The sequence below is a fragment of the Aquibaculum sediminis genome, assembly GCF_040712085.1.
GTDB classification, from domain to species: domain Bacteria; phylum Pseudomonadota; class Alphaproteobacteria; order Kiloniellales; family DSM-21159; genus Aquibaculum; species Aquibaculum sediminis.
Genome location: NZ_JBFCVK010000002.1, coordinates 1 through 112,635 on the forward strand (window position 1 = coordinate 1; position 112,635 = coordinate 112,635).

At 65.3% G+C, this 112,635-nt stretch carries 102 protein-coding genes, 1 tRNA gene, 4 pseudogenes and 3 riboswitches (1 of these 110 only partly in view); of the genes and pseudogenes, 57 read left to right on the plus strand and 50 right to left on the minus strand.

Annotated elements, in window-relative coordinates; genetic code table 11:
- Positions 1-176: 176 nt before the first annotated feature.
- The 5 genes from ABZ720_RS02675 to ABZ720_RS02695 all read left to right on the plus strand — a co-directional run bounded on the left by ABZ720_RS02675 (position 177) and on the right by ABZ720_RS02695 (position 3,517).
- Entirely contained in the window at positions 177-494 is a 318-nt protein-coding gene (locus ABZ720_RS02675) for a DUF1476 domain-containing protein (protein ID WP_366553556.1), read from the plus strand.
- The gene (locus ABZ720_RS02680; protein ID WP_366553558.1) at positions 491-1,366 is read left to right on the plus strand and encodes an N-formylglutamate amidohydrolase; all 876 of its coding nucleotides are present in this window, start codon (positions 491-493) and stop codon (positions 1,364-1,366) included. Before ABZ720_RS02675 ends, ABZ720_RS02680 begins: the two co-directional genes overlap by 4 nt.
- Before the next feature lie 24 nt (positions 1,367-1,390).
- Positions 1,391-1,702 (plus strand): DUF1244 domain-containing protein, encoded by a 312-nt coding sequence (locus ABZ720_RS02685; protein ID WP_366553559.1) that lies wholly within the window; start codon positions 1,391-1,393, stop codon positions 1,700-1,702.
- Positions 1,703-1,860: 158 nt separating this feature from the next.
- Entirely contained in the window at positions 1,861-2,124 is a 264-nt protein-coding gene (locus ABZ720_RS02690; protein WP_275821914.1) for a DUF2312 domain-containing protein, read from the plus strand.
- Between the two features lie 46 nt (positions 2,125-2,170).
- Positions 2,171-3,517 carry an aspartate aminotransferase family protein gene (locus ABZ720_RS02695; RefSeq protein WP_366553562.1) on the plus strand — a complete coding sequence of 449 codons (1,347 nt, stop codon included), beginning with the start codon at positions 2,171-2,173 and terminating at the stop codon, positions 3,515-3,517.
- 245 nt (positions 3,518-3,762) lie between these two features.
- Here ABZ720_RS02695 and ABZ720_RS02700 read toward each other — a convergent pair whose 3' ends face one another.
- From ABZ720_RS02700 to ABZ720_RS02710, 3 genes are all read right to left on the minus strand, one after another.
- Positions 3,763-4,245, minus strand: a complete 483-nt coding sequence (locus ABZ720_RS02700; protein WP_366553564.1) for an RT0821/Lpp0805 family surface protein — start codon at positions 4,243-4,245, stop codon at positions 3,763-3,765.
- 160 nt (positions 4,246-4,405) lie between these two features.
- Positions 4,406-4,648, minus strand: a complete 243-nt coding sequence (locus ABZ720_RS02705; protein WP_366553566.1) for an Lrp/AsnC ligand binding domain-containing protein — start codon at positions 4,646-4,648, stop codon at positions 4,406-4,408.
- Positions 4,649-4,827: 179 nt separating this feature from the next.
- On the minus strand, positions 4,828-6,246 hold the full coding sequence (locus ABZ720_RS02710; protein WP_366553568.1) for a DEAD/DEAH box helicase: 1,419 nt from the start codon (positions 6,244-6,246) through the stop codon (positions 4,828-4,830).
- A gap of 244 nt (positions 6,247-6,490) precedes the next feature.
- Between ABZ720_RS02710 and ABZ720_RS02715 the strand changes: the two genes are divergently transcribed.
- Both ABZ720_RS02715 and ABZ720_RS02720 read left to right on the plus strand, forming a co-directional pair.
- Positions 6,491-7,063, plus strand: coding sequence for a hydrolase (locus ABZ720_RS02715; RefSeq protein ID WP_366553570.1), 573 nt, complete (start codon positions 6,491-6,493; stop codon positions 7,061-7,063).
- 152 nt (positions 7,064-7,215) lie between these two features.
- Positions 7,216-7,917 (plus strand): alpha/beta fold hydrolase, encoded by a 702-nt coding sequence (locus ABZ720_RS02720; protein WP_366553572.1) that lies wholly within the window; start codon positions 7,216-7,218, stop codon positions 7,915-7,917.
- Between the two features lie 34 nt (positions 7,918-7,951).
- Here ABZ720_RS02720 and ABZ720_RS02725 read toward each other — a convergent pair whose 3' ends face one another.
- From ABZ720_RS02725 to ABZ720_RS02745, 5 genes are all read right to left on the minus strand, one after another.
- Positions 7,952-8,575 carry a class I SAM-dependent DNA methyltransferase gene (locus tag ABZ720_RS02725; RefSeq protein ID WP_366553574.1) on the minus strand — a complete coding sequence of 208 codons (624 nt, stop codon included), beginning with the start codon at positions 8,573-8,575 and terminating at the stop codon, positions 7,952-7,954.
- Between the two features lie 117 nt (positions 8,576-8,692).
- A complete protein-coding gene (locus ABZ720_RS02730; protein WP_366553575.1) occupies positions 8,693-10,060 on the minus strand; it encodes a glutamate--cysteine ligase in 1,368 nt (455 codons plus the stop codon).
- Positions 10,061-10,172: 112 nt separating this feature from the next.
- Positions 10,173-10,679, minus strand: a complete 507-nt coding sequence (locus ABZ720_RS02735) for a GNAT family N-acetyltransferase (protein WP_366553577.1) — start codon at positions 10,677-10,679, stop codon at positions 10,173-10,175.
- A gap of 43 nt (positions 10,680-10,722) precedes the next feature.
- Entirely contained in the window at positions 10,723-10,944 is a 222-nt protein-coding gene (locus tag ABZ720_RS02740) for a hypothetical protein (RefSeq protein ID WP_366553579.1), read from the minus strand.
- Positions 10,945-11,078: 134 nt separating this feature from the next.
- Positions 11,079-11,756 (minus strand): metallophosphoesterase family protein, encoded by a 678-nt coding sequence (locus ABZ720_RS02745; RefSeq protein ID WP_366553581.1) that lies wholly within the window; start codon positions 11,754-11,756, stop codon positions 11,079-11,081.
- A gap of 333 nt (positions 11,757-12,089) precedes the next feature.
- On the opposite strand from ABZ720_RS02745, the gene ABZ720_RS02750 reads away from it, so the two are divergent.
- Entirely contained in the window at positions 12,090-13,709 is a 1,620-nt protein-coding gene (locus tag ABZ720_RS02750; protein WP_366553583.1) for a BCCT family transporter, read from the plus strand.
- Positions 13,710-13,779: 70 nt separating this feature from the next.
- Here the strand turns inward: ABZ720_RS02750 and ABZ720_RS02755 are convergent, their stop codons facing one another.
- A complete protein-coding gene (locus ABZ720_RS02755; protein WP_366553585.1) occupies positions 13,780-15,537 on the minus strand; it encodes a uracil-xanthine permease family protein in 1,758 nt (585 codons plus the stop codon).
- A 158-nt stretch (positions 15,538-15,695) separates the two neighbouring features.
- Here ABZ720_RS02755 and ABZ720_RS02760 point away from each other — a divergent pair, with 158 nt between their 5' ends.
- Positions 15,696-16,577, plus strand: a complete 882-nt coding sequence (locus ABZ720_RS02760) for a pirin family protein (RefSeq protein WP_366553587.1) — start codon at positions 15,696-15,698, stop codon at positions 16,575-16,577.
- 37 nt (positions 16,578-16,614) lie between these two features.
- Here the strand turns inward: ABZ720_RS02760 and ABZ720_RS02765 are convergent, their stop codons facing one another.
- A complete protein-coding gene (locus ABZ720_RS02765) occupies positions 16,615-17,502 on the minus strand; it encodes a LysR substrate-binding domain-containing protein (RefSeq protein ID WP_366553589.1) in 888 nt (295 codons plus the stop codon).
- Between the two features lie 117 nt (positions 17,503-17,619).
- Between ABZ720_RS02765 and ABZ720_RS02770 the strand changes: the two genes are divergently transcribed.
- On the plus strand, positions 17,620-18,750 hold the full coding sequence (locus tag ABZ720_RS02770) for a TauD/TfdA family dioxygenase (protein ID WP_366553591.1): 1,131 nt from the start codon (positions 17,620-17,622) through the stop codon (positions 18,748-18,750).
- Positions 18,747-19,487, plus strand: coding sequence for a class II aldolase/adducin family protein (locus ABZ720_RS02775; protein ID WP_366553593.1), 741 nt, complete (start codon positions 18,747-18,749; stop codon positions 19,485-19,487). The genes ABZ720_RS02770 and ABZ720_RS02775 overlap by 4 nt, the downstream gene beginning before the upstream one ends.
- Positions 19,488-19,642: 155 nt before the next feature.
- Here ABZ720_RS02775 and ABZ720_RS02780 read toward each other — a convergent pair whose 3' ends face one another.
- The 3 genes from ABZ720_RS02780 to ABZ720_RS02790 form a co-directional block, all read right to left on the minus strand.
- On the minus strand, positions 19,643-23,149 hold the full coding sequence (locus ABZ720_RS02780; protein WP_366553595.1) for an indolepyruvate ferredoxin oxidoreductase family protein: 3,507 nt from the start codon (positions 23,147-23,149) through the stop codon (positions 19,643-19,645).
- A gap of 277 nt (positions 23,150-23,426) precedes the next feature.
- Positions 23,427-24,680: a tyrosine--tRNA ligase gene (gene tyrS, locus ABZ720_RS02785; RefSeq protein WP_366553597.1), complete on the minus strand. Its 1,254-nt coding sequence runs from the start codon at positions 24,678-24,680 to the stop codon at positions 23,427-23,429.
- Positions 24,681-24,766: 86 nt separating this feature from the next.
- Complete coding sequence (locus tag ABZ720_RS02790) at positions 24,767-25,969, minus strand: serine hydrolase domain-containing protein (protein ID WP_366553599.1); 1,203 nt, start codon at positions 25,967-25,969, stop codon at positions 24,767-24,769.
- A 128-nt stretch (positions 25,970-26,097) separates the two neighbouring features.
- Between ABZ720_RS02790 and ABZ720_RS02795 the strand changes: the two genes are divergently transcribed.
- Positions 26,098-27,441, plus strand: coding sequence for an MFS transporter (locus tag ABZ720_RS02795; protein WP_366553601.1), 1,344 nt, complete (start codon positions 26,098-26,100; stop codon positions 27,439-27,441).
- Positions 27,441-28,511, plus strand: coding sequence for an anhydro-N-acetylmuramic acid kinase (locus ABZ720_RS02800; RefSeq protein ID WP_366553603.1), 1,071 nt, complete (start codon positions 27,441-27,443; stop codon positions 28,509-28,511). Before ABZ720_RS02795 ends, ABZ720_RS02800 begins: the two co-directional genes overlap by 1 nt.
- 18 nt (positions 28,512-28,529) lie before the next feature.
- Here ABZ720_RS02800 and ABZ720_RS02805 read toward each other — a convergent pair whose 3' ends face one another.
- Positions 28,530-29,201, minus strand: a complete 672-nt coding sequence (locus ABZ720_RS02805) for an alpha/beta hydrolase (protein ID WP_366553605.1) — start codon at positions 29,199-29,201, stop codon at positions 28,530-28,532.
- Between the two features lie 177 nt (positions 29,202-29,378).
- Between ABZ720_RS02805 and cysE the strand changes: the two genes are divergently transcribed.
- The 10 genes from cysE (at position 29,379) to ABZ720_RS02855 (ending at position 38,401) form a co-directional block, all read left to right on the plus strand.
- Positions 29,379-30,146: a serine O-acetyltransferase gene (cysE, locus tag ABZ720_RS02810; protein WP_366553607.1), complete on the plus strand. Its 768-nt coding sequence runs from the start codon at positions 29,379-29,381 to the stop codon at positions 30,144-30,146.
- Positions 30,147-30,173: 27 nt separating this feature from the next.
- Positions 30,174-30,632, plus strand: a complete 459-nt coding sequence (locus ABZ720_RS02815; RefSeq protein WP_366553609.1) for an Rrf2 family transcriptional regulator — start codon at positions 30,174-30,176, stop codon at positions 30,630-30,632.
- A gap of 11 nt (positions 30,633-30,643) precedes the next feature.
- Positions 30,644-31,780, plus strand: coding sequence for a cysteine desulfurase family protein (locus ABZ720_RS02820; RefSeq protein ID WP_366553611.1), 1,137 nt, complete (start codon positions 30,644-30,646; stop codon positions 31,778-31,780).
- A 108-nt stretch (positions 31,781-31,888) separates the two neighbouring features.
- A complete protein-coding gene (locus ABZ720_RS02825) occupies positions 31,889-32,221 on the plus strand; it encodes a ferredoxin family 2Fe-2S iron-sulfur cluster binding protein (protein ID WP_366553613.1) in 333 nt (110 codons plus the stop codon).
- 4 nt (positions 32,222-32,225) lie between these two features.
- Positions 32,226-32,900 (plus strand): thiaminase II, encoded by a 675-nt coding sequence (gene tenA / locus ABZ720_RS02830; protein WP_366553615.1) that lies wholly within the window; start codon positions 32,226-32,228, stop codon positions 32,898-32,900.
- A gap of 113 nt (positions 32,901-33,013) precedes the next feature.
- Positions 33,014-33,550, plus strand: coding sequence for a single-stranded DNA-binding protein (ssb, locus tag ABZ720_RS02835; protein WP_366553617.1), 537 nt, complete (start codon positions 33,014-33,016; stop codon positions 33,548-33,550).
- 241 nt (positions 33,551-33,791) lie between these two features.
- On the plus strand, positions 33,792-34,484 hold the full coding sequence (locus tag ABZ720_RS02840) for a hypothetical protein (RefSeq protein ID WP_366553619.1): 693 nt from the start codon (positions 33,792-33,794) through the stop codon (positions 34,482-34,484).
- Positions 34,485-34,714: 230 nt separating this feature from the next.
- Positions 34,715-37,540 (plus strand): DNA gyrase subunit A, encoded by a 2,826-nt coding sequence (gene gyrA / locus ABZ720_RS02845; protein WP_366554421.1) that lies wholly within the window; start codon positions 34,715-34,717, stop codon positions 37,538-37,540.
- 69 nt (positions 37,541-37,609) lie between these two features.
- Entirely contained in the window at positions 37,610-38,158 is a 549-nt protein-coding gene (gene coaD, locus ABZ720_RS02850; protein ID WP_366553621.1) for a pantetheine-phosphate adenylyltransferase, read from the plus strand.
- Positions 38,159-38,325: 167 nt separating this feature from the next.
- Positions 38,326-38,401, plus strand: a tRNA-Lys gene (locus ABZ720_RS02855).
- A 554-nt stretch (positions 38,402-38,955) separates the two neighbouring features.
- On the opposite strand, the gene qhpR is transcribed toward ABZ720_RS02855, so the two are convergent.
- Positions 38,956-39,987 (minus strand): AraC-like transcriptional regulator QhpR, encoded by a 1,032-nt coding sequence (gene qhpR / locus ABZ720_RS02860; RefSeq protein ID WP_366553623.1) that lies wholly within the window; start codon positions 39,985-39,987, stop codon positions 38,956-38,958.
- Between the two features lie 297 nt (positions 39,988-40,284).
- On the opposite strand from qhpR, the gene ABZ720_RS02865 reads away from it, so the two are divergent.
- The 15 genes and pseudogenes from ABZ720_RS02865 (at position 40,285) to thiC (ending at position 54,458) form a co-directional block, all read left to right on the plus strand.
- A complete protein-coding gene (locus ABZ720_RS02865) occupies positions 40,285-41,424 on the plus strand; it encodes an ABC transporter substrate-binding protein (RefSeq protein ID WP_366553625.1) in 1,140 nt (379 codons plus the stop codon).
- A 72-nt stretch (positions 41,425-41,496) separates the two neighbouring features.
- Positions 41,497-42,582 (plus strand): ABC transporter ATP-binding protein, encoded by a 1,086-nt coding sequence (locus ABZ720_RS02870; RefSeq protein ID WP_366553627.1) that lies wholly within the window; start codon positions 41,497-41,499, stop codon positions 42,580-42,582.
- Positions 42,582-43,436 (plus strand): ABC transporter permease, encoded by an 855-nt coding sequence (locus tag ABZ720_RS02875; protein WP_366553629.1) that lies wholly within the window; start codon positions 42,582-42,584, stop codon positions 43,434-43,436. Before ABZ720_RS02870 ends, ABZ720_RS02875 begins: the two co-directional genes overlap by 1 nt.
- A complete protein-coding gene (locus ABZ720_RS02880) occupies positions 43,436-44,248 on the plus strand; it encodes an ABC transporter permease (RefSeq protein WP_366553631.1) in 813 nt (270 codons plus the stop codon). Before ABZ720_RS02875 ends, ABZ720_RS02880 begins: the two co-directional genes overlap by 1 nt.
- Before the next feature lie 32 nt (positions 44,249-44,280).
- Positions 44,281-45,060 carry a 3-oxoacyl-ACP reductase FabG gene (gene fabG, locus ABZ720_RS02885; protein WP_366553633.1) on the plus strand — a complete coding sequence of 260 codons (780 nt, stop codon included), beginning with the start codon at positions 44,281-44,283 and terminating at the stop codon, positions 45,058-45,060.
- 41 nt (positions 45,061-45,101) lie between these two features.
- On the plus strand, positions 45,102-46,106 hold the full coding sequence (locus ABZ720_RS02890; protein ID WP_366553635.1) for a phosphotransferase enzyme family protein: 1,005 nt from the start codon (positions 45,102-45,104) through the stop codon (positions 46,104-46,106).
- 82 nt (positions 46,107-46,188) lie between these two features.
- Positions 46,189-47,466, plus strand: a complete 1,278-nt coding sequence (locus ABZ720_RS02895; RefSeq protein ID WP_366553637.1) for a class-III pyridoxal-phosphate-dependent aminotransferase — start codon at positions 46,189-46,191, stop codon at positions 47,464-47,466.
- Positions 47,466-49,070: an aldehyde dehydrogenase family protein gene (locus tag ABZ720_RS02900; protein WP_366553639.1), complete on the plus strand. Its 1,605-nt coding sequence runs from the start codon at positions 47,466-47,468 to the stop codon at positions 49,068-49,070. Before ABZ720_RS02895 ends, ABZ720_RS02900 begins: the two co-directional genes overlap by 1 nt.
- A complete protein-coding gene (locus ABZ720_RS02905; RefSeq protein ID WP_366553641.1) occupies positions 49,070-49,681 on the plus strand; it encodes a BMC domain-containing protein in 612 nt (203 codons plus the stop codon). The genes ABZ720_RS02900 and ABZ720_RS02905 overlap by 1 nt, the downstream gene beginning before the upstream one ends.
- Positions 49,682-49,696: 15 nt before the next feature.
- The gene (locus ABZ720_RS02910) at positions 49,697-50,152 is read left to right on the plus strand and encodes a hypothetical protein (RefSeq protein WP_366553643.1); all 456 of its coding nucleotides are present in this window, start codon (positions 49,697-49,699) and stop codon (positions 50,150-50,152) included.
- A complete protein-coding gene (locus ABZ720_RS02915) occupies positions 50,149-50,391 on the plus strand; it encodes a EutN/CcmL family microcompartment protein (RefSeq protein ID WP_366553645.1) in 243 nt (80 codons plus the stop codon). Before ABZ720_RS02910 ends, ABZ720_RS02915 begins: the two co-directional genes overlap by 4 nt.
- A gap of 78 nt (positions 50,392-50,469) precedes the next feature.
- Positions 50,470-50,745 (plus strand): BMC domain-containing protein, encoded by a 276-nt coding sequence (locus ABZ720_RS02920; protein WP_366553647.1) that lies wholly within the window; start codon positions 50,470-50,472, stop codon positions 50,743-50,745.
- A gap of 30 nt (positions 50,746-50,775) precedes the next feature.
- Positions 50,776-51,405 carry a microcompartment protein gene (locus ABZ720_RS02925; protein ID WP_366553649.1) on the plus strand — a complete coding sequence of 210 codons (630 nt, stop codon included), beginning with the start codon at positions 50,776-50,778 and terminating at the stop codon, positions 51,403-51,405.
- A 70-nt stretch (positions 51,406-51,475) separates the two neighbouring features.
- Positions 51,476-52,239: pseudogene (locus tag ABZ720_RS02930) on the plus strand (IS5 family transposase); the annotation flags it as partial.
- Positions 52,240-52,399: 160 nt separating this feature from the next.
- A riboswitch (TPP riboswitch) is annotated at positions 52,400-52,519 on the plus strand.
- A gap of 91 nt (positions 52,520-52,610) precedes the next feature.
- Positions 52,611-54,458 carry a phosphomethylpyrimidine synthase ThiC gene (thiC, locus tag ABZ720_RS02935; protein WP_366553651.1) on the plus strand — a complete coding sequence of 616 codons (1,848 nt, stop codon included), beginning with the start codon at positions 52,611-52,613 and terminating at the stop codon, positions 54,456-54,458.
- 30 nt (positions 54,459-54,488) lie between these two features.
- On the opposite strand, the pseudogene ABZ720_RS02940 reads toward thiC, so the two are convergent.
- Positions 54,489-55,187, minus strand: a pseudogene (locus ABZ720_RS02940) (IS5 family transposase).
- 268 nt (positions 55,188-55,455) lie between these two features.
- Positions 55,456-55,599: pseudogene (locus tag ABZ720_RS17465) on the minus strand (IS701 family transposase); the annotation flags it as partial.
- Between the two features lie 169 nt (positions 55,600-55,768).
- Between ABZ720_RS17465 and ABZ720_RS02945 the strand changes: the two are divergent.
- The 3 genes from ABZ720_RS02945 to ABZ720_RS02955 all read left to right on the plus strand — a co-directional run bounded on the left by ABZ720_RS02945 (position 55,769) and on the right by ABZ720_RS02955 (position 58,774).
- Entirely contained in the window at positions 55,769-56,356 is a 588-nt protein-coding gene (locus tag ABZ720_RS02945) for a TetR/AcrR family transcriptional regulator (RefSeq protein WP_366553653.1), read from the plus strand.
- 10 nt (positions 56,357-56,366) lie between these two features.
- Positions 56,367-57,722 carry an MFS transporter gene (locus ABZ720_RS02950; protein ID WP_366553655.1) on the plus strand — a complete coding sequence of 452 codons (1,356 nt, stop codon included), beginning with the start codon at positions 56,367-56,369 and terminating at the stop codon, positions 57,720-57,722.
- A 773-nt stretch (positions 57,723-58,495) separates the two neighbouring features.
- Positions 58,496-58,774 carry a transposase gene (locus ABZ720_RS02955; protein ID WP_366554422.1) on the plus strand — a complete coding sequence of 93 codons (279 nt, stop codon included), beginning with the start codon at positions 58,496-58,498 and terminating at the stop codon, positions 58,772-58,774.
- A 120-nt stretch (positions 58,775-58,894) separates the two neighbouring features.
- Here the strand turns inward: ABZ720_RS02955 and ABZ720_RS02960 are convergent, their stop codons facing one another.
- The 10 genes from ABZ720_RS02960 to cbiE form a co-directional block, all read right to left on the minus strand.
- A complete protein-coding gene (locus tag ABZ720_RS02960; RefSeq protein WP_366553657.1) occupies positions 58,895-59,332 on the minus strand; it encodes a pseudoazurin in 438 nt (145 codons plus the stop codon).
- A gap of 12 nt (positions 59,333-59,344) precedes the next feature.
- On the minus strand, positions 59,345-60,121 hold the full coding sequence (locus ABZ720_RS02965; RefSeq protein ID WP_366553659.1) for an ABC transporter ATP-binding protein: 777 nt from the start codon (positions 60,119-60,121) through the stop codon (positions 59,345-59,347).
- Positions 60,118-61,140, minus strand: coding sequence for a FecCD family ABC transporter permease (locus tag ABZ720_RS02970; protein WP_366553661.1), 1,023 nt, complete (start codon positions 61,138-61,140; stop codon positions 60,118-60,120). The genes ABZ720_RS02965 and ABZ720_RS02970 overlap by 4 nt, the downstream gene beginning before the upstream one ends.
- An 11-nt stretch (positions 61,141-61,151) precedes the next feature.
- Positions 61,152-62,162: an ABC transporter substrate-binding protein gene (locus tag ABZ720_RS02975; protein WP_366553663.1), complete on the minus strand. Its 1,011-nt coding sequence runs from the start codon at positions 62,160-62,162 to the stop codon at positions 61,152-61,154.
- A gap of 99 nt (positions 62,163-62,261) precedes the next feature.
- Positions 62,262-62,453, minus strand: a riboswitch (cobalamin riboswitch).
- Between the two features lie 122 nt (positions 62,454-62,575).
- Positions 62,576-63,310, minus strand: a complete 735-nt coding sequence (cobF, locus tag ABZ720_RS02980) for a precorrin-6A synthase (deacetylating) (RefSeq protein ID WP_366553665.1) — start codon at positions 63,308-63,310, stop codon at positions 62,576-62,578.
- Positions 63,303-64,037, minus strand: coding sequence for a uroporphyrinogen-III C-methyltransferase (cobA, locus tag ABZ720_RS02985; RefSeq protein WP_366553667.1), 735 nt, complete (start codon positions 64,035-64,037; stop codon positions 63,303-63,305). The genes cobF and cobA overlap by 8 nt, the downstream gene beginning before the upstream one ends.
- Complete coding sequence (locus tag ABZ720_RS02990; protein WP_366553669.1) at positions 64,034-65,362, minus strand: cobyrinic acid a,c-diamide synthase CobB; 1,329 nt, start codon at positions 65,360-65,362, stop codon at positions 64,034-64,036. Before ABZ720_RS02990 ends, cobA begins: the two co-directional genes overlap by 4 nt.
- A complete protein-coding gene (gene cobM, locus ABZ720_RS02995; RefSeq protein WP_366553671.1) occupies positions 65,355-66,149 on the minus strand; it encodes a precorrin-4 C(11)-methyltransferase in 795 nt (264 codons plus the stop codon). The genes ABZ720_RS02990 and cobM overlap by 8 nt, the downstream gene beginning before the upstream one ends.
- Positions 66,146-66,547 (minus strand): cobalamin biosynthesis protein, encoded by a 402-nt coding sequence (locus tag ABZ720_RS03000; RefSeq protein WP_366553673.1) that lies wholly within the window; start codon positions 66,545-66,547, stop codon positions 66,146-66,148. The genes cobM and ABZ720_RS03000 overlap by 4 nt, the downstream gene beginning before the upstream one ends.
- Complete coding sequence (cbiE, locus tag ABZ720_RS03005; RefSeq protein WP_366553675.1) at positions 66,529-67,728, minus strand: precorrin-6y C5,15-methyltransferase (decarboxylating) subunit CbiE; 1,200 nt, start codon at positions 67,726-67,728, stop codon at positions 66,529-66,531. The genes ABZ720_RS03000 and cbiE overlap by 19 nt, the downstream gene beginning before the upstream one ends.
- Between cbiE and ABZ720_RS03010 the strand changes: the two genes are divergently transcribed.
- Positions 67,727-68,482 carry a cobalt-precorrin-6A reductase gene (locus ABZ720_RS03010; protein WP_366553677.1) on the plus strand — a complete coding sequence of 252 codons (756 nt, stop codon included), beginning with the start codon at positions 67,727-67,729 and terminating at the stop codon, positions 68,480-68,482. The genes cbiE and ABZ720_RS03010 overlap by 2 nt on opposite strands.
- On the opposite strand, the gene cobJ is transcribed toward ABZ720_RS03010, so the two are convergent.
- The 7 genes from cobJ to ABZ720_RS03045 are packed head-to-tail and all read right to left on the minus strand — an operon-like array spanning position 68,455 to position 76,478.
- A complete protein-coding gene (gene cobJ, locus ABZ720_RS03015; protein ID WP_366553679.1) occupies positions 68,455-69,207 on the minus strand; it encodes a precorrin-3B C(17)-methyltransferase in 753 nt (250 codons plus the stop codon). The two genes, ABZ720_RS03010 and cobJ, sit on opposite strands and share 28 nt — an antisense overlap.
- Positions 69,204-69,932 carry a precorrin-2 C(20)-methyltransferase gene (locus tag ABZ720_RS03020; protein WP_366553681.1) on the minus strand — a complete coding sequence of 243 codons (729 nt, stop codon included), beginning with the start codon at positions 69,930-69,932 and terminating at the stop codon, positions 69,204-69,206. The genes cobJ and ABZ720_RS03020 overlap by 4 nt, the downstream gene beginning before the upstream one ends.
- Entirely contained in the window at positions 69,929-70,558 is a 630-nt protein-coding gene (locus ABZ720_RS03025; protein WP_366553683.1) for a precorrin-8X methylmutase, read from the minus strand. The genes ABZ720_RS03020 and ABZ720_RS03025 overlap by 4 nt, the downstream gene beginning before the upstream one ends.
- Positions 70,559-70,561: 3 nt before the next feature.
- A complete protein-coding gene (cobG, locus tag ABZ720_RS03030) occupies positions 70,562-71,734 on the minus strand; it encodes a precorrin-3B synthase (protein WP_366553684.1) in 1,173 nt (390 codons plus the stop codon).
- Positions 71,731-75,033 carry a cobaltochelatase subunit CobN gene (cobN, locus tag ABZ720_RS03035; protein WP_366553686.1) on the minus strand — a complete coding sequence of 1,101 codons (3,303 nt, stop codon included), beginning with the start codon at positions 75,031-75,033 and terminating at the stop codon, positions 71,731-71,733. Before cobN ends, cobG begins: the two co-directional genes overlap by 4 nt.
- 13 nt (positions 75,034-75,046) lie before the next feature.
- Positions 75,047-76,102 (minus strand): cobalamin biosynthesis protein CobW, encoded by a 1,056-nt coding sequence (gene cobW, locus ABZ720_RS03040; protein WP_366553688.1) that lies wholly within the window; start codon positions 76,100-76,102, stop codon positions 75,047-75,049.
- A gap of 1 nt (position 76,103) precedes the next feature.
- Positions 76,104-76,478 carry a DUF1636 family protein gene (locus ABZ720_RS03045; protein ID WP_366553690.1) on the minus strand — a complete coding sequence of 125 codons (375 nt, stop codon included), beginning with the start codon at positions 76,476-76,478 and terminating at the stop codon, positions 76,104-76,106.
- A gap of 85 nt (positions 76,479-76,563) precedes the next feature.
- A riboswitch (cobalamin riboswitch) is annotated at positions 76,564-76,776 on the minus strand.
- A gap of 38 nt (positions 76,777-76,814) precedes the next feature.
- On the opposite strand from ABZ720_RS03045, the gene cobO reads away from it, so the two are divergent.
- Positions 76,815-77,423 (plus strand): cob(I)yrinic acid a,c-diamide adenosyltransferase, encoded by a 609-nt coding sequence (gene cobO, locus ABZ720_RS03050; protein ID WP_366553692.1) that lies wholly within the window; start codon positions 76,815-76,817, stop codon positions 77,421-77,423.
- Between the two features lie 21 nt (positions 77,424-77,444).
- The gene (locus ABZ720_RS03055; RefSeq protein ID WP_366553694.1) at positions 77,445-78,893 is read left to right on the plus strand and encodes a cobyric acid synthase; all 1,449 of its coding nucleotides are present in this window, start codon (positions 77,445-77,447) and stop codon (positions 78,891-78,893) included.
- A gap of 149 nt (positions 78,894-79,042) precedes the next feature.
- Here ABZ720_RS03055 and cbiB read toward each other — a convergent pair whose 3' ends face one another.
- A complete protein-coding gene (gene cbiB / locus ABZ720_RS03060) occupies positions 79,043-79,978 on the minus strand; it encodes an adenosylcobinamide-phosphate synthase CbiB (RefSeq protein WP_366553696.1) in 936 nt (311 codons plus the stop codon).
- Positions 79,979-80,100: 122 nt separating this feature from the next.
- Positions 80,101-80,682, minus strand: coding sequence for a histidine phosphatase family protein (locus ABZ720_RS03065; protein WP_366553698.1), 582 nt, complete (start codon positions 80,680-80,682; stop codon positions 80,101-80,103).
- A gap of 43 nt (positions 80,683-80,725) precedes the next feature.
- Here ABZ720_RS03065 and cobU point away from each other — a divergent pair, with 43 nt between their 5' ends.
- The 6 genes and pseudogenes from cobU to chrA all read left to right on the plus strand — a co-directional run bounded on the left by cobU (position 80,726) and on the right by chrA (position 86,211).
- Positions 80,726-81,238: a bifunctional adenosylcobinamide kinase/adenosylcobinamide-phosphate guanylyltransferase gene (cobU, locus tag ABZ720_RS03070; RefSeq protein WP_366553700.1), complete on the plus strand. Its 513-nt coding sequence runs from the start codon at positions 80,726-80,728 to the stop codon at positions 81,236-81,238.
- Positions 81,235-82,242: a nicotinate-nucleotide--dimethylbenzimidazole phosphoribosyltransferase gene (gene cobT, locus ABZ720_RS03075; RefSeq protein ID WP_366553702.1), complete on the plus strand. Its 1,008-nt coding sequence runs from the start codon at positions 81,235-81,237 to the stop codon at positions 82,240-82,242. The genes cobU and cobT overlap by 4 nt, the downstream gene beginning before the upstream one ends.
- 38 nt (positions 82,243-82,280) lie before the next feature.
- Entirely contained in the window at positions 82,281-82,991 is a 711-nt protein-coding gene (locus ABZ720_RS03080; RefSeq protein ID WP_366553704.1) for an adenosylcobinamide-GDP ribazoletransferase, read from the plus strand.
- Positions 82,992-83,117: 126 nt separating this feature from the next.
- Positions 83,118-83,464 (plus strand): annotated as a pseudogene (locus ABZ720_RS03085) (transposase domain-containing protein); the annotation flags it as partial.
- Between the two features lie 18 nt (positions 83,465-83,482).
- A complete protein-coding gene (gene casB, locus ABZ720_RS03090; RefSeq protein WP_366554423.1) occupies positions 83,483-84,850 on the plus strand; it encodes a type I-E CRISPR-associated protein Cse2/CasB in 1,368 nt (455 codons plus the stop codon).
- A complete protein-coding gene (chrA, locus tag ABZ720_RS03095; RefSeq protein WP_366553706.1) occupies positions 84,850-86,211 on the plus strand; it encodes a chromate efflux transporter in 1,362 nt (453 codons plus the stop codon). The genes casB and chrA overlap by 1 nt, the downstream gene beginning before the upstream one ends.
- Before the next feature lie 44 nt (positions 86,212-86,255).
- On the opposite strand, the gene ABZ720_RS03100 is transcribed toward chrA, so the two are convergent.
- Positions 86,256-86,405, minus strand: coding sequence for a hypothetical protein (locus tag ABZ720_RS03100; RefSeq protein WP_366553708.1), 150 nt, complete (start codon positions 86,403-86,405; stop codon positions 86,256-86,258).
- Between the two features lie 342 nt (positions 86,406-86,747).
- Between ABZ720_RS03100 and ABZ720_RS03105 the strand changes: the two genes are divergently transcribed.
- Complete coding sequence (locus ABZ720_RS03105; RefSeq protein ID WP_366553710.1) at positions 86,748-87,746, plus strand: LysR substrate-binding domain-containing protein; 999 nt, start codon at positions 86,748-86,750, stop codon at positions 87,744-87,746.
- Between the two features lie 24 nt (positions 87,747-87,770).
- On the opposite strand, the gene ABZ720_RS03110 is transcribed toward ABZ720_RS03105, so the two are convergent.
- The 7 genes from ABZ720_RS03110 to ABZ720_RS03140 form a co-directional block, all read right to left on the minus strand.
- Complete coding sequence (locus tag ABZ720_RS03110; protein WP_366553712.1) at positions 87,771-89,006, minus strand: TRAP transporter large permease; 1,236 nt, start codon at positions 89,004-89,006, stop codon at positions 87,771-87,773.
- Between the two features lie 30 nt (positions 89,007-89,036).
- Positions 89,037-89,606, minus strand: a complete 570-nt coding sequence (locus ABZ720_RS03115) for a TRAP transporter small permease (RefSeq protein WP_366553714.1) — start codon at positions 89,604-89,606, stop codon at positions 89,037-89,039.
- Complete coding sequence (locus ABZ720_RS03120) at positions 89,606-90,571, minus strand: TRAP transporter substrate-binding protein (RefSeq protein ID WP_366553716.1); 966 nt, start codon at positions 90,569-90,571, stop codon at positions 89,606-89,608. Before ABZ720_RS03120 ends, ABZ720_RS03115 begins: the two co-directional genes overlap by 1 nt.
- Before the next feature lie 67 nt (positions 90,572-90,638).
- A complete protein-coding gene (locus ABZ720_RS03125; protein WP_366553718.1) occupies positions 90,639-91,391 on the minus strand; it encodes an SDR family NAD(P)-dependent oxidoreductase in 753 nt (250 codons plus the stop codon).
- Between the two features lie 45 nt (positions 91,392-91,436).
- Positions 91,437-92,480: a transketolase family protein gene (locus ABZ720_RS03130; protein ID WP_366553720.1), complete on the minus strand. Its 1,044-nt coding sequence runs from the start codon at positions 92,478-92,480 to the stop codon at positions 91,437-91,439.
- Positions 92,477-93,328, minus strand: a complete 852-nt coding sequence (locus ABZ720_RS03135) for a transketolase (RefSeq protein WP_366553722.1) — start codon at positions 93,326-93,328, stop codon at positions 92,477-92,479. Before ABZ720_RS03135 ends, ABZ720_RS03130 begins: the two co-directional genes overlap by 4 nt.
- A gap of 255 nt (positions 93,329-93,583) precedes the next feature.
- On the minus strand, positions 93,584-94,288 hold the full coding sequence (locus ABZ720_RS03140) for an FMN-binding negative transcriptional regulator (protein WP_366553724.1): 705 nt from the start codon (positions 94,286-94,288) through the stop codon (positions 93,584-93,586).
- A 277-nt stretch (positions 94,289-94,565) separates the two neighbouring features.
- On the opposite strand from ABZ720_RS03140, the gene ABZ720_RS03145 reads away from it, so the two are divergent.
- Together ABZ720_RS03145 and ABZ720_RS03150 are read left to right on the plus strand one after the other, a co-directional pair.
- Entirely contained in the window at positions 94,566-95,591 is a 1,026-nt protein-coding gene (locus ABZ720_RS03145; RefSeq protein ID WP_366553726.1) for a universal stress protein, read from the plus strand.
- Positions 95,588-104,035, plus strand: a complete 8,448-nt coding sequence (locus ABZ720_RS03150; protein WP_366553728.1) for a GH36-type glycosyl hydrolase domain-containing protein — start codon at positions 95,588-95,590, stop codon at positions 104,033-104,035. Before ABZ720_RS03145 ends, ABZ720_RS03150 begins: the two co-directional genes overlap by 4 nt.
- A 36-nt stretch (positions 104,036-104,071) precedes the next feature.
- Here ABZ720_RS03150 and gcvA read toward each other — a convergent pair whose 3' ends face one another.
- On the minus strand, positions 104,072-104,950 hold the full coding sequence (gene gcvA / locus ABZ720_RS03155) for a transcriptional regulator GcvA (RefSeq protein WP_366553730.1): 879 nt from the start codon (positions 104,948-104,950) through the stop codon (positions 104,072-104,074).
- Between the two features lie 126 nt (positions 104,951-105,076).
- Between gcvA and ABZ720_RS03160 the strand changes: the two genes are divergently transcribed.
- From ABZ720_RS03160 to ABZ720_RS03175, 4 genes are all read left to right on the plus strand, one after another.
- Entirely contained in the window at positions 105,077-105,877 is an 801-nt protein-coding gene (locus ABZ720_RS03160) for a phytanoyl-CoA dioxygenase family protein (protein WP_366553732.1), read from the plus strand.
- Positions 105,874-107,049 (plus strand): alanine racemase, encoded by a 1,176-nt coding sequence (gene alr / locus ABZ720_RS03165; protein ID WP_366553734.1) that lies wholly within the window; start codon positions 105,874-105,876, stop codon positions 107,047-107,049. The genes ABZ720_RS03160 and alr overlap by 4 nt, the downstream gene beginning before the upstream one ends.
- Positions 107,050-107,113: 64 nt before the next feature.
- Positions 107,114-107,356 (plus strand): PA2433 domain-containing protein, encoded by a 243-nt coding sequence (locus ABZ720_RS03170; RefSeq protein ID WP_366553736.1) that lies wholly within the window; start codon positions 107,114-107,116, stop codon positions 107,354-107,356.
- 198 nt (positions 107,357-107,554) lie between these two features.
- A complete protein-coding gene (locus ABZ720_RS03175; RefSeq protein ID WP_366553738.1) occupies positions 107,555-108,049 on the plus strand; it encodes a DUF421 domain-containing protein in 495 nt (164 codons plus the stop codon).
- A gap of 11 nt (positions 108,050-108,060) precedes the next feature.
- Here ABZ720_RS03175 and ABZ720_RS03180 read toward each other — a convergent pair whose 3' ends face one another.
- The 5 genes from ABZ720_RS03180 to ABZ720_RS03200 all read right to left on the minus strand — a co-directional run.
- Positions 108,061-108,723: a trimeric intracellular cation channel family protein gene (locus ABZ720_RS03180; RefSeq protein ID WP_366553740.1), complete on the minus strand. Its 663-nt coding sequence runs from the start codon at positions 108,721-108,723 to the stop codon at positions 108,061-108,063.
- 140 nt (positions 108,724-108,863) lie between these two features.
- Positions 108,864-109,667 carry an ABC transporter ATP-binding protein gene (locus ABZ720_RS03185; RefSeq protein ID WP_366553742.1) on the minus strand — a complete coding sequence of 268 codons (804 nt, stop codon included), beginning with the start codon at positions 109,665-109,667 and terminating at the stop codon, positions 108,864-108,866.
- Positions 109,664-110,728 (minus strand): dihydrodipicolinate synthase family protein, encoded by a 1,065-nt coding sequence (locus ABZ720_RS03190; protein ID WP_366553744.1) that lies wholly within the window; start codon positions 110,726-110,728, stop codon positions 109,664-109,666. Before ABZ720_RS03190 ends, ABZ720_RS03185 begins: the two co-directional genes overlap by 4 nt.
- Positions 110,729-110,766: 38 nt before the next feature.
- Complete coding sequence (locus tag ABZ720_RS03195; RefSeq protein ID WP_366553746.1) at positions 110,767-111,618, minus strand: GNAT family N-acetyltransferase; 852 nt, start codon at positions 111,616-111,618, stop codon at positions 110,767-110,769.
- Positions 111,605-112,635, minus strand: partial view of an NAD-dependent epimerase/dehydratase family protein gene (locus ABZ720_RS03200; protein ID WP_366553748.1) — the 3' portion only. Its footprint extends 46 nt past the window's final position; 1,031 of the gene's 1,077 nt are visible here — the last part of the coding sequence; the start codon falls outside the window, past its right edge; the stop codon is at positions 111,605-111,607. The genes ABZ720_RS03195 and ABZ720_RS03200 overlap by 14 nt, the downstream gene beginning before the upstream one ends.

Consider the following 112,635-nt stretch of genomic DNA (forward strand, 5'->3'; position numbering starts at 1 on the left):
CAGCCATCATGCGCAAGCTCGTGATCCTCGCAAACGCCCTCCTCAGAGATCAGCGTCCATGGGTCAACTTTCCTTCTTGATCAACACGGATACTCTAGCACTTCGGGACGTGAGGCGGCAAGCTGCGGCGCGTCCCTACCAGCCGAACGAAGGCCAGCCGAACGAAGGATAGCCAGATGAGCTTCAGTGACCGCGAGAAGGCATTCGAGGATAAGTTCAAGCACGATCAGGAATTGCAGTTCAAGGTCGAGGTCCGGCGCAACAAGCTGGTCGGCCTTTGGGCTGCTGAACTGATGGGCATGAAGGGCCCGGAGGCCGATGAATACGCCCGCGAGGTGATCTCCGCCGACTTCAGCGAACCGGGCATCGAGGACGTGGTGCGCAAGGTTTTCGCCGATCTTCAGGAGAAGAACGTCGATTTGTCCGAGCATCGCCTGCGCAAGAAGATCGACGAACTGACCGCCACGGCGAAACACCAACTGATGTCCGAGTGAGCGCGGACGCGGTCGCCATGAGCCATCTTGCGCTGTCCGAGCCGGCGATCCCGGAACTCTATCGCTTCGAATGCGGTGCCCAGACGCTGTGCGAGGCGGGAGAGCCGGCATCTTTCCGCTTTCTGCACAGTGCGGGGCAGGCGCCGGCGGTCCTGATCTGCGATCATGCCTCGCGGCGTATTCCGGCGCGGCTCGAGCGACTCGGCCTCGACGGGGCCGAGCTCGCCCGACATATCGCTTGGGACATCGGCGTGGCGGAGGTGGCCGCGTATCTCGCACCGGCGCTGGATTGCCCCTGCGTGCTGTCGGATTTTTCGCGCCTGGTAATCGACGCCAACCGGCGCACCGGCTCGAGCGGTTCGATACCGGCGGTCAGCGACGGGACCGAGATTCCCGGCAACCGCAATCTGGGAGAGGTGCACCGGCGCGCGCGGGTCGAACAGCTCTTCAAGCCCTACCACGCCGCTGTCTCGCGTCAGATCGAGGCGAAGCTCGCAGAAGGCCGGCCGCCGCTGTTGATCTTCCTGCACTCCTTCACACCGGTGATGGACGGCTTCCGGCGCCCCTGGGAGATCGGCATTCTCTGGAACGAGGATGACCGCATCGCCCGGCCGCTGATCGAGGCGCTGCGGGCGCGGGGGCTGAAGGTGGGCGACAATGAACCCTACTCCGGTGCATCGAGCGAGGACTACGGCCTGCACGCCCACGGTGAGGGGCGAGGCCTGCCCTCTGCGCTCATCGAATTGCGCCAGGATCTGGTGGACACCCGCGAGGGCGTGCAGCGCTGGGCGCGGATTCTGCGCGACGTGCTGAAGCCCCTGCTTGCGCGGCAGCGCGATATGGCCAACATCCCCTCAGAGGGACAGACCTGAGAGACACAGCAAGGGGTTTTTATCATGACCGATAAGCTCGACAGCGCCACCCGCACCGAACTGGAAGCGGCTGCCTTTCGCCGCCTGGTCGATCACCTGCGCGAACGCACCGACGTGCAGAACATCGACCTGATGAATCTTTCCGGCTTCTGCCGCAACTGCCTCTCGCGCTGGTACCAGGAAGCGGCCAACGAAAAGGGGCTGGACCTGGACAAGGAGGAGGCGCGCGAGATCGTCTACGGCATGCCCTACGCCGAATGGCGCGCCAAGTACCAGAGCGAAGCCACGCCGGATCAGAAGGCGGCCTTCGAGAAGTCCCACGCCAATCACGGGTGACCATCGAAACTGTGCTGCGGGAGGTCGTTGTGCAGCGGCCTCCCGCTCGCTAGGTTCCTCAACCTTCATGGGCGGTGAGCCGGCGCGGCGGCCGACCCGGGCAACGGCTGGCGCCCGCCGGACCGTCCGCTTTATCCTCACAGCGAGTCTCTATTGGCATGAGTGAAGCAGTAACCACCAATGACGTCGGCGGCGTTGCCGGCGATCGCCTGCGATCCTTCGTCGAGCGCGTCGAGCGCCTCGAGGAGGAGAAGAAGACCCTGCAGGAAGACATCAAGGAAATCTACGCCGAGGCCAAGAGTTCGGGCTTCGACGTCAAGATCCTGCGGCAGATCATTCGCATTCGCAAACAGGACAAGGAAGAGCGCCAGGAGCAGGAAGAGCTGCTGGAACTCTACAAGGCCGCGCTCGGCATGGAATAGCGCGTCGCTCCGAAAGGGTGATTGGCGCAGGGGAGGGAAGAGGTTAATGCAGGACAGTGCCACCGTCGTATCGCCGCAACTGCCGAAGATCGCCTGGGGGCGCGGCCTCTATCTCCACGACACTGACGGCAAGGCCTATCTCGACGGCTCCAGCGGTCCGGCGGTCTATTGCATCGGGCACGGCAATGCGGAGGTGAATGAGGCGATCAAGGCCCAGCTCAACCGCGTCGCCCATGGTTACCGCTACAGCTTCACCAGCGACCCGCTGGAGGAACTGACCGAGATCATCACCCGCCGCTGCGCCGAGGGCGGGGGCGAAGGCCTGGACCACATGGTTTTCGTCTCAGGCGGGTCGGAGGCGGTGGAGTCCTGTCTGAAGATCGCCCTGCAGTACCAGAGCGCGCGCGGGGCCCACACCCGGCATAAGTTCATCGCCCGCCAGCGTTCCTGGCACGGCAACACGCTTGGTGCGCTCTCCTGTTCCGGCTTTGCCGCCCGGCGTGAGCCTTTTGAGGGCAGCCTGCTGGACGTACCGCTGCTCTCCCCGGCGAACAGCTATCGCCCGCCCAAGGGAGTGGCCGCCGAGGATGTGGCGCAGTGGTGTGCCGACGAGCTGGAGCGGGAAATCCTGCGCCAGGGTCCCGAGCGCATTGCGGCCTTCGTCTTCGAACCGGTGGTGGGCGCGGCCGGCGGCTGCGTTCCCGCCCCGCCGGGCTATGCCGCCAAGGTGCGCGAGATCTGCGACCGCTACGATGTGCTGATGATCGCCGATGAGGTCATGTGCGGCAGTGGCCGCTGCGGCACCTGGCGGGCCTTGCAGCACGACGGCGTGGTGCCGGACGTCATGTCCGTGGCCAAGGGGCTGGCCGCGGGCTACATGCCCTTGGGTGCTGCCATTTACCATCGCCGGATCGGCGAGGTGATCGAGGCGGCGCACGGAGCTGTCTCCACCGGCCATACCTTCACCGGCCACACGGCCGCCTGCGCCGCCGGGGTTGCCGTGCAGCGCATCGTCGAGCGCGAGAAGCTGGTGGAGAAGGTGGCCGCCGAAGGGCCGCTGCTGCATCGCCTTCTGGGCGAGGCCGTGGAAGGCGTCGAGGCAGTGGGTGACATCCGCGGCCGCGGCTTCTTCCAGGCGGTGGAACTGGTGGCCGACCGCGAGACCAAGGAGCCTTTCCCGGTTGAACTGCAGGTGCATCTGCGCGTGCGCCAGGCGGCGCTTGACCGCGGTCTGATCTGCTATCCCGTGGGCGGCAATGTGGACGGGAGCCGCGGCGACCACGTCATCCTGGCGCCGCCCTACAACGTCACTGAAGCCGAACTGGCCGAGATCACCGGCCGCCTGGGCGAGGCGATCCGCGCCGTGGTCGCCGAGGTGTCCGGCCGGGCGTGAGGCGCAGTTTTTCACGGGTGACGATCGCTCGCTCTTTCCCCGGTCATCGGGGCCGACCCACGCTCTCCCGTCACTGCGGGCTTCCCCCTCACTGCGAACGACCGCCCTTTACCTTCGTCATTGCGAGCGACCAGCGGGAGCGCGGCAATCCAGGGCCACAAGCAAAAAGGCCCTGGATTGCCGCGTCGGCCTTGCGGCCTCCTCGCAATGACGAGGTCTGAGCCGCGATGACGAGGCCAAAAGCCTCAGATGGTCTTCCAGGAGCCGTCCGGCTGCTGGCAGGCGGTGCCGAAGGCCCGTTCGGTGCGGCCGCCGACGACGATGGTCTGTTGGAACTCGCGGCAGTAGGCGCCGCTCTGGTGGTAGCCGTCACGCACTGGGACCACCGAGCCATAGTTGCCGCTGCGCGGGTTGTTCCAGCTGACCGTCTGTCCCACCGGTGCCTGCGCCGCCTGGTTCCAGGCGTTGTAGGACTGCTGACGGTCCTGGTCGTCCATGTAGCGGCCGATCTCGGAGCCCACCACCAGGCCCAGCACCGCGCCCAGGCCGGTGGCCGCAGCGCGGGTGGAGGAGCTGCTGTTCTTGGCAAGCGCGGCACCGGCCAAGCCGCCGGCACCGGCGCCGAGCAGGCCGCCGCCGATTTGCCGGGTGTTGTCGTATTGCTGGTTGGCACAGCCGGCCAGCGCCAGGGACGCGGCCAGGGCCAGGCCAAGGGTGAGGATTCTCATTCTGCTTTGCTCCCGATCAGGACCTGAGAGGATGTACTCTTCCTCTTACGCAGCCGTGATCCCGGAATATCCCCGAAGCGGGTGATTTTATCCGGGCGCTGCCTTCGGCCCCCAGCGTATCGCCCCGCCTTATTAAGGGGGTCGACCTAGGAGCCCCGGCCTACGAGAAGGCCTTAAAGGTGATGAGCGTGAAGGTGTCCTTTACCCCGTCCAGGCGCTGGATCGATTCGGTCACGAAGTGGCCGATGTCCTCGCCTTCCGGCAGGTAGCATTTGATGAGCAGGTCGTACTGTCCCGAGGTGGAATAGACCTCTGAGACCTGCTCCACAGTCTGCACCAGGTCGTCGGCCACCTTGTAGGCCTCGCCCAGTTGGCATTTGATTTGTACGAAGATCGTCTGCATGGCGCGATCATAACCGCAAGCCGCGGCCACGTCATCGCTTTCCCGCCGGGTGCCTGTAGAAAGGCGGGCCCGGTTGCATCGAACTTGTCACAGCCACAGGGCGCATGGGCGTGCCTTCCCGGTTCGGAAAACGGCGTCCAGGCGCCCGTGGTCAGAAGTTCGGGTTCAGCAGTTCAGGTTCAGGCGCTGGCGGTCAGGGGCACCGGCCGCAGGATGAAGGCGGGAATGTGGTCGCCAAAGGGGCCGTTGGCCTCCGGCGCCGCGTCTGCCTGCTCGCGCTCGCGCTGGGGCGGGCGTTTGCTGCTCTTGCGGGCGTGAGCGCTGGGGCGCTGTTCTTCGCTCTTGGGCTCGGGCGCCTTGGCAGGTTGCTGCTTGGGCGGGCTCGCCTCGGACTTGCTGCTCTTGCCGGACTTGGCGCGTGTGCGCCGGCGCTTGTCCGTGCTGTAGGCGTCGCTGTCCGGCGTCTCGACTGCGTCTAGGGTCAGCTCCTCGATAACACCGCCGATGAGCTCTTGCACCCCGGCCAGCGCCTTGCCGTCGTCCGGCGTGAAGAGGGTGAACGCCTTGCCACTGCGCCCGGCGCGCCCGGTGCGGCCGATGCGGTGGACGTAATCTTCAGCATGGATGGGAACATCGTAGTTGTAGACGTGGCTGACCGCCGGGATGTCGAGGCCGCGGGCGGCCACGTCGGAGCAGACCAAAAGCCTGATCTCGCCGGCCTTGAAGCGGGCCAGAGTCTCTGTGCGCGAGGCCTGGGCCATGTCGCCGTGCAGCGCTTCGGCATCGAGGCCGTGGCGCTTGAGCGAGCGCTGGACGATGGTGACGTCGCGCTTGCGGTTGCAGAAGATCAGGGCGCTCTTGGTGTCGGCGTTCTCCTGCTGCAGCAGGGAGCGCAGCGCGGCGCGCTTGGTCTTGGCCTCGGCCTCGCAGCGCAGCAGGCGCTGGGTCACTGTCTTAGCCGGACTGGCCGGCGGTGCGACGCTGATTTCCTTCGGATTGAGCAGGAACTTGTCGGCCAGCTTGCGGATTTCCGGCGCCATGGTGGCAGAGAAGAACAGGGTCTGCCGGATGGTGGGCAGCATGGCAACAATGCGCTCGATGTCCGGGATGAAGCCCATGTCCAGCATTCGGTCGGCTTCGTCGATCACCAGCAGCTTGGTGTCGGCCAGCAGGATCTGCCCGCGCTCGAACAGGTCGAGCAGTCGGCCCGGCGTGGCGATTAGGACGTCGACGCCTCGCTGCAGGATCAGCTGCTGGTCGCGCATGGACTCGCCACCGATCAGCAGGGCCATGCTCAGGCCGCTGTGCTTGCCGTACTTGTTGAAACTTTCCGCCACCTGCGTGGCCAGCTCGCGCGTCGGCTCAAGAATGAGTGAGCGCGGCATGCGCGCACGACCACGGCCGCTGCTGAGGATGTCGATCATCGGCAGCGTGAAGCCGGCGGTCTTGCCGGTGCCAGTTTGGGCCACCCCCAGAACGTCACGTCCCATCAGGACGTAAGGGATGGCTTTTTCTTGGATGGGGGTCGGGGTGGTGTAGCCCGATTCGCTTATTGCACGCAGTACGTCGGTGCTCAGCCCGAGTGTGTCGAAACTCATGCGCTCCAGCGCTTTCCAGGGAAGATGCGAGCCTTAAGGCGGCGACTTGGTTCAAGTGCGCTGCCGGCTTGATCGGGAAACTGGTCTTTTCACCGGCTTTTGTCAAGAGTTGCGGCCGTTATCCATGGCTGCCATGTCGGCCATTGGAGTACTTTGTTCCTTCGGCGTTGCTTTTTTATCGGCGCCTGGGGAGGGTGGTCTTCAATCGGCAAAGTATCGCAGCGCAGTTGATCGGAGACTCTTCATGACCCTGGACTCCAAGGCGCGCTCGGCCGCGCTGATGCGCGCCGCGCAGTCGGCGCTTCTGCTGGTGGATATTCAGGAGCGGTTGTTGCCGGCGATCGCGGCGCAGGACAGGGTCCTGGCCAATGCCAGCCGCCTCCTGGTCGGCGCGCGGCGCCTGGAAGTTCCTGTGGTCGCCACCGAGCACTGCCCGCAGGCGATCGGGACCAGCGTGGCTGCCTTGCGTCAGAACCTGACCCCAGGGGAAATCTACCGAAAGACGCACTTCTCTGCAGCGGAGGAGCCGGACTTCGTGGCACGGGTGTCGGCCATCGGGCGCCGGCAGTGGATTCTCGCCGGCACCGAGGCCCATGTCTGCCTGCTCCAGACGGCGCTGGGCCTGCGCGCCCTGGACTACGAGGTTTTCGTGGTCGGCGATGCCATGGGCTCGCGGGTCGAGGCAAACCACCAGGCGGCGCTTGTGCGCCTGCAGGCCGCCGGCTGCATTCCTGTGACCACGGAGATGGTGCTGTTCGAATGGCTGCATCACGCCGGCAACGCCGCGTTCAAGGAGGTGCTGGGGCTGATCAAGTAGGCTGGGGGTTGTGACCATGGCCGGCCGACGACCAGATCGGAGCCAGCTTGGGGCGAGCGTGCCGAACGACGGCTGCCCTGCGTTCACAGCGTGACCTGGGCGTTTCTGGGTCGTAGGCTTCGCACCCCAATTGCCCCTGTGGAGACGTCATCGTGTCGGAGAAGACCCCACTCGCCCTGCTGCCCGGCCTGCTGTTGGACGGCACCTTCTGGCATCATCAGGTCGCCGCGCTTGCCGATATCGCCGAGCCCTGGGTGGCCGACTTCACCTCTCAGGAGTCCGTCGCGGCCATGGCGCAAAGCGTGCTGGCGGCCATGCCGGAGCGCTTTGCGCTCTGCGGACTGTCCATGGGGGGCTATGTGGCACAGGAGATCATGCGCCAAGCGCCGGAGCGTGTGGAGCGCCTGGCGCTGCTGGACACCAAGGCGCGCCCCGACGATGCCGACACCACGGCGCGACGCCGCGGCCTGATCGAACTGGCGCAAAAAGGGGCTTTCAAAGGCGTGACGCCGCGGTTGCTGCCGCTGCTGATCCACCCCGATCGCCTCGAGGATGAGGAACTGACCCGCCACATCATGGAGATGGCGGAGGCGGTGGGGCGTGATGCCTTCCTGCGTCAGCAGCAGGCGATTCTCGACCGGGCCGACTACCGGCCGCTGCTCGCCTCGATTCGCTGCCCCACCCTGGTTCTCTGCGGTCGCGAGGACCAGCTCACGCCAGCGGACCTTCATACTGAGCTCGCTGCCAGCATTGCCGATGCGCGGCTGGTCGTGCTGGAAAACTGCGGCCACCTGCCGCCACTGGAGCGGCCCGAGGCCACGAACCGGGAACTGCGCCGCTGGCTCTTGGCGTAAGCCTGCGGCGCGATCCCGATTAGAGCGATCTGCTTCAGCGCGATTCCAGGACGCAGATCTGGCAGCGGTAGCCTTCCTTGCCGTGGTAGGGCGCGTCCTTCACGGCACGGATGCGCACGAGGCCGCGCTTTTCCATCGAGTCCAGGTACGCGGGATAGCCTTCAGCGTCCCAGACCTTTTCGTGCACGGTCACCACGATGGGTGCGCCCTTGCGGGTGACGCGGGCCAGTTCGTCCAGCGCCTGCGGCTTGACGTGGCCGCTGGTGAAGACGCCGACCGAAACCGCGGCATCGTAGCGCGCGTCCTCGATCTTAAGTGGCTGGGTCATGTCCGCCGGTTCGAGGCGCTCATAGGCCTGCTTGCGGCGGGCGATCTCCAGCATCTCCTCGGAGAGGTCGATGCCGTCGATGGACTTGAAGCCGAGCTCCTTGAGTTCCTTGCCCACCAGACCGGTGCCGCAGCCGGCGTCGAGAACCTTGGCGTCGTCCTCCACCAGGGCGGAGAGCTCCTTGGCGACGATCCCGGGTGCCACATAGCCCATGCCGTCCAGTGTGTCGCGGTCATAGGCCTCGGCCCACTCGCCATAGGCCCGGCGAATTTCCTCACTGTCACCACCAAGAGCATAGATGCGGCGCAGCAAGGGGTTCTCTTCTGCCATCGGTTAGCTTGTCCTCTGCATTGTTCCAAAAGCGGCTACAAGCATAGGCAAAGCGACCTGCTGTGGCAAACAGGCCACAGGAATGGCAGCGGTGCGCCCCGCAGAATCAGTGCAGTATCAGTATTGATAAGCCTCGAAGAGCTTGGCCATGTCGCCGCCCAGCGGGCCGGCGAAATCCTCCAGCAGCGCGTCGGCGGGGCTTCGGCCGGAGGCGACGATCTCGCGCAGCACGTCGAGGAAGAAGCGCTCATCCATGCCTTCGCCGTTCAGTTGCCCGCGGCGTTTCAGGCCCAGGGCCGCGATGTCGAGCACCTCTCCGGCCAGCGCGGTCAGCGGCCGGCCGCGGAAGCGCGTGTCCAGGGCAAGGCGCGGAACCTCGGCGCGCAGATGCTCGTGATCGGCGGCGGTCCAGTCGGCGACCAGCGCCTCGGCTGCAGCCAGGGCCTCGTCGTCGTAGAGCAGCCCGACCCAGAGCGCGGGCAGGGCGCAGAGCCGCCGCCAGGGCCCGCCGTCGGCGCCGCGCATTTCCAGGTACTTCTTGAGCCGGACTTCGGGAAAGACCGTGGTGACATGGTCCGACCAATCGCTCATCAGCGGCAGTTCACCCGGCAGGATCTCCAGCTTGCCGGCCATGAAGTCGCGGAAGGACAGGCCGGCCGCATCGAGATAGGTCCCGTCGCGGTAGACGAAGTACATGGGCACGTCGAGCAGGTAGTCCACCCAGCGCTCGAAGCCGAAGCCCTCCTCGAAGACGAAGGGCAGGATGCCGCAGCGATCGGGGTCGGTGTCGGTCCAGACCTGGCTGCGGAAGGACTTGAAGCCGTTGACCTTGCCCTCGGTGAAGGGGGAGTTGGCGAAGAGCGCGGTGGCGATGGGCTGCAGTGCCAGGCTGACCCGGAACTTGCGCACCATGTCCGCCTCGTCAAGGAAGTCGAGGTTGGTCTGCACGGTGCAGGTCCGCAGCATCATGTCCAGACCCAGGCTGCCCCGGGTCGGCATGTAACGCCGCATGATGGCGTAGCGCCCCTTGGGCATCCAGGGCATCTCTGCACGGGTCCAGGTGGGCGCGAAGCCCAGGCCCAGCATGCCGACGCCGATCGGGTCGCAGACCTCCTTGACCTCGGCCAGGTGACGGTTCACCTCGGAACAGGTCTCGTGCAGTGTGCGCAGTGGCGCGCCCGAGAGCTCGAACTGCCCGCCCGGCTCCAGGGTGATGCTGCAGCCCGCCTTGGTCAGGGCGATGGGCCGCCCCTCCTCCTCGACCGGAGACCAGCCGAAACGCCCTGCAAGGCCTTCCAGCACGGCCCGGATCGAGCGTTCCCCCTCATAGGGGGCGGGCTTGAGATCGTCGCGGGTGAAGACGAACTTCTCGTGCTCGGTGCCGATGCGCCAGTCCTCTCGCGGTTTGTTGCCAGCGGCAAACCACTCGATCAACTGAGCCTTGTCGGTAATTGGTGCGCCCTCGGCTTGCGGCGGTGCGGACACGGGCGACTCCCCTGACAGTCGAACTGAACCAGTGGGCAGAAAAGGCGCTCACCCCGAGAGGGTCAAGCGCGAAGGCGGCAAGGCTGGGTGGCGGGACAAGCAGGGCCGGGACTCACCCCTGGGCCAGGCGCGCCAGGGCGTCGTCCTCGATGCGGCAGACCTCTTCGCCCGGGAGTGTGAAGCCGAGGCTGGCGTAGAAGCGCCGCGTGGCCTCATTGTCCCGGCGCACGTTGAGTTCCATGCGCGCCAGTCCGCGCCGGCCGGCTTCGCGCGCCAGGGCCCGCAGCAGGGCCTTGCCGACGCCGCGGCCGCGCGCAGCTTCTTCCACCCAGAGATTTTCCACCAGCATCACCCGCCCGCCCTTGAAGGGCGAGAAGACCGGGTACCAGGCGAGATAGCCCAGGGGCGCCGGTGCGGGGGCTGCTGGGCTGTCCTCCGCCAGAAGGGCGTGGAAGGCCGGTTCCGGGCCGAAGGCCCAGTCGCAGACGGCATCCGGGGTAATATGCTCGACGTTGGCCTTGCCTTCGTAGCGGGCCAGGGAGCGGATCATGGCGGCGAGCGTTGGGGCATCCGCCCGGCCGGCAGCACGGATGTGGAGGGGAAACTCTGTGGCTGGCATGGCGGCACTTTAACTCGCCGCCTGCTCCCGTCAATTGTCGAACTCATGCCTTTGCAAGCTCGGCGGCGAAGGGGGGAGGGGAGACGCCGTGGGACGAGGAGGGGCGCTTGCGCTGCAGGTAGTAGTCGGCGGCGACGTCGACGCCCAATTCGGTATGGCCGCAGCCGGGGCATTCCAGTGCGAGGCCCAGGCGCTGGGTGGCGAAGGCGGTGCCGCAATGGCAGAGGATGGCGTAGCCGCCGCTGATCTTCCCGTCGACGTGCATGTCGAACTCCCTTTTCGGTTCGCTGCCGTGAAGATGCGTCCGGCCCTGGGGCGATCCCAGGTGCAAATCTGAGGCATGATGGTGAGACGACTTTGACTGGGCCATTGCCAAGCCTGTTCGCCATACACTCCAGCCTATCCAGCAGGCGTGATCTCGACTAGGCGGGGTTGGGCGCGTCCCAGGCCGATGACGCGAATGCCGGACGGCAGCGCGGCTTCATAGTCCTCATGGTGGTGGCCGTGTACGATGAGCTTCGCGCCCATCGTTTCTGCAAGAAGGTCCAGTTCCTCGAAGCCGTGGCGGTGGCACGAGGGGGCCTCGTGCGTGACCAGGACCTGGGCGCTCTCGTTGGCCAGTTCATCGTAGAGGCTGGGAAAGATCACCGTTTCCGCTAAGCGCTCGCGTCCGTCGAGGAGGCCGCGCTCCCGCAGGTTTGCAAGGTAGTCCTGGGCTGCGTGAAAGCTACTGGCCTCAGCGCTGCGAGGGTGCCAGACGCCCTCCCGGAAGGTGCCGCCGAGCCCGCCCAGTCGGATGCCTCCGACCTCAGCAACCCGGCCGTGCAGGTTGCCTGGGACTCCGCCCTGAAACAGATGCTCGAACCAGTTGGGTCGATCGCTGTCGTGGTTGCCGGGGATCCAGTGCACAGGAATCTGCGCTTTGAGCAGCGGCGAGACTGCCTCGAACAGTGGCTGCGCGAGATCGCAATCACCCAGGATCACCACAGCGTCGGGCTGCTGCTCTTCACAAGCGGCGAGCAGCGGTCGCCACTGCCCGTGCGGGTCACCGTAGAAGAGAATGCGCGCCTTCGTCATGTCCGCAGCCCTGCGTTGTGGCGAGTCGCAAGGCACGAGAGATCCTGTCGGTCCTGCTGGAAGCGCACGAGCCGTGTCGTCCGACTGCGCGAAATCAAGATTCTAGTCGAGCGATCAGAGGCCTGAGAGAAATCAATCTTGGTCATATCAGCTTATAACCCCTAGAATGCCTGAGGGGCGATAGAAATGGTCGCCTCTGCCAAAGCTATAGATGTGGAGGATACGAAATCTCAGACACGCAGCATTGGCCTGTCGGGACTCTGATCCCTGTGGTAACGCGGCAGGGGTCACGGCAGTGGCTGCGGGCATGATAAACAGAGTGGGGAACACGTGATGTCCGACGACGACCAAGGCAACCCGACCCCAGAGGGGGCAGCCGACCTGATCGAGACGGACTACGAGGTCGGTCAGGACAACATCCAAGCAAAGATCGGGCCCTTCGGGCTCGACATCCACAACCCGGTGTTCATGATCTCCGGGCTCGCCATCGTCACCTTTGTTTTCCTGACCCTGGCCCTGCCCGGGCCGGCGGGGAACATCTTGAGCTGGCTGCTCTCGACGGTGACCTCGACCTTCGACTGGTTCTTCCTGATTGCCGGCAACATCTTCGTGCTGGTCTGCCTGGGCATCCTGGTTTCGCCGCTCGGCAAAGTGCGTCTGGGCGGGCGCGAGGCCCGACCCGACTATTCCTATCCCGGCTGGTTTGCCATGCTGTTTGCCGCCGGCATGGGCATCGGACTGATGTTCTATGGCGTGTCCGAACCGCTTACGCACTTCGGCACCGCCGTGGCCGAGGATGCGGGAACCGCCGGCAGCTGGTCGCCGCTCGCAGGCGCACCCGGCGATGCGGAGGAAGCGCGCCGCCTGGGCATGGCGGCGACGATCTATCACTGGGCCCTGCATCCTTGGGCAATCTACGCCATCGTGGCCCTGTCCCTGGCGCTGTTTGCCTTCAACAAGGGCCTGCCGCTGTCCGTGCGCTCGATCTTCTATCCGATCTTCGGCGAGAAGGTCTGGGGCTGGACCGGGCACATCATCGACACCCTGGCGGTCTTTGCCACGCTCTTTGGTCTGGCGACCTCCTTGGGCTTCGGGGCGGAGCAGGCCAATGCCGGGCTCGAGTTCCTCTTCGGGGTGCCGGAAGGAGACACCTCCAAGGTCCTCCTGGTGGTCGGGATCACGGCCATTGCCCTGGTTTCGGTGCTGGCCGGCCTGGACAAGGGCGTGAAGCGCCTGTCGGAGATCAACCTGTCGCTGGCCATCCTCTTGATGCTCTTCGTCATCCTGGTGGGGCCGACGGTGGCGATCGTCACCGGATTTTTTGCCAATTTGGCGGCCTATGTGGAGTATCTGCCGGCCCTCTCGAACCCCTTCGGGCGTGAGGACAGCAACTTTGCCCAGGGCTGGACTGCCTTCTACTGGGCGTGGTGGATCTCCTGGTCGCCCTTCGTGGGCATGTTCATCGCCCGGGTCAGCCGGGGGCGCACGGTGCGCGAGTTCATCACCTGCGTGCTGCTGATCCCCTCCCTGGCCTCGGTGCTCTGGATGACCGCCTTCGGTGGCACGGCCATCAGCCAGCTGGTCTATGACGGCTATCAGGCTGCGGCCGAGGCGGCGCTGCCGCTGCAGCTCTTCCTGATGCTGCAGGAACTGCCGCTGGCGGAGATCACCTCCTTCGTTGGCATCGTGCTGGTGATCGTGTTCTTCGTGACCTCGTCCGACTCCGGCTCGTTGGTCATCGACACCATCACCGCCGGTGGCAAGATGGATGCTCCGGTGTCGCAGCGGGTCTTCTGGTGCATCTTCGAGGGCCTCGTGGCCATCGCCCTGCTGTTGGGCGGTGGGCTTGCGGCGCTGCAGGCAGCCTCCGTCTCGACGGGCCTGCCCTTCGCCGCGGTGCTGCTGCTGGGTTGCTGGGCCCTGATCAAGGGCCTGCGCTCGGAACCGCGCTGATCGCAATCGGCCCGGCGGAGTTCCAAAAGCTTCGCCGGGCCGCTTCGCGTTCCGATTTCCTGTCTCGCCCTCACGCCAGTGGCGTGCTGTCGACCGAGAAGCTCAGGTATTCCCCTTCGTTGTACTGCTGGTGGTCGAGGTTCTGCACCAGACCGCGCAGGATGCGCAGCCCGGCATCCTCGCCATCCGACCTGTCCGGCTGGGCTTCAAGACCGGAGAGCTGGTCCAGGATGTTCTCTTGCGTCTGCGCACCCATGAAGAACTCCACGGTTAGAAGGTCTCCGTCCCGCTGCACCGCGGCAGACAGGCGCAGTTCGCGTCGCCGGTTGCCGGTCGAGCGGCGTTCCAACAGATAGAGCAGCGCCTCCTCGGCGGCCAGTTGCAGCCGCATCACCGCCGGCTTGTCCCAGCCGATGGCCACGGCCTCTTCCTGCAGCCAGTCGTGCAATTCGCCCAGCGCAGCGTGGGAGCTGGCGAGACTGCGCCGGTGTCGCCGCGGGCTGCCGATGTTCAGGGCAAGCATCAGGAGGATCGCGACGATGGATCCGGCGGTGATGCCGTTGTCGAGCAGGATCCGTGACCAGGGCGGCAGCAGGTCGGAGAAGAGCCACTGGTGCTGGAACCCCATGCCCAGCCAGAAGGCAAGGCAGACCACGAAGGCGTTGCGATAGGACAGCCCGCCCTCGGTGACCATGCGCAGGCCGTTCCCGAAGAGCAGCGACAGGATCACGAAGGCGAAGGCCCCCAGAACCGGGCTGGGCACCGACTGCAGCAGGGCGGAGAGTTTCGGCGAGAAGGCCAGAAGCACCAGCATCAGCCCGCCGAGCAGTGCCACGCGGCGCGCGGCCACGCCGGTCATTTCCACCACTGCAATGCTGTCGGAATAGGTGGTGTTGGGCAGGGTTCCGGCGACACCGGAGAGCAGGTTGCCCACGCCGTCGGCATAGACCGCGCCCTGTACCACCTTGAAGTCCAGCGGCCGCTGCTCGCGATGGGAGAGGCGCTGAATGGCGATGGCGTCGCCGTAGGTCTCGACCGCTCCCACGAGCGTGACGATGATGAAGGCGGGCAGCAGGCCCCAGAAGGCCGGACCGAAGGAAAGATCCAGTCCGGGCCAAGCCACCGACGGCAGGCCCAGCCAGGGCGCCGTTGCGACAGCGGAGACATCCAGCAGACCGATGGACCAGGCCACCAGGCAGCCGGTCAGGACGCCGCCCAGCGGCCCCCAGAGCTTGAGGCCGCCACGGGCGAAGAGCAGCAGGCTGAGCGTGATCAGAAAGGTGATCGTCGCCACCAGGGGCGCGCCCGAGGGCCCCAGCGTCGTCTCCGGGCGCTGGGCCAGGAGATCGAAGATCACCGGGAAGACCGTCACCGCGATCAGCATCATCACGGTCCCGCCCACCGTCGGCGTCAAAATGCGCCGGAGCTGGCCCAGCTTGGACGCGAAGACGAACTGCACCAGGGCCGCGGCGATGATGAGGGTGCCCATGAGCGGCATGCCGCCGGCGGTCAGCGCGGCGATGCCGATGGCGATGAAAGCACCCGAGGTGCCCATGAAGAGCGCATAGCCGGCCCCGACCGGCCCGATCCGGCGCGCCTGCAGCATGGTGGTGAGGCCGGAGATCAGTAGGGCGGCGAAGACCACCCAGGAACCGTACTGTCCCTCCAGGCCGACGGCGCGCAACACGATCAGGGGCGTGAGCACGATGCCGACCAGGATCAAGGTGACCACCTGAAAGCCGAGCAGGCTTGCGAGGAGAAGGGGTGGCTTCTCGTCGGCCGCGTACTGCAGCCGTGCGGATTTATCCGATCGGTCGGCCTGACTCATGATGGTATCCCCCTCGCGCAGCACTCTACCCGGCGTTGGGCGCTTCTGTGAACGGCCTGCTTTGTTCGAAACGAGGAAACAGTGCGGCCGCCGGGCGTCACTTCTCTTGTGTGCCGCGCGCGCCTACCTTCCAGGGGACAGCAAAAGGAGTGATCCCCATGACCACAGCACACGACCGCCCCACTGCCCCGGTCACCCAGGCGCGACCGGTGGAGCGGCGCCTGCGCGGCATGCCGGCCAGCGACGGCGCCGGCGTGAAGCTGACTCGCATCATCGGCACGCCGGATCTGGACGCGCTGGATCCCTTCCTGATGCTGGACGAGTTCGGCTCCGACGATCCCAAGGCCTACATCGCCGGCTTTCCGGATCATCCGCATCGCGGCTTCGAAACGGTGACCGTGATGCTGGACGGCCGCATGCGCCATCGCGACAACAAGGGCAACGAGGGGCTGCTCGGCCCCGGCGGCGTGCAGTGGATGACCGCCGGCAGCGGACTGGTCCACTCCGAGATGCCGGAGCAGGAGGAAGGCCTGATGCGCGGCTTTCAGCTCTGGCTGAACCTGCCGTCGCACCTGAAGATGACCACGCCCGGCTACCGAGACCTCCAGGCCGATGCGATTCCCACTGCGCCGTTGTCCGGCGGCGCCACGGTCCGCGTGATCGCCGGACGCGTGGGCGAGGTGGTGGGAGCGATCGCCCTCGATCCCGAAGCGCGACCGACCGAGCCCTATCTTCTCGATCTCACGCTGCCTGCCGGCAGCACGGCTGAGGTGCCACTGCCTGCCGGGCACGCCGCTTTCGCCTATGTCTATGAAGGCGGGGTGACACTGGAGGGCGAGCCTCTGTCCCGCGGCGATCTGGCGATCCTGGGCGAGGGCGACGGTTTTCGTGCCCAGGCCGGCGCAGAAGGTGAGGCCAGGGTTCTGCTCGCAGCGGCGCGTCCCCTGAACGAGCCGGTGGCCCGCTATGGTCCCTTCGTGATGAACACCCGCGACGAACTGGTGCAGGCGGTGGAGGATTTCCGCAGCGGGCGATTCTGACGCTACCCGTCCATCCGCTTTGTTGGCCGCCCTCTCCTCAGGCAGTGATCTGCTTCAGCCAGTCGATGAAGGCGAGGGAGGCGGCCTTGGCGGCACCCTGCGGCGAAAGCGTTGCATGGTAGCCGGTGCCGGGGTCGACCTCGCCGCCGGGCCAGGGCCTCAAGTGGCCCTCCCGCACCAACTCGTCGGTGATCGAGCGCCAGCCAAGCACCAGGCCGCGCCCGTCCCGGGCGGCCTGGATCGCCTGCACATAGTTGTCGAAGGTCTGGGTGGGGCCGCGCGGCCGGCCCCGCCCGGCCATCGCCATGTACTCCGACCAGCCTGCCCAGTGTGGCGTCTCGGCGCTTGCCACCTGGATCAGCGGCGCTTCCTCGAGATCCACGCCCGACTCTAGCAGGCGTTCGATCAATGCCGGCTGGCCGGCCGGACAAACGATTTCGTCGAAGAGCTTCCAGGTCTCCCCATCACTCCAGTCGCCGGTGCCATAGCGCAGGGCGACGTCGATGCCCGGGGCAAGGGCAGGAAGGTCCGTCGGCGGTGCCTGCACGTTCACCACCAGCTGCGGATGGTGCGCATAGAAGTTGGACAGGCGCGGCATCAGCCAGTGGGTCGCCATGCCCACGGTGCAGGCGATGGTCAACTGCTGCTCCTGCCCGGCGCTTGCCTGGATCTCGTCGATCGTGCCGGAAATGATGCCGAGCCCCTCCCGGGTGGCCCGGGCGAGCTGCTGCCCTGCCTCGGTGAGCCGGGCCGGTCGTGTCGTGCGATCGAGAAGGGTCACGCCCACGTGATCTTCGAGCGCCTTGAGCGCCTGGGTGATGGCCGGGCGGGTGACGTTCAGGCGCGCGGCGGCCTCCCGCATCGAGCCGAGCCGGGCGATCTCCTCGAAGGTGGCAAGCAGGCGCAGTGGGGGCAGACGCTTCACGAGTTAACTCACAGCTTAACCAACCTTAAGACTAATCACTCTTTTGGATCCTGAAAAGGCGTGCGATCTGCTCGGGCAGATCGAACCTCATTTTGAGTAGAAGCTTAAGAAGGCGCCATGGACACCCAGACATCTGCCGTCACCCTTCGGGAAAAGGGCCTCGACATCACCTTGCCGGACGGCCGCACCAGCTATTTCAATTACTACTGGCTGCGTGACAACTGCCCGACCTCCTTCGACAGCGAGACGCGCGAGCGTACTTTCGACATTTTTCATCTCGAACAGCCCCCGCGCCCGCGGAGCGTTGCGCTCGAGGGGGAGGCCCTGGTGATCGCCTGGCAGTGCGAGAATCACGTCTCGCACCTGCCCATTCCCATGCTCCAGACTTTCGCCGATGAGGGGCGCCGCCACGATCCGGCCGCCCTGCCGCGCGTGCCTTGGTATGGCGATCACTTTCCCGCCATCCAGCGCTTCTCGCAGCCCATGCTGATGAGCGACCCACAGACAGTCGCGGCGTGGATAAGGGCAATGCTGGTCGAAGGAATCGCCATCATCACCGACATGCCCGACAGCGACGAAGGGCTGACGGAGACGGCCAAGCTGATCGGTCAGGTGCGTCCGACCTATTTCGGCGAGTACTTCGACGTGCGCACGCACATCGAGCCGACCAATCTGGCCTACACCGCAAAGGCGCTGGAACTGCACACCGATACGCCGGCCGAGGAGGTGGCACCGGGCGTCCAGTTCCTGCATTGCCGTGCCAACACGGTGGAGGGCGGTGACAGCCTCTTTCTCGACGGCGTTGCCGTGGCCGAGGATCTCCGCCGCGAGGATCCCGAAGCGTTCCGCCTGTTGTCCGAGATCGACATTCCCTTCTACTGCGAGCATGACACCTACGACATGCGCTCGCGCCAGCGGGTGATCGAACTGGACGAGACGGGCGCGGTGTCCGGCGTGACGATCAGTCAGCACATGGCTGACGTCTTCGACCTGCCCCAGGAGCTGCTCGACGACTACTATCCCGCCTTTTGTCGCTTCGGCCGGATGCTGCAGGAGGAGCGCTACGTGATGCACTTCCGGATGAGGGCGGGCGAGTGCCTCACCTTCGACAATCACCGGGTTGTGCATGGTCGCGCGGCCTATTCGGCGAGCAGCGGCGAGCGCTATCTGCGTGGCTGCTACACTGATCGCGCCGAAATGCGCTCCAGCTATCGGGCACTCGTCAGCGAAGGGCGCTTCAAGGCATGACGGCAGAGAGCGTAACGGAAACCGGGCTGCGGCAGGACCTGGCAGCGGCCTTCCGGCTCTGCCACCGCTTCGGCTGGAGCGAGTCGGTCGGCAATCACTTCAGTGCCGCCGTCTCCGACTGCGGCCGGAGGTTCCTGCTGAACCCGCGCTGGCAGCACTTCGCGACCATCCGGGCGAGCGATCTGCTGCTGCTGGACGCCGACGATGCAGAGGTGATGGCGCGCCCGGATGCGCCCGATCCCTCAGCCTGGACGGTGCACGGGACGTTGCACCGGAGCCTGCCGGCGGCACGGGTCATCCTGCATTGCCATTCACCCTATGCCCTGGCGCTGTCCTGCCTGAAGGACCCGAGCGTTCTGCCGATCGACAACAACACGGCACGCTTCTTCGGCCGCACCGGCTACGATCTTCACTTCGGTGGCATCGCCGACGCAGTAGAAGAAGGGCGGCGCATGGCCAGCGCGATGGAAGGCCACTCGGTTCTGGTGATGGCCAACCACGGGGTCACGGTCGCCGGCGAAACGGTCGCCGATGCCTTCGAGGACCTCTATTTCTTCGAGAAGGCGGCCCAGACGATCATCCTGGCCCGGTCCGCGGGGCAGCCGCTGTCGGTGCTGTCGGACGAGGTCGCAAGCGCGACGGCCGAAGGCTGGGCCGCGTACCGGGGAATGGCCAAGCGGCATTTCGACTATCTCAAGTCGACACTCGACGCGGAAGATTCTTCCTGGCGCGACTGAGCCGGGATCTGGAGCCGTTGGTGCTGGATCTCTTTGAAGTTGGACCGGAGTCACGCATTCAATCTGTTCCCTTATGGGTCAGATTGAATGCGATCCGGTTCAACCCGCGAGATCCTTTACCACCCCCAAATTAGCAAGGGGAAGGTCGCCGCGACCTACTCCGCGGCGACCGACTGCGGCTGGGGATTGCGCCAGCTGCTCAGCAGCTCCTGCTTCTGCTGCTCGACCTTGGCGATATTGGCCTCCTTGATGTGGCCGTAGCCGCGGATCTGATCCGGCAGGGAGGCCAGGGAGACCGCGAGAGCGTGGTTGTCGGCGTTCAGCCCCTCGCACAGCTCGCCAATCAGGGCCTCGTACTCGCCGATCAAGCGCCGCTCGGTCTTGCGTTCAGCGGTGTAGCCGAAGGGATCGAGCGCCGTGCCGCGCAGCCGCTTTCCCTTGGCGAGCAGGCCGAAGGCCCGCAGCATCCAGGGGCCGTACTGCTTCTTCTTCAGCTTGCCGCTTTCCGGATCGCGCTGGGCCAGCAGCGGCGGCGCCAGGTGGAACTTCAGCGTGAAGTCGCCCTGGAACTGTGCCTCCAGCTTCCGCTTGAAGCTGCCGTCGGTGTAGAGCCGTGCGACCTCGTATTCGTCCTTGTAGGACATCAGCTTGAAGGCATAGCGGGCCACGGCCTCGGTCAGGCTCTCGCGCCCCGGCGCCCGGCTCCGCTCCGTAGTGCGCACCCGCTCAACCAGGTCACGGTAGCGCTCGGCATAGGCGCGGTTCTGATAGTCGGTCAGGAAGCTCACCCGCCGCGCGATCAGCTCGTCCAGGCTCTGCTCCTGCGCCGGGGCGGTCTTGCTCTCGGGCGCCACCAGCGCCTGCACGGCCTCGAGATTGTGCGCGGCGCGGCGGCCCCAGAGGAAGGCCTTCTTGTTGAAGTCGATGGCCACGCCGTTCAGCTCGATGGCCTGCTCGATGGCCTCGCGCGTGATGGGGATCAGGCCCTTCTGCCAGGCATAGCCCAGCATGAAGAGGTTGGTGGCGATCGAGTCACCCAGCAGACCGGTGGCGATCTCCGTGGATTCCACGAACTCGCTCGCGTTGCGGCCGACCACATCCTCGATCACCGTCTCCAGTTCCTTGGTGGGGAAGTGGTAGGTGGGCGAGGTGCGGGTGAAGTCGCCGGTGATCGTCTCGTGGCTGTTGACCACGGCACGGCTGTACCCCTTGCGCAGCTTGGACAGTGCGTCCTGCCCCGCGGCGACCACCAGATCGCAGCCGAGCAGCAGGCGGGCGCCGCCGGCAGAGATGCGCACGGCGTGCAGATCCTCCGGCCGCTTGCCGATGCGCAGGTGGCTGAGCACCGCGCCGCCCTTCTGCGCCAGGCCGGCCATGTCCAGGATCGAGCAGCCCTTGCCCTCGATGTGGGCGGCCATGCCCAGCAGCGCGCCGATGGTCACCACGCCGGTGCCACCTACGCCGGTCACCAGGATGCCGTAGGGCTCCTCCTCGACTGACGGCAGGGTCGGTTCAGGCAGAACGGCCCAGGCCGGTGCCTTCTCCGCTGCCGGGGTCAGGGCCTCCGGCTTGCGCAGGCTGCCGCCCTCCACCGTCACGAAGGAGGGGCAGAAGCCCTTCAGGCAGGAGTAGTCCTTGTTGCAAGAGGACTGGTCGATGGCCCGCTTGGTGCCGAACTCGGTGTCCTTGGGCACGACCGAAACGCAGTTGGACTGGACCGAGCAGTCGCCGCAGCCTTCGCAGACCAGGTCGTTGATGAAGACTCGCTTGGCCGGATCCGGGAAGGTGCCGCGCTTGCGCCGGCGACGCTTCTCGGCGGCGCAGGTCTGGTCGTAGACGATGACGGTGACGCCGGGGTACTCGCGCAGTTCCTTCTGGATGCGGTCCAGTTCGTCGCGATGCTCCACGGTCACACCCGATCCCCAATCCGTGCCCAGGGGATACTTGTCGGGCTCGTCGGAGACGACGTAGATGCGCTTCACACCCTCGGCCGCCACCTGGCGTGCGATCATCACCGGGTTCAGCGGCCCGTCGTGCGGCTGTCCGCCGGTCATGGCCACGGCGTCATTATAGAGGATCTTGTAGGTGATGTTCACGCCGGCAGCCACGGCCTGGCGAATGGCCATCAGCCCGGAGTGGAAGTAGGTGCCGTCGCCCAGGTTGACGAAGACGTGCTTGGTGCTGCTGAACGGCGCCTGGCCGACCCAGGGCACCCCTTCGCCGCCCATCTGCGTATAGGTCGCGGTGTTCCGGTCCATCCACTGCGCCATGTAGTGGCAGCCGATGCCGGCCATGGCGCGGGAGCCTTCGGGCACCTTGGTCGAGGTGTTGTGCGGGCACCCGGAGCAGAAGTGCGGAATGCGCTTCATCGGCGCCTGCTCGCCCTGCAGCAGGGTTTCCAGTTCCTGCAGGAAGGCGAAGCGGGACTCGATCCGCTCATTGGTGATGCCGTGGCGCTTGAGCAGTGCGCCGATCGCCCGGCCGACCTGGGCCGGGTTGAGTTCGGCATAGGAGGGTAGCAACCAGGTGTCGGGCTCGTCCGGCATGTTGCGGTCATGCTTGCCGATGATGCGCGGGCGGCGGTCGGCCCGCCAATTGTAGAGCTGTTCCTTGACCTGGCTTTCGATGATCGGGCGCTTTTCCTCGACGATCAGCACCTCGTCCAGCCCCTCGCAGAAGGCACGTACGCCCTGCGGTTCCAGGGGCCAGCTCATGGCGACCTTGTAGATCGACAGGCCGATGTCCCGAGCCATCTCCTCGCTGATGCCCAGATCGTCCAGCGCCTGGCGCACGTCGAGATAGGACTTGCCGGCGGTGATGATGCCCACCTTGCGGTTGGGGGAGTCGATCACCCGCTTGTCGAGGCCGTTCGCGCGCGCAAAGGCGATGGCCGCCGGCAGCTTGAAGCGATGGTGGCGCTCTTCCTGCGCCAGCATGTCGAGTGCGCCGCCCCAGCGCAGGTTGAGCCCGCCTTCCGGCATCTCGAAGTCCGGCATGACCGGCTCGAGGCGGTGCGGATCGACGTAGCAAGAGGCGGTGGCATCCACCGTCTCGGTGACGGTCTTGAAGCCGATCCAGCAGCCGGAATAGCGGCTCATGGCCCAGCCGATGAGTCCAAGGTCCAGGAACTCCTGGACGCCCGCCGGATTGAGCACCGGCACCATGGCGTCCATGAAGGCGTATTCGCACTGATGGGCCGTGGTGGAGGATTTGGCCGCATGATCGTCACCGGCCAGCAGCAACACGCCGCCGTTCTGGGAGGCGCCGGCAAAGTTGCCGTGGCGGAAGACGTCGCCGCTGCGGTCCACGCCCGGGCCCTTGCCGTACCACATCGAATAGATGCCGTCGTAGAGGCAGTCGCCGAAGAGGTTGGCCTGCTGCGTGCCCCAGATGGCGGTGGCGGCAAGGTCCTCGTTCACACCCGGCTGAAAGTGGATGTGGTTGTCCTTGAGGTACTTGCGGGCCTTCCAGAGCTGCTGGTCCAGCGCGCCCAGGGGAGAGCCGCGGTAGCCGGAAATAAAACAGGCGGTGTTCAATCCGGCCCGTTCGTCGCGCTGGCGCTGCATCATGGGCAGGCGCACCAGTGCCTGGGTGCCGGTCAGAAATATCCGACCGCTATCCAGAGTGTATTTGTCGTCGAGCGAAACGGCTCCGTCAGGCATGTCTGACCCTCATCTCCTGAACCGATCGCGGAATGGCCCCGCGATCCTGGCATCAAGTGGCGGCCTTGCTCCGGACCGTTCTTCTTGGCGTGCCTTCTGCAAAGATGGCATCGGCAGGCGCCAAAAAAAGGGTAGAGCAAACTGACCTATCTGTCGAGTGGAAGTGGGTTAAGTCACTGACAGACATAAATTAACTTAGCTTACGGAAAGTCCGGACCGGATATTGCGTCCGGACCCCGTGTAACGCAATGCCCCGACGTGCGCGCGGCGCGGCGGGTCAGTCGGGGCGGATCAGGACGTGACGCTTGCGGCCGGCCGAGAGCTTGATCACCCCGTGCTGGGTGAGCTGAGCCAGACCGAGCACCGCGGACTCGTCGGCCAGGCGCTCGTCGTTGACCCTGGCGCCCCCGCCCTTGATCAGGCGCCGGGCCTCGCCGTTGGAACTGCTGAGCCCGGCCTCGCGGAAGAGCTCGTAGGCCGGGACGCCGTTCTCCAGTCGCTGGCGGGGTACCGCGACCGTCGGCAGCGCCTCGTCCAGGGCATGCTCCTCGAAGGTACGCCGCGCGGTTTCCGCCGCCTGCTGTGCGGCTTCCTCGCCGCGGCAGAGGGAGGTGGCGGCGTCGGCCAGCACCTTCTTGGCCTCGTTGATCTCCGCCCCTTCCAGGCGTTCCAGGCGCTCGATCTCGGCCAGCGGCATCTCGGTGAAGAGGCGCAGGAAGCGGCCGACATCGGCATCTTCGGTGTTGCGCCAGAACTGCCAGTAGTCGTAGGCCGACAGCCGCTCCTCGTTCAGCCAGATCGCGCCGGCGGCCGTCTTGCCCATCTTCTGGCCGGAGGCGGTGGTGAGCAGCGGGGTGGTCAGGCCGAAGAGCTCACGCTGGTCCACCCGGCGGGCCAGCTCGACGCCGTTGACGATGTTGCCCCACTGGTCGGAGCCGCCCATCTGCAGCCGGCAGTCGTAGCGCCGCCCCAGCTCCAGGAAATCGTAAGCCTGGAGGATCATGTAGTTGAATTCCAGGAAGGTCAGGGGCTGCTCGCGCTCCAGGCGCAGCTTCACGGAATCGAAACTCAGCATGCGGTTGACCGAGAAGTGGCGGCCATAGTCGCGCAGGAAGTCGATGTAGTGCAGCTGGTCCAGCCAGTCCGCATTGTTGACCATCACCGCATCGCTCGGGCCGTCGCCGAAGGTCAGGAACTGCGCGAAGACCCGCTTGATGCTGGTCATGTTGCGCTCGATCTCGGCGTCGGTCAGCAGGGGTCGGGATTCGTCGCGGAACGAGGGGTCGCCCACCCGCGAGGTGCCGCCGCCCATCAGCACGATGGGCTTGTGCCCGTTCTGCTGCAGCACGCGCAACATCATGATCGAGAGCAGGTGGCCCACGTGCAGCGAGTCCGCCGTGCAGTCATAGCCCACATAGGCCGCCACCGGCTGCTTGAGCGCCAGGGCGTCCAGTGCCTCCATGTCGGTGCACTGGTGGATGTATCCGCGCGCCGCCATGGTGCGCAGGAAATCGGATGCGGGGCTGGTCATGGGACTACTCGTGCAGTGCGTCTGCTGTCTTGGAAGAGCGCAGAGTTAGCACGCGCTGCCGGAAGGCTCAACGCGCCGCAAGCTGCTCAGCGTTCGGGCAGGCGCGGTGGCTGGTCGGGCGCCAGAATGCGGCCCAGACGGACCGCCAGGCGATTGCTGGTCCGCAGGTCCGGCGATGTGTCGGGGCCGGCAGTGGCGGTCACGGCAAAGCCGATATCCTGGTCCGGGAGATGAGCGGCAACCGCCGAGAAGCCGGCGAAGGAGGGCGTCTGGATCAGCCAATCGTCGCTGACCAGCAGTCCGAGGGCGTAGTAGAGGTCCTCGTCGAAGGGGCCGAAGCCGGCGGTGGTCGGGGCCAGAAGCTGCTTCTGGGACTCGGCTGACAGCAGCTCCCCCCGCCCGATGGCTGCAAAGGAGGCAAGCGCATCCTCCACCGTGGTGGTCATGATGGCGCCCTGGGCCAGGCTCCAGGAGGGGTTCCAGTAGGTGGAGTCCTCGTAGAGACCCCGCTCGCTGGTGAAGGCATGTAGCACCGGTTCCGGCATGCGGGCGGTGGCTTCGCTGTGCGTGTCGGTGAGGCGGAGCGGCGCCAAAATCCGCTCCTGCAGCAGCTCCGTCAGGGGCTTCTCGGCCGCGGCCTCCAGCACTCGGCCCAGCAGGATGTAGTTGGTGTGGGCGTACGCGAAACAGCTGCCGGGCGCGCAGACCAGCGGTTCGGCAAAGGCGATGGCGAGCAGCTCGTCCTCGCGCCACTGTCGGAACACGTCGTCGTAGAAGGGGAAGAGCGGCACGTAGTCGGCGTAGCCGGCCGTCCCGTCCGCCAGCATGCGCACCGTCATGCCCTCGGCATTGGGCAGGTCGGGGAGCCACTGTGACAGAGGGTCGTCCAGCGACAGAAGGCCCTCTTCCTGCAGCTGCAGGGCCAGCACGCCCAGGTAGGCAATCGCGATCGCACCATTGCGAAAACGCATGTCCGGGGTGGCGGGGACCGCGGTCATCGTTTCGCCCCAGGCACGGGTCAGAACCGGCTTGCCCGCAACCTCGACTGCCAGGAGGACGGCCTTCAAGCCGTCCGCCTCCATGGCTTCTTGCACAGCCGCGGCCATATCCTCGGCCACCTCGGCGACGGCAACGCAGGTGCCGCCGAGCGGAACCGCATCCGCCTCACAGTCGCCAGCATGGGCGCTCTGTCCGAAACCCGCGGCGAGCGAGAAGGCGAGGCAGATGGTGCCGGTCGCGAGGGCGCGCGTGAGACCGCTGTCGACTTTTCCCGTGCGATGGAGCCCCATTGTCTTTCCCCCCGGTTTGCGGCAGCGCTGCCGCTTCCGGTAATGCTATAGGGTGCCGCGTAGAGGGCCAAATGCTTTCCCGTTTGTCCCGCGATTCCGGGCGGCCACCACGAGGACGAGGTACTTGCATGAGCACGACGGTGGGACCTGCCGCCAGCACGCTGAGCGAACGGCTCTACGGCGCCCTTACCGGCGACGGGGCGGAGGAGCGGGCCTGCACCGCGATTCCCGAATCTGCCTGCACCGCCCTGCCGGGCAACTACCTGCTGAACCTCGGCAACGGTGCCTGCACCAAGCTGGCTGAACAGCTTGCCAGCCCCGGCCTGACGCTGCCGTGGATGATGGCGGCCATCGGCGTGCCGGCATCGCTGGTCGCCTTCCTTTCGCCAATCAAGCAGGTGGGTTCGCTGCTGCCGCAGATGGCCGTAGCGGCGCGCATTCGCGGCATGCCCCAGCGCAAGTGGGTCTGGAGCGCCGCCGGCAGTTTCCAGGCGGTGACCTTGCTCCTCATTCTCCCCGCCGCTGCCTTCTTGCCGCCGTTGGCGTCGGGCATCGCCATCCTGGCGCTCTTCACGCTCTTCAGCATCGCCAGCGGCGCTGGATCAGTCGCCTTCCAGGATGTGACCGGCAAGACCATTCCCAAGGGTCGGCGCGGCCGCCTGCTGTCGCACCGCGCGGCTGTCGGCGGCGGGCTGACGCTGCTCGCCGGCCTGGGGTTGCGCTTCTGGCTCGGAGAGGACGCCGGTGTCACGCCCTACCTCTGGCTGGTGCTGGTGGCGGCGCTGCTCTGGGCTCTGGCGGCTCTGCTCTTCGCTCGCATCGAAGAGGAGCCCGGCGCCAGCGAGGGCGGCCGCAACATGCTGGCGGAGGTGCGGCAGGGTTTCGGACTGGTCAAGCAGCAGAGTGGCTTTCGCCGCTATCTCTGGGCCCGGGCGGCGCTGACCTCGGTGGAGGTCGCCATGCCGCTCTTCGTGCTGCATGCGCACGGGCTGGTGGAGGGCGCAGCGGCCCTGGGCGTCTTCATCGTCGCGGTGGGCCTGGCCAACGTCGTCTCCAGTCCGATCTGGGGCAAGCTGTCGGACCAGACGGCGCGCAGCGTGATGATCCAGGCCGGACTCCTGGGCGCCGCCGCGGCAGTTGTGGCCCTGGCGATCGGGTTTTTCGCCGGCGAGGGCATCCCGGCGCTGGCCTATGCGCCGGCCTTCCTGCTGCTCGGCATCGCCGAGGCCGGTGCCCGGCTGGGCCGCAAAACCTATCTGGTCGATGCCGCACCCTCGGAGGAACGCCCGCTCTACGTCGCCTTCTCCAACTCGCTCATCGGCCTGGTGGCGCTGGCGCTCGGCTCGCTTGGCATCGTTGCCCAGTTCGCCGGGGCGCCGGCGGCCTTGCTGTTCTTCCTGCTGCTGGCGCTGGCGGCGGCAGGGCTCTCGGCGGCCATGCCCGAGGCGAACCGGATGGTGGAGGCGGCCTGATGGGACTCTATCTCGGTCTGATGAGCGGCACGTCGCTCGACGGGATCGACGCCGCGCTGCTTGAGACCGACGGCGCACAGCAGGTGAACCCCGGCGCCTTTCACAGCGTGGACTATGACCCCGGATTTCGCGAAAGGCTGCGCGCCCTTCTGGGCGGCCGGCAGCCGGTGGCGGAGGTGGAGCAGGAGCTGACCCATCGCCATGCCGAGGCGGTGGGGGCGCTGCTGGCGCAGGCCGGCGTGGCGGCCGCTGAGGTGACGGCGATCGGCTTTCACGGCCAGACCATCCTGCACGAACCGGAGGCGCGGCGGACCTGGCAGATCGGAGATGGAGCTCTGTTGGCCCGGCTGACGGGCATTCCCGTGGTCTGCGACTTCCGCTCCGCCGACGTGGCGGCCGGTGGGCAGGGCGCGCCCCTGGCACCGCTCTTTCACGCGGCGCGCCTCGGCCCGCTGCCGCGCCCGGCGGCGGTGCTCAATCTGGGCGGTGTGGGTAATGTCACCCGGATTGGTGAGGAGGCCGACGCCCTGCTGGCTTTCGATACCGGCCCCGGCAATGCCTTGCTGGATGACTGGGCGCGCCGCCGCGCGGGGCAGCCCTGCGATCTCGACGGCGCCTTGGCCGCGGCAGGAGAGGTGGATCGCCAAGCCCTGGTCAGCCTGCTGGACCATCCCTACTTCGCTGCGAAACCGCCGAAATCCCTCGACCGCGATGCCTTCGACCCCGCGCCGGTCGAGGGGCTCTCGAGCGAGGACGGGGCGGCCACCCTGGCGGCCTTCACGGTGGAGAGTGTTGTGCGGGCGCTGGAGCACTTTCCGTGCTCGCCGCGGCGCTGGCTGGTCACCGGTGGCGGGCGGCGCAATCCCGTCTTGATGCGCTGGCTGGCTGAGCGATTGGAGGCGGCGGTGGAGCCGGTCGAGGCGCTGGGCTGGAACGGTGATGCCCTGGAAGCCGAGGCCTTCGCCTATCTGGCGGCGCGCAGCCTCGCTGGCCTCCCGCTGTCGCTGCCGGGCACTACCGGCGTACCGAGCCCCACGACCGGCGGCCGCTTCTATCGGCCTCCGGTGTAGAGCTCGGGTCCGGGCAACTCAGGCTTCGGCTGCCTTGCTCGCGGCCGCCTGTTCGGCCAGGCCGCGCTTGATGTAGTCCTCGGCCGTCTTTTCCATCTGCTCCAGATAGCCCTGGAAGAAGTGGTTGGCGCCCTGGATCGTCTGGTAGTCGATGGTGATGTCGCGCTGATGCGACAGCTTCTCGACCAGCTTCTTGGACGCGGCTTCCGGCACGATCTCATCCGCCGTGCCCTGGATCACCAGCCCCGAGGAGGGGCAGGGGGCCAGGAAGCTGAAGTCATAGAGGTTGGCCGGCGGCGCCACGGAGATGAAGGCGGCGATCTCCGGCCGGCGCATCAGCAGCTGCATGCCGATCCAGGCCCCGAAGGAAAAGCCGCCGACCCAGCAGGCCGAGGCGTTGGGGTTGTACATCTGCAGCCAGTCGAGCGCCGAGGCCGCATCGGCCAGTTCGCCCTCGCCCCGGTCGTAGTTGCCCTGGCTGCGCCCGACGCTGCGGAAGTTGAAGCGCAGCACGGAGAAGCCCTGACGCACGAAGGCGTGGAACAGGCTGTAGACGATCTTGTTGTTCATGGTCCCGCCGTGCTGCGGGTGCGGATGCAGCACCAGCGCGATCGGCGCCGTGGAATCGGCCGCATGATGGTAGCGGCCCTCTAGCCGGCCCGCCGGCCCGTTGAACATCACCTCTGGCATTCCTTGCGACTCACCTTCGTCTTGCTCGCCCCGGCATTCTGGCGCGAAGGCAGGCTGCTTCCGTACGTCCGGGCTGTGCTTCCGCACTTGGTCAAAAGTTGACCAATTTACTCAGGAAGCCTATATGCCAGGTCGGAGAGCCCCCAGGGGCCGCGACAGTAGCCGACAGGTCGAGCCATGTTCAAGACACTCCGCGCCGAGATAGAGGCCATCATGGCCCGCGATCCGGCCGCTCGTTCCGGGCTAGAGGTGGTGCTGTGCTACCCCGGTTTCCAGGCGATGATCTTCTATCGCCTGGCGCACGCGTGCTGGCGCCGCCGCTTCTATCTGCTCGGACGTTTCATTTCGCAGCTGGGTCGCTGGCTGACGGGAATCGAGATTCACCCCGGCGCACGCATCGGCAAGCGCTTCTTCATCGATCACGGCATGGGAGTCGTGATCGGCGAGACCGCCGAGGTGGGAGACGATGTCACCCTCTATCACGACGTCACCCTCGGCGGCGTCGCGCCTTCGGTGGACAGCGACTCGCAGCGCCAGCAGAAGCGCCATCCCACCCTGGAAGACCGGGTGATCGTGGGCTCCGGCGCCCAGATCCTGGGCCCGATCACCGTGGGACGCTGCGCCCGGGTCGGCGCCAATGCCGTGGTCACCAAGCCGGTGGCGGAGGGCGTCACCGTCGTGGGCATCCCCGCCCGGCCGGTGCAGCAGCCCGCGCGACCGAGCGACGAGCGCTTTGTCGCCTACGGCACGCCGACCGGCGACATTCCCGACCCGGTCGCCCGGGCGCTTGAAGGACTTCTGGACGAGGTGCAGCACCTGCGCGCCCGGGTCGTTGATCTGGAGCGCGAAGACGCGGGGGCAACGCCCGTTGACCCCGCAACAGAGCCGGAGCGCGGAGAGTCGCAGGAGCGCCCCTCGCCCAACGGGCGCAATGGCGGCTGTTAAGCGGCCCGCAGCCCTGGGAGTAGGACGATGAAGCTGAGTACCAAGGGACGTTACGCCGTCATGGCGCTGGTCGACCTCGCCGCGCACAGCGAGGGGGAACCGGTCACCCTGGCGGAGATCGCCGAGCGGCAGGGGATCTCCCTGTCCTATCTCGAGCAGCTCTTCGCCAAGCTGCGGCGCGCCGGACTGGTGGACGCCATCCGCGGACCCGGCGGCGGCTACCTGATGGCGCACCCCGCGGCGCAGACCCGGGTGGCGGACATCATCCTGGCGGTGGACGAGCCGATTCGCGCCACTCGGTGCACGCCCGGCAAGCCGGTTGGCTGCCGCGGCGATGTCGGGCGCTGCATGACCCATGACCTCTGGGAGGAACTGGGCAACCAGATCTATCTCTATCTCAGCGGGGTGAGCGTCGCCGACGTGGTCGCGGGACGGGTGGCGCCGCGCAGCGAACCGCGACCGGCGACCCCGGTGGCGGCAGCCTAGCAGGCGCGGACATGTCTGGACGGATCTACCTCGACTACAACGCCACGGCGCCCGTGCGGCCGCAAGTGCGCGATGTCATGGCCGATGTCCTCTGCCGTGTGGGCAATCCCTCCTCGGTCCATGCCGAGGGACGGGCGGCCAGGGCGGCGCTGGAGCGGGCCCGCGCGGCTGTGGCCGGCCTGATCGCGGCGCGCCCGTCGGAAATCCTCTTCACCAGCGGCGGGAGCGAAGCCAACAACCTTGCCCTGCGCGGCAGTGGCCGGTCCGCGATCCTGCTGTCGGCCGGCGAACACGCCTCAATTCTGGAGGCCGTGGAGGGAGCGCAGCTGATCCCGCTGGACAGCGATGGGCGCGTAGACTGTGCGGCGCTGGCCGAGATGCTGGCAGCCGAGGCGCGCCCGGCGCTGGTGTCGGTGCAGCTCGCCAACAACGAGACCGGTGTGATTCAGCCCATTGAACGGGTAGTGGAGGTCGCGCGCGCCACCGGGGCGCTGGTCCATTGCGATGCCATCCAGGCTGCCGGCAAGCGGCCCGTGGATGTCGCGGCGCTCGGCGTGGATTTTGTGACCCTCTCTGCACACAAGCTTGGCGGGCCGGCCGGGGTCGGCGCGCTCTGGCTGCGTGACGGCCTGGACCTCAGCCCCCTCCTGCGCGGCGGCGGCCAGGAGCGGCGCCAGCGCGCCGGGACGGAAAACCTGCCCGGGATCGCCGGATTCGGTGCCGCGGCTCAGGCGGCAGCCGGCGATCTGGAGCGGATGGCACGGCTCGCCGCCTGGCGCGATGATCTGGAGGCCGCGGTGCTCGCCGCGGAGCCGGAGGCCCGGGTGTTCGGCCGTGGTGTTGAGCGCCTGCCCAACACCTCCTGCCTGGCCTCGCCTCGACTCAGTGCCGAGCTGCAGCTGATGGCCCTGGACCTCGAGGGCTTTGCCGTTTCCTCGGGCTCGGCCTGCTCCAGCGGCAAGGTCGGTCCCTCGCACGTGCTGGCGGCCATGGGCGTGCCCGAGCGCCTGGCGCAGAACGCGCTGCGCATTTCCTTCGGTTGGGCCAGCGAGGAGACCGAGCTTCACGCCTTCGCCGCGGCCTGGATCGCCCTGCACCGGCGCAAGGCCGCAAAGGGCACCGTTTCCACGGCCGAGGCCGTGGCCTGAACCCAGGGATCAGCAGGCGGCGGCCCGGCGCCTATACCTTTCCACTCCACTTCCCGGGCCGGGTCTGCTATGGCCCGGGCCGATCTGTAACGAGGAGCGACTGGCTCTATGCCGAAAATGGTGTTCATCGAACGCGACGGAAACCGCAAGGAAGTCGAGGCGCCCGCCGGGCTCTCGGTCCTGGAGATCGCGCATCGCAACGAAGTGGACATCGAGGGAGCCTGCGAGGGATCGCTGGCCTGCTCGACCTGCCATGTGATCGTCGACGAGTCCTGGTACGAGCGCCTGCCGGAGGCGAGCGAGGACGAGGAAGACATGCTCGACCTTGCCTTCGATCTGCAGAAGACCTCCCGCCTGGGCTGCCAGCTCATCATCACCGAAGAGCTCGACGGCCTGACCGTGCGCTTGCCGGGCGAAACCCGCAACATGATGCTGGGCTGAGGGCATGCTTTTCGCGGCGCTGAAGGCTGAGTGCTCGCAGGAGTGGGAGGGCTACGTCACCCATCCCTTCGTTCGGCAGCTCGCCGCAGGCAGCCTGCCCGAGGCCGGTTTCCGGCACTACCTGAAGCAGGACTACGTCTTCCTGCTGCACTACGCGCGGGCCTATGCCCTGGCGGTGGTGAAGTCCGATGCGGTGGAGGACCTGAAGCAGTCGGCGGCGCTGGTCGATCTGCTGCTCAACACGGAGGTGCCGCTGCACCTCAAGTTCTCGGCGCGCTGGGGCTTGAGCGAGTCGGAACTTGCTGCCACTCCGGAGGCCGATGCCAACCGGCTCTACACCCGCTATGTGCTCGACCGCGGGATGAGCGGCGATCTGCTCGACCTCCTGGTGGCCCTGGCGCCTTGTGCCCTGGGCTATGCCGAGATCGGCCGGCGGCTGATGGCCGATCCCGACACGCGCCTTGAGGGCAATCCCTACCGCGAGTGGCTCGAGCTTTATGCTGGAGCGGAGTTCCAGGAAGGTGCGGCGGTCGCGGCCACCCAGCTCGAACGGGTGGCGGCCCGGCGCGGCATCGAGGGCGAGGTCACCCGCTCCGGTCGCTGGCCCGATCTGGTGGAGACTTTCCGGACCGCGACCCGGCTGGAGATCGGCTTCTGGGAGATGGGACTCAACCCCTGAGCCGGGCCCTGAGCCGGGCCCTGAGCCGGGTGTGTCGAACGCGCCGCTTGGACTCGCGGCAATGGGGCGCTAAGGTGCCCGGATACAGCACGAACTAAACGGGAACGCAGACGATGGCGGGCAGTGTCAACAAGGTCATTCTGGTCGGCAATTTGGGGCGCGACCCCGAGATCCGCACCATGCAGAGCGGCGGTCGGGTCTGCAACCTGGCTTTGGCCACCTCCGAGAACTGGCGCGACAAGCAGACCGGGGAGCGGCGCGAGAAGACCGAGTGGCACCGCGTCGTCGTCTTCAACGATGGCCTGGTGACCATCTGTGAGCGCTTCCTGCGCAAGGGCTCCAAGATCTACATCGAGGGTCAGTTGGAGAGCCGCAAGTGGCAGGACCAGTCCGGCCAGGAGCGCTACACCACCGAGATCGTCCTGCGACCCTTCCGCGGTGAACTCACTATGCTCGATTCCCGCGCCGATGGCGGAGGCGGAGGCGGAGGCGGTGGCGGTGGCGGTTATGGTGGCCAGGGCGGACAGGGCGGCATGGGCTCGTCGGGCGCCGGCTACGAAGACAGCGGCTTCGGCGGCGGTGGCACGGGCTCGTCAGGCGGCGGCTCCACCCCGCCCCCCAGCGACCTGGACGACGAAATCCCGTTCTAAGCAAATCCCGTTCTAAGCGGTGTGAGGCTGAGCAAGCCGCTGGGAAGGCGCATGTCTACCCAGCGGCCGCGCTTTCCTGGCGCAATCGGCCGGCAACGGTTGGCAGCCTTGATGATCAAGTGTCTGCGCAGTCCGCTTAGAGCGTGAACGGCCCAGTTGCTTTGCCAGTGAGGGCTGGCGTAAGCGAGAGCGTCAGTTTATACTTTGGATTGAAAAACTGACCCCCGGAGCATGCGCCGCTATGGGTGCAGAGGCCGACCGGGGGTATACAGGATTAAAGATACGCTTTATCCGCAGGAAGGCAAGAGCGCGCTTGCGAAACGAGCAGGTCAATTTGGCGTTACGCGACGCAATCTCTGTGGAGCGCTTGAGGCGGTATCTTGCCTCCCAAAGCAATGACCTAGATGGCGCGCTGCGCCTCTACGAGTGGAACATGCGACTTGCCGAGGCATTCTACACGCCTCTTTCCTGCCTGGAAGTGTGCCTTCGGAACAAGGCTCATGCACAAGTGGCAAGAGAATTTGGAGCCGATTGGTTGCTGCAGCCGGGCGTTCCGGGACTGAACGATTTCTCCAGATCCCAACTCAGCGAAGCACAGCGAAAATGCGAAGGTACAGTGAGCACGGGAAAATTGATTGCTGAACTGCGCTTTGCGTTCTGGGTCGGTCTGCTCGGGCCGCAGTATGATGGCACGCTTTGGCGTCAAGCGCTCTTTCGGTGTTTCAGTCCGCGGCTGCCGCGCAGGCAAGTGCATGGCCGGATGAATGCGATTCGGCGCCTCCGCAATCGGGTGGCTCATCACGAACCGATCTTTCACCGTCCGTGTGATAGGCTTCACTTGGAGATCCTTGAGGCGATTGGCTGGATGTGCCCCAAAACCCGTGCCTGGGCAGAGCAGCAGAGTAGAGTGCCTTCGGTTCTTGCGGGGCACTGAGCGGCGTTTGCAGTGCGGAAGCGTTTGGTTTGTTCGCCTCTGCGGGCTCTGTTATGTTGCGCTGCGTGGGGCCTGTGGGCCTGACGGGGCTTTCCCTTCCTTGAACCTGCATTTCGGGTCCGATCTTGAGCGACATTGACGAGAACAGCGTCCCGGTTCCTCCGGAGCCGGAGAACGGCGCCTCAGGCGATGGCGATGGGCTGCCTCCGGGCGGTGGCGGTGGCGATGGCCTGAGCAGCGGCCCCACCGGTGGTGTCACCATCGAAGAGGAGATGCGCCGCTCCTACCTCGACTACGCCATGAGCGTGATCGTCGCGCGCGCCCTGCCGGACGTGCGCGATGGGCTGAAGCCGGTGCACCGGCGCATCCTCTATGCGATGAAGGAGCTGGGCTACGACTGGAACCGGCCCTATCGCAAGTCGGCGCGTATCGTCGGTGACGTCATGGGTAAGTATCACCCCCATGGCGACTCGGCGATCTACGACGCCATGGTCCGCATGGCGCAGGATTTCTCCATGCGCCTGCAGCTGGTGGACGGGCAGGGCAACTTCGGTTCCATGGATGGCGATCCGCCGGCAGCCATGCGTTACACCGAGGCGCGGTTGCAGCGGGTGGCTTCGGAAGCGCTGCTGGAAGACATCGACCGCGACACGGTCGATTTCCAGGTCAACTACGACGAAAGCACCAGCGAGCCGACGGTCGTCCCGGCGCGCTTTCCCAACCTGCTGGTCAACGGCGCCGGCGGCATCGCCGTGGGCATGGCCACCAACATCCCGCCGCACAATCTGGGCGAGGTGATTGATGCCTGTTGCGCCCTGGTCGACGATCCGGAGGCCAGCGACGAGACCCTGATGCAGCTGGTGCCGGGGCCGGACTTCCCCACCGGCGGGCTGATTCTCGGCCGCTCGGGTATCGGTTCCGCCTACCGCACGGGCCGTGGCTCGGTGCTGATGCGCGCGCGAACCCACATCGAGGAGCTGCCGCGCGAGCGCGAGGCCATCATCGTCACCGAGGTGCCCTACCAGGTTAACAAGGCCCGGATGCTGGAGCGCATCGCCGAGGTGGTGCGCGAGAAGATCGTCGAGGGCATCAGCGAGATCCGCGACGAGTCCGATCGCCACGGTCTGCGGGTGGTGATCGAGTTGCGCCGGGACGCGGTCTCCGACGTCATCCTGAACCAGCTCTACCGCTACACGCCGCTGCAGACCTCCTTCGGCGTCAACATGCTGGCGATCGACAGCGGTCGGCCGCGCATGATGACCCTGCGCGAGGTGATCGTCGCCTTCGTGCGCTTCCGCGAGGAGGTGATCGCACGGCGCACCGCCTACGAGCTCAACAAGGCGCGCGAGCGCGCACACGTCCTGGTCGGTCTGGCCATTGCAGTGGCCAACATCGACGAGGTCATCGCGCTGATCCGTCATGCGCCGGACCCGGACACCGCGCGCGCCGGGCTGCTGGGCCGCTCCTGGCCGGCGGGCGACGTGGGGCCGCTGGTCGACCTGATCGACGATCCGGGCCACCAGGTGGCGGAAGACGGCACCTATCGCCTCTCCGAGGCCCAGGCCAAGGCCATCCTGGAACTGCGCCTGCAGCGCCTGACCGGACTCGAGCGTGACAAGATCGCCGGAGAGCTGGAATCGCTGGCGGTGAAGATCCGCGAGTACCTCGCCATCCTCGGCTCGCGCGAGCGCCTGATGGAGGTGCTGCGCGCCGAGTTGGTGGACATCAAGGAGCGCTTCGGCACGCCGCGGCGCACCTCCATCGAGGACTCGGAGTTCGAGCACGACATCGAGGACCTGATCCCGCGCGAGGACATGGTGGTGACCGTCACCCACGGCGGCTACATCAAGCGCGTGCCGCTCTCGACCTATCGCGCCCAGCGGCGCGGCGGGCGCGGACGTGCCGGCATGGCCATGCGCGACGAGGATTTCGTCTCCTCGCTCTTCGTTTGCGACACCCACACGCCGGTGCTCTTCTTCTCCTCGCGCGGCATGGTCTACAAGCTCAAGGTCTGGCGCCTGCCCTTGGGCACGCCGCAGGCCCGGGGCAAGGCGCTGGTCAACATCCTGCCGCTGCAGGAAGGTGAGTCCATCACCGCCTGGATGGCGCTGCCCGAGGACGAGAGCACCTGGGGCGCGATGAACGTGATGTTCGCCACCTCCGCAGGAACCGTCCGCCGCAACCGTCTCTCCGACTTCACCAATGTCATGGCCAACGGCAAGATTGCCATGAAGTTGGAGGCCGAGGACGGGCATCTGGTGGCGGTGCGCACCTGCAGCCCCGAGGACGACGTGCTGCTGGCGACCACCGGCGGCAAGACCATCCGCTTCCGCGTCGATGACGTGCGCGTCTTTGCCGGGCGCAATTCCGTCGGCGTGCGCGGTATCCGCCTGGCGCCGGGCGGCCGCGTGATCTCCATGTCGATCCTGCGCCACATCGAGGCCGCACCGGAGGAGCGTGCTGCCTATCTGCGCTGGGCCGCGGCACAGCGCCGGGCCGAGAATGGCAACGGTGACGCCGAGGGTGAGGACCTGGCCGAGGAAGCGGCGGGCGAGGTCGAGCTTTCGGCCGAACGTCTGGCCGAGTTGCAGGCGGCCGAGGAGTTCCTGCTCTCGGTCTCCGACGACGGCTTCGGCAAGCGCACCTCGGCCTATGAGTACCGTGTCACCGGGCGCGGCGGGCAGGGCATCGGCAATCTGGATCTCAGCCGCAGCGGTGGGCGCAGCGCCGGGGTCTCGGCCGTCTTCCCGGTGGGGCCGGGCGACCAGATCATGCTGGTGACCGATGCCGGACAGCTCATCCGCACCGGGGTGGAGGACATCCGCATTGCCGGGCGCACCACCCGCGGTGTCACGCTCTTCCGCGTCGCCGAGGGCGAGCGTGTGGTCTCGGTGGCCCACATGGCCGACCTCGACACGGAGGAAGGCGATGAGGCCGAGGAGGGCGACGAGACCGAAGACGCCGGGGAGACCCAGGCGGCCCCCGAGGGCGAGGGCCCGGATGCGCCGCGGGCAAGCGATGCGCCGGATGACGAGGCGCCTGACGATGACGCATAGGGCCGAAGCGCAAGTGGCAGGGGCGCACAGAGCAGGGGCGCAAAGGCCGGGTCGAGACATGGAGGGATCATGGGGTTAGAGGCACAGCATCCGCCGCTCATCGGGGTCTATCCGGGCACCTTCGATCCCATCACGCTGGGCCATCTCGACATCATCCGTCGGGCCACCAAGGTGGTGGATCACCTGATCGTTGCGGTGGCGCGCAACGCCGGCAAGGGGCCGCTGTTCGTGACCGATGAGCGGGTGGAGCTGGTGCAGTACGAGCTGGACCGGCTCGTAGCCCAGAACGAGACCAACCAGTGCCGGGTCGAGGTGCGCGCCTTCGATAGCCTGCTGATGCACTTCTGCCAGTCGGTGAACGCCCGGGTGATCGTGCGCGGCCTGCGCGCCGTTTCCGACTTCGAATACGAGTTCCAGATGGCCGGCATGAACGCGCGGCTCGAGCCGAACATCGAAACGGTCTTCCTCATGGCCAGCGAGCGCCAGCAGTTCATCTCCTCGCGCTTCGTCAAGGAGATCGGCCAGCTCGGCGGCGACGTCTCCTCCTTCGTCACGCCGTTGGTGCACGAACGCCTGGACGAGAAGTTCGCTCGCAATCGGCGCGACGGCGAAGGCTGAGCGGCCGATTCTGCCGCGCCGCTGTCCGGCGTCGAACCTGCGACAGTTTCTTGCTGAAACAGCACCAACCCGCCGTTGACCCCTCGCCCCCGCCTCCCTATTGTCGCGCCCATCCTGCCGGCCGCCCCGTCAAGCGACACCCGTCCCCCGACACCTAGGCCGCCGCAGTGCCCGTAGCTCAGGCGGTAGAGCAGCTGACTTTTAATCAGCGGGTCGTAGGTTCGAGTCCTACCGGGCACACCAAATTTCCTAAAAAAATCAAAGAGATAGAGTGCGACGGAGCCTGGGGCTGTTTCGTGATTCTGCTTACTAGGATTCTGCTTACTAGGCTCCACATGGGCTCCATTTAACGACTGTTTAACCTTTCGCGTTTGGCGACAGGCTCCACTGCCCCTCGCTCAAGGCGAAGCGAGTTGGAGAAGAGTGCAGGGTTTTGGCACGATCCGCCCCGGATTTGCCGGAGGCTCCAACTCCTGAGTAGGTGAGCCATCATTCACAAGACGACAAACAAGTGCTTCCCGGAAGTGCGCCAGCGCGCCGTGCGGCTGGTATTGGATCACAAGCATGACCTCCCGCCGGCCGAAGCCGAGGAATGCTACTACGCCGTGCTGGAAGAACTGGCTGTGGCGGCGTAACTCAAATCAAATAGCTTTCGGAAAACCCGGAGCGGTTCAGAGGCCAGGTTCTTTCCCATCGCGGTGTTGCCCGGGGTTCCATTCGATGGATTACCAACGGCAGCCGAGCTCATCCGGCTGGCCGTTGTCTCTCGCAAGGATCGCGCCCATGAGCCGGCGCTCCTATGAGCGGCGGTAGCGCTGGGGGCTCATGCCGGTCCAGGCGCGGAATGCGCGGGAGAAGGCGGAGAGTTCGGAATAGCCCAGGCTGTGCGCGACCTCGGTCAGGGACATGGCGGGGTCGTCAAGATAGTGGAGCGCTAGCTCCTTCCGGGCTGCGTTCAGCAGTTCCTGGAAGGAGATGCCGTGCTCGCGCAGTTGCTTCTGAAAGACGTGGTCCGGAATTCCGAGGATCCGCGCCATCTCGCCGCGTGTCGGGGCGATGTCCCCGAGATGCAGCTTGATCTGGTTGCGAAGCGTTTCCGCATAGCCTTCCGGGTTGCGCCTCAGGTCGCTGCGAGCGCGTAGGAAAGGCTCGATGACGGCGTAGAGATAGGGGTCGGCGCTCGGCATCCGCGCCGTGAGATCGCTGCGCCGGAAGGCGAAGGCATTGGTTCTGCGGCCGAAACGCACCGGCGCGCCGAACAGCCTTTCATGCTCATACGCGGCGTCCGGCGTATCGTGCTCGAAGCGCACCTCCAGGGGTGACCAGTCCCGTCCCAGCGCATGGCGGAAGATGTTGAGGAACATGCCCATCGACAGCTCGGCATCCTGGCGCCGATAGCGGATGTTACTGTCGAAGATCCGATAGCTGAGCCAGAGGATGTCGGAATCCGGCAGCAGGCCGAAGCTGGATTTGGTCTGATGGGCTGGGAAGTACTGTTCCACGTTGCGCAGCGCTGCTGCCAACGTCGGGGAACTGATCGCCGCGTAGCCGATGGCGCCGAGTTGGTGCGGCTGAAAGCGGTGCCCGAAATGCAGGCCGAAATTGCTGTTCCCGGTTTGCGCGGCAGCTTCCTCGAACAGGCTGCAGAACTGCGAGAGCGCGAGCTCGTGATAGGGGTCCGCCAGGTCCTCGACCTTGAGGTTGTTGCGGCCGAGGATGCTATCGGGATCCCCCTTGTTGGCCTCAATGAGATCGAGCACGCCTGTCGTGGCGGAGGCCAGCACGACGGGAAAGCTGTCGTCGATGGGCACCCGCGTGGACCTACCCATGGCCGATCCCGCAGTTCGCGCCGCAGAACGCTGTGTGCCGCGCCAAGTGCCGTCCGGCTGTATAAGAGTCTGGCATTGGAACGCTCCGTGAAAGGCGGGGCGCAGCAGCGCTTACCTTTCGCCCGCCCGGGCACGCCCGATCATCGCATGGTTCGGCAAAAGCGACCATAATCGCCTTCTGTGGCGAAAATGTTAAACTCGAGTGGCCTGCTGTCAAGCATTGCTCCAGCCGGCTTGTACCGTGGCTGTCAATAAGAATGGGGTGGTTAACGTTTCAACTTCACTGGGAGATTGACGATGAAGCTGACCAGAAGAGCCTTCTCCACCAGTCTTGCCGGCGCCGCCGGCCTTGCGGCGCTCGGCCCCATCGGCCGCGCGCACGCGGCACGTGACGACGAAATGAACATCCTCTGCTGGGAGGGCTACAACACCGAACAGGTGCTCGGACCCTTCCGTCGGGCGCATCCGGAGGCGACCATCCGCGCAGCAAGTGGCACCTCCGACCCCGACATGATCAACAAGCTGCGCGCGGGTGAGGTCAACGTCTGGGACCTGATCAACGTCAACCAGCCCTGGGCCCGCGAGCAGCTTCTCCCCGAAGGCCTGATCCGCCCGCTCAACAAAGAGCGTTTCATGCCCTATTTCGATCAGATGCTGCCGGAGTTCCGCGACCCTGAGCCCTATCCCCTGGCCTTCTCTCCTGAGGGCGATCTGATCGGCATTCCGCAGCGCTTCGGGCCCTTCTCCTTTGTGGTTAACACCGACAAGATCAGCCGGGAGATGGCTGAGGATCAGGGTTGGAACCTTTTCCTCGATCCCGACATGAGCGAACGCTACGGCGTTCTGACCTATGACAACTGGAACATCATACACCTCTGCCTGACCGCGGGCCTCAATCCTTTCGAGCCCGTGGACGAAGTCGGGCAGGAGCGCTTCCGGGAGACCGCCGAGCAGATCATGGGGAATGCCCGCTTCCGTAGCGCCGACCTAGTGGCGATGAACCAGGCGCTGATCAACGGCGAGATTGACGCCTACTTTACCGGCGGCACCTACACCGCCTCTCCCGCCCGCTACGACGGCGCGACCCAGGTGCGCGCCATCACGCCGAAGGAGGGCCCGGTTGACGGCAAGGGCGGCGTGGTCTGGATCGAACTCACCTCGGCGGTGAACAATCCCAATCCCTCGAGCCTCGCCGAGGAGTTCCTCGAGTTCATCATGCAGCCGGAGATCGCCAAAGAAGTGGCCTTCTCGGAAGGGACCTACAACCCGGTCTCTAACATGGGAGATTCCGCCGTCATGGATCTCTTCGACGAGGAGGAACTGGATGCCATCCAGTGGGACAGCCTCGAGGAAGAGATGGCGCGCTGCCTGGAGTATCGCGTCGTGGACTCCTACGACGAACTCGGCCGCATCTACACCGCTTCCCGTCGCGGCTAACGGAGAGTGACCTGCCCGCCCGGCCGTCGTGCCGGGCGGGCAGTTTCGGTTCTGGGAGAGGGTATATCCTGAATGGCAGCGGCTGTTGCGCTCCGGTTGAAGAACTTGGCCAAACACTTCGGCGCCTTTGTGGCGCTGCAGGGTGTGGACCTGGAAATCCATGACGGCGAGTTCTTCACGATCGTCGGTCCCTCTGGCAGTGGCAAGACGACCTTGATCCGGCTGCTGGTGGGAATGGACATGCCGACCAGCGGCGAGATCTGGCTGAAGGACCAGCGGATCGATCGCGTGCCGGCGAACAAGCGTCCCACCTGCATGGTGTTTCAATCGCTGGCCCTCTTTCCTCACCGTACCGTGGGCCAGAACATAGAGTTTCCGCTCAAGATCCGCGGCGTCGATGCCGCCACCCGCGCGGCCAGGGCGAATGAGTTGCTGGATTTGCTGCGCCTGCCGCAACACTACCACGGCAAGCGGATCTCCGAGTGCTCTGGCGGGGAGAAGCAACGCGTGGCTCTGGCCCGGGCGTTGGCCTTCGAGCCTGAGATCCTTTTCTTCGACGAGCCGCTCTCGGCGCTCGATTACCGCCTGCGCAAGACCCTGGAGAAAGAACTCAAGGCGCTGCACGCGCGCACCGGCAAGACCTTCGTCTACATCACTCACAGCCTGGAAGAGGCCATGGTGATGTCCGATCGCATTGCCATCATGCGCGCTGGCCGGCTGGAGCAGGTGGCTGACGCGGAAGGCGTCTACCGGCGCCCGGTCAGCCGTTTCGTGGCCGAGTTCATGGGCGAGGTCAATCTCTTCCCTGTGCGCGGCCGGACCGACGGCGGCATCGAAAGCGGCAGTGCGGGCCTGCATTGTCCGGCGGCCGCCCTGTCGTCGATGGAAAGACTTTCGGCAGGTGAAGCGGCAACGCTGATGGTGCGTCCCGAGTTCGTGCGCTTTCTGAAGGAAGGCGAGGGGACTGATTTCACTGTGGCGGGCAAGTTGCTCGCGGAGTACGCCCTGGGTTCACGCGTGCAGTACGAGATCGAAACCAGCGACGGCACCCCAATCACGGTCGAGAAGCTGGCGGAAGACCGCTTTGACGGCGGCCTCGGCGCCGAGGTGAAGCTGGGGTGGGCCGGGGCCAATGCGCATCTGATAAGAGGCGAGTGATGGAGCGCCTCAACAGCAGATTCGGAGGGCTTTGCGCGCTGCCGCTGACGGTGGTACTTGCCGTCTCGTTCGTCGCGCCACTGCTGGTCATTGCGGCCTTCTCGATCATGCCGCAAAAGGTGTTTAGCCTGGCGAACGCCCCAGATTTCTCGTCCTATGCCATTTTCGTCGAGCAGGGCTATTGGCAGCCCCTGCTCTGGTCGCTGGGTCTGGCCCTGGCCTCCACGGTGATCCTCTTCATCATCTCCTGGCCCCTGGCCTATGGGATGGCCAAGGTCTTCAAGCGCTTCACTTTGGTCATCACCATCGCGGTGGTGCTCACACTCTTTGTCTCGGAAAACATACGCCTCTTTGGCTGGGTCCTGACCTTGATGAAGGGCGGCCTTTTCGAGGGCTACCTGCGCGCGTGGTTTGGTCTGGAAATGACCAGTCCGCTCTACACCGTGGGCATTACCGTTTTTGGGCTGGTCTACGTCTACTTTCCCTTCATGTTGTTCCCGCTTGCGCAGGGCATCGCCATGGTGCCGGATGATGCCAGGCAGGCGGCTACCGACCTCGGCGCCTCGCGCTGGCGGGTGCTGTGGGAGATCGACATACCTTTGGCCGCACCGGGAATCGTCGTGGGCTGCCTTCTGAGCTTCGTGCTGGCCGCCGGTGCGCTCGCCGAATCGAAACTGCTGGGCGGCCAAACGATCATCGTCTTTCCCCACGAGATCGAGACGGCCTTCACCTACGGCCAGAATTGGCCTCTCGGCTCGGCGCTTTCGGTTGTCCTGATCGTGATCGTCGGTGCTTTGGCCATCGTGGGCGTTTCCAAGATCGACCTGGACGCGATGATGGGGAGGAAGGGCTGATGCAGAGCAGCCGCCTCTCTCGGACAGCGCTGGTGCTTTATGGCCTGCTGGCCATCGTCTGGCTCTATCTGCCGATCGTATCGGTGGGTTTCGCCTCCGCGGCCCAGGCGCGCTACCTGAGCTTCCCGATTAGCCGTTATACGACAAAATGGTATGCGGAGGCGCTGGAGAGCTACAGCGTGCGCGAACTGTTGACCACCTCCTTCACGGTGGCAGTCATCGTCACCATTGCGGCGGTCGTGGTGGGTTTCTTCGGCGCGCTCGCCTTCGCGCGCTACCACTGGCGGTTTCGAGGCCTGTTCCAGAAGTTCATCCTGCTTCCGATCTTCTTTCCCCAGGCCGTTCTCGGACTGGCGCTGCTAATCTGGTTCAACTCGGTCGGCATCATACCGTCCTGGAAGACGGCCATCGTCGCACACCTGGTGTGGATCGCGCCGATCGCCACCCTGATCATCGCCATTCGCGCCTACTCCTTCGATCCAGCTTTGGAGGAAGCGGCGCGAGACATGGGGGCCTCGACCTGGACCGTAATGCGCGAGGTGACCTTCCCCTTGCTGCTGCCCGGGGTGGTTGCGGCGGGGCTGTTCTCCTTTCTCCTGAGCTGGGGCAACTTCCCATTGTCGCTTTTCACCACGGGGGTGGATTCAACACTCCCTGAATGGCTCTACGCCAAGATGGTGTCGGGCTACTCTCCGCTGGTTCCTACACTCGGCATGCTGTCCGTACTGGGCTCGGCGCTGCTGCTGGCCACGGCCTATATCGTCTGGATCCTGTCAAGCAGCCTGCGGCGCGCCCGTCGCCAGGAAAGCTGATCCTCCAACCCGAACGAAAGAGGTAGAACGTCATGCTAACTTCCATCAGGGATCGCAGCGTCATCGTCACCGGTGGATCCAAGGGGATCGGCCGCGGCATCGCCACCGTCTTCGCCCGTCAGGGAGCCAAAGTGATGATCGCCGCTCGGGGTGAGGAGGCGGCCCAAAAGACGGTTGATGAAATCAAGGCCGCGGGTGGGACCGCACAGTGGGTCAGTTGCGACGTTGCGGACTGGAACTCCGTTCAGGAGATGGTGGCCAAGACGGTCGATGCATTCGGCGGTCTCGATGTGCTCTGCGCCAACGCCGGCGTCTTCCCGCAGACTAAGATGGTGGACATGGATCCCGATGAATGGGACCAGGTCCTCGCCACCAATCTCCGCAGCGCCTTCCTCTGCGTGAAGGCCTGCATTCCGGTCTTCGAGAAGGCCGGCAAGGGGCGGGTGGTGCTGACCTCCTCCATCACCGGCCCGGTCACCGGCTTTCCCGGCTGGACCCACTATGGTGCTTCCAAGGCAGGCCAACTGGGCTTCCTGAAGACGGCGGCGATGGAGCTGTCGCGCTACAACACAACGATCAACGCGGTCATGCCCGGCAATATCTATACCGAAGGACTGCAGGGTCTTGGTCAGGACTATCTGGACACCATGGCAGCCTCCATCCCGCTCAAGCGCCTCGGTGCCGTGGAGGACATCGGCAACGCGGCCCTCTTCTTCGCCTCTGACGAGGCCGGCTACATCACCGGCCAGCAGATCATCGTCGACGGCGGCCAGATCCTGCCGGAGTCCCTGGAAGCCCTGGGCGAGATCTGAGGCGGGCTTCGGGTGGACGAAGGAAGAGGCGGAGGTTGAGTATGGCCGACGGCAATATATCGCACGAGACGCTCCTGGACCGTTTGCATCAGCTTGCCAATCGGGCGCTTGGTCTGTGGGACATGCCGGCGGACGCGACGGCGCGGCTCATCAATGTTTCGGAGAACGCGACCTATCTTGTCGAAGGTTCCGGTGGATTCCGTGCGGTTCTCCGCGTCCACCGGGAGAACTACCACAGCCGCCGCGCCATCGAGTGTGAGCTGGCGTGGATGGACGCCCTCAACGAGCAGAGCGCGGTGGTCACGCCGCGGGTCATGCCGGGGCGGGATGGTGGACTGGTGTTGGAGCAGGCGATCGAAAGCCTGCCCAATCCGCGGCACGTGGTGATGTTCGAGTTCGTCGAGGGCGAGCAGCCCAGCGAAGAGCACGACTTGGTCAGCTCCTTCGAAGACCTGGGCGAGATTGCGGCTCGCACGCATCTTCACTCCATGGCCTGGGAGAAGCCCCAGCCCTTCGAGCGGCTGGTCTGGGATCTGGAGGCGATCTACGGGGAGCAGGCCACCTGGGGCGATTGGCGCCAGGGACCGAATGTGACGCCAGAGATCCGAGAGGTTTTGGAAGCGGTCGAGCGCACCGTCCGGCGCCGCCTGGAGGCCTTCGGCAAAGGCGAGGCACGCTATGGCTTGATCCATGCGGACATGCGCCTGGCCAATCTGCTCGTGGACCGGGGCACGACCAGGCTGATCGACTTCGACGATTGCGGCTTGGGTTGGCACCTCTATGACTTTGCCGCTGGCATCAGTTTCATTGAGGACCGGCCCGAGATTCCGGCCATGCGCGAAGCCTGGATCAAGGGCTACCGCAAGGCTCGCGCGCTCTCGGACGAGGAAGAGCAGGAAATCGACAGTTTCGTGATGCTGCGGCGCATGGCACTGCTGGCCTGGATCGGCTCGCACAGCGACGTCCCGGAAGCACAGGCCCTGGCGCCGGATTTCGCGCGTGTGTCAGCCGCACTGGGTGAAGCCTATCTCTCGCGTCGAGGATAGTTCTGTCAAAGGCGCGGCGGTTCCTGTCAAGCAGGGCTGCTTTGCCCGGCTAGTGTGGAGCTGACAGCAGAGGGACGAAGCCGTGAGCAAAGAGAAGCTCGAGTTTCTCCAGCGCTCCAAAGAGTTCTGGAATCCGGGTAAGACGCAGGACTGGCAGGACATGGGGGTCGATCTGGTAATCGACCGGCGAGAGGGGTACTACCTCTTCGACATGGACGGCCGCCGGCTCCTGGATCTGCATCTGAATGGCGGCACCTACAACCTCGGACACCGCAATCCGGAACTGGTGGAGGTGCTCAAGAGCGCGTCGGACCGGTTCGACATGGGCAACCATCACTTCCCGGCCTTGGCGCGCACCGCCTTGGCGGAAGCGCTGGCCGCCTGTGCCCCTGCGCCCGGGATGCACTATACGGCCTATGGCTCCGGCGGCGGCGAGGCCATCGACATCGCGTTGAAGACGGCACGTCACGCGATGAAGAAGCGCAAGATTGTCTCGATCATCAAGGCCTACCACGGGCACACTGGACTGGCGCTCAAGACCGGCGACGACCGTTTCTCCAAGCTGTTCCTGTCGGAAGACACCGAAGGCGAGTTCGTCCAGGTGCCCTTCAATGATCTCAATGCCATGGAGGATGCGCTGCGCAAGCGCGACGTGGCAGCTGTCATTATGGAGACCATTCCCGCAACCTATGGTTTCCCGATGCCGGACGAAGGCTATCTTCCTGGCGTCAAGAAGCTCTGTGAGCGTTACGACGCGCTCTACATCGCCGATGAGGTGCAAACCGGTCTCATGCGGACGGGGGAGCTTTGGGGCTGTACCCGTTACGGCATCCAGCCGGACATCATGGTCACCGGCAAGGGCATCGGCGGCGGCATGTATCCCATCGGCTGCACCCTCATTTCCGAGCACTGTGCGGGCTGGCTGCACGAGGATGGCTTCGGCCATATCTCCACAGGCGGCGGTGCCGAACTGGGCTGCGTCGTGTCCATGAAGGTGCTGGAGATGGTGCAGCGGCCCGAAGTCCGGGCGACCGTGGGCATGATCTCGGATTTCATGCGGGCCGGCCTGGAAGAGATCATGGCGGAGTACCCCGATTTCTTCATCGGCATCCGCCAGCACGGCCTGGTCATGGGACTGGAGTTCAACCATGAGCAGGGCGCCAAGCCGGTGATGAAGCACCTCTATGAGAATGGTGTCTGGGCCATCTTCTCGACGCTGGATCCCCGCGTCCTGCAGTTCAAACCGGGACTGCTGCTGAGCCAGAGCGATTGCGAAGAGGTTCTGCGGCGGGTGGAGATCGGTATCGGCTTGGCACGAGACGAGATCATGGGCCGGGGTAGCCGGCGGGGGGTGGCGTGATGGAACCGGAAATCCGCACCCTCGTCGACATCTCCCACAGCCCCGCTGCTCTCAAGAGCCAGGCCGACATCATGCTGGGACGGGCGCGCTGGGCCGGCAGCATCTTTCAGCGCTTCGATCGCGCGACGACGCAACGCATCGTCGACGCAGTCGCCGAGGCGGCCCATGCCCATGCCGGAAAGTACGCCGAATGGGCCGTGGAAGAGACCGGATTCGGTGTCGTGGAGCACAAGAGGCTCAAGAACGAACTGACGGCCACGGCCTTTGCCGATCACTACCGCGACGCGGACTTCATCAACCCGGTGGTCGACGACGCGCGCAAGATGCTGCGCATTCCGCGCCCGGCCGGTGTGGTCTTCGCACTGACGCCGTCGACCAATCCCATCAGCACGCTGAACTTCAAGATCCTCATCGCGCTGATGACGCGCAATGCTATCGTCATCAGCCCCCATCCCGCAGCGCGCGCCTGCTGCGTGGATGCGGCAAGGATGCTGGCAGAGGTTGCAGTTCAGGCGGGAGCGCCGGACGGCATCATCCAAATCATCGAGCAGCCATCGATCCCCTTGATCGAGCAGTTCATGGCCTCGGAGTTGACCTCGGTCATCCTCGCCACGGGCGGAACCGCCATGGTGCGCTCGGCCTATTCCTCTTCCAATCCGGCGATCGGCGTCGGCCCAGGCAACGCGCCGGTCTATGTCGACCCAACAGCTCGGCTTCCCGAGGCCGCCAAGCGCATCGTGAGCTCAAAAAGCTTCGACAACTCCATCCTCTGCACCAATGAAAGCGTGCTGATCACGCTGCCGGAGGTGGAGAAGAAGCTCACGCAAAGCCTGAAACAGGCGGGCGCCTACCTCTGTGATCCGGAGGAAGTGTCCGCGCTGCGCCGCTTCCTGTTTCACGAACGGGGTTTCAACGTCGCAGCCGTCGGCCGGGACGCAACCTGGATCGCGCGCGAGTGCGGCATCCGCGTACCGGCGAACACCAAGATACTCCTGGCGCCGATCGAGCAGATCGGTGTCGAGGAACGGCTTTCGCGCGAAAAGCTCTGCCCGGTCTTGGCCTTTCATGTGGCCAAGAACCGCTCGCAGGCCCTGGCGCAGGCGCGGGCCGTGCTGCGCCTCACCGGTGCCGGCCATTCCGCAGCCATCCACGCCGAGGATCCGCAAGTCATCGTGGATTACGGTCGCATGGTTGAGGCCTATCGCGTGGTCGTGAACGCGCCCTGCAGCCAGGGCGCGGCCGGGTTCGAAACCCATCTCGCGCCGACCTTCACCATAGGGACGGGCTATTTCGGGCGCAGTTCGGTCGGAGAAAACATCGGCCCGCACCATCTGGTGCACTGGACCAGCATTGCCTTCAATGCCGACGGGTCCGTTCCCTTCGCTGACTTCACGACCAGCGACTTCGGCTTTGACGGACCCCTCCCTGCGGCTCCGGCTGACGGCGTCCCCGGGGAAGGGCGCTCGCGGTTGCGCGCCGGGCCGGTTTCGCCCAGCCGGCAGACCGCGCGCGGCGGAAGCAGCGGCCTGGACAGTGCCATGCGAGACGAGTTGCGTCGCCTGATCGCCGAGGAGCTTCGCAATGTCATCAAGGGAAGCAACTGATGGCGGAACTCCGCTCATTCATCTTCATCGATCAACTCCAGCCGCAGACGCTCTGCTACATCGCGACCTGGATGCGAGGATCGCTGCCGCGGCGAAACATGGCGGCGCAGATCATCGAGATCGCCCCGGGCCTCGACATCGAAGCCTTGACCGACGTAGCCCTCAAGGGCGCTAACGTGCGCGCAGGCATTCTGGTCGTCGAGCGGCAGTTCGGCTACCTGGAGATCCACGCCAGTTCGACCGCCGAAGTCAAAGCCAGTGCCGAAGCGGTGCTCGAAGCCTTGGGCGCCCAGGCGGAGGATGCTACCAAACCGCAGATTCTCGCCTCGAAGATCGTCACCCGCATCGATCATCAGCACGCCTTCCTGATCAATCGTAACAAGCTGGGGTCGATGATTCTTGGCGGCGAGTCGCTGTATCTTCTGGAGTGCCAGCCGGCCTCCTACGCCATTATCGCCTCCAACGAGGCCGAGAAGGCGGCGAACATCAAGATCGTCGACTATCGCATGATCGGGGCCAACGGTCGGCTCTACCTGTCCGGCGATGAGGCCGAGATCCGCAATGCCAAGGAAGCAGCCGAATCGGCGCTTCGTTCCTTGGGCGCACGCTAGGATGGGGACAGCGACGTGAGTGATGACCTACGCAGCCTGATCCGTCAGATCCTGGCCGAGGAGCTGCAGGGCCTGAAGGCCGAGGTCGGGGCCTTTGCAGACACGGCGCCCAAACCGCAGGTGCGCGAAGAGGCGGTGAGCCTGAACAGCGATCAGGATCTGAACCGCTTCGTCCTGCGCGTCCTCGAGTTGGCGCAGGATGGCCGTTCGGTGCAGGAGATCAAGGCCGGGCGCTGGCGTTTCCGCCTGCAGCGCGGACAGGCACCGGCCGCGCCTGCAAGCCCTTCGTTCGACGGCGCTGGGGCAAGGCAGGAGGTGGTCTCGTTCGAGCGCGGATTGATCAGCGAGCGCCAGGTGGCCGGGGTGCCCCAGGGGGCACAGGTTCGTGTGGGTAAGCGCGTGCGCTTCACGCCCCTGGCGCTGGACGAGTTGCGGCGCAAGGGCGTTCAGATCGAAAGGAAGCCGAAATGATTCGCGGGCGCGTAACCGGCCAGGTCTGGTCCACCAAGCGTATCGAGACGGTGCCGAACGGCGCCTTGCTCGAGGTCACTTTGGACAACGGCTCCACGCTCATCGCCCTCGATGTCCTCGGCTGCGGTGTCGGTGAAAGCGTGTTGATCACCACCGGTTCCGTGGCCGCGGCCTATTTCACGAAGGTGAAGGCGCCGGTCGATGCGCTGATTATCGGGTCGATCGATGAGCAGGAGTAACGTCGTAGGCCGGGGCAGCGGCACCGGCATGTGTTGAGCAGCGGCCTGCGGGCCATAGCGTGAAGCGGAGGAAGAGCTATGTCGAATGCAATCGGTATGATCGAGACCAAAGGCTATGTGGCCGCGCTTGCGGCGGCCGACGCGATGGTGAAGGCGGCGAACGTGACCATCGTCTCCCGTGAGGAAGTGGGCGACGGACTGGTCTCTGTGGTCATCCGCGGCGATGTCGGTGCCGTCAAGGCGGCGACGGAAGCCGGAGCGGAGACGGCCAATGCGATTGGCGAACTGGTATCGGTCCACGTGATCCCGCGTCCGCATCCCGACATCGGGAAGTTCTTCGAAGCGGCGAAGTAAGGAACCCGTGTCGCTGCAGAGGAGAGCCGCATGACGGAACTGCGCGTTTATCTGCCGATCTATGATCTTCAGCCGCAGTTCGCGGCTTACCTCAGCACGCCCACGCGGGCGCGAGGCTATCCGCCTTTCGAAGGCGAGAATAGCCTCATCATTGAGGTGGCGCCGGCGCTGTCCATTCACCGGATCTGCGATCTGGCCCTGAAGGCCGCGCCGGACATGGAGCCGGGCATTCTCTTCACTGAGCGGCAGTTCGGTTTGATGGAGCTTCACTCTTCCAGCCGCGACGATTTGGCTGCGGCCGGCGCGGCGGTGCTGAAAGGGATCGGCGCAAAGGCGGAAGACCAGCTGGCCCCGGTTACGCTCTTCCACGACATCGTGGAGGACATCTCCGACCAGCATGCCATCATTCTCAATCGCAGCCGCGATGCATCGATGCTCCTGCCCGGAACCTCCTTGCTGGTCTACGAGATGATGCCAGCCCTCTTCGCCTGCGTGGCAGCCAACGAGGCCGAGCGCGCCGCACCAGACGTGACCATCAACGACGTTCAGATGATGGGCGCCTCGGGGCGCATATTCATGTCGGGCAGGACGGAATCGCTCAAGGTGGCCCGCAAGGCGATTGCGGATACCCTGAAGAAGGTGAAGGGCAGGAAGGGCTAGGCCGTAAACTCATAAATTGGTAGCGCGTCTCGGCTGGAATGCGATTCAAGCTCCTCGAGGAGGAGCAGAAATGAGTCAACGCCGTTACGAGATCACGGACTTCGAGTGGTCGATCATCGAGCCACTGCTGCCGAACAAGCCGCGCGGCGTGCCGCGAGTGGACGACCGGCGGGTGCTGAACGGGATCTACTGGCGGCTGCGTACGGGCGGGCTCGCCCTGGGCTGATATCCCGGAGCGCTACGGCCCACCGACGACCTGCTACAACCGCTTTGTGCGCTGGCGGAAGTTGGGTGTCTGGGATCGAATCTTCGAGGCAGTCTCGGCCGCCTACGAAGGCGAGTTGCAGATGATCGACAGTTCCTCGGTTCGCGTTCACCAGCACGGGGCGAACGCAAAAAAGGGCGGCCGCAATCCGCCGCCGGGGACCAGCCTGACGCCCGATGCGTGGGGCGCTCGCGGGGCGGGCTGACGACCAAGATCCACGCCCTGGTCGACGCCGAGGGCCGACCGGTGGTCCTGAAGCTCACCCCCGGCCAGTCTCACGACGGCCCCAGCGCAGCCGACATGCTTGGCAGTCACGGCGAGGGCCAGATCCTGCTCGCTGACCGTGCCTACGACTCCAACGCCATGCACCAGGCCATGGACCAGTAAGGCGCCTGGGCCTGCATCTAATCAATGCCTGGACGCAAAGACCCGCCCGCCTTCAGTCCCTCTATCGATACAGAAACCTCCTCGAACGCTACATAAACAAGATCAAGCACTACCGCGCCGTCGCCACGCGCTACGAAAAGCACGCCGAAAACTTGCTCGCTCTCATCAAACTTGCAGCTGTTCATTCCCGAGACATGGATGACACCCTTGGTCCGAAAGGATTGTCGATCGTCTGCAGGGTTATCTGTTCCAGGTCGATGTATCCCAGATCGTAATGCATGAAGCTCACGAGCCAAAACCTGGACAACGCGTTGACATTGTGCACCTCGTTGCGCAGAATCTGGTCCTCACCAGGGGTGTCCCGACAAGGGGCTGAGATACTGCTAGGCCGCAAGGCAGCGCAAGAACCCGACGAACCTGATCCAGTTCATACTGGCGTAGGGACGGTGCGGATGCCTTGGCGGTCGGATGCGGCCGTGGTCCTTTGTGAGGCGTTCTTCTCCTTCCCGTCAGCGCTGGGTCTCTAATGCTTGCACAAGCTACGGAGCCTGACATGACGTCCAATCCAACCCCGAATGTCACCACTGGACCGCTGCCCGCTTCGTCCAAAGTCTTCTGGCCGGGAATGACTCACCCTGATATCCGGGTGCCGATGCGAGAGATTGCCCTGCATCCCAGTGCCGATGAACCTCCGGTGACGGTCTACGATTCTTCCGGCCCCTATACCGATCCTGCCGCCAAGATCGCCATCGAGCGCGGCCTGTCACGCCTGCGCGAAAGCTGGATCGCGGCCCGCGGCGACGTCGACGCCTATGCGGGACGACATGTCCGGCCGGAAGACAACGGCTCTGTCTCGGCCGACCGGCTGACACCCGAGTTCCCCGTTCGTCACGCGCCGCTGAAAGCACGGGACGGCAAGGCCGTGAGCCAGATCGCCTATGCTCGGGCGGGCATCGTCACGCCGGAGATGGAATTCGTTGCCATCCGCGAGAATCTGGGCCGCATGGCGATCAGGGAACAGCTTGTGCGCGACGGCCAAAGCTTCGGCGCATCGATCCCCGATTTTGTGACACCAGAATTCGTACGCGACGAGGTGGCGCGCGGCTGGGCGATCATTCCCGCCAACATCAATCACCCCGAGATCGAGCCGATGATCATCGGTCGGAATTTTCTGGTCAAGATCAACGCCAATATCGGAAATTCCGCCGTGACGTCCTCGATGACCGAGGAAGTGGAAAAGATGGTTTGGGCCATCCGCTGGGGCGCGGATACGGTCATGGATCTTTCCACAGGACGCAACATCCACAACATCCGCGAATGGATCATCCGCAATGCGCCGGTGCCGATCGGGACCGTGCCGATCTACCAGGCACTGGAAAAGGTCGACGGCGTGGCCGAGGATCTGTCGTGGGAGGTGTTCCGCGACACGCTGATCGAACAGGCGGAGCAGGGGGTGGATTATTTTACCATCCACGCAGGTGTGCGGCTGCGCCATATCCATCTGACTGTCGACCGGGTGACCGGCATCGTCAGCCGTGGCGGCTCGATCATGGCGAAATGGTGCCTGCACCACCACCGCGAGAGCTTCCTCTACGAGCATTTCGAGGATATCTGCGACATCGCGCGCGCCTATGACGTGTCCTTCTCTCTCGGTGACGGGCTGCGGCCAGGCTCCATCGCGGATGCGAACGATGCCGCGCAATTCGCCGAGCTGGAGACCTTGGGGGAACTCACGCAGATCGCCTGGGAGAAGGATTGTCAGGTGATGATCGAAGGCCCCGGCCATGTGCCGATGCACAAGATCAAGGAGAACATGGACAAGCAGCTCGAACTCTGCGGCGAAGCCCCGTTCTACACGCTCGGGCCGCTGACCACCGATATCGCGCCGGGTTACGATCATATCACCAGTGGGATCGGCGCGGCGATGATCGGCTGGTTCGGCACGGCGATGCTCTGTTACGTGACGCCCAAGGAGCATCTGGGCTTACCCGATCGGGACGATGTGAAGACCGGCGTCATCACCTACAAGATCGCCGCCCATGCTGCAGATCTGGCGAAAGGCCACCCCGCGGCAAGGATCCGCGACGACGCGCTGTCGCGTGCCCGGTTCGAGTTCCGCTGGGAGGATCAGTTCAACCTCTCGCTCGACCCGGACACGGCGCGCGCCTTCCACGATCAGACCCTGCCGAAAGAGGCGCACAAGGTCGCGCATTTCTGTTCAATGTGTGGGCCGAAATTCTGCTCGATGAAGATCAGCCAGGACATCCATTATGCCGCGCGCGCGCAGAAGGGCATGGCGGAGATGGCCGAGAAGTATCGCGATGGCGGGGACCTCTACGTCCCTGTCCATGAGGTGGAGGCAGCTAAAGATCGACGTCGACGGAGCAGGGAAGGGCAATAGGACCGCCTACGGATTAGGGTCTATGGGGATTCATCGTGAATTGAAGATGGCGGCTGCGAGATAGATCATGGCCTCGAAGCTCTGATCGGTTCTGCAGGCCCGCATAGCGATGCGCTTGAACTCTTTGAGTTTGCAGAAGACATTCTCGATCAGGTGGCGCAAGTTGTACAAGTCATCATCGATCAGAATGGGCTTTGTCCGTCTCGGGTGCTGCGAGATGACAACCTTGGCGCCGCGCTCGTTGAGAGCGGCAACGCTGCTGTCGAACGCTTTGTCCGCGATGAAAGCGTCAAACTCGACACCCTCGACCAGCGGCGCTACGCCGAGACTGTTGAAACGGTGACCCGGCATGAGCGAGAAGCGCACGAGGTTGCCCAGGGCATCGGTCAGCGCCAGAACCTTTGTCGTCTGCCGCCCTTGGAGCGACCTATGGCCTAGCTCTAAATCCCCCTTTTGGGCCCTGTCCGTGGCGATGAACCCTGACGATGGTGGCGTCGATCATGGCGTATTCCATGTCAGGCTCATTCGGCAAGGCATCGAACATCCGTTTGAAAACATCGGCCTTACGCCAGTCGCTGAACCGCCGGAACGCCGTGCGCCAGTTCCCGAACAACGCGGGCACCACGGACTGCCAGTTCGGGCAATCCACAAAACCGCCGCCATGAACAACCGGTTGTTCCCGCCGCTGCGTCCGGGATCCGTCGGCTTCCCACGACAACGCGGCTCCATCTTCGCCCATTGGGCGTCCGTCCGTACAAAACGTTCCTTTCACCATGTGAATCATATCTCGGAATACTTGTGAAGTTCCACAGATCATAGAGCTATAGTGGCGTTTTCTGCCGCTTTCTCCGATGGCATTCAGCGGCATTGGCTTGATGTCGTCGTTGCCACCACGACCACGTCCATATGAAAGCGGTGCCGGTGGGCGCCGTGAACAGTAATCTGATCATCAGGTAGCGGATTTCGGAGCTGGTGAGCATGTCGGCTGCCTGGGAAATTAAGCCGCGGCATTTGGACTCGTTTTGTCCCTTTTGCTGAAGGCAGCGCGGCGCTGATCGGCGGAAAGCCTGGCAAGGAAAGCAGCCGCCGCCATGACGAGGCTGACATGACGGTGCCAGCCATGCCAGGAGCGGGCTTCATCTGGCACTTCAAGGTATGACGCTGGAAGGCACCGTGACCTATCAGCCCGCGTTTTGCGAATGGCAAGGTGCGGAATCGTCATTGCCTCCCCTCGGTTAGGCATTGCCATTAATAACCTTTTCGTTTCCACGTGCTTGACAGAAATAGACGACCAGTCTACTAATTCCTCTATGGCGAAATTGAACACACGTGAAAAGCTGATCAAAGAAGGCTGGAAAGCGCTCCTGAACTCTGGCTATGACGGAGTCGGGATCGGCCCGATTCTGAAGGCTGCGGGCGTGCCGAAGGGTTCGTTCTATCATTTCTTCGCAAGCAAGGAGGCGTTCGTATGCGCCGTCCTGGACGCTCATGCAGAGCGCTACCACGAGGCCCGACGGGAAGTGTTGGAAGATGAGAGCGTCCCGCCGCTCACGCGGTTGCGACGATATTTCGAGTATCTGGAAAGACTGGCTGGAGACGACAAGCTCGGCGGCTGCCTGTTCGGCAATTTGGCACTAACGGCGTCCAGCCGCAGCCCGGCCTTTCAGCGCAGCCTCGTGCGCGCATTCGAAACCTGGCAAGGCGACCTGCGCGGCGTGCTGCGGCAGGCGCAAGAGCAGGGCGACCTGCCGCCAGGCCTTGTTCCTGACGCCACCGCAGCCTACCTGATCGATGCATATGAAGGGGCGCTGCTCCGTACCAAGGCGGAAGGGAATATGGCCCCGTTCAAGCGTTTTATCAACATCAGTTTAGACCAACTCCTGGCAAGCCGAAACTGAAAGAATTGTCATGTCAAATGACAAGACGACCGGTCTACTAGCTATTGAACGTGCGCATCTGCAAGAACCGTTTACCGCGCCTTCACATCCTCTTGAAGCAGTAGTGGTTGCTTTATTGCTGACCAGTGTCGTGGCAGCAACCTATGGGTTCGGTACCTATCTGTTCGCACAGCTTGTCACCGATATGCGCGCGGATCTTGGTTTTGGCTATACGGTGGCGGGCACGATCACCGCCGCCGGCCAGTTTGGTTTTCTGGCATTTGCCATTGGTGGCGCCTGGCTAGCGCCGCGCGTAGGCGGCGGCCAGGTGGTGATCGGCTCGGTGGTGCTGTGCGGGGCTGCCTTGGGGGTGCTGCCAATGACAAACAACATCCTCTTGGTTGGCATGCTGCTGACCGTGCTAAGCGGCACCGCCGCCTCGGCCTGGGTTCCCATGGTAGAAATTGTCGCCCGCACGATCCGCTACCGTCATCGCGGCAAGGTGCTGGGCCTTGCTTCCAGTGGAACCAGCTATGGTGTATTCCTGAACAGCCTTCTGGTGCCGATATTCGTCCCGGACGGCGGCTGGCGCGGCGTGTGGTACACAGTGGGTACCGGCACGCTGTTCGTCGCAGCGATTGCCCTGGTTGTCTTCGCGCGGCTCGGTCTCTTCCGCCGGCAACCCGACGAGTCCAGAGCAACCGGACCGGAAATAGGCCCGGACGCAGTGCCGGATACTGGGATTTTGGCGCGCGTACGTGCATTGGCCGCGCCATGGGTTCTCCTCGTCTGGGCGATCACATTTTTCAACGGATTCTCGACCCTGCCATTTCAGAACTATCTTGCGCCCTATCTACGCGAAGAACTGGCGCTCAGCGTGGATTTTGCAGCGCTGGTCTGGGGAACAATCGGCTTTGTCGGCATGTTCGCCGGATTCGTGCTTGGATCTCTGTCAGATCGAACTGGGGTACGGCTCGCACTGCTGATCAGCTATGGCTTTGTCTTCCTGTCAGCGGCAATTCTGGTTTTCGCGCCGGTCGGCCATCTTCCCGTGGCCGCAGGCGTCCTCTTTGCACTGGCCTTCTATCCCATTTTTGGACTGGTGCCCGCCTATATCGCGAAGATGGCCGGTGGACGGCGGGCCACGGCAATATTCGGGATCGCAAACGTGACGCTCGGTCTCGGGGGTGTCATCGGCAACTATCTGGGCGGCATCGTTAAGGATGCAACAGGCACGTTCATCTGGGTCTATGTCGCTGTCGCAGTGACGGGCGTACTTCTGGGCCTGCTGGCTCTATCGCTACCGCGTGAGAGCGATACCGCGGGGCCGATCGGTACTAACCGCCAAGCTGGCGAAGACTCCGTCTTGCCCACGCAGTGTGCATGACAAGGGACCTGTTGACGACGGAGGATGTCTACGGTGAAGACAGCCTCATCGCCACCACTCGTGAAACTGCGCTCTGGGTATGAACCTTCAGAAGGTTATCCATCAAACGTCGCAAGGTTGCGAAAGGATCAGGCGCTATGCAATGAACGGACATAGGTGGCAGGCCATCATCATGTGTGCCCGTAACCGACTGCCCCGAGCACTCAACAACATATACGGAAAGCACACACAAACGATATCGTTGGAATTCACGAATTACGGCTTTGTACTGTTTACCCGACAAGTCGTTATATTCATATTTTATCTTTTCGTAAATTCTTTTCGTTCTGCGCTATTATCTTTGCAGTACGAATAATTACTCCAGTTTAAATGGCAGATAACCCAAAGAAATATTGCAGAAAATACCGGTATACAGAATCTTGTCACTCCCATTATCACGAGAAATACAGTGTCCCAAAAAGCAATTGCTGCATCTCGCAATAAGCCACAAGAAAGCATAGCAATTTGAGCGGCAACAGCACGCACATCAGCTGCAAGCTCGCTTCTCAGATGGACATAAGCTCCAGTGCGTCGACCCCTTTTTCATGAACATGGAGTCGATAAGCTGTCTGTGCAGCACTTAATGAATCATATAGCGATTCCTTAAGCCCAGTGATACATTCCTGATTGGCAGGCCAACTTCGTGCTAATTTAGATGTGAGAAGTGCATGTTTAGCTTCAGCTTCTTTATTATAATAAAAAAATCCATATACCCGAATTATTTAAGGTAGATCCTGCTCGCTGACCGTGCCTACGTCTCCAACGCCACGCGCCAGGCCATGGACAAGCAAGGCGCCTGGGCCTGCATCAAACCAATGCCTGGACGCAAAGACCCGCCCGCCTTCAGTCCCTTCCTCTATCGATACAGAAACCTCGTCGAACGCTTCTTCAACAAGATCAAGCACTACCGCGCCGTCGCCACGCGCTACGAAAAGCACGCCGAAAACTTCCTCGCTCTCATCAAACTCGCAGCCATCAGAATCTGGCTACGCGCTTATGAGTCGGTGGCCTAGTGTCCCTGCCCATTCCGCTATTGCCATCGTTTCGTCCTCCCTGTTCCAAGATGGCCCAGGGAATCAGACCAAACTCATAAGCAAAACTGTAGTACTAAGGTGCTTGGTAAGAAAAGCAAGTTACCGATCATCGCTGTTATTTTGCTGCGCAAGAATTTCCAGCATGCGCTTACGTGCAGCAGGGGGAAGATCCGCGGGCAGGTCGGCCTCTGTAGTGGGCGTGTCGCCAACCTGAATCAGCATCACCATGCCCATCGTGTAATGCGGCGCGCATTTTATGCCCCAGACACCCTCATCCGTCAGGGTCACCTCAATCTCCTCGTCTATCTTGCCGATGAACTTTCCCTCCTCGTTCGGGATCATCCCCTCGATGGTGGCTGCGTTGTGGCCGCGGTTGGTGGCGATGAACCTCACGGTATCGCCGGGCTGAATGGAAAGATACTCCGGCTCGAAGGGCATCGGCCCCGTCTCGTTACGGTTGAGCATCTTGACCTCAAACGTCTCCGCTGCAGCCGGAAAAGACAGAAGGCAGAGCAGAAGGGTCAAACGAACCAGCATAGGGTCGTCCTTTCAGGTGAGGCGTTGGAAGGAAAAGACCGGCCGCCCGCCTGCGGGATGAGGGATCAGTTCGGCCTCGACGTCGAAAATGTCGCGGATCAGCTGCGGGGTCAGCACCGCTGCTGGAGGTCCGAAAGCTGCGCAACGGCCTGCAGTCAGCACCGCCAGCCGATCACAGCGCAGCGCATGCTGCATGTCATGCAGGGCGATCACGGTGGTGACAGGAAGCTTCGCGATCAGGTCAAGGATGCTGATCTGGTGACGAATATCGAGATGGCTGGTCGGCTCGTCCAGAAGCAGGATCTGTGGCGCTTGCGCATGGGCACGAGCGATCTGGACGCGCTGACGCTCTCCGCCTGAAAGCGACGACCACTCGCGGGCCGACATGGCCTGCATATCGACGGCCCGTAGCGCGGCAGTGACTGCTTCATCATCCTCTTTCCCCCATGGGCGCAAGGCGTTGAGCCATGGCGTACGACCAAGCTCCACCGCGTCGCGAACCGAGATGCGATCACCGGTCTCGGCCGCCTGCGCAACAAGTGCGATACGCTGCGCGATTTCCCGCCGTCGCAGTTGAGCCAGTGGCTGGCCAGCCAATTGAACCTCGCCTCGGCTCGGGCGGACAAGCCCCGCCATCATATGCAGCAGCGTGGATTTGCCGGAACCGTTCGGCCCGATCAGGCCCAGCATCTCACCTGAATGGAGGCTCAGGTTGATATCCGACACAATGTTCTGGCCCCGAACGGACCAACCCGCCTCGATCACCTCGAGGATCGGCACGCCAGTCATCGGTGGCGGCCCCGGATCATGATGATCGCAAAGGCCGGGGCACCTATCAGCGCAGTGATGACACCGATGGGCAGTACCTGGCCGGGCATGACTATGCGCGAGACAACGTCCGAAAGAACAAGGAACACCGCGCCCGCCAGCGCGGTTGCCGGGACGAGGCGGGCATGGCGTGCGCCCACCAGAAAGCGCATAGCGTGGGGTACGACAAGTCCCACGAAACCGATGGCACCCGAGATCGAGACCATGATTGCCGTGACCAGCGCCGCCACCCCGATCAGCACCGCTTGTGTGCGCCGCACGTCAACACCAAGCGCGGCGGCACTGTCAGCGCCAAAGGTAAAGGCGTCCAGTGACCGGACATGCCACAGCGTCACGCCGAGGGCTGCACTGGCCATGGGCAGCGCCACCCAGGCATCCGGCCAGCGCACCCCGGACAGATTTCCGAGAAGCCAGAACATAATACCGCGTGCCTGTTCGCCACTGGCTGATTGAGCAATGATCAGCGCTGTCAGTGCATTGAAAAGCTGCGAGCCGGCGATACCTGCGAGGATAATGATTCCAGCTCCACGCATACCGCTGCCGCCCCCGGCCGCACGTGCGAGCAAGGCAACGAGACCGAAGGCGGCCAACGCCCCGATGAAAGCGCCGGCTGACATGCTGAGCAGCCCTGCGCCGATGCCCATTACCGCCACCGTAACGGCGCCTGTCGAGGCCCCGGCTGAGATCCCCAGCAAGTAGGGTTCAGCCAGTGCGTTGCGGAGCAAAGCCTGCAGGACCAACCCCGACAGCGCGAGGCTGGCGCCGCCGCAGGCGGCCACTACCGCACGCGACAATCGATAGTGCCAGATCACGCTGGCATCTATCGGATCAAGAATTCGATCCGCGACCCCGGTCTTGACGGCCAGAACCTCTACGACGACGGCGAACGGTATTCTTGTCTCACCAACCGCGGTTCCGAACAGCAGCACCGCGGCCAGCACGACGGGAGCCAGCCATAGCCAGTCCGTGCGGCGGACCACGACGCCTTGCCTCACTTTGACAGCCCGAACTCCAACAGCGACTGCGAGAGAGCCTCGAGCGCGAATATGGAGCGGACCGAGGGGTCCATCGCGTTGGCTTCCATGGTCAGGATGCGTTCGTTCTTGACGGCATCCATCTCGCGGGTGAGGGGGTCGCTCACCAGGAAGTCGCGCTTGACCCCAATATCGTCGGCTGGGAAGCGGCGGCGGTCCATCTCCGCGGCAACGATAAATGTCGGCTCCGACTTTGCGATCATTTCCCAACCCACCGTCGGCCACTCCTCTTGTGAGGTAGTGATGTTCTGGATGCCAAGCGTGGTCAGCATCCACCCAGGCACAGCATTTATGCCTGCTACATAAGGGTCGATTTGAAGATCGGCCGAGGAGTACCAAAAGACCCCCGATACGTTCCCCGGAAGATTGAGAGATTGCGCTTTTTCGACTGCTGCGGCCTCGCGCGCTTTCAACGCCTCAGTAAGTTCCTCGCCGCGATCCCAAACATCGAAGATCAACGCCAGCTCCTCGATGCTCTGGTAGAGCAGCCCGGTGTCGAACAGCTCAGTCCGCGCCCCATCTATGTTCTCCGTGTTGTCCTTACCGATACATTCAGTGGGCATGATCCAGCTCGGAATCTTGGCATCGTCGAACATTTCACGCGTGCCCACGATGCCTTGCGGCCCGATCATCCATTCGTAGGCGGTGATGACGAGTTCCGGTCTCTTCTGGAGAACGCTCTCAAAGCTCGGCGCGTTGTCGGAGAGGCGCTCGACTCCCTGATCCACTTCAGCGAACTCGGGCAAAACCGGATTAATCCAGAGCGCGGTGCCCGCCACCTTGTCGGCGAGGCCCAACATATAGAGGATTTCGGTCGTACTCTGACCGACGCTGACAACGCTTTCCGGCGCGCTCTCTATCGTAATTTCATGGCCGCAGCTCGTCAGTGTCAGAGGGTACTCGGTGCTGGCGAAGGCTGCAGACGTGAAAGTGACGGCAGCGGCCGTTCCCGCAATCAACCTCAACATGATGGTCCTTTCCGTTGCGTTACGAGCCAGACGGAAAGGCGGACTGGAATCGAGCGACGATGATACCTGTCGCAAGTCCCGCCCGAGCCGACCCGCTCGGTTGGCGATCCTGTGTCGGCAGGTCTCCTGACTGGTGGGTCTTCGCTGACTCGTCCTTCCCAGACTTCTTGTCCAGTGGATCGTTCGAATTCAGCTCGCCACCTACAGTTGCGGGGGCAGTTCCGTTTCGCCGGGGGCCGGCGGCGGATTCCCTTTTAGTTCCTCGTGGAAACCGACGGTCTTCCTATAGACGACCTCACTCAGACTGGCAACCGCACCACGGCGAGAAGTCGTGCCGACGGCCTGTCGCATTGCACGGCACACTGCCCGGCACACTGCCCAATTGTGACTTATGCCCGGCAACTCCGGGCACATTAGGCCCGGCGTATCAGATAGGTATCCATGATCCAGCCGTGCCGGGCCCGGGCCTCGGCTCGCCGCCGAACGATACGTGAACCGGCCTCGACGAGAGGACCGGCATCAAGAACTTCCTCGGGCATTCCAAGGAAGGCGCCCCACCAGATGTGGAGGCCCTCTGGTTCCAGATGCTGGAAACTGCACTCTCCGTCGAGCATCACCACCAGCGTGTCCGCTCCGTCGGGCCAGCCATGATCCCGCAGACGCCGTCCGGTGGTAACGATAACCGAGCCGTTCACTTTGTTGAACGGAATTGCATGGGCGGCGGTCAAGGCCTGGAGCGCGGTGATCCCCGGGACGACGCGCAGGCGTGGCTGGGGGTCGAGCCGCGCGGCAATGCGGAGCGTTGAATCGTAGAGCCCGGGATCGCCCCAGACCAGCAGCGCAATAGGGCCGTCGGGTTGGTATCTCTCGATCGTCTCCGACCAGATACGGGCAATCTCATCGTGCCAGCGGGTCACACGCTCGGCATAGGCAAGAGTCTCGTCGCGCACCGGCATGTCGAACTCTGCCACCGCTGCCGAACTCTCGCAGTCGTGCAGGATCCTGTGCCGCAGATCAGCCAGATCGTGCTTGCCGGGGCCTTTGCGCGGAACGAGTACGAGCGCGGCCTTGCGGAGTGCAGCACGCGCCTCCAGAGTGACATGGGCGCTGTTGCCCGTACCGACTCCGATGAGCCAGAGGTCACGCACTCTCCGCTCCAATGTCCGCGAGTGGCCCGAAGAAAATGAGCCCGGGCTTCGGGCCGACATCCTGCGCGATGCGAGCGGCCAGACCGGCGAGGGTGAAGCGGGTGATAACCTGGTCGGGTGTTCCGACTGCCTCGGCGAGCAGCGCCGGGGTTTCGGGAGACAAACCGCGTGCGATGAGCGCTTCGGCCAGTGCAGGAAAGGTGCGCTTTCCCATGAAGACCACGGTGCAGGCGGCTGGATCGGCGAGGGCCTCCAGATCAAGATCGGCTGGAAGCCGCCCCTCGGCATCATGTCCCGTGACGAACTGCACGCGCCGCGCGCTCAGGCGTCGGGTGAGCGGAATACCCGCCGCGGCGGCGGCAGCGAGAGGTGAGGCCACGCCAGGGACAATCTCGTAGGCGATCCCGGCCTCCTCCAGGGCGACAAGCTCCTCCTCGAGCCGCCCGAACAAGCCGCAGTCGCCGGACTTGAGCCGTACGATCCGGCCGCCGCCTTGCGCGTATTCAACGAGGAGCCGGCTGACATGGTGCTGGCGGGGCGAGGGGCGTCCCGCTCGCTTGCCCACCCCCACCAGATCGGCGCCCGGCCGCGCATGGGCGAGGATATGCCCGGCTGAGAGGTCGTCGTAGAGGACCGCATCCGCGCGCTTCAGCCGATCGAGAGCCTTCAGCGTCAGAAGCTCGGGATCGCCCGGCCCGGACCCTACGAAGCTGACGAAGCCGCTCAAGCACCTTCCCCCGCGATCAGGTGAAAGAAAGTTCCGGAGACCTTGCCGCGCCGCGACCCCGTTTCAGGCACCGGCCCGCCGTCCGCATCGGTCACGGCCGCCAGGGGCGGGTCGGGCTGCTCGACGATGGTCGAATAGTGAAACTCGTGCCCGCGCAGCACTGCCCCCGCTCCGTATCCCGGCATCGGCGCGGCGAGAATGGCGCGGCGGTAGCCGAGGTGGAATTTCCGGGTCTCGTAGGAGCTTACAAGGCCAAGGAGCCCTGCCATCGGGTGGCGTATTCCATCCTTGTCGATGAGCGCCGTGCCAAGCGTCATGTAGCCACCACATTCCCCATGCACCGGCTTTACCTCGGCATGAGCGCGCACCCCAGCCAAAAAGCGCGAGGCGGCGGAGAGACGGCCTGCGTGAAGCTCTGGGTAGCCGCCGGGCAGCCAGACAAGATCGGCGTGCGCGTCGGGCGCTTCGTCTGCCAGGGGCGAAAAGGGAAGTACTTCGGCCCCCGCGGCGGTCCATCCTTCGAGCAGATGTGGATAGGTGAAAGAAAAGGCCGCGTCCTGCGCCAACGCGATCCGCTGAGCGGGCGGCCTCGGCAGCGGACCGCCCATCGGTGCCCCACCACAGCGGGCAGCGGCGCGAATAGCATCCAGATCGACATGCTCGCGCAGGAAGGCGGCATAGCGCCCTATGGCGGCCTCAAGATCGGGATGCTCCACCGCTTGAATAAGGCCCAGATGTCGCTCGGGTAAGGTGAGATCGCCGCGCCGGGGCAGCACGCCCAGGACCGGAAGCCCGGCACGCTCCATGCCCAGACGGGTCAGGCGCTCGTGCCGGGCGCTTGCGACGCGGTTCAGGATTACGCCGGCGAAGGGCAGTTCCCGATCGAACTGGGTGAATCCCAAGGCGCTGGCCGCGGCCGACTGCGCCTGTCCGCCGACATCGAGGACGAGGATCACCGGCCACCCCATCGTCTTCGCCGTTTCGGCGCTCGATCCCCGCCCCATTCGGCCGCGTGTCGCGACGCCGTCATAAAGCCCCATCGACCCCTCGGCCAGGCAGATGTCGGCGCCACGCGCCTGTCCGGCGGTGGCGGCGATCAACTCCTCGCCCATCGCCCAATTGTCGAGGTTGAAGGAGGGGCGCCCGCAGGCCGCGCGGTGAAACGCGGGATCGATGTAGTCCGGCCCCGACTTGTAGGGTTGCACAACCAGCCCCTCGTCGGCCAGCGCGCGCAGGAGCCCAAGCATGACCGTCGTCTTGCCCGTGCCCGACGAGGGAGCCGAGACCAGAAGGCCCGGCGGCCAACTGCCCCCCGCTTCAGTCATCGCCAAGGTTCCAGTCCGCCCAAGGACTTTCGGCGGATAGCGGCCGAAAGCGGCGGTCGTAGTCGGGCGCATAAAGACGGCTTTCCGCAAAGTCCGCCTGGCCGAGGGCCGGGCCCACAAGGATGAGAGCCGTGCGCTCTATGCCCTCGGGCATCGCGGCTTCGAGAGTCTCGAGCGTCGCGCGCACGATCCTTTCCTCCGGCCAACTCGCGCGCCAGATCACGGCCACCGGGCAGCCGGCTCCATAATGCGCTGTGAGGTCCGCGACCACAGTGGCCAGATTCTGGACCGACAGATGAATGGCGAGGGTCGCCCCTGTAGCGGCGAAGGCAGCGAGCGTCTCACCCTCCGGCATCGAAGACGCGCGCCCTGGCGTGCGGGTCAGCACGACCGATTGCGCGACGCCTGGCAGAGTCAGTTCCGCGCCCAAAGCCGCGGCCGCGGCGGCAAAAGACGGCACGCCCGGTGTGACCGTATAGGGGATACCCACCTCCTTGAGCCTCCGGACCTGTTCGCCCATGGCGGACCAGACCGAGAGATCGCCGGAATGCAGCCGCGCCACGTCCTGCTCCGCAGCCTGCGCCGCCTCAATCTCAGCCATGATGGCGTCGAGATCGAGCGGCGCGGTGTTCACGATCCGCGCGCCGGGCGGGCAGTGAGCAAGCACGGCCTGCGGTACGAGAGAGCCGGCGTAGAGGCAAACAGGACAGGTTGCGATGAGGTCGCGCCCGCGCAGCGTCAAAAGGTCCGGCGCGCCGGGGCCGGCGCCGATGAAGTGTACAGTCATAGCCCTTCTCCTTCGGCAAGTGCGCAGGTGGCCATGCCGTCACTTGAGATTACCCGCGGCCCCAGCAGCCGTGCCCCCGCTCCGGCAGCCGCCAGGGCAGCGGCTTCGGCGACACTGTCCGTGCCCCGGGCGGCGCGGGACGCCTCGGATTTGGTGCCGGTCTTCTGCGCCGCGAGGGTAGCGCTGTCAATCCCACGCACAGGCAGTCCGAAGCGTCCGGCAAAAGCTCTGAAGGCTAGGGTGCCGGCCTTGTCCACGGCGGTCGCGAGGACGGTGGTCGTAAGGCCGGCGGCCCGCGGCGGCCTCCCGCCCGCCCGGGCGAAGGCATCCGACAGGCTTTTGGACGTCGCTGCCGCCCGGAATCCGAAGCCCGCGGCAATCACAGAGTCACCCGCCATTGCACGATCGGCCGGGCGGGCGACCAACCGCGCTTCGACCCAAGCGGCGCGGCCTTGGCAAGCTCAATGCGCAGCAGATCGCCGCCCAGCCGCGCTGAGCAGGCGGCCAGGAGCGCTTCGGATTCCAGCGTGACGGCGTGGGCGACAAGGCGGGTGCCGGCGCGGAGCCGGCCGCGGAGATCGCTGATAAGGTCTTCGGACAGCCCCCCGCCCACAAAGACGGCCTGTGGTGCCGGCAGTCCTTCAAGCGCGGCAGGCGCCTTACCCTCCACCACCTGCAGGCGGTCCAGGCCAAAGTAATCGCCATTGGTCCGCATTCGCTGGGCGCGGTTCGGGCGCGCCTCGACACTGACGGCCTGCATCAGGGGATGAGACAGGCACCACTCCACGGCGATGGATCCGGACCCGCCGCCGATATCCCAGAGCGTCTCGCCGGCGCGGGGCGCCAGCGCGGACAGGGCGAGCGCGCGAAGCGGCCGCTTGGTGATCTGGCCGTCCAGCTCAAAGAAGTCGTCCTCAATGCCCGAGGCACAGGGCACCACCTGGCCCTTGCCCGCAATCTCGACAGCAACAGCGACCGGATGCGCGAACTCTTCGTCGCTCAGGGCGTCCGCCCGGGCTTCACTGATCCGCTCGCGCGAGCCACCAAGCGCTTCCATGACGATCAAGCGGCTCTCCGGGAAGCCTTGCGTATCGAGATAGCACGCGAGTTCGGCCACCGCAGCACCGTCGCGCAAGAGGAGGATTGCGTGCAGACCGGGCACCAAATGCGGCCGCAGCCGCGCAAGCGGTGCGGCATGAAGCCCAAGACAGAGAGTCCGCTCGAGCGGCCAGCCAAGCCGGTTCGCCGCCAGAGAGAAACTGGAGGGTCCCGGAAGCGCCTGCCACTCGCCGCGCCCGAACGCCCGCGCGATGACTGTGCCCGCACCGAACCAGAAGGGGTCGCCTGAAGCGAGCACCACCACACGCCGTCCGCGCAGGCTTGAGAGGATCGGCAGGCCGTCTGCGAAGGGCACCGGCCACGCGATCCGCTCGGCCTTCAGATCGAGCAGCAGCGACAGATGGCGCTCAGGCCCCATCAACACCTCAGCCTGCTCCAGCGCGCGGCGGCTTGCAGCAGACAGCCCCTCCGGTCCATCCTCGCCAAGCCCGACGATGGTGATCCATGGAGCCTCAGCCATGCGCCCAAACCTCTTGATCCTGGCCGGCACGACCGAGGCGGCGGCGCTCGCCCGCGCGCTGTCCAAAAGAGGCCTGACCGCAACCCTGTCCTTCGCCGGCCGCGTCGCTCGGCCGCTGCCCCAGCCGCTGCCTCAGCGGATCGGCGGGTTTGGCGGTCCTGAAGGTCTCGCGGCCTGGCTCCAGACACACCGCATCACCCATGTGATCGACGCCACCCATCCTTTCGCCGTGCAGATGAGTCGCAATGCGGTAGCGGCCTGCGCCAAGGTGGACGTGCCCCTCCTTGGGCTGACCCGCTCGCCCTGGACGCCTCTCCCCGGCGATCATTGGATCCACGTGCCAGACCTCGCCGCCGCCGTCGCGAAACTCAATCAGCCCCGAAGCCGCGTCATGCTGGCTGTGGGGCGCATGCATCTCGCAGCCTTCGCCCCGAACCCACAGCACTTCTATCTTCTGCGACTCGTCGATCCGCCCGCAGCAAACCCGCCCTTTCCCGATGCCGAGGTGATCGTCGATCGGGGCCCTTTCGATGAAGCGGCCGACCGCGCGCTCATGGAGCAGTACGGGATCGAACTTGTGGTGTCGAAGAACTCCGGTGGCACCGGCGCCCATGCCAAAATTGCGGCCGCACGTACGCTCGGGCTTCCGGTGGTGATGATCGACAGGCCCACCCCACCTGCGCGGGCGGAGGTTCATGACGTGGAGGGCGTGCTCGCGTGGGTCGCTCATGCCAGAACCGATCTGGGCGTGTAAACCAGGGGCTCCTCCTCGCGCGTTATGATCCGCGTCAGGGAGGACCCCACGAGGACGACCGTGCGCATATCGGCCATCTCCGGCGCTGCGTCGGCAAGTGCGACAACGCGCAGGCTTTCCTGGGGCGTCGAGACCGCGCGTGCGAACACCAGCACACGCTCCGCCTCGCAGACTTCGCGCAGAAGCGTCAGCGCACGACCAAATCCTTCCGGCCGCGCTGCTGAGCGGGGGTTGTAGAGGGCCATCGCGAAGTCTGCCTCGACAGCGAGGCGCAGGCGCCGCTCGATAACTTCCCATGGCTTGAGGTTGTCGGAGAGATTGATCGTGCAGAAATCATGGCCGAGGGGCGCACCCACCCGCGCCGCGGCGGCGAGCATCGCGGTGATGCCCGGGAGAACCCGAATGTCCAGGTCACGCCAGGCAGCGGGCCCTGCCTCGATCACTTCAAGCACCGCCGAAGCCATCGCGAAGACCCCTGGATCGCCGGAGCTGACGACCACCACCCGCCGCCGCTCCATCGCCATGGTGATGGCGTGCCGCGCCCGGTCCAGTTCCTCCCTATTGTCCGTTTCATGCCTGATGAGCCCGCTTCGCGCAGGCACGCGCCCGACATAGGGGCCATAGCCCACAAGGTCGGTCGCCTCCGCCAGCACCTCGGACACCTGCGGCGTTATAAGATCCGCATCGCCCGGTCCCAGCCCCGCGATGGTCAGCCAGCCCCTCATGGCCGTCGCCCCTGACCGTGCACGACGATCACGGAAAAATAGGGCGGGCTAAGTTCCTCCGCGCCGGCCAGCGGGATGACCCGCTCACCGGGCAGGCTCGCACACTCAACGAGCCACGCGCGCTCGAGCTTTCCCGCCGTCGCCAGTGCCGCCCTTACTTTCGGCAGGTTGCGGCCCACCTTCATCACCACGATGGCATCGGCATCGCCCATTCGGCGCGCGAGCTCTGCCTCGCGCATCGTTCCAGTCAGAACGCACAGCACGTCGTCGCCCCAGGTCACGGGAATGCCGGTCGCCGTCCAAGCCGCCGACATGCCGGTGATCGCCGGCACCACCTCGACCGGAACATGCTCCTTCAGCCGGGCGTGTAGATGCATGAAGGAGCCATAGAAGAAGGGATCACCCTCACAGAGAACAACGACGTCCGCGCCGGCCTCTGCCAGCCGGCGAAGCTTTGCCGATGCTTCGGCATAGAAGCGGGAGAGACAGGCTGCATACTCAGGATCATCGAAGGGAATTTCGGTGGTTACCGGATACTCCATTGCGATCTCGACCGCGCCCGCGCGCAGCATGCCCTCGACGATGGTTCGCGCCCGTCCCCGCCGACCCGCTTTGCGAAAGTAGGCGATATGGCCTGTCTCCCGCACCAGCCGATCCGCCCGAACTGCCATGAGCTCCGGGTCGCCGGGGCCGAGACCGACACCGTAGATCGTGCCCGCGCTCATTCTGCACGGCTCGCGATGGCGTTGACGGCGGCCACGGTGATGGCGCTTCCGCCCAGGCGACCCTTGACGATCAGGCAGGGTGCGGGCTGCACCTCCCACAGCGCCTCCTTGGATTCAGCCGCCCCGACGAAGCCCACGGGGCAACCGATGATGGCCGCGGGGGGCGGGCAATCGGGATCCTCCATCATTTCCAGCAGGCGGAACAGAGCCGTGGGCGCATTACCGATGGCGACGAGCGCGCCGGCGAGATGCGGCCGCCACAGCTCCAGTGCCGCCGCGGAGCGGGTGGTGTTCAGTCTCCGGGCGAGGTCTGGGACCTCCTTGTCCTGAAGGGTACAGATCACGGGATTGTTTGCCGGCAGGCGCTGGCGCGTGATGCCCTCGCTGACCATCCGCGCATCGCAGAGAATGGGCGCTCCCGCTGCCAGCGCCGCGCGCGCGATCCCGACCATCTCGGGCGAGAAGAGGACATGGTCCTCCAGCCCAACCAATCCCGCGGCGTGGATCATCCGTACGGCGACCCCTTCCTCGTCGGCGTCGAAGCGGGTGAGATCTGCCTCTGTCCTGATCGTCGCGAAGCTCTCGGCGTAGATCGCCGCACCGTCCGTCTCGTAACTGTATGGCATCGTTTATCCGCCGATAATGGTCGCCACGTGCCGCGGTGCGATCCCGCGGCGGCTCGGCTCGTCCCACGGAGCGCCACCCTTGACAAGATCGAAGGCGCCGTCGCGCCCGACCAGCGTGAGGTCCGCAGACCGGGGATGCGCGCAGCCCTTTGCGCAACCCGACACGTGGAGCGTCACCTCGCAAGGCAGGTGATGCGACAGGCTGCGGGCGAAGTCACGAGTCTCGACGCTGGACTGAGGGCAGCCGGGAGCGCCAGTGCAGGCCGCGACGCGTAGGAGGGCGGCGGCCGGATCGGTCAGCAGACCGGAACTCTCCGCCAGGCTCGCAGGCGAATCCACGGCCGGCAGGAACAGCATGCGCCAGGGAGTGATCCTCAGGACGGCCGCCCCAGCCCCCGCAACTCGCCGCAGATCACCGGCCGCGAGCTCGCCGAAGGCAGCGGCCGCGCAGAGCCCGCCTTCGACCGGCCCGGGCGGGGGCACGGCAGCGGCGGCGTTGGGCGCGCGATCGCCGGCAAGCGCCGGGGGGAGCCTTGCCCCCGATGCCAGATGCCGCGCCATGCGTCCGCGTCCATCCGACCCGACGCCCCCCGAACCGAGGAACCAACGTGCAAGCTCAAGCGCGAGCCCGGCCGCTTCGACCGGATCCGCCGCAGCACGGCCGAGGGAAGCGCCGTCGGGCCGCACGATCAGAACCCTGTCCGACGCCTCGATCCGAATGTCGCCGCTGACGTCAGCGAGCTGTCGCCGCGGACCGGCATCGATCAGGAAACCGAACTTCGACGGCAGGCTGTTGAGGTCGCTGGGTATGAGGCTTGTCGCGAGAGCCGTCGCAGCGCGTGTCTGCGGATCGTCCTCGGCAAGGGGCCGAAAGGGGTCGAGAACGATCGTGCGGCGGCTCTCCGTCCCGACATCCGGATCGAGCAGGTGCAACGCCGCCAACCCCTCGATCAGCGCGCTGTGGGCGGCCAGGGGCACACCGCGGATCTGCAGGCTGGCGCGATTGGTCAGCTCAATGACGCCCTTCCCATGACGTTCAGCCAGCTCGGCCATGCCCCGGGCCTGGTCAGGTGAGATCTCGCCAAGCGGCGGCCGCACACGGACGACCAGCCCGTCGCCCGCGGGCATCGGCCGGTGGGCGCCGGGGCACCAGCCTTTGATCGCGGGGGTGCTCATGCCCCCATCTCCAGTTCGGCAAGAATCGAGTTCCGTCGTGACTGCCAGAGGCCCGATGCGTGCAGCTCAGCGAACCGCCCGCGCATCGCGGCGAGCGCCTGCGGGTTCGCCTCCTCCATGAAATCCGTCACCTCTTCGTCGCCGAGCGTTGCGTCCCAGAAGAGGTCGAAGAGATGTGGCGCAACGACACCGGCAAGATGCGCGAAGGCGGCCAGGTTTTCGAGCGTCGCGGCGACCTCCGCAGCGCCCCGGAAACCATGGCGCCGCATGCCGGCAATCCACTCCCGATTGGCCGCGCGGGCCAGCACGACCCGGGCGATTTCTTCGGTCAACGCGCGGGCACGGGGCCGCGACGGATCGGTGTTGTCGAAATGGTAGAGCGCTGCCGTCCCGCCGGTGACCCCCTTTGCCGCCGCAAAGCCGGCCTCGTGGCTCGCGTAATCCTCCGCCAGCAGGAGGTCCGTCTCGGGCAGGTCCTGAAGATGCACGAAAGCGTCGGCCTGCGCCACGCGCGCGCGCAGTCCCGTCTCATCATTCGCCACCCGCTCACCGTCGAGCGTCCAGGCGGACGCCGCAAGCCACGCCTCACCGGCCTGCTGTCGCCCTGCTTCCGAGTAGTCGCCCAGAAACGGGCCCATGCTCAGACCGAAATGGCCCGGTGCGGGACCGTAGACCCGCGCCTCGTCGCGGCCGATAAAGGGATTCCAGTGCGGCCGCTCGTCGCGGTGCGAAAGCGCGCGCACCGCCTGCTGGAAAAGTGCCGACAGCGTTGGGAATACGTCGCGAAACAGGCCCGAGACGCGCAGCGTTACGTCGACCCGCGGCCGATCAAGTTCAGCGAAAGGCAGGACCTCCACGCCGGACACCCGCTCCGAACCCTGGTCCCAGAGGGGGCGTACGCCGAGAAGGGCGAGCGCCATGGCGAACTCCTCGCCCGCCGTGCGCATGGTGGCGGAGCCCCAGAGGTCAACGATCACCGACTTGGGCCAGTCCCCCTCGTCCTGCAGATGCCGCCGGATCAGTTCGTCCGCGAGCTTGACCCCCTGCTGCCAGGCCGCGCGGGTCGGGACGGAGCGCGGGTCAGTGGTAAAGAGGTTGCGGCCGGTCGGCAGCACGTCGGCCCGCCCTCGATGGGGCGATCCCGATGGTCCAGGCTCGATCCGGTGTCCTGCGAGCGCGTCGATTAGTGCCTGCCGCTCGGCTGCGACCGAGGCCGTTGAGTCAAAGGCCCCGGCGGTGGCCGGCGGGCGGCCCCAGACATGCAGTCCGTCGCCGAACTGGCTTTCCTTGACGTCGCAGACGAAGCGGTCGATGCGCGTAATTGCCTCGGTTAGGCTGGTTGCCGCCTCGATCCCCAGATCGCCCTCGACACCGAGCGCCTGCGCCTCGTCGCGGATCTTCTCCATCAAGCGGTCGCGGCGCTTCGGATCAAGGCCATCGGCGTTAGAAAACTCGTCAAGCAGGGCCTCGAGCCGTGCGAGCCGGCTGGTGGTACCGGATACCTTGAGCGGCGGCGGGATGTGCCCGATCGTAACCGCGCCGATCCGGCGTTTGGCCTGAGCGGCCTCACCGGGATCGTTCACGATGAAGGGATAGATGACCGGCAGGTCGCCGATCAGCGCCTCAGGCCAGCAGTATCGGGACAGTGCTACCGCCTTGCCCGGAAGCCACTCGAGGGTGCCGTGCGCCCCGATGTGGATCAGCGCGTCGGTCCGCGATCGAATCCAGAGGTAGAAGGCGACATAGGCGTGCCGCGGTACGCGGGAGAGATCATGATAGTCGGCATCGCGCGTCGTCCGGCTGCCACGCTCGGGCTGGAGCGAGACAAGAGCATTACCGCGGCGGACGGCGGTGAAGGCGAAGCTGCCGTCCACTACATCCGCGTCATCCTCCGGCGCGCCCCAGGCCGCAAAGAGCGCCTCTTGCAAGTCCGCCGGAAGCTGCTTGAGGGCGCGATGATAGTCCCTGATCGGCCAGTGGATGCGCTCGGCCCCTAGAGCCTCGTGCAAGGGGCACCCGGTTGCGATGCTGTAGCCCGCGTCCGCAAGATCCAACAGCATCGCTTCAGCCGATGCCAGCGCATCGAGGCCGACCGCATGAGCCATGTTCCACTCCCGCCCCGGGTAGGTGGAGAGAACAAGCGCCACGCGACGTTCTTCGGGCGCCCCGCTTGACAGGCGGTGCCAGGCCGCGACGCGATCGGCGATGGCTGCGATCCGGTCAGGCTTCGGGGTGTGGAGGGTACGGGAAAATTCGAGGGCGGGGTCGCGTGAACTCGGCTCCTTGAAGGAGGCGGCGCCGGCAAACAGCCGTCCGTCCACCTCGGGCAGAACCACATGCATGGCCAGATCGGCGGGCGAAAGGCCGCGCTCGGTCTCGGCCCATGCCTTTTGCGTCGAGGTCGCAAGTGCGACCTGAAATACCGGGACGCCCGCGGCGTCGAGGGGTGAGCCGCCCGCGCTACCCAGCCCAGCATCGCCCCGGCCCGAGAAGGAGGTCGCGTTGACGATTGCCGCAGGCGCCAAATGCGCGACCTGCCGCGCCAGCCATTCCCGCGCGCCGGCGGCCTTCAACGACGGCAAAAAGAGTCCGAGCGTTCGGAAGCCGCGCGCACGCAGGCTGGCGCAGAGCGCCTCCACCGGCGCAAGATCGGCAGCAACCAGATAGGAGCGGTAGAACACCAGGAGGACAAGCGGCGCCTCCTTCTCCAGCGCGGCGGCGGCCGGACACGCCAATCCGTTTTCGGGGTCCCAGCCCCCCACTTCAGGCAAAGCCTTTGCACCTGCGACCGGTCCCGCGTAGAGCCCGGCGGCCAGCGCTAGCTGCGCAAGCGCAGCCTGTGCTGCGACCGCACCGCCGGCATCGCAGAGCTGCGTCAGTCGCCGAAGCGTCGAACCTGGGACCGTAGATATGGTGTCAAGCTGCGGATCGGGCCGCCCATCGGCAGGCAAAACGGCCAGTGCAATGCCGCGTCGGCGAGCAAGCACCTTGATCTGTTGCAGGCCGTAGGGCCAGTAGGGGTCGCCGCCGATGAGCCGGATCAGAATGCCTTTGGCGTCGGACAGCGTCTTCTCGATGTAGGTATCAACCGAGAGCGGATGCTTCAGCGCGGCGATGTTGGCAAGCCTGAGCGACGGGAGGCGGCCGTCAGCCCCGCCGCCGCGACGCCAGCCGGCCGCAAAGGCCCCAAGGTCGCTGTCCGAAAAGGACAGAACAACAAGCTCCGCGGGACTCTGCTCAAGATCAATCGGTGTCTCAGTTTCTTCGAGCCCGTGGCTTTCACGGAAGATGACGTGCATCGCGCTCTTCCCGCTACTCCGCCGCAGCGGGCTCCGGCACCAGGATGCTCCGGATCCCGCTTTCGTCGACGTGATCGCGTTCGGCAATCACCACGAGACGGCCCTGTCGCCCCTCTTCAGGCTTCCAGGGTCGGTCGTACTGGTGTCGCATTCGGACGCCGACCGCCTGCACGAGGAGCCGCATCGGCTTTCCTGCAACGGCGGCATAGCCCTTGATTCGCAGGATGTTCTGCCGGCGGGCCAGCTCAGCGACGCGGGAGACCAGGTCGTCCGGATTTGCGATCTCGGGGATGTCGATCACCACGCTATGGAAATCGTCATGCTCGTGATCGTCCGTCCCATCGTGGTGCGACGGCCGCGCGTCCACGTCATCTTCGGCCGCGGCGCCGAGACCGAGGATGACCCGCGAATCCACCGCGCCTTCGGTCACCTCGATGATCGGCAGCCTGCGTGGTGCCTCGGCATGAATGATCGTCCTTGCTTTCTCGATGCCCTCCGGGCCGGCAAGGTCGGCTTTGGTGAGAAGAACGATGTCAGCGCAGGAAATCTGGTCGCCGAAAACCTCGCTCAGGGGCGTTTCGTGGTCGAGGCTGTCATCTGCCAGGCGCTGACGGTCCACCGCCTCGACATTGGGGGCGAAGCGGCCAGCCGCCACTGCCTCGGCATCGGCCAGTGCAATGACCCCGTCCACGGTGATCCTGGACCTGATGTCGGGCCAGTCGAACGCCTTGAGAAGCGGCTTGGGAAGCGCCAGACCGCTCGTCTCGATCAGGATGTGATCGGGACGCTGATCAAGTGTCAGCAGCGCTTCGATTGTCGGAATGAAATCGTCAGCCACCGTACAACAGATGCAGCCGTTCGCCAGTTCGACGATGTTCTCGGCCGGGCAATCCGGGATCGCACAGCCCTTAAGAATTTCTCCGTCCACGCCCACGTCGCCGAACTCGTTGACAACCACCGCAAGCCGTTTGCCGCCAGGGTTCTGCATCAGATGCGTGATGAGCGTCGTCTTGCCCGACCCAAGGAAACCGGTGATGACAGTGACGGGAAGTTTTTCGAGGCTGGCCATATCAGGTGGTCTCCACGGGAGGAATGCGAGCTATGCAGTTCTTGCGGAAATGCGCCGGGCGTTCGCGCCAGGGCACGAGACCGTCGGGCGTGGCGCGGTATCTTTCGGCGCCCTCGCGGATCGTCTCAACATCGCTGGTTTCGTCCAGCCTGCCGTAGACGTAGGTCCAGCGCCCCGCTCCCCTCAGGACGATGGAGCAGCCATGCAGGCAATTCGACAGGCACTCGACCGGCGTGATCTTCACACCATCGACGCCGCGCGCCACGACGCGGCGGTAAAGGATGGCGCCGGGACGTTCCGCATCCTCGGCAATCTTTTGCCCGCGGCGGCAGCGGGTGCAGATTAGAAGTTCTGTTGGCGACATGGATCTCGTCATGCCCTTTCCCGGCGATTCTGGGCGGGGGCACGACGGCTACGCGGCATGATGGGGCCGCCAGTCCGACACCGGACAACCCCGCCCGGTTACACACGTCGTGCTGGCAGGTCTCCCGGCTTACGGATTTCACGGCTATTGCCGTTGCGGTCGCCCAGCCTTCCCGAGCCGCCTTTGCGGCCAGTGGCTTGTTGGGCGCCCTCTCCGATCACGGTCGCGGGGGCGGCTGCGGTTCGGCCGGTTGGCCTCGCGCATTCCCTTTTCACCTGCTACCACAGGCACCAGCACGCGCCACATGCTCAGGACCCGCGAACTCTGTCAAGTTGCAAGGAGCCCACCATGGATGACACCGCGGTTCGTCACCAAGAGAAGAAGAAGCGGATCAAGGTTGCCCGCGACAAGATGATGGAAACCAAGACCGAGGAGAAGGGGCTGATCATCGTCCACACCGGCGCCGGAAAGGGTAAATCGTCCTCGGGCTTCGGGATGATCATGCGCTGCATAGCTAACGGCATGCCCTGCGCCGTCGTGCAGTTCATCAAGGGCACCTGGGAAACCGGCGAGAAGCGCCTCCTGCAAGAGCGATTCGCGGACGAGTGCCGATTCTTCGTCTCCGGAGAAGGCTTCACTTGGGAGACCCAGGACCGCGACCGCGACATCGCTGCCGCGCGCAACGGATGGGAAATGGCCAAGACGCAGATTCTCGACCCGGAGATCCGCTTCGTGCTGCTGGATGAGATCAACATCGCCCTGCGCTACGACTATCTCGACACGGACGAGGTTGTGAGCTTCCTCCTGAACGAGAAGCCGGACATGACCCATGTCTGCCTCACAGGGCGAAACGCCAAGCCTGATCTGTTGGAGGCAGCCGATCTCGTCACCGAGATGACCCTGGTGAAGCATCCCTTCCGGAGCGGCGTGAAGGCTCAAAAAGGCGTCGAGTTCTGATCACTTACAAGGGGTGACGACATGGGTCGCGCGCTGATGATCCAAGGCACCGGCAGCAACGTCGGGAAGTCGCTTCTCGTCGCGGGACTCTGCCGTGCTGCGCGCAAGCGGGGATTTTCCATTGCACCCTTCAAGCCGCAAAACATGTCGAACAACGCTGCCGTAACCGAGAACGGGGGAGAGATCGGCCGAGCGCAGGCCTTACAGGCGTTGGCAGCGGGGGTGCCTTCGCACACGGATATGAACCCGGTGCTCCTCAAACCCGAAACCGATGTCGGCGCGCAGGTGATCGTGCAGGGCAAACGTTTGACGACAGCACGAGCACGCGATTATCAGACGCTGAAGCCGCAACTCCTCGCCAGGGTGACCGAGAGCTTCGCCAGGCTCAAGGCAGCACACGACCTCGTGATCGTCGAGGGGGCGGGCAGCGCGGCCGAGGTCAACCTGCGGGCCGGCGATATCGCCAACATGGGTTTCGCGCGCGAAGCAGGTGTGCCCGTGATCCTCGCCGGCGACATCGACCGCGGTGGCGTGATCGCACAGATCATCGGTACCCAGGCGGTGCTCGATGCGCAGGATGCTGAGCTCGTTGTTGGCTTTCTGGTCAACAAGTTCCGTGGTGATCCATCCCTCTTCACCGAGGGCTTTCGGCTGATAGAATCGCGTACCGGCTGGTATGGTTACGGCGTATGTCCCTGGTTTCCAGACGCCTGGAGGTTGCCTGCGGAGGACGCGCTAGATCTTCATGCGCCGCGTCGAAAGGCGGGGCTACATGTGGTTTGCCTCTGCCTGTCCCGCATCGCTAATTTCGACGATCTCGATCCTCTCGCCCAGGAGCCCGGGGTGCGGCTCACCATGCTGGGGCCCGGCCGTGCGCTTCCTGGGGATAGCGACCTCGTCATCCTGCCCGGCACCAAATCAACCCGCAGCGATCTCGCCTTTCTTCGGGCGCAAGGTTGGGATGTGGATCTTGCTGCGCATCTGCGGCGCGGCGGCCATCTGCTCGGCATCTGCGGTGGCTACCAGATGCTCGGACGGCAGATCGATGATCCGACAGGGGTTGAAGGGGCCGCGGGCAGTGATCCCGGCCTCGGGTTTCTCGACATCGAGACGGTGATGCTCCCCGACAAACAACTGACGACGGTGACGGCCGAGCACAGGGCGACGGGCCTCCCCTTCGAGGGATACGAAATTCATAGCGGCCTCACCGAGGGGCCGGACTGCGCACGTCCCTTCGCCCGGATCGCCGGGCGGCCGGAGGGCGCAGTAAGCGCGGACGGCCGCGTGGCGGGAAGCTACCTGCACGGCATGTTCCGCGATGACCGCTTCCGCGCAGGCTTCTTGGCCAGCTTTGGCACTCTAGCAGCGGCCGGATCCTATGCGTCGCGGGTTGAAGCGGTGATCGAGGCGCTCGCAGCACATCTGGAGCAGCATCTCGACGTCGCCGGGCTGCTTGAGCTCGCGCGCTAACTCAAGCGGATCGTGAAGGCACTACTCCAAAGCCGCTTCGAATCGTATCCACCGTGCCTCGTACCCCGGCACAGACCAAGCCTCAGCCATTCCTCGCTATAGGGGAAGCGAGGCGGCCAGATCGCCGCCGCGATCACGCGTCGCCTCTCTCAGATGATCGCCAGGAAAAGCAACCCCACCCCGCATAAGCCCACGGCCCGCAGGTAGACTGCAAGCCCCCGCTCAAGTGCCTCGGGCGCGGGGTCGGGAGCGCCGTCATTGAGCCAAGGCTCGTCGGAGACACGGTCGCCGTAGGCACGCGGCCCTGACAGGCGGACATCGAGGGCACCCGCCAGTGCTGATTCGGGCCAGCCGGCATTGGGCGAACGGTGGTTTCGCGCATCGCGCATCATGACGCGGATCGGCACTGCACCCCGCCCCGCAACCAACGCTATCAGAAGTGCGGTAAGCCGAGCCGGGATCAGATTCATGGCGTCGTCGAGACGGGCGGCGACCTTGCCGAACTCCTCGTAGCGGGGGTTTCGGTGCCCGATCATCGAATCGAGTGTATTCACCACCTTGTAGGCGACGAGCCCTGGCAGTCCGCCAAGAAGCCCCCAAAAGAGCGGCGCCACGACCCCATCCGAAGCGTTCTCGGCCAGGCTTTCAAGGGCGGCAAGCGTAACCCCGGTCGTATCGAGTTGCGCCGGATCTCGCCCTACTATCATGGCGACAGCCTGCCGTGCGGCAGGCAGGTCTCCCCGAACAAGCGGGGCGGCGACCGCCGCGACATGATCGTGAAGCGATCGCGCTGCGATCCAAGGCCAGGCCAGCACCGCGCCCAGAAGGAGACCTGCAATACCGTCGGGCAAGGCCGCCTGCAACGCCATCGCCGGCAGCGTGCCCACCGCAAGCAGGACAAGCACGATCAGCGTGCCGCCCCCACGCTGCTGCCAGAGGCCGCCGCGGTTCCAGCGATGATCGAGTGCCGTGATCAACGCACCGATCCAGGTAACCGGGTGACCGATCCGTTCGTAAAGCCGCGCGGGCCAACCGAACAAGACATCGATGACCAGCGCCAGCCCAATAATGCCAGCGAAGCTCATTGCACCATACCTGCCCGGAAGCAGCGGCTTGCCCGAGCCAGCTCTCGAAACACGATGTGACGCCCCAGGCTCACGCGATATGGCAGCCATCCATCCGAATGGCGTGCAACGAAAGCCATGGGTCAGACCAGACCGTTCACGCTCACCACCGAGAAGGCTTCGCCGAGGCAGCGTAACCGCGTGACCGAGAGCGGCCCCACCTCAAAGGTTAGCGCGGCAGGGACGTCGCCGATCGCAAGCGCGAGCCCGGCGCGGACGGTCCCGGCATGGGCCACGACGGCAACCGGCCTCCCTCCCTCGGCTTCCGCCGCGATCTCCAGAAGCGCTGGACACACGCGCGCTACCATTCCCGTGAAGCTCTCGCCGCCTGGCGGCAGATGGGCGGCGAGATCACTGCGCGACAGCGGCCCAAGGTCGGGGAGAGCGTCATGAGGCAGCCCCTCATGGGCTCCAAAATCCTGCTCCCACAGGCGGGCGTCGCCCCGTACCTCGCGACCCGGAAATAGCGCGAACGCAGTCTGCCGACAGCGGAGCGCGGGGCTTGTCACCACCTTGCTGCAGGGGGCCAGGTGTTTGGCGAGCCGATCTATTGCATCGCGATCCGCCAAGCGCGCAGGGACGTCGCGGCGTCCGCAGAGCCGCCCGCTGCTCTCGGCAGGAGCATGGCGAATTAGAACGAGTTCGCCGGGGGCAATAGGTATCATTCGGGCTTTCCAAGCTGTAGCAAACCTGCTTTCTCACGTCGCAATGACAAAGTCGATCCTGATCACTGGCGGCGCCCGTTCGGGCAAGAGCACTCTGGCGGAACGCACGACGCTCACGCTCGGCCAACCCGCAATCTACATTGCAACCGCCGAATCCGGCGATGCGGAGATGGCCGAGCGTATCGCCCGCCACCAAGCCCGCCGAGGGCAGGAGTGGCAAACACTGGCGGAACCGCTCGATCTGGTGCGTGCCCTCACCGACAGCGACCGCGGAGCGCCACGGCTCGTCGACTGTATTACCCTGTGGCTGTCAAACCTTATGGCTGCAGGATGCGACTGGGAGGCGGAGGTGGCACAGCTCGCCAGGCTCCTGCCACAGCTGGCAGCCCCTGTGGTCTTCGTGACCAACGAGGTCGGTTCCGGCATCGTCCCCGACAATGCACTCGCCCGTGCTTTCCGCGACGCCGCGGGCTTGGCCAACCAGCAGCTCGCGGAGGCCTGCGACGAGTTCTGGGTGTGTTTTGCAGGCTATCCAGTGAAGGTGAAACCACAATGAGTCTGCCGTCCTTTGCCAGGTTCGACGACCTTCTACGTTTTGAACTGCCTCAGTTCGACGAGGCCGTGGCTCAGGCCGCCAGGGCGCGTCAACTGCAGCTGACGAAGCCGCCGGGCTCGCTCGGCCGGCTCGAGGAACTCGTGACCTTCATGGCTGGCTGGCGCGGCATCGCCAGACCCCGGGTCGACCGTGCGCAGGCACTGGTCTTCGCCGGCAATCACGGCATCTGCGCGCAAGAGGTGAACAGCTTTCCTCAGGAGGTCACGGCGCTGATGGTGGAGAACTTCCAATCCGGCGGCGCTGCGATCAACCAGCTGTGCCGCGTGGCGGGAGCGGACCTCACTGTTGTCGCGCTCGATCTCGATCGCCCGACCGCGGACTTCACCCAGGGACCCGCCCTGAGCGAGGTCGAATGTCTGGACGCGCTCAATCGCGGCGCTGCGGCGGTAGATCCCGCGAGCGACCTCCTGATCCTCGGCGAGATGGGCATCGGAAATTCGACCGTCTCGGCAGCGCTGGCCCATGCCGTGTGTGGCGGCGCGCCTGAGGACTGGGTCGGCCCGGGCGCGGGCAGCGATGAGGCGGGTCTGGCGCGTAAGCGGCGAGCCGTCGCCGCGGCTGTTGCGGCCCATGGCGACCTGCCGGCCCTGCACCTGCTCGCGGCCGTGGGTGGGCGCGAGCAGGCAGCGCTCTGCGGCGCGTTGCTGGCCGCGCGGGCGGCACGGATCCCGGTGATCCTGGACGGCTTCATTTGCACCGCAGCGGTGGCGCCGCTCTACGCCGCCGATGCGCGGTTCCTCGACCACTGCATGGTTGGCCATTTAAGCGCCGAGCCTGGCCATGCGCGGCTGTGCACCGCCATGGGCAAGGAGCCGATCCTGCATCTCCGCATGGCGCTCGGTGAAGGCACAGGCGCCGCGCTGGCCTTGTCGATCCTACGTGGAGCGCTCGCGTGCCATGACGGCATGGCGACCTTCGCCGAGGCGGGCATCGGCCCAGCATGAACCTCGCCCGCCGGGCTGCGGAAGCACGCCTTGCTCTAATGTTACTGACGTGCCTGCCGATGGGCCGGATTGCGGAACCTGTACCAAGCCTCGCCGCCGCACGCTGGGCCTTTCCGCTGGTCGGTGTCCTCGTCGGCCTGATCGGATGGGCGGCCCAGCAGGGGGCGCTCGCGCTGGGCCTCGGGTCTCTCGTCGCGGCCCTCATGGCGCTCGGGGCCCTGGCGCTGGCAACCGGGGCGCTGCATCTGGATGGTCTTGCCGATTTTGCAGACGCGCTCGGCGGCGGTCGTGACCGGGCGCACTGCCTGGAGATCATGCGCGACAGCCGGATCGGATCCTATGGCGTGGTCGCCTTGATCTTCGCCGTCGCGCTCCCGGCTGGCGCCCTCTCTGCGACACCCGACGGTCTCTCGCTGGCCGCCTTCCTCCTGACAGCCACCGCCAGCCGCCTCGCAATGCTCGCGGTCCTCGACCTGCTCCCGCCGGCGCGCGCCGACGGACTTGGGCACCGGGCATCGGGACGTGCTCCGCTTGGCTGGATGCCGGGGGCACTTCTCGTGCTCTTCATCGGCGTGAACGTCGGGTTTGAGGCCCTTGTCGTGCTTCTCGCCATGGGCATGATCGGCGGCTTGATCGCCATCTTGGCCCTGCGTCGCCTGGGCGGGCAGACCGGTGACGTTCTAGGCGCCACTCAGCTTTGTGCCGAGGTTGTGGGATTCATTGCCCTGAGCGCATGGCCAGGGATATAGCGCTACAGTTTCGTTTTCTGCCGCTTTCTCCGATGGCATTCAACGGCATTGGCTTTATGTCGTCGCCTCCACCACGACCACGTCCATATGAAAGCGGTGCCGGTGGACGCCGTAAACAGTAATCCGATTACAAGGCTGATGCGTTCGTTGGGCATCCAGGGCGCCGTCCGCGGCAGGGCGGCCAAGTCCACGGTCAGCGACAAGGCGACACCGTGCCCGGCGGACCGGGTGAACCGCCAGTTCAAGGCACCACGCCCGAATATGCTTTGGGTCTCCGACTTCACCTACGTAAGGCCGAGATGATCCACCGCCGCGGCCCCTGGCACAAGCTCCAGGCCGTTGAACTCGCCACCCTCGAATGGGTCGACTGGTTCAACAATCGCCGGCTGCTCGAGCCGATCGGCAACATACCGCCGGCGGAGGCCGAAGCCGCCTTCTACGACGCCCTGGAGAACAAGCCTATCGCACGGTAGGACTCAGGGTGGCGCCGGCTGCAACCGCTGACCGCAGCGGGGGAGCCGAACCCCCTTGCCGACACGGCGGCCTTGGCGTGTCTGAGGCGCAAGGCGATGCTGTCGGAAGCGCTGGTCGAGCCGGCAGTGCTGGAGCTCTATCAACGCCTGAGATTCGGGCGCGAAGGACTTCACCATCGCATGCCTTGGGTGGCGGCTTCGGCGCTGGTCTTGGCGCATGTTCGCAAGGACCTCGCGGTCAACGAGGGGAAGCGGGCCCCTTCGCCCGCCGCCCAAGTGGGGCGGGTTAGCCTGGACGTCGATTTCACGGACACCCTCCTGAAGCCTTTGCGCTTTCGGCGTCTGCTCCAGGCACGGGCACCGGACGAGTTCATGCGCGAGCTTCGGCGGCTCGTCCAGGTAGGCGATTTTGCACGTAGTTGCGTGCAGTCCAACGCCCCTATGCTGTTTTCCTTGACTAATGCGATCTGTATTTCTTATCAAAGATCATGGGGATTGCGAGCTCCCCACGAGGCGCCAGCCAAAGATCGCGTTCCTATCAATCCCGGAGACGGAGGAACGCACATGCCTGCGCCCAATGCCATTTCTTTCGACAAGCTCAGCCGTATCCTCGGAACCCCCCGTGCGCCGCTTCTGCTCGACGTGCGATCCGAGGAGGATTTCGCGGCCGATCCCCGACTTCTCCCCGGTGCGACTAGGGTCGACGATCAGGCGCTCGCCGCTCTGGCATCCCAGCTCGGCGGTCAACCATCAATCGCCGTCTGCCAGGGCGGTCACCGGCGCAGTCAGGGGACTGCCGCATGGCTGCGCGCCGAGGGCTACGCCTCGGAGTATCTCGAGGGCGGGTTCGAGGCCTGGCGCGCTGCCGAGCTACCCCTGATCGATCCGTCGAAGTTGCCCGAACGCAATACGCAGGGTCGCACCATCTGGGTCACGCGCTCACGTCCGAAAATCGACCGCATTGCGTGCCCCTGGCTGATCCGGCGCTTTCTGGATCCCCGGGCCATCATCCTCTTCGTGGCACCTGCCGAAGTGGTGGGCGTTGCAGAGCGATACAATGCGGTTCCTTTCGACATCGAAGGCGTCTTCTGGAGCCACCGGGACGACCTCTGCACCTTCGACGTGATGCTGGCCGAGTTCGGCCTGACCATTCCCGCCCTTGGCCGACTCGCGACAATTGTGCGCGGTGCCGACACCGCGCGGCTTGATCTGGCGCCCGAGGCGGCCGGTCTGCTTGCGGCTTCGCTCGGCCTGTCGCGGATGTATTCCGACGATCTGGAGCAGCTGGACGCCGGGATGCTGCTCTACGATGCCTTATATCGCTGGGCGCGGGACGCCACCGACGAGACCCACAACTGGCCCACCAACAAGCCGAAGGCAGACTGATGCAGGACCGCGCATACCCCACGCTGACCGATGCCACCGGCATCTGGGCCCGCATCGGTCTGCTAAGCTTCGGCGGTCCGGCCGGGCAGATCGCGCTCATGCACCGGATCCTTGTCGAGGAGCAGCGCTGGCTGGGCGAGAAACGGTTCCTGCATGCGCTCAACTACTGCATGCTGCTGCCGGGCCCGGAGGCCATGCAGCTCGCCGTCTATATCGGCTGGCTGATGCATCGCACGCTGGGCGGCATCATCGCGGGCGTCCTCTTCGTTCTGCCCGGCGTCGTGGCGATCATGGCGCTCAGCTGGATCTACGCGCTCTACGGCAATGTCGGGCCTGTCGAGGCGCTGTTCTTCGGGCTCAAGGCCGCTGTCATGGCGATCGTCGTGCAAGCGGTCATCCGCATCGGCTCACGCGCCCTGAAGAACGGCGCGATGGTCGCCATCGCCGCCGCCTCCTTCGTGGCGATCTTCGGTTTCGCAGTACCGTTTCCGCTCATCATCCTCGTTGCAGGCGTGATCGGGTTCTTCGGTGCGCGGGCGGGCCTGCCCGCATTCCATGGCGGCGACGGACACGGCAAGGTGGGCAAGGTCCAGGTCGACGACGCTGATACCCTGCTGGGCGAGGAGTCGCCGGATCACACGCAGGTCAACCGGGGTTGGGCGTTTCGCATTTCCGGCGTCTTCCTGGTCCTCTGGCTCGCACCGGTGGCGCTATTGTTCGCGGCATTCGGGCCAGCGAACATCTTTTCGCAGATCGCGGCCTTCTTCAGCGTCATGGCCGTGGTGACCTTCGGCGGCGCCTATGCAGTGCTGGCCTATGTCGCGCAGGAGGCCGTGCAGAACTACGGCTGGCTCGCCCCCGGCGAGATGCTCGACGGCCTCGGCATGGCGGAGACCACGCCCGGTCCGTTGATCATGGTGACCCAGTTCGTGGGCTACATGGGCGCCTTCCGCGAGGCGAGTGGCCTGTCACCCCTGATGGCCGCAACGCTTGGCGGGCTGCTGACGACATGGGTGACCTTCACGCCCTGTTTCCTGTGGATCTTTCTCGGTGCGCCCTTCATCGAGCGTCTGCGCGACAACGCGGTGCTGACCGCCGCGCTGACCGCCATCACCGCGGCCGTGGTGGGCGTCATCCTGAATCTCGCCGTCTGGTTCGGTCTTCATGTGATCTTCGACGAGTTGCGGACCGTTACATCCTTCGGCCTCGATCTCGATGTGCCAGTCTGGTCTACGCTGAACCTGACGGCTGCGGCTCTGGTGCTGGCTGCCCTTGTCGCGGTGTTCCGCTTCAAGTTGGGCCCGGTGACGGTCCTTGCAAGCTGCGCGCTTGCCGGGCTCGTGGTCTACTTGACAGGTTGAATGCGGTACGAAATTCCCGCCGAACCAGTCCAACAGCAGGATATTTAGCCGAACACCATCTCCATCTGCTCCGCCCACGGTCGGTCAGCGATAGCGACGAGATCGTTCAGCGAGAGTGCCGGTGGTACACGCCTGATGACAAGGTGATCGAGCACTTCGGGCGACAGGTAGGCGAGCCGCATCATCCGGCTCACGAACCTGGCTGTTCATTCCCGAGACATAGGTAACAGTTTGTACCTAAGACATGGGTGGCACCCTTGGTCCGAAAGGGTTGTCGATAGTCTGCAGGGTTCTCTGTTCCGGGTCGACGTATCCCAGATCGTAGTTCATGAAGCTCACGAGAAATCCCAGCTTGCGAGCGACGCACTTCAGGGGGAGATCGGCCCGGCCCTCAGCCGGTAGCTGTCCTTGGACGGGGGCCTCCCCCTGGTGTCGAACCCCGCTTGGAGGGCTACGCGCCAGTGTTTTCAGCCAGAGCCATGTTAACCTGAAGTTTCGCTTCGTTCACAGAAATTTGGCCCGGATCGAATCTGCATATGCGTGACATCAATCTGAGAGCCACCGAGTATTTTGAGGCTGTGGCGCGTTTGGGGACCGTGACCAAGGCTGCGGCGGAACTCGGCGTGTCGCCTTCGGCGGTCAGTCAACAGATTCGCATTCTTGAAGAGCAGTTCGGCGTGCGCCTGTTTCGGCGGGAAAAGCGCAGACTCGTGCTGACCCTGGATGGCGACCGCCTGTTCCAGACCACCACTCAGGCTTTCCGAGCGATCCGCAATGCGCGCAGCGCCATAACCCGGCAGAGAAACGTGCGCACTCTCGTCATCCGGGTCAGCCCCAGCTTCGGGGTGCGCTGGCTGGGCCCGCGCATTGCCGACTTCGCGGCACAGAACCGGGACTGGAACATCCGGATAGATGCCACGCCGGATTTCACGGCCTTTGAAACGGAATCTGTCGATTTCGACCTGCGGTACGGCCTGGGGGGTTGGGCCGGGCTTACGGTCAACAAGGTCATGAATGACCTGGTCATGCCGCTCTGCAGCCCGGACTATCTTGCGCAGCTTCGGGCCATCTCCGACGACCCCGTTGAGCAGTTGCGCGCCGCGCGTCTGATCGACAGCGTAAAGATGCTCTACCGCTGGGATATATGGCTGGCGGCACATCGGGTCGAGGTCGCCAACCTCAGCTACCCCTTTCGTTTCGATCGCTCCTCCATGTCCATCGAACTCGCCAAACAGGGGGGCGGATTGGCGCTCGACAGCGTCACGCTCTGCTTGCCTGAGCTTCAGCGCGGAGAACTGGTGCCTTTTTCGACTGAGTTTGAAGTGATCGACTTCCCCGCCTACTGGCTCGTCTGTCCGCCCCGGCATTTCAACCGGCGCATTGTGTGCCGCTTTGCCGATTGGTTGGCGGAGGTCGCCACCAGCCATGATGCAGCAGCGCGCCGCCTGCTGGTGGATCTTGGATGCCGTTTCCGTCCCGAGAGTGGGCCGAGCGGGCCGGAGTCCTTGGAGGGCGCCGAGACGGAGACAGGCTGATGCGCCCGCCGCCGCCTCGTCAGCTCAATAAATGGTGAGGGCTGGAACGTAGGAAATGAGAGCTAGGACCACCAGGGCAACCAGATAGAAGGGAATCAGCGCCTTTACCGTTTCCCCGATCCTGGCGCCAGAGATCGCCGCTGAGATGAACAAGGTTGTTCCAACAGGCGGGGTGAAGAGACCGATCGACAGGTTCACCACCATCATCAGTCCCAACTGCACCGGGTCGAGCCCGATCGCCTGCGCGATGGTCACGAACAGGGGCCCAAGCAGGAGTACCGCGGCGGGCAGATCGAGGAACGCCCCCACGATGATCATCGCGATGTTGAGCGCGAGGATGACCATCCAAGGCTCCGAAAAGCTCGCCTGCACCCACATGGCGAGTTCCTGCGGCACCCGTTCGGCGGTCAACAACCACTGCACGGTGGAGGAGGCCATGATGATGATCATGACTGCGCCGGTCATCAGGGCGGTATCCACCGAAGCGGACCAGACGCCGCGCCAAGTGAGGTCGCGGTAGATAAGGCCGCTGATTGCCAGGGCGTAGGCAACAGCAAGCACACTGACTTCCGTCGGCGTGGCCAGCCCGAATCGCAACGTCCCGATGATGAAGACCGGCATCAACAGCGCCGGTATCGCCGACAGGATCTGCGGTTTGAATGCCCGAAACCCGCCTTCCAATGGAGAGCGCGGCAGGTTGCGCACATGGGCCACGACAGCGACGGCCAGCAGCAATCCCAGGCCCAGAAGAAGTCCCGGAAGGATCCCAGCGATGAAAAGGTTGACGATGGAAACGTTGGAGATCAGGCCGTAGAGGATCAGCGGGATGGACGGTGGAATCAGCACCGAAACGGACGCTGAGGAGGCCGTTATCGCGGATGCGAAGGCTCGGGGGTAGCCCTGTTTGATCTGCACTGGGATCAGGGCATTGCCCAATGCCGAAGCGTCCGCAACGGCCGATCCGGAAACGCCGCCAAACATCACCGACCCCATGATGGAGACGTGTCCCAGGCCACCCTTGAGATGCCCGACAAGCAAACGCGCCATGTTCACGAGGTAGACGCCAAACTTGCCCGACATCATGAGGTTGCCCGCCAGAATGAAGAAGGGAATGGCGAGCATGGGGAAGCTTTGGGTCGGCGTGTACAGGCGCTGGGCGATGGCCGCCATCGGCTTCCCATCCAGCCAAAGCGCGACGGCGACGCCTCCAAGCATGGCGTGGGCTACCGGCACCGCGATCACCAGCAGCAGGAAGAACACCAGAACGAAGGGCGCAGTCATGATGGCCTCTTAACTCAGGCTTGCTTCGGGGGTCTGGCTCGCAGGCGACTTGCCCGCGAGAATCTGCAGGATCTCGAGGCCAGCGATCACCGCCATGGCGCCGAAGGCATAGGCGAGGCTCGAGTAGCCCCAGACCTGCTTGATCCCGAGTGTGGCGAGAGTCTGGAATGTGGATGCCTTCAGGATCGGCTGGCTCGACCAGAGGATGCTGAGCGAGATGACGAGGATTGCCGTCTGAATGATCAGAACAAGAACCGACAGCGCGCGACCGGTCAGCAGGTTCGACAGTATGCTCACCGCGACGTGACGTCCGCGCGCCGTGGCGATGACGATGCCGCCGGCCACCAGCCAGGGCAACAGGATGGCATGGATTTCGTAGGCCCAGGTTATGCCCGAGCCCAGCGTATAGCGAAGGACAACGTTGACGAACAGGGCTGCAAACATGACGCCGAGACAGACCACGGCGATAAGACGGCCGCTCCAGTCGAGAGTCGAGACCAGTCCCTCAGCCACGGCGAGGAAGAGGCCTTTCGGCCTCTTCCCGCCTTCCTGTCGGCTGTCATCGGAGCCGAAGGACATTAGTGACCCGCCGCTTCCCGAAGGGCTGCGACCAGTTCCGGATAACGCTCGGCGTAGGCGTCATACACAGCCTGCGTGGCCGACTGATAGGCTGCCTTGTCGGCTTCGGCAAAGACGGCACCTTCCTCTTCCATCTTCGGCCGCAGTTCCTCGTCCGCTGCCAGAGACAGGCTGCGCTGCAGTTCGCCGGCCTCTGCCGTCGCCTGCAGAGCGCAGTTCTGCGTCGCCTCATCGAGGCCGGACCACCAGGCCAGCCCGGCAGCAACCGGCGTGGCTTCGTACATGTGACCGGTCAGGGTGATGTAGGGCGTGATCTCATGCAGGTTCGCCGTATAGATGTTGGTAAGGGGGTTTTCCTGACCATCGAAGACGCCCGACTGCAGGGCGGAAGGAACCTCGGACCAGGCAAGTGGCGCCGGAGATGCACCCAGCTCCTCAAAGATCGCGATCGCCATTTCACCCGGTGGGGTGCGGATCTTCATGCCGGCCAGATCGGCAGGCTCGGAGACGTGCTTGTTCAGATGGGTGACATTGCGGATGCCGTTGTCCCAGTAGCCGAGGATCTTCAGGCCGGCACTCTGGGCGCGCTCATCGATCATGGCGCCCACGTCACCGTCGAGCACCTCCCAGGCGGTCGGCAGATCCTCGAACAGGAAGGGCAAACCAAGCAGGCCGATCTCCGGAACCATCTGGCTCATGGCACCCTGGCTGTTGGCGGTGATATGAATCACGCCCGCAGAGGCGGAGGTCAGCATTTCCGAGTCATCGCCCAGCGTGGCTGAGGCGGCGACGTTGACCGTATGGGCGCCTTCGCTGCAGGCGGTAAAGATTTCCGCCCACTCTTCCGCGGCGACGTAGCGCGGATTTCCCGGGTTCTCGCCGTGCGCAAAGATCACTTCCTCGGCCTGAGCAGCGCCGGCCAGGATGGTGGTTGAGGCCAAAACGGCCCAAAGCGACGTCTTCATAGTGTTTCCTCTCCTATTTTGAGCAACAAGTGCAAGCGGTGCCTTTCTTCGTGGCGCCGCCGGCATATCAGTGGATCAGGGATCCACCGTTCACATCGACCTCGGTTCCCGTGCAGTAGGCCGAGAGATCCGAGCCGAGAAAGAGTGCGCAACCGGCCACGTCAGAGGCTTCGCCAGCCCGACCCAAGGGGATACCGGCCAGAATTTGTTCGTGCATCTCCGGGGTGAGTTTCCCGGCGGTGATGTCGGTCGCGATAAAGCCGGGGCATATTGCATTGACGCGAACATTGTCCGGCGCGAGTTCGCGCGCCATGGCCTTCGTGAGACCTAGGACTCCAGCCTTGGCAGCGGAATAGTGCGGGCCACCAAAGATGCCGCCGCCGCGCTGGGCGGACACGGACGACAGATTGACGATGCTGCCGAACTTGCGTGCCCGCATGCCAGGCACCACCGCTTGGCTCATGTAAAGCGTGCCACGCAGGTTAACGTCGAGAACGGCCTCGTAGTTCTCCGGAGCGATCTCCATGAGCTTCAGGGGCTGGGTGATCCCGGCGTTGTTGACGAGCACGTCGATGCGTCCCCATTGGGCTTCGAGGTTTCGGGCCGCTGCTTCGCAAGCCGCCTTGTCGGTGACGTCGCAGGCTAGGCCTCGGTGCCCCTCACCCAAATCCGCAGCGGCGGCTTCGGCTGCCGCGGCGTCGAGGTCGAGGATGGCGACGGTCGCGCCCTGCTCGGCAAAGAGCTGCGCTGTTGCCTTGCCTAGGCCACGCGCGCTCGCAGCGCCAGTGACGATCACATACTTGTTGTCCATCAGGCCCATGGCCGACTGTCTCCGCTTCGTTGAATGCGTCGGATCATGCTGAGGTCAGAGCCAACTTTTGATCTGTTCGGTTACCCGATCCACGCTCAGTCCATACATTTCGTGGAGTGTCGGGAGGGCCCCTGCTTCCAGGAACTGGTCCGGCAGGCCGATCATGTGGAATGAAGGTGTGACGCGGTTCGTGAGCAGGGTGCTGGCCACGGCTTCTCCGAGACCTCCCACGACGCTGTGATTTTCTGCCGTGACGACCAGCCGCCCCCCCTTGCGGGCTTCGGCCAGGATCGTCTCGATGTCGAGAGGCTTGATGGTCGGCACGTGCAGCACGGCGGCCTCGATCCGATCCGCCGCGAGCCGTTCGGCTGCATCGAGCGCGCGCATGGTCATGAAGCCGGTGGAGATGATGAGGACGTCCTTGCCGTCTCGGATCACCTGGGCCTTGCCCAGCTGAAACTTGTAGTCCGGCTTATGACGGGTCAGGACCGAAGGCACCTTGCCGCGCAGGAGGCGGGAGTAGACCGGCCCGTCGTGCGCGGCGATCTGCGGCACCATGCCCATGATGTCGTCCGCATCACAGGGATCGATGATCGTCATGTTGGGCAGACCGCGGAAGATCGCCAGGTCCTCCGTCGCCTGATGGCTGGGGCCGTATCCGGTGGTGAGGCCCGGGAGCGCGCAGACGATCTTCACCGGGAGGTTTTCCTCCGCGATGGCCATGGCGATGAAGTCATAGGCGCGCCGCGAGGCGAAGACGGCATAGGTGGTGGCGAAGGGGTTGAAGCCCTCGCGTGCAAGCCCGGCCGCGGCCGACATCAGGAGTTGTTCGGCCATCCCCATCTGGTGGAAGCGATCAGGCATGGCCCGGGCAAAGATGTGCAGATCAGTGTATTTCGCCAGGTCCGCGCTCAGGCCGACGATCTTCTCGTCCTTGCGCGCCGTTTCCACCAAAGCGTGGCCGAAGGGCGCGGCGACGGTGTCGTAGCCTTCCGCAGAGAGGGAGGCGATCATCGCCGAGGTGGCGATCGGCTTGCCGTCCGGACCCAGCTTGACCTGGCGCGGCTCGTACTTGCGCTTCATCGATGCGAGAGTCATAGCGGCTTCCCCTTCTCCAGCACCGCGAGCGCCTTCGCCCACTCGTCGGGCTCGACGCGCACGAAGTGGGTGATCTCACGGCTCTCCAGGAAATCGACGCCCTTGCACATGGTGGTGTCGAAGATGATCACGCGGGGGCCCGGGTGGTCTGTTTCCCGAGCTGCGTCGAAGGCGGCGACGACGGCTTCCAGGTCATTGCCGTCCACGCGCTGGGCATACCAGCCGAAGGCTTCCCACTTCTTCGCTTCCTCGCCCTGTGCCAGTGCGTCGGTCGGCTTGCCGTCGGCCTGCTGGTTGTTGAAATCCACGAGACAGATGAGGTTGTCCAGTTTCCACTGGACCGCCGACATCACAGCTTCCCAGGTCGAGCCTTCTCCCAACTCGCCGTCGGACATGAGGTTGTAGACGAAGGCCGGGCTCTGCTTGCGCTTGAGCCCCAATGCCATGCCTACGGCGACGCCCAGTCCATGACCCAGCGAACCGCCGGTGATCTCCATGCCGGGGGTATAGGACGCCATGCCGGACATGGGCATCCGGCTGTCATCCATGCCGTAGGTCTCGTACTCCTCTTCCGGCAGGATGCCGGCTTCCATGAGCACGGCGTAGAGCGCGATGGCGTAGTGGCCGATCGAGAGCAGAAAGCGGTCACGCCCTTCCCACTCGGGGTCTTCGGCTCGGTACTCCAGGGCGTGGAAATGGGTGGCGGCGAGAACATCGGCTATGCCGAGGGCTTGGCCGATGTAGCCTTGGCCCTGAACCTCACCCATAAGAAGTGCCTTGCGGCGAATGTTCCACGCTCGCAGCTCGAGCGATACGTTGGATGCCGCGCTGGCGCGCCCTGCTGGCATCTAAGGGTCTCCCTTTGGCATCTTGACGGTTTGGCATCTTGACGGTTTTCACACGCATAGCATGCGATGTCGCGGGAGTAATTTATTATTTCTTTCAGAGTTTGTTAGGTGGGCTAACAAGGTGTGCTCGGGGTGGCCGATCTTGACCGCGCTCGGTCGCCACCACGGCGACCGGCACGCGGGTGCGCGTCGATCGGACCGCTTTTCGCCGGGCAACCAAACCTCTGCGAGCAGAACGTCGCTCACGCGGCGGTGCTACTCATCCTCCCCTTGACCCCGCCGGCTTCCCGGCTCCGTCTGCCCCACCGCGGCCTCACCTTTTGGCGCCGCATAGTCGAGATGCGGGCGCAGGGCGCGCATTCTGGCGGCCAGTTCCCGGGCGGCGGTGGAGGACTGCTTGGCGAGTTGATTGGCGACCGCGACGTGGTCCGCATCGGGCTTGTGGTGGTTCAGTTTGGACTGCCCTTCGATCCGGTCGACGGCGATCTCGACCACCCGAATGCCGTTCAGCATGGTCTCGCGCTTGCCAGGCTCCATGGAGGTGAGTGACCAGGGCGCCTTCGGCAAGCGCGCTTCGGCAACGGCAAGGAGGTCGTCGCCGTGGCTGCGGTTATCCGTCAGGGGGCGTTGGCTGGCGACGCCAGACAGATGCACCGCTTCGTAAAGCCAGGTGGAGACCTGATCGGCGGAAGCGTACCAGTCGTTGGAAACGTAAGAATCGCCACCCGTCACGGCCAGCAGGAAGCGCTGGCGGCCGTCGGCCAAGGCGATCAAGGGGTTCTTGGCCGTGAAGTGCACCTGTGCGACCACGCCATTCGCCTCTTCGTGGAGCACAAAGGGAACATGCGAGCCGACCGGGCCGTCGGGCCCGGCTGCAACCACCAGGCCGAAGCCCCGCTCAGCGGCAAACGCGAGCGCCGCCTGTTCTTCCATCCGGAAGGCTGGACGAATGATGTGCATAAGTCTCGGTACTCCGCTTTCTTGGCCCAGCCCAGCCATAGCACCGAATGGCCTGAAGGGCGAAGCCGAGCGCTGCAGGAACATCGCCCCGCCTGCCTGGGTCTGAAGCGCGGCGCCCGTTTCGGGGCAGATCATAGAGGGAACGCCACGACGCTCAGGGGCTGCTTCACTTTGGCTGCGTGTCGGAACGTAATCTGTGTCAGGCTGTTGATTCCCCAGTGCGGGACCGAGGCAATGCTTGTCGTGGCCTGTCGCACCGCTTTGCCGGGAGCGGATCATGTCTGAGTCTGAACTTCGGAAGTCTGGCAAGTTGGGGCCTGTGCCGCCTTTCCATCCCGCCCAGCACCAGATTCTTCACCATGTGCTGGCCTGTGTCGATGCATCGCCCTTTGCGTATGCCGTTCTGGCGCACGCCGCTGCGGTGGCCAAGGCGGCTGAGGCACGCATGACCGTCATTCGCGTCATCGAGGCCTCCACGGCACAGGTGCCCACGGACCCGGTGGAGTGGATGCTGCGCCATCGCGATGTGGAGGCCGACTTGCGCGAGCGGGCGTCGCACTTTGGCGACCTTCACGCCGATACGTTGATCGTCGACGGTCCGGCTGCCGAACGCATCTGTGCCTGGGCGCGGGACCATGCGGTGGACCTGATCGTGCTGGGTCGGGGTGGTGAAAACCACGGGGCCTTCGTGGGGCTGGGCGACACCGCGCGTCGGATTGCGGAGATCGCCAGCGGCTCGGTGCTGTTTGTCCCCTCGACGTGGGTCGGAGGCGCGCAGATTCACTATCGCAGGGTGCTGATCCCGCTCGACGGGTCTTCGCGATCGGAATGTGCCTTGCCGCTCGGCTTGGGGATCGCGGCCGCGCTCGATGCCGAGATGGTGCTCATCCAGGCCGCCCCGAACGTCGAACTGATCGAGGCGGACCCGCTCGAGGCCGAGGCTATCACCTTGCGCGACCGGCTGCGCCTTCGCAACGAGCGCGCCGCCGAGCAGCATCTGAAACGGATCCGGTCCCGGTTGCCCCCCACCCCGGTGACGAAAGTACGGGTGTTGCCGAGCGGTGACCCGCGGCATGCGCTTGCACGCGCGGCGATCGAAGAGCATGCCGACCTCATGGTGCTGTCCTGCACCGGCCAGAGTGGGCATCCGGACCTGTTGGTGGGCAGCGTCGCCGACTATCTGATCAACCACATGCAGATCCCGGTCCTGCTCGTGCGGAGATCCGAAGGGAGTGCCCAGATGGTCCGCAGGAAATCGGGTGAGGCGGTGGCCGCCAGGCTGCCGAGCCGGGCGCTGATGTGACACTGGCCGCAACGTCAGCGGAAGGCCCAGTCGCACCGGAGAGGGCCTATGCACATGCCGCCGTCCTGATTCGCGCGCAGCATGGCGTTGAGACGGGCCTGCCCGAGCCGGCACCCATCTGGGTGAAGCTCCCCACCATTCTTCCCTGGCTTGATCGCGCCCGCGATCATTGTGTCGATCCGCCACCCAATGCGGCAAAAGCCTCGGAATGGTTGCTCGACAATGAGTTTCAGGTGCGACGCGCCATTCGGCAGGTTCGCGAAGACCTCCCCGCCACGTTCTATCGCCGGCTGCCGCGGCTTGCCGCGCCCGAATATCAGAGAATTCCACGCGTCATGGCGCTGGCGCAGGGCATGCTCGACGTCATGCACATGCAGGTCAGCCTCGCGAGTGCGGTTGAGTTCGTCCGCGAGTACCAACAGGACGCGCCGCTGACGATTGCCGAGCTCTGGGCATTTCCGGCGATGCTGCGCCTCGCCTGCCTGGAAGAGCTGGTTCAATCGTTCTCCGAGCTCGTGCCCGAACTTTCGACCCCATTCGAACCGACGCCGCGCATGACGCATGACGAGGCGCTCGATCCGACCGAGGGAGTCTCGCGCGCGATCTCGGCCCTGATGGCGGTGTCCAACACCTCCTGGAAAGCCTTTTTCGAGCAGGTGAGCCGTGTCGAAGCCATCCTGCGAGATGATCCTGCCGAGATCTATTCGGCCATGGATTTCGACACGCGCGATCGATACCGCAAGGCCGTCGAGGAAATCGCGGATGGCGCACCTGCGTCCGAGTGGGAAGTCGCAGAGGCCGCGCTGAAACTGACGCGTGCCCATGCCGGCGCACGGCGTCTTGGTCATGTCGGAGCCTGGCTGGTCGCGGAGGGGCGGGGAGAGCTCGAGCAGGAGGTGGGCTTTCGTGCCTCCTGGGGTGCCGCCCTGCGCCGTTGGATCATCGCTCACCCCGGCAGGAGCTACGCTGGGGCGCTGGCAGGTTTCGCCGTTGCGGCGATGATCGTGCCGGCACTGCTGCTGGCCATCCTCGACGTCGGTGCTTTGGCGTGGGTGGTGGGACTCCTGCTGGCGCTGACTCCTGCCATGATCATCAGCGTCACCTTCACGCTCTGGATCGCAACCCGGCTCGTCCCGCCTCGGGTGCTGCCGAAGCTCGATGTCGAGCACGGACTGGCCAGCGGCTGCGATGCGGCCTTGGTGATGCCGGTGATCCTGCGCAAAGCGGCCGAGGTTGAACCACTTCTGGAGCGGCTGGAGGCGCATTGGCTGTCGAACCCCGACCCGCTCATCCGCATGGCTCTGCTGAGCGACCTCGCGGACGCCGAGGCTGAGCGCATGCCGGCGGACCCCGCGATCGAGGCCGCCCTCGTGGCCGGTGTGCGCCGCCTCAACGCGCGCTACGCCGAGCATGCGCCCTTCGTGCTGCTCCATCGCGGGCGTCGCTGGAATCCGGCCGAAGATTGCTGGATGGGGTGGGAACGCAAGCGCGGCAAGCTCGAGGAGCTGTCCAACTTCATTCTGGGTCACTCGCCCGACGCCTTTGCCCTGCGTGAAGGCGATGCCAACGCGCTGCGCCGCGCGCGCTTCGTCGTTACCCTCGATGCCGACACCAAGACGCCGCCGAACGGCATTGACCGGCTTCTGGGCACTCTGGCCCATCCGCTCAACCGTGTGGACTTCGACCCCACGACGGGACGGCCGCGCCACGGCTACACCTTCATCCAGCCCAGGATCGAGATCTCGCCCGACGCCGGCGATCGCTCGCTGTTCACCCGCCTCTATACCGGCGATACCACGATTGACATCTACAGCCGGGCGGTCTCGGACGTCTATCAGGATCTGTTTGGCGAGGGGATCTTCACCGGCAAGGGCGCCTTCGACGTCGCCGCGTTCCACAGGTGCCTGCATGGCTGCGTGCCGGAGAACGCGATCGTCAGTCATGATCTGTTCGAGGGGCTTCATGGACGCGCCGCCCTTGCCAGCGACATCGTTTTCTATGAGGACTTCCCCGCCAACTATCTCGCCTATGCGCGGCGCGCCTTGCGCTGGATCCGGGGGGACTGGCAGCTTGCCCCCTGGCTGGGCCGAACCGCGCCAGGCCGCGGCGACACGCGCCGTCCCAACCGGCTTTCGGCGCTCGACCGTTGGAAGATACTCGACAATCTCCGCCGCAGCCTCATCCCCCCGGGGCTTGTTGCCTTCGCGCTTGCGGGTTGGCTGGCGCTGCCGGACCAGGCTCTGCTCTGGACTGTGCTGACGGTCATGGCGCCGGGCGCGTACCTCTTTACTGACCTCATCAGCAGCCTGGCGCGCGGGCGCAGACGGGGCGCCGCGCGGAGCAGTCTGCGCCAGTTGGCGGATCATGCCGGCCGCTGGCTGTTGGCGATCATCTTCCTGGCCTACGAGGCCGCGGTGGCGGTCGAAGCGATCAGACGTACGCTCTGGCGTGTCTACGTCTCGCGCCGCCGACTGTTGGAATGGACTTCAGCCGCCCATTCCGCGGCAGAGGTTTCTCAAACCCGGCTCGGGATCTGGCGGGAGATGGCCGCGGCGCCTTTGATCGCGGCCGTGATCATCCTCCTGCTCGCCGGGCTCGTTCCCGCTGCACTGCCCGGTGCCGCGCCGCTGCTCCTGCTCTGGTTCGCGTCGCCCGAAATAGCCCTACTGATCAGCCGGAAGCGACCGGCGGTGGTGGAGGCCCTGCAACCTGAAGACCGGCGCTACCTGCGCCTGATCGCGCGACGCACCTGGCTCTTCTTCGAGACCTTTGCCGGTCCCGACGACAACTGGCTGCCGCCCGACAACTATCAGCCAAATCCGCACGAGGAGATCGCACACCGCTCCTCTCCCACCAATGTCGGGATGCTCTTCCTCTCGGCGCTGACGGCGTGGGATCTGGGTCACATCGGCCTGCGTGATCTTGCCGCGCGGATGGCCGCCGCCTTGAACACGCTCGATCGGCTGGAGAGCCACGCCGGCCACACGCTCAACTGGTTCGACACGCAAACACTTGAGCCCCTCACGCCGCGCTATGTCTCGACGGTCGACAGCGGCAATCTGGCGGTCAGCCTGCTGACGCTTCGCGAGGGCTTCAGGGATGCCGAGAGAGGGCCGGCGCTATCACCGACCCTGTGGGACGGACTGGACGACACACTTCGCCTGCTGCACGAGGCGTTGTCCGCCCTGCCCGAGGGAAATCGAAGGCCGATCTGTGACTTGATCGACGTCGTTCTCGCCAGGCTTCCGGACATTCGAGGCCTGCCGCGGCGCTGGCGGTCGGCGCTTGATGAAATCGGCGCGCAGGAGTGGCGACAGGTCCAGGGGCTTGTCGCCACGGCGCTGGAGTCGGATGTCAACGCCGACCCGCGCGAGATCTATCTGTGGCTGGAGCGCAGCGATCATCACCTGCTGAACATGCGGCGGGACTTCGATCAACTGGAGCCATGGGGGGTGCTGGCCGATCGGTTGCCGGCCGCGCTTGAAGGACGGACGGAGCTGCTGAATGCCCTGCCGCCACCCGATACGCCACTGTACCAGATGGCCGACAGGATCGACCGGGCGCGCGATCTGCTTTCCCGGCTTGCACCGGCCGATGCCGAGAGCCGGCACTGGGTCGCAGAGGTGGCCGCCGCCCTCGAGCGGGGCCATGCCGCTTGCCGCGATCTCTCCGACAGCCTGGAGCAGTGTGCAGCCCGCGCCGAGGCGCGCGCCTTCGGCATGGATTTCCGGCCACTCTATGACGCGGAAACCAGAACCTTCTACATCGGATACAACCTCGACACCGACCGATTGGACCAGCACCACTACGACCTCCTGGCAAGCGAGGCCCGACTGGCGAGCTATTTTGCGATCGCCAAGCGCGACGTACCCGTCGAGCACTGGTTTCATCTGGGGCGTCCGATAACCAAGGCTGCCGGCGTGCTGACGACGCTGTCGTGGAATGGCTCGATGTTCGAGTACCTCATGCCGACACTGCTGTTGCCGAGCGACGCGGGGCGGCTTCTGGGACAAAGCGAACGCGCCGCTGTGGCCGTGCAACAGCGCTACGGTGACAAGCTCGGCCTGCCCTGGGGTGTCTCGGAATCCGGCTATGCTGCGCGTGATGCAGCGCAACGCTACCAGTATCAGGCCTTCGGGGTTCCCGGCCTTGGCCTGAAGCGCGGCCTCGCTGAGGACTATGTGGTTGCGCCCTATGCCAGTGCACTGGCTCTGGCCGTTGCGCCGCGCCTTGCCACGGTGAGCCTGCGCCGGCTGGATGGGCTCGGCCTGCGTGATCGCTACGGCTTCTTCGAGGCGGCCGATTTCACACCGGACCGGCGGCCGGCAAAGGCCGCCTTTACGCCTGTCCGCGCCTATTTTGCCCACCACCAGGGCATGATTTCCGCCGCCATCGGCAACGCGCTGAACAGCAACATCCTGGTCAGGCGGTTCGGCCGCGAACCGCGCATGCGCGGCACCGAGCTGCTGTTGCAGGAGCGCGTGCCCTGGGAGTTCCCGCCCGAACAGGCGACCGAGGCGGAGAGCGCGGCGCCGGACCTCGCGCGCGCGCCGACACCGGCGCTGCAGGGTTGGACGGCACGCAACCGGCAAGACCCTCAGCTCCATGTTGTCGGCAACGGGAGTCTTGCCTCCTGGATCACCGACGCGGGCGGTGGGGCGCTCTGGTGGCACGGCCAGTCGCTTACGCGCTGGACCGGCGACGCCCTCAGCCGAAGCGGGGACTCGCGGATCTATATCAGCGAGCGCGAAACCCAGGGCGTCTGGTCGCTCGGCGGAGGCGCCTCGGATGGCTCGCTGGAGACCAGTTTCCATGCCCACAAGGTCGAGTTTCACGAGCGCGCGGAGGGACTGTCAACGAACCTCGAGATCGCGATTGCGCCGGGCGATGACGTCGAGATCCGCCGCGTCACGCTCTCCAACGACAGCGACAGGCTGCGCGAAATCGATGTGACGAGCTACGCCGAGGTCGTGCTTGCGCCCGCGCTTGCCCACGAGCGCCATCCCACGTTCAGTAAGCTCTTCGTCCACAGCGAGCGGCTTGAAAGCCAGAACGCGCTTGTCTTCAAACGCCGCCCAAGGCGCCCCGCAGATCGGCCGCCGGTGCTCATTCACAGCCTGCTGACGAGCGATGCTGCGGTGACGCCGGCCGGTTTCGAGACGGATCGCAGAAGGTTTCTGGGCCGGCACGGCAATCCCGAACGGCCACCGGGTGCGAGCGGCTCGCTGGATGGCACCGCCGGATGGACGCTCGATCCGGTGATGGCCTTGCGGGCGCGTGTTGTCTTGGCGCCCGGTGCGCGCGCACGGGTCGATTTCGTAACGGTTGCCGCGGGCTCATACGAAACGGCGCTTGGCATCGCCGAGCGCTATGCAACGGCACCGGCTCTCGACTGGGCGATGGAAGACGCGTTGCGATCCGCCGCGCTCGAAGCGCGACGCCTCGGGCTCGATTCCCGGGCCCTGGCCGAGGCGCAAGCCCTCTGCCGTTATCTCGTCTTCCCGCGCAGGCCGCCGCTCGCCTTGTTGGCGCAATCGCACACGACCCTTCCGGCCCAGCCGGAGCTCTGGAGCATGGGGCTGTCCGGGGATCTGCCGATCGTTCTGGTCCGGGTTGTCGACGACGCCCATGCGCAGCTGCTGCCGATTGTCGTCCGGGCGCATCAGTGGTGGTTGAGGCACGGCCTCTGTGCGGATCTGGTGGTCTTGCGCGAGGGCGCTTCGGGCTATCAGGAGCCGATACGCGACCTGCTTTTTACGGCGCTTCGCGGAGCGAACGTGCCCGAGAGTCTGGGCGGGCCGGGTGGCATCCACCTCCTGGCGGCGGACCGCCTCGGGGCAGCCGAGCGGCGCACACTCCTGGCCACGGCCCGCGTGTCACTGGACGCAGCCGCCGAGACGCTGGCACAGGCCATGACGCCGCAGCGCTCCGGGCGCACGGCGCCGCCACGGTTCCAGCCGGTCGGCCCGCCGCCGCCCGATCCCGTTCCGGCGCCGCCACTCCTGCGCCCCAAGGACCTGGTCTTCGACAATTCCCTCGGCGGCTTCGCCCCGGCGGAGGGCCACTATGTGGTCCACCTGGAGGGCGGGCAGGTGACGCCGGCGCCCTGGTGCAACGTGCTGGCCAATGAGAGCTTCGGCACCATCGTCTCGGAAGCGGGACTGGGCTTCAGCTGGTGCATCAACAGCGGGGAGCATCGCCTCACGCCCTGGTCGAACGATCCGCTGGCCGATATCCAAACCGAGGCGCTCTATCTGCGCGACGAGGAAACCGCCCGGATCTGGACGCAGACGCCTTCACCGGCGGGCGGTGCTGCAACCTGCCAGATCCGCCACCGTGCCGGTGCCACGACTTGGCAGCGCAATGCAGAGGGCCTGGAACAGCGACTGACCGTCCTCGTCCCGGCCGAGGCTCCCGTGAAACTGGCGCTTCTGACCCTGACCAATCCTGGTGACCGCGGTCGCCGGCTTACAGCCACCTACTATGCCGAATGGCTGCTTGGCTCGATGTCCAGCATGGCGCGGGCGCACCTGGTCTGCGGTTTCGACAGCGACAGTCGAGCCTTGATCGCCCGCAATGGCTGGAATCCCGAGTTCGGCCAGCGCACCGCCTTTCTCGCTTCAAGCCGCCCGCCGCACAGCCTGACCTGTGATCGCGCGGGGTTCCTGGGGCGGCAGGGAGATCCCGCCCGCCCGGCCGGCCTCACGGCCTGGAACCTCGATGGAGACCTCGACAACATTGCCGACCCCTGCGCGGCGTTCCAGATCCATATCGATCTGGCCCCCGGTGCCACGGAGGAGGTGGTCTTCGTGCTGGGAGAGGGCGCCGATCCTGCCGAGGCGGCGCGGCTCGCGGTGCAGTGGAGTGACGTGGAGACGGCCCGGCAGGCGATTGTCGAGAACGACGCCCTCTGGAAACGCCGGCTTGGGGTCGTCAATGTCGCCACGCCCGACCCGGCGTTCGACCTCATGGTCAATCACTGGCTGGTCAACCAGAGCCTTGCATCGCGCATATTCGCCCGGGCCGGGTTCCAACAGGCCGGAGGGGCTTTCGGTTTCCGTGACCAGCTTCAGGACATGATGGCGCTGCTGTTCATCGAGACTGAGCGCGTGCGCGCGCATATTCTCGAGTGCGCGTCGCGCCAGTTTGAGGAGGGCGACGTGCTGCACTGGTGGCATCCGCCGCAGGGGCGGGGCGTGCGGACGCACTGCTCGGACGATCTCCTGTGGCTCGTCTATGCAACCGGCCGATATGTCAGGGCGACGCAGGACACCTCCATCCTCGCCGAAGAGGTGCCGTTTCTCTCCGCGCCGCCGCTGCGCATCGACGAGGAAGACCGCTACTCCCTGTTCGAGTGGGGCGAAGAGCGCTCCTCGCTGTTCGAGCATTGCCGGCGCGCCTTGGAACGTGGCGTCACGACGGGCGCCCACGGGCTGCCCTTGATCGGCACCGGGGACTGGAATGACGGCATGGACCGCGTCGGCAACCAGGGTCGCGGTGAAAGCCTATGGCTTGCGTGGTTCGCGGCCGTCTGTGCCCAGGCTTTCGCCGAGCTGGCCAAGGATGTCGGACGCAGCGACCTGCACGACATCTGGATGGCCGGCGGCGACGAACTGCGTCGCGCGGCCGACGCCGCCGGCTGGGATGGCGACTGGTATGTGCGCGCCTTCGCGGACGACGGTCTGCCCTGGGGCTCGAAGGAATCCGACGAATGCCAGATCGACAGCATATCCCAGTCCTGGGCGGTCCTGGCCGAGGGGCCGTCGCCGCAGAGAGCGGCCACGGCCGTCGCATCTGCCACCGCGCGTCTCGTCGATCGTGACGCGCGCCTGGTGCGCCTCCTGACCCCGCCCTTCGACCAGACACCGCGCGACCCTGGCTACATTCATGCCTATCCGCCGGGTGTGCGGGAGAATGGTGGCCAGTACACCCACGCAGCGGCCTGGCTGGGCCTGGCCCACGCCCGGCTGGGTGATGGGGACCGTGCTTATGAGATCTTTGACCTGATCAATCCGATCCGCCGCACCGCAGATCTGGCCGGCGCCGAGCACTACCGGGGCGAACCCTATGTCCTGGCCGCCGATGTGCGCGGGGCCGAACCCGGGATCGGCACGGCGGGCTGGACCTGGTACACGGGCGCGGCCGGCTGGACCTGGCAGCTTGCCGTCGAAGGCATTCTCGGCCTCAGCCTCCAGGGCGGCGCCGTGAGGATTGCGCCCCGCCTGCCCAAGGAATGGGGCGGTGCCGAGGTGAGCATCAAGGGCCCCGACGGGACACTGATCATCGTCATCGAGGATCCTGAAGGGATCGGCACCGGCCGCGTCGAGCTCTCCCAGGACGGGCGCCCTCTGGACGGCGACAGCATCACCCTCCCGACAGACGGAACGGACCGCCGCATCAGCGCACGCCTGCGCCCATCGCAAGCGACGCCAGAGCCGAAGTAGGACTGCGTCGGGGAAAGGCCGAGACGGCGTCGGAGGCTATTCCCCCGCCTCTTTCAACATCCAGGAGACGAAGGCCTTCACCGCCGGGCGGTCCTGCGCCCAGGGGGGGCAGGCGACGTGGTAGGCGTGGCGTGCCGGCACGCGCAGATCGAAGGGCGTCACGAGGCTGCCGCGTGCGAGGTCGTCCGCGATAAGGCGGCTGTGCCCGATGAGCACGCCCAGCCCGTTGCGCGCGGCTGCGGCGGCAAGGCTGTAGAGGCCGAAGGCGCTTCCGTTGGAGCGCACGAGCTCGGGCCGGCCGGCCGCTTCCAGCCAGAGCCGCCAGTCGTCCTGCCAGTGCTGGTCGTAGAGCAGCGTGGTCCGAGCCAGGTCGTCCGGGGATGTCAGCTTCTCCGCCAGTTCCGGCGCACAGACCGGGAAGATCGTCTCCTGGAAGAGCTTGTGCACCTCAACGCCCGGGTGGCGGCCGTCGGTGTAGCGCAGGCCCACGTCGAAGGCCTCGCCGCGGAAATCGACCACGGGTGCGTCGGTGGACAGGAGCAGTTCGATTTCCGGGTGGCGCTGGTGGAAGCGTGACAGCCGGGGCAGCAGCCACATCTCCGCCAGCACCGGCAGCACGGTGACGCGCACGCGCGCGCCCTGGTCATGGCGATCAATGTCGCTGGTGGCGGAGGCGACCATGTCGAGGGCCGCCCCGATCCTTTCGGCGTAGCGCTGTCCGGCATCGGTCAAGGCAACGCCGCGATGAAAGCGGCGGAAAAGTTGTGTTCCGAGCGCCTGCTCGAGCAGCTTCACCCGCTGGCTGATGGCGGCCGCCGTCACGTTGATCTCCGAGGCCGCGGCCTGGAAGCTCCCATGGCGCGCGGCCGCCTCGAAGGCCCGCAGCGCGTTCAGGGGCGGGAGATGGCGCGTCATCCAGGCTCCATGACTAAGCTCAGCTTAGGCAGGCTGCAGCAAATCTCGGTTTGTGACAAGGCACCCGGCTGGCAGACTGCTGCCCGGTCATGGATCGGCTGCGGCCGCAGGTGAGGAGAGAGGGCGATGCGTCTCAGTGAAGAGCAGTTGCGGCAGATCGACGAGCAGGGCTTTCTCATCATTCCCGGTCTCTTCTCCCTTTCGGAGGTCGAGATCCTGCGCGCCCATCAGGAGGCACTGTTCCGGGAGGAGCGGCCGGAGAACATCCGGGAGAAGCAGAGCGGCGAGGTGCGCACCGCCTTTGCCCTGCACCGGCGCGACGAAGCCTTTGCCGAGCTTTCATGCCACCCGCGCTTGATCGAGCCGGCACAGCAGATCCTGCGCGATGAGGCGCTCTACGTTCAGCAGGTAAAGGTGAACGTCAAGGCGGCTTTCGTCGGCGAGGTCTGGCAGTGGCACTACGACTTCGCCACCCACCACGCGGAGGATGGGGTGCCCGAACCGCTGGCGCTCAACCTGCATGTCTTCCTCGACGAGGTGAATGCCTTCAACGGGCCGCTCTGGTTCATTCCGGGCTCCCACCGGGATGACGAACTGCGCGCGCGCGCCGACACCGAGACGACGAGCTACCGGCTCTGGGTGGTGGACCAGGACGGCGTGGCGGCGCTGGTGCGAAAGGCGGGGGAGCGTATCGTCGCCGCGACCGGCGCCCCGGGCACGGCGTTGATCTTCCGCGATAATCTGGTGCACGGCTCGCCGCCCAACATGTCGCCCTGGCACCGCCGGATCTTCTCCGTGATCGCCAACCCGGTGGCAAACCGGCAGACCCGCTTCGGCCGCCCCGACTTCATTCACGAGCGGGACTTCACCCCGATCCGCACGGCCGCGGATGACTGCCTGTTCCGCCTGGGATCGGGGGTGTCGTGAGCCGAGGTGACTGCCAGGGCGGCACCGTGCGGCCGGCTTGGCGCGAGCTGGACCCGGAGGCACTGCGCGGGAACTATCGCCACCTGCGCGACACCCTGGCGCCGGGAGTCGGCGTCATCGCCTCGATCAAGGCCAATGCCTACGGTCATGGCGCGGTCGAGACCGCGCGGCTGCTGGCGGAAGAAGGGGTCGAGCTGCTGGCCACCGGGTCCTTCGACGAGGCCGTGGCGATCCGCAAGGCCGGCATCGACACGCCGCTGCTGCTGTTCGGCGGCTTCCTGCCGGATGCCCTTCCCAAGATCCTCGAATGGAACCTGATTCCCACGGTCTGCAATGTCGAGATGGCGGAGGCGCTCTCGCGCTGTGCCGGCGGGCCGACGCCGCTCTACATCAAGATCGACTGCGGGCTCAGGCGTCTCGGCGTGCCCCTGCATCAGGCGCGCGATTTCGCGCTCCATGTTGCCGGACTGCCGAACCTGGAGGTCGCCGGCCTCTACACCCACGTGCCCTTCAGCAGCCGCGACGGCCGCGGCTGGGCGGAGCGCCAGCTGCAGGAGTTTGACCGGCTCGTTGCGGCACTGGCGGCGGCCGGGCTCAAGGTGCCCGTGACCCAGGCCATGGGCAGCGCCTGCCTGCTGGCCGGTCTGCGCGACCGCTGCACCGCCGTCTCGCCGGGCCATCTGCTCTACGGCCTCTCACCCCTCGACCCCGAGGTCGCCGGCTTCGCGCCCTATCGGCCCGTGCTGAAGGCCCTGCGCGCGCGCCTGATCCACATCGGTTCCTACAGGCCCGGCACACGCCCGACTCTCGAGGGTACAGAAGCGCTGGAGGGAGCGGACAGAGAGGGCGGCGCGGCGATCACCACGGGTGTGGTGCCGCTCGGCCGCCATGACGGCTATCGTTCGGCGCGCGATGGCCGGCCGGCCACGATGCTGCTGCGCGGCCGGCGGGTGCCGGTGCTCAGCGTGACGCTGGAACACAGTGTCCTGGACCTCAGTGCCATTGAGGCCCCCGAGATCGGGGAGTGCGTCACCGCCCTGGGCGCGGACGGGGAAGAGGCGATCGCCCTCGATGACCTCGTCCACTGGTGGGGGGTATCGCCGTTGGAGGTGCTGATGACCCTCGACGGGTCTGCGCTTGCCACGGAACCTTTTGCGCGAATCTCCGTCTGATTAATGTGCCCGTAGAATGCGGGCGGTGGACCGATAACCGGTCCAGAACGAACGGAGGCTTGCTATGCGAGGCATCATTTTCACGTCAGCATTCGTACTTGCGCTGTCCGGCGGCGCCGCCCTGGCCCATCAGTGTCCCTCGATGATGGAGGAGATCGACCAGGCACTCCCGAGCGCGGACCTGTCCGAGGACGAGCGTCAGCGCGTGACGGACCTCCGGCAGGAGGGCGAGGAATTGCACGAGGCCGGCGACCACGCCGGCTCCGAGGCCGCACTCGGCGAGGCCAAGGACATCCTCGGGCTGTAGACGTGACGCGCGCCCCGGAGTGGACCTGCCACGAAATCCGCTCCGGGGCGCTGCCCGAGTGAAATGATCCGGGCTCCCTAGGGCCAGCCCGGTTGAGGCCCATGCCATGTCGCTCGGGGGCCGGAGGCCGCAGGTCCCAGAGCCCAAATTCCGATCACTGTCAACGAGATAGGCTCCAGCGACAGGAGAAGCGGGATCATGGACATCTCCGGCATGTTCTTTCAGGACTGGGCAGGGATCGTCCGGACCGTCCTGGTGGGCGTGCTCGCCTATGTGACGCTGGTGCTGTTCCTGCGCATCTCCGGGAAGCGGACGCTCGCCAAGCTCAACGCCTTCGACCTCGTGGTGACGGTAGCGCTCGGCTCGACCCTCTCGGCCATCGTGCTGCAGGAATCGGTCGCCCTTGCGGAGGGGGCGACGGCGCTCGCGCTGCTGATTCTCGCCCAGTATCTCGTCGCCTCCTTTTCGGTGCGTTCCAAGAGTTTTGCCGCCGCGGTGCGCTCGGAGCCGGCGCTGCTCGCGCGCAACGGCGCCTTCTGCGAAGGGGCAATGAAGCGCGAGCGCGTGACCCAGGATGAGGCGACCAGCGCCATTCGCTCCCAGGGCGGGCACTCGGTTTCCGAGGTGGAAAGCCTTGTGCTCGAAAGCGATGGCACGATAAGCGTGAGCTTTCTGGCAGCGTCAGCGTCCTGACCTGACCCCCTTCACTGCTCCTCCTCATCCTTCCCGGCCTTGGCGCGCTCGCGGGCGGAGAAATGGCCGACCGGCAGGCGCCAGGCATAGCGGATGGCCATGAAGCGTAGCGTGAAGCACAGCAGTCCGCCGGCCAGCGCCGCGACACCGTAGGGCAGCGCCAGTTCGTGCCCGATGACGACGATGGCGGCGCCGGCCAGGGCCGCGACGGCGTAGAGGTCCGAGCGCAGGACCTGCGGGATCTCCATCAGCAGCACGTCGCGCATCATGCCGCCGCCGATCCCGGTCACCATGCCCAGCAGCGCGGCCATGACGGGGTTGAGCCCGAACTCGATCGCCTTCCCGGCGCCGGCAACCGCGAAAAACGACAGCCCTACCGCGTCGAAGAGGAGAACCGGGCTGCGCAGGCGCTTGATGCCGGCGTAGGAAAAGAAGGTGATGAGCCCGGCAATGATCGAGGCCAGCAGGTAGCGTTCATGGCTGAGCGCGGCGGGGGGCACGGCGCCGATCAGCAGATCGCGGGTGATGCCCCCGACATTGCCGGCGACGAAGGCCAGCACGAGGATGCCGAAGATATCGAGCCGGCGATTGACCGCGGCCAGGGCGCCGCTGATCGCGAACACGAAGGTTCCGCCCAGGTCGAGCAGATTGACCAGAGTATCAATGCCGATCATCAGGCCCCGCTTCCGGTGACACGGCTATTTCTCCCTTGCCCCTTCCGGGGCGCTCTCCCCAGGTCGTGCTGCCCTTCATGGTGTTGCGCCGGCTCGACGGCCCCCGGAAGCGACGAAAGATGCGGTACCGTCGATCCGGCCTACTTCATCCCCAGTTGCTGGTAGATCCGTTTGACGTAGTTGCCGAAGACCTCGGAGGTTTTGACCTCCAGGCTGCGCGGCTGAGGCAGGTCGATGGGAAAGTAGTCGGACATGCGTGCCGGGCCAGCGGTGAGCACGGCGCAGCGCGAGCCCAGGAAGACGGCTTCCTGAATGCCATGGGTGACGAAGACGATGGTCTTGCCACTGCGCTCCCAGATGCGCAGCATTTCCAGGTTCATCTTTTCGCGGGTCAGGGCGTCCAGTGCCCCGAAGGGCTCGTCCATCAGGACCAGCTTGGGATCGTGGATCAGGGCGCGGGCGATGGCGGCGCGCTGCTGCATGCCACCGGACAGTTCATAAGGGCGGCTGTTCTCGAAACCGTTGAGGCCCACCATGTCGAGTAGCTCCCGCGCGCGCTCGCGGCTTTCCTTGCGCGGCAGCTTCAATATGTCGGCTGGCAGCATAACGTTTTCCAGGATGGTGCGCCACTTCAGCAGCAGGGCCTGCTGGAACACCATGCCCACGTCGCGCCCGGGGGTGAAGCCGCCGGCCGCGCCGCCGATGGTGACCTCGCCGTCGTCGGCGTTGGTGAGCCCTGCAAGGATGCGCAGCAGCGTGGTCTTGCCGCAGCCCGAAGGCCCCACCACCGAGACGATTTCGCCTTCGGCGATGTCCAGGGTGACGTCCGATACCGCCAGGAACTCCTGGTTTCCAGTGCGGAACACCTTGCGCAGATTGCGCAGTCGAATAAAGGCTTCGTGCCGCCGTGCAGCGGTGGCGACTGTGTCAGCTTGAGCCGTCATGAAAGCCATCTTTCCAGGTTGTCCCGCACGAAAGTGTCATCGGAGAGGTCGGCGTGTTCGGCATAGACGCGGTCGATTACCGCGGCCTGGCCGCTGCCCAAGCCCTCGTTCGGGTCCAGGCACCAGAGGCCCTCGAGCAGGCCCTGCCGGCGCAGCACCTCGTGACAACCGGCGATGCAGCCGCCGAAGCCGTTGGCAACGTCGAAGAAGGCGGCGTTGCAGTCGGTCACCCGGCTGTCGAGGGCCAAGAGTTCCGGGTCCGGCGCCTGACCGCTTTCGACCACCGCGTGGATGCGCTCCAGCAGTTCCACCGCCGTGCGTGTCCAGACGGACCAGTGTCCCAGCAGGCCGCCGCGGAATCCAAGAGTGACCGGCTGGCCATCGCGCTGCACCTGGAAAGGGGTCAACAGGTCCAGGACGATGTGATCGTCATTTCCGGTATAGAGCGTCACGCGATCCTCGGCACCGGCGGCCGCCACGCCGCGCACCACGTCGAGGGTGCGATAGCGGTTGAAGGGTGCGACCTTGATGGCGATGGCGTTGTCAATGGATGCGAAACGCCTCCAGAAGTCAGCGGGCAGTTCGATGCCGCCCACGGCCGTCTGCAGGTAGAAGCCGACGAGCGGAATCTCCTCGGCAATATGCTGGCAATGGGTGATCAGTTGATCGATGTCGGCGCCCTTCATGGCGGCCAGACTGACCAGTCCGGCGTGATAACCCACTTCGACGGCGCTGCGCGCTTCGGCCACCGCCTGCTCAGTCTCGCCACAGATGCCGGCGATCATGAAGAGCTTGCGGTCGGTCCAGGCGCGGCTGTCCTCGATGGCTGCGCGCAGCACCGGCTCATAGAGACCGTGATCGCGGATCGCGAATTGGGTGGTGTGCACGCCGACGGCCAGCCCGCCTGCGCCGGCGTCCACGTAGTAGCGCGTGAGTGCCCGCTGGCGCCGCCGGTCGAACTGCCGGGAACTGTCGAGTGCCAGGGGGTGGGCCGGAATCACCGCGCCCCTGCGGAACCGGGTTAGGAGGTCGGGATCAAGCTCTCTGTGGTGCAATCCCATGGCGGTTCAGAGCTCCCTATGTGCGAGTTGGCGGGTCATCAGCCGAATTCAGGGCCGGCAATGGCATGCAGGCGCGCGATGTCGCCCAGGGTCCGGCTGGCATTGCGGATCATGCGCAGGAAAGAGCGCTGCGGCGTGAACCCTCTGGCGCGCAGGAATTCCGCGACGGCCCGGCGCTGATCCAGAACGTCGATGAAAACCGGGCCGGGCAGCTGGGCGAGGGCGGCGGTGAGCAGTGCGATGGCCGTTTGCTCGTCCGCTGCCAGCAGAGGTCCGACCTGGCTGGCCCGGTCGCCGGGGCGGCCGAGCACGGCTCCTCGCTCGTCTTGTGTCATCCAGGCGGCTGTCGGCAAGCGGGCAGAAAAGCTGGTAAGGATCGGCCGACGCTCTGCGCCAAATGCAGCGGCGTCCAGTGCGACTGCCGCATTCAGAGCGACGGAGCGGGACAGAGGAACCGGTGATGACTCGCCTGGAGGCGTAACAGGCCCATTTCCTTCGCCTTGCCAGCGGGTGAGGCGCAGCGAGCCCTCAAAACCGAGAGAGCGATAGAGAGGTTCGCCAATGGGTGTGGCGTCCAGACAGGCGATGCGCCGGCGACGGTCGAGTTCGTCTAGGCAGCGCTGCAGCAGCAGGCTGCCCAGCCCCCGTTTGCGATGGGAGCGGCGGACCAGAACCATGCTGATCCAGGCGATGTCCTCGCCATAGGGCAGAATGGCTGCGCTGCCCACCACCCCGCCGTCGTCAAGCGCCCCGAAAACCAGCCCCTCGGTAAGGAAAAGACGCCAATCGGCCTCCTGCTGGTTCCAGCCAGCCTCGCGCGACAGCACCATCATCTGCGGCAGATGGCCTTCGCCCAGAAGCGTGATTGAGATCGGGTTAGTAGGCGCCATCGCGGGATTCAAAGTGGGTGGGCTTGTCATAGCTCGGCTGTTCGCGCTGCAGCCAGTCGACGGTCCAGTCCATCATGCGCTTGAGCGGCACCAGGGGATAGCCGAAGGTGGCGCAGGCCTGGGCTGCATTGGATAGCCAGGCGGTCGGTGCCTCTTGTCCGGTGATGACGGGCTCGCGGCCCAGTAGGCGGCCGAACTCCTGCGCCAGCCAGCGCACCGAGATGACCTCGGGCCCGGTGACGTTGATCGGACTGGTTGGCGCTGTGGCATGGGCAAGGCAGCGCAGGGCCTGCGCGTTGGCGTCACCCTGCCAGATCACGTTCACGTGCCCCATGGTGACGTCAATGGGTCGGCCCTCTTTCACCTTGCGTGCCACGTCGTGCAACACGCCGTAGCGCAGGTCTATGGCGTAGTTGAGACGGAACAGCCGGCCCGGCGTGGCGTAGAGATCGGAGAAATAGCTAAACATCCGCTCGCGGCCGATGCAGGAGTTTGCGTATTCGCCGGGCGGGGTCAGCGCGGCGCTCTCGTCGGCGCCCATGCCGTCCACGGGCGCGAAAGCGTAGACGCAGCCGGTCGAGAAGGCGACGATCCGGGATTCCTTGAAAACATCCGCGACCCGGGCCGGGACGTGGACGTTCATCGCCCAAGTCAGGGGCTGATTGCCTTCGGCACCGAACTTGCGGCCGGCCATGAAGATGATGTTGCGACACCGTGGCAAGGCCTCGAGCGCAGCCGGATCAAGCAGATCGCAGGTGATGGTTTCGACGCCGGCGGCCTCCAGCTCGGTCTTGACTGCGGGGTCACTGAAGCGGGCCACGGCGATAACGCGCTTCTCGGGTGCCGCGTTGCGCGCCAGGCGGCAGAGTGAGGGACCCATCTTTCCGGCGGCGCCTAGCACCATGATGTCGCCGTCCAATCTGCCCAGTTCTTCGGCCAGCGCCCGGGGGGGGCGTGCCATGAAGGACTCCAGGTCGGCAAGGCTGGCGAAGCCGTCAGGCAGGGTGGAAGTCTCGA

What these genes read in the sequence shown, in the direction of transcription:
- ABZ720_RS02960 (WP_366553657.1), bottom strand. Translation starts at nt 59,332, where the DNA reads ATGCTGGTTCGTTTGACCCTTCTGCTCTGCCTTCTGTCTTTTCCGGCT.
- ABZ720_RS02745 (WP_366553581.1), bottom strand. Translation starts at nt 11,756, where the DNA reads ATGACGAAGGCGCGCATTCTCTTCTACGGTGACCCGCACGGGCAGTGG.
- ABZ720_RS03135 (WP_366553722.1), bottom strand. Translation starts at nt 93,328, where the DNA reads ATGCCAGCAGGGCGCGCCAGCGCGGCATCCAACGTATCGCTCGAGCTG.
- ABZ720_RS02870 (WP_366553627.1), top strand. Translation starts at nt 41,497, where the DNA reads ATGGCAGCGGCTGTTGCGCTCCGGTTGAAGAACTTGGCCAAACACTTC.
- ABZ720_RS03175 (WP_366553738.1), top strand. Translation starts at nt 107,555, where the DNA reads ATGGACATCTCCGGCATGTTCTTTCAGGACTGGGCAGGGATCGTCCGG.
- ABZ720_RS02715 (WP_366553570.1), top strand. Translation starts at nt 6,491, where the DNA reads ATGACCCTGGACTCCAAGGCGCGCTCGGCCGCGCTGATGCGCGCCGCG.
- ABZ720_RS02695 (WP_366553562.1), top strand. Translation starts at nt 2,171, where the DNA reads ATGCAGGACAGTGCCACCGTCGTATCGCCGCAACTGCCGAAGATCGCC.
- ABZ720_RS03130 (WP_366553720.1), bottom strand. Translation starts at nt 92,480, where the DNA reads ATGACTCTCGCATCGATGAAGCGCAAGTACGAGCCGCGCCAGGTCAAG.
- ABZ720_RS02900 (WP_366553639.1), top strand. Translation starts at nt 47,466, where the DNA reads ATGGAACCGGAAATCCGCACCCTCGTCGACATCTCCCACAGCCCCGCT.
- ABZ720_RS02820 (WP_366553611.1), top strand. Translation starts at nt 30,644, where the DNA reads ATGTCTGGACGGATCTACCTCGACTACAACGCCACGGCGCCCGTGCGG.
- chrA (WP_366553706.1), top strand. Translation starts at nt 84,850, where the DNA reads ATGCAGGACCGCGCATACCCCACGCTGACCGATGCCACCGGCATCTGG.
- qhpR (WP_366553623.1), bottom strand. Translation starts at nt 39,987, where the DNA reads ATGGGTAGGTCCACGCGGGTGCCCATCGACGACAGCTTTCCCGTCGTG.
- ABZ720_RS02945 (WP_366553653.1), top strand. Translation starts at nt 55,769, where the DNA reads ATGGCGAAATTGAACACACGTGAAAAGCTGATCAAAGAAGGCTGGAAA.
- ABZ720_RS02710 (WP_366553568.1), bottom strand. Translation starts at nt 6,246, where the DNA reads ATGAGTTTCGACACACTCGGGCTGAGCACCGACGTACTGCGTGCAATA.
- ABZ720_RS03065 (WP_366553698.1), bottom strand. Translation starts at nt 80,682, where the DNA reads ATGATACCTATTGCCCCCGGCGAACTCGTTCTAATTCGCCATGCTCCT.
- fabG (WP_366553633.1), top strand. Translation starts at nt 44,281, where the DNA reads ATGCTAACTTCCATCAGGGATCGCAGCGTCATCGTCACCGGTGGATCC.
- ABZ720_RS03125 (WP_366553718.1), bottom strand. Translation starts at nt 91,391, where the DNA reads ATGGGCCTGATGGACAACAAGTATGTGATCGTCACTGGCGCTGCGAGC.
- ABZ720_RS02990 (WP_366553669.1), bottom strand. Translation starts at nt 65,362, where the DNA reads ATGACTGAAGCGGGGGGCAGTTGGCCGCCGGGCCTTCTGGTCTCGGCT.
- ABZ720_RS02675 (WP_366553556.1), top strand. Translation starts at nt 177, where the DNA reads ATGAGCTTCAGTGACCGCGAGAAGGCATTCGAGGATAAGTTCAAGCAC.
- ABZ720_RS03045 (WP_366553690.1), bottom strand. Translation starts at nt 76,478, where the DNA reads ATGACGAGATCCATGTCGCCAACAGAACTTCTAATCTGCACCCGCTGC.
- ABZ720_RS02800 (WP_366553603.1), top strand. Translation starts at nt 27,441, where the DNA reads ATGGGACTCTATCTCGGTCTGATGAGCGGCACGTCGCTCGACGGGATC.
- ABZ720_RS02750 (WP_366553583.1), top strand. Translation starts at nt 12,090, where the DNA reads ATGTCCGACGACGACCAAGGCAACCCGACCCCAGAGGGGGCAGCCGAC.
- ABZ720_RS02770 (WP_366553591.1), top strand. Translation starts at nt 17,620, where the DNA reads ATGGACACCCAGACATCTGCCGTCACCCTTCGGGAAAAGGGCCTCGAC.
- ABZ720_RS03185 (WP_366553742.1), bottom strand. Translation starts at nt 109,667, where the DNA reads ATGACGGCTCAAGCTGACACAGTCGCCACCGCTGCACGGCGGCACGAA.
- ABZ720_RS03195 (WP_366553746.1), bottom strand. Translation starts at nt 111,618, where the DNA reads ATGGCGCCTACTAACCCGATCTCAATCACGCTTCTGGGCGAAGGCCAT.
- ABZ720_RS02905 (WP_366553641.1), top strand. Translation starts at nt 49,070, where the DNA reads ATGGCGGAACTCCGCTCATTCATCTTCATCGATCAACTCCAGCCGCAG.
- ABZ720_RS02705 (WP_366553566.1), bottom strand. Translation starts at nt 4,648, where the DNA reads ATGCAGACGATCTTCGTACAAATCAAATGCCAACTGGGCGAGGCCTAC.
- ABZ720_RS02805 (WP_366553605.1), bottom strand. Translation starts at nt 29,201, where the DNA reads ATGCCAGAGGTGATGTTCAACGGGCCGGCGGGCCGGCTAGAGGGCCGC.
- ABZ720_RS03180 (WP_366553740.1), bottom strand. Translation starts at nt 108,723, where the DNA reads ATGATCGGCATTGATACTCTGGTCAATCTGCTCGACCTGGGCGGAACC.
- cysE (WP_366553607.1), top strand. Translation starts at nt 29,379, where the DNA reads ATGTTCAAGACACTCCGCGCCGAGATAGAGGCCATCATGGCCCGCGAT.
- ABZ720_RS02890 (WP_366553635.1), top strand. Translation starts at nt 45,102, where the DNA reads ATGGCCGACGGCAATATATCGCACGAGACGCTCCTGGACCGTTTGCAT.
- ABZ720_RS03010 (WP_366553677.1), top strand. Translation starts at nt 67,727, where the DNA reads ATGCGCCCAAACCTCTTGATCCTGGCCGGCACGACCGAGGCGGCGGCG.
- ABZ720_RS03105 (WP_366553710.1), top strand. Translation starts at nt 86,748, where the DNA reads ATGCGTGACATCAATCTGAGAGCCACCGAGTATTTTGAGGCTGTGGCG.
- ABZ720_RS03055 (WP_366553694.1), top strand. Translation starts at nt 77,445, where the DNA reads ATGGGTCGCGCGCTGATGATCCAAGGCACCGGCAGCAACGTCGGGAAG.
- ABZ720_RS02950 (WP_366553655.1), top strand. Translation starts at nt 56,367, where the DNA reads ATGTCAAATGACAAGACGACCGGTCTACTAGCTATTGAACGTGCGCAT.
- tyrS (WP_366553597.1), bottom strand. Translation starts at nt 24,680, where the DNA reads ATGACCAGCCCCGCATCCGATTTCCTGCGCACCATGGCGGCGCGCGGA.
- coaD (WP_366553621.1), top strand. Translation starts at nt 37,610, where the DNA reads ATGGGGTTAGAGGCACAGCATCCGCCGCTCATCGGGGTCTATCCGGGC.
- cobU (WP_366553700.1), top strand. Translation starts at nt 80,726, where the DNA reads ATGACAAAGTCGATCCTGATCACTGGCGGCGCCCGTTCGGGCAAGAGC.
- ABZ720_RS03080 (WP_366553704.1), top strand. Translation starts at nt 82,281, where the DNA reads ATGTTACTGACGTGCCTGCCGATGGGCCGGATTGCGGAACCTGTACCA.
- ABZ720_RS03140 (WP_366553724.1), bottom strand. Translation starts at nt 94,288, where the DNA reads ATGCACATCATTCGTCCAGCCTTCCGGATGGAAGAACAGGCGGCGCTC.
- ABZ720_RS02760 (WP_366553587.1), top strand. Translation starts at nt 15,696, where the DNA reads ATGACCACAGCACACGACCGCCCCACTGCCCCGGTCACCCAGGCGCGA.
- ABZ720_RS02790 (WP_366553599.1), bottom strand. Translation starts at nt 25,969, where the DNA reads ATGGGGCTCCATCGCACGGGAAAAGTCGACAGCGGTCTCACGCGCGCC.
- ABZ720_RS02775 (WP_366553593.1), top strand. Translation starts at nt 18,747, where the DNA reads ATGACGGCAGAGAGCGTAACGGAAACCGGGCTGCGGCAGGACCTGGCA.
- ABZ720_RS02740 (WP_366553579.1), bottom strand. Translation starts at nt 10,944, where the DNA reads ATGCACGTCGACGGGAAGATCAGCGGCGGCTACGCCATCCTCTGCCAT.
- ABZ720_RS02875 (WP_366553629.1), top strand. Translation starts at nt 42,582, where the DNA reads ATGGAGCGCCTCAACAGCAGATTCGGAGGGCTTTGCGCGCTGCCGCTG.
- ABZ720_RS02925 (WP_366553649.1), top strand. Translation starts at nt 50,776, where the DNA reads ATGACGGAACTGCGCGTTTATCTGCCGATCTATGATCTTCAGCCGCAG.
- ABZ720_RS02700 (WP_366553564.1), bottom strand. Translation starts at nt 4,245, where the DNA reads ATGAGAATCCTCACCCTTGGCCTGGCCCTGGCCGCGTCCCTGGCGCTG.
- ABZ720_RS03115 (WP_366553714.1), bottom strand. Translation starts at nt 89,606, where the DNA reads ATGTCCTTCGGCTCCGATGACAGCCGACAGGAAGGCGGGAAGAGGCCG.
- ABZ720_RS02865 (WP_366553625.1), top strand. Translation starts at nt 40,285, where the DNA reads ATGAAGCTGACCAGAAGAGCCTTCTCCACCAGTCTTGCCGGCGCCGCC.
- ABZ720_RS02685 (WP_366553559.1), top strand. Translation starts at nt 1,391, where the DNA reads ATGACCGATAAGCTCGACAGCGCCACCCGCACCGAACTGGAAGCGGCT.
- ABZ720_RS03025 (WP_366553683.1), bottom strand. Translation starts at nt 70,558, where the DNA reads ATGCCATACAGTTACGAGACGGACGGTGCGGCGATCTACGCCGAGAGC.
- ABZ720_RS02795 (WP_366553601.1), top strand. Translation starts at nt 26,098, where the DNA reads ATGAGCACGACGGTGGGACCTGCCGCCAGCACGCTGAGCGAACGGCTC.
- ABZ720_RS02690 (WP_275821914.1), top strand. Translation starts at nt 1,861, where the DNA reads ATGAGTGAAGCAGTAACCACCAATGACGTCGGCGGCGTTGCCGGCGAT.
- ssb (WP_366553617.1), top strand. Translation starts at nt 33,014, where the DNA reads ATGGCGGGCAGTGTCAACAAGGTCATTCTGGTCGGCAATTTGGGGCGC.
- tenA (WP_366553615.1), top strand. Translation starts at nt 32,226, where the DNA reads ATGCTTTTCGCGGCGCTGAAGGCTGAGTGCTCGCAGGAGTGGGAGGGC.
- thiC (WP_366553651.1), top strand. Translation starts at nt 52,611, where the DNA reads ATGACGTCCAATCCAACCCCGAATGTCACCACTGGACCGCTGCCCGCT.
- ABZ720_RS03020 (WP_366553681.1), bottom strand. Translation starts at nt 69,932, where the DNA reads ATGAGCGCGGGCACGATCTACGGTGTCGGTCTCGGCCCCGGCGACCCG.
- ABZ720_RS02840 (WP_366553619.1), top strand. Translation starts at nt 33,792, where the DNA reads ATGGGTGCAGAGGCCGACCGGGGGTATACAGGATTAAAGATACGCTTT.
- cobO (WP_366553692.1), top strand. Translation starts at nt 76,815, where the DNA reads ATGGATGACACCGCGGTTCGTCACCAAGAGAAGAAGAAGCGGATCAAG.
- ABZ720_RS02755 (WP_366553585.1), bottom strand. Translation starts at nt 15,537, where the DNA reads ATGAGTCAGGCCGACCGATCGGATAAATCCGCACGGCTGCAGTACGCG.
- ABZ720_RS02780 (WP_366553595.1), bottom strand. Translation starts at nt 23,149, where the DNA reads ATGCCTGACGGAGCCGTTTCGCTCGACGACAAATACACTCTGGATAGC.
- ABZ720_RS03120 (WP_366553716.1), bottom strand. Translation starts at nt 90,571, where the DNA reads ATGAAGACGTCGCTTTGGGCCGTTTTGGCCTCAACCACCATCCTGGCC.
- ABZ720_RS03160 (WP_366553732.1), top strand. Translation starts at nt 105,077, where the DNA reads ATGCGTCTCAGTGAAGAGCAGTTGCGGCAGATCGACGAGCAGGGCTTT.
- cbiB (WP_366553696.1), bottom strand. Translation starts at nt 79,978, where the DNA reads ATGAGCTTCGCTGGCATTATTGGGCTGGCGCTGGTCATCGATGTCTTG.
- ABZ720_RS02965 (WP_366553659.1), bottom strand. Translation starts at nt 60,121, where the DNA reads ATGACTGGCGTGCCGATCCTCGAGGTGATCGAGGCGGGTTGGTCCGTT.
- cobJ (WP_366553679.1), bottom strand. Translation starts at nt 69,207, where the DNA reads ATGAGGGGCTGGCTGACCATCGCGGGGCTGGGACCGGGCGATGCGGAT.
- cobG (WP_366553684.1), bottom strand. Translation starts at nt 71,734, where the DNA reads ATGAGCACCCCCGCGATCAAAGGCTGGTGCCCCGGCGCCCACCGGCCG.
- ABZ720_RS02915 (WP_366553645.1), top strand. Translation starts at nt 50,149, where the DNA reads ATGATTCGCGGGCGCGTAACCGGCCAGGTCTGGTCCACCAAGCGTATC.
- ABZ720_RS02825 (WP_366553613.1), top strand. Translation starts at nt 31,889, where the DNA reads ATGCCGAAAATGGTGTTCATCGAACGCGACGGAAACCGCAAGGAAGTC.
- ABZ720_RS03190 (WP_366553744.1), bottom strand. Translation starts at nt 110,728, where the DNA reads ATGGGATTGCACCACAGAGAGCTTGATCCCGACCTCCTAACCCGGTTC.
- ABZ720_RS03000 (WP_366553673.1), bottom strand. Translation starts at nt 66,547, where the DNA reads ATGGCGGGTGACTCTGTGATTGCCGCGGGCTTCGGATTCCGGGCGGCA.
- gcvA (WP_366553730.1), bottom strand. Translation starts at nt 104,950, where the DNA reads ATGACGCGCCATCTCCCGCCCCTGAACGCGCTGCGGGCCTTCGAGGCG.
- ABZ720_RS03145 (WP_366553726.1), top strand. Translation starts at nt 94,566, where the DNA reads ATGTCTGAGTCTGAACTTCGGAAGTCTGGCAAGTTGGGGCCTGTGCCG.
- cobT (WP_366553702.1), top strand. Translation starts at nt 81,235, where the DNA reads ATGAGTCTGCCGTCCTTTGCCAGGTTCGACGACCTTCTACGTTTTGAA.
- ABZ720_RS02880 (WP_366553631.1), top strand. Translation starts at nt 43,436, where the DNA reads ATGCAGAGCAGCCGCCTCTCTCGGACAGCGCTGGTGCTTTATGGCCTG.
- cobM (WP_366553671.1), bottom strand. Translation starts at nt 66,149, where the DNA reads ATGACTGTACACTTCATCGGCGCCGGCCCCGGCGCGCCGGACCTTTTG.
- cobW (WP_366553688.1), bottom strand. Translation starts at nt 76,102, where the DNA reads ATGGCCAGCCTCGAAAAACTTCCCGTCACTGTCATCACCGGTTTCCTT.
- ABZ720_RS02975 (WP_366553663.1), bottom strand. Translation starts at nt 62,162, where the DNA reads ATGTTGAGGTTGATTGCGGGAACGGCCGCTGCCGTCACTTTCACGTCT.
- cobN (WP_366553686.1), bottom strand. Translation starts at nt 75,033, where the DNA reads ATGCACGTCATCTTCCGTGAAAGCCACGGGCTCGAAGAAACTGAGACA.
- ABZ720_RS02815 (WP_366553609.1), top strand. Translation starts at nt 30,174, where the DNA reads ATGAAGCTGAGTACCAAGGGACGTTACGCCGTCATGGCGCTGGTCGAC.
- ABZ720_RS03170 (WP_366553736.1), top strand. Translation starts at nt 107,114, where the DNA reads ATGCGAGGCATCATTTTCACGTCAGCATTCGTACTTGCGCTGTCCGGC.
- ABZ720_RS02735 (WP_366553577.1), bottom strand. Translation starts at nt 10,679, where the DNA reads ATGCCAGCCACAGAGTTTCCCCTCCACATCCGTGCTGCCGGCCGGGCG.
- ABZ720_RS02725 (WP_366553574.1), bottom strand. Translation starts at nt 8,575, where the DNA reads ATGGCAGAAGAGAACCCCTTGCTGCGCCGCATCTATGCTCTTGGTGGT.
- ABZ720_RS02920 (WP_366553647.1), top strand. Translation starts at nt 50,470, where the DNA reads ATGTCGAATGCAATCGGTATGATCGAGACCAAAGGCTATGTGGCCGCG.
- cbiE (WP_366553675.1), bottom strand. Translation starts at nt 67,728, where the DNA reads ATGGCTGAGGCTCCATGGATCACCATCGTCGGGCTTGGCGAGGATGGA.